This is a genomic window from Streptomyces sp. NPDC038707 (assembly GCF_040636485.1).
Taxonomy (GTDB): domain Bacteria; phylum Actinomycetota; class Actinomycetes; order Streptomycetales; family Streptomycetaceae; genus Streptomyces.
The window spans coordinates 113,440-226,685 of the sequence record NZ_JBEZUP010000013.1; the positions used below are offsets into that span (position 1 = coordinate 113,440).

The window sequence follows — 113,246 nt, forward strand, 5'->3', positions numbered from 1 at the left end:
TTGCATCCCGGCGCAGGAGTCACGTAGTGTCTTGTTCATCGACGCGGGGTGGAGCAGCTCGGTAGCTCGCTGGGCTCATAACCCAGAGGTCGCAGGTTCAAATCCTGTCCCCGCTACTGAAGGCCGAGGGCCGGAATCCAGAAATGGGTTCCGGCCCTCGGTCGTTCCGGTGTCAGGGTGCGGTCCGGGCGGCAAAAGGCGCCGGGACGCGTCCGGGCAGCAAAAAAAGGGGGCTTGCGCCCCCTGGTGTCACGTCCCGGCTACGCGCCCGCGCAGTCCGGGCACAGCCCCCGGTACGTCACCTCGACGTCCGACACCGTGAAGCCGAAGCGCTCGGTGTCGGGGAGGTCGGCGAGCGGGTTGCCGTTCGGGTGCACGTCGCGGATCGCGCCGCAGCGGGCGCACACCAGGTGATGGTGCGGCCGGTGCGCGTTCGGGTCGTAGCGCTTGGCGCGCTTGTCCGTCGCGACCTCCAGCACCTCGCCGAGCGAGACCAGCTCACCCAGGGTGTTGTAGACGGTCGCCCGGGAGATCTCGGGCAGCTTCGCGACGGCGCGCGCGTGCACCTCGTCGGCGGTCAGATGGACGTGCTCGCCGTTCAGGACCTCGGCCACCACGCGCCGCTGCGCGGTCATCCGCCATCCGCGTCCACGCAGCCGTTCCAGAAGGTCGCTCATAGCCACCAGCCTAACAGGAAGGGACCCCAGGTCGGGAATAGGTGTGACTTTGGAACATCACTTGACTTAGACAATGTCCATTGTAGGATCGGTGACGGCTTTGACCACAGGACAGGACAAGTCAGTGATGACGCAGGAGGCGCACGTGACGCAGGGACCGCTCACCACGGAGGCCGGGGCTCCGGTCGCCGACAATCAGAACAGCGAGACGGCGGGCGTCGGCGGGCCGGTCCTCGTCCAGGACCAGCTCCTGCTGGAGAAGCTGGCCCACTTCAACCGGGAGCGCATCCCGGAGCGGGTCGTGCACGCCCGTGGCGCCGGTGCCTACGGCACCTTCACGGTGACCGCGGACGTCACCCCGTACACGCGTGCCGCCTTCCTCTCCGAGGTCGGCAAGCAGACCGAGGTCTTCCTGCGGTTCTCGACCGTGGCCGGCAACCTCGGCGCTGCGGACGCCGTGCGCGACCCGCGCGGCTTCGCGCTGAAGTTCTACACCGAGGAGGGCAACTACGACCTCGTCGGCAACAACACCCCGGTCTTCTTCATCCGGGACGCGATCAAGTTCCCGGACTTCATCCACACCCAGAAGCGCGACCCGTACACCGGCAGCCAGGAAGCCGACAACGTGTGGGACTTCTGGTCGCTGTCGCCGGAGTCCACGCACCAGGTGACCTGGCTGTTCGGCGACCGGGGCATCCCGGCGTCGTACCGGCACATGGACGGCTTCGGCTCGCACACCTTCCAGTGGAACAACGAGGCCGGCGAGGTCTTCTGGGTCAAGTACCACTTCAAGACCGACCAGGGGATCAAGAACCTCACCGCCGAGGAGGCCGAGGTCCTCGCGGGCAAGGACCCCGACTCCCACCAGCGCGACCTGCGCGAGGCGATCGAGCGCGGCGAGTTCCCGAGCTGGACCGTGGGCGTGCAGATCATGCCGGCGGCGGACGCGGCGACCTACCGCTTCAACCCGTTCGACCTGACCAAGGTGTGGCCGCACGCGGACTACCCGGTCATCACGATCGGCAAGCTGGAGCTGAACCGCAACCCGCGGAACATCTTCGCCGAGGTCGAGCAGTCGATCTTCTCCCCGGCGCACTTCGTGCCCGGTATCGGCCCCTCGCCCGACAAGATGCTCCAGGGCCGGCTGTTCGCCTACGGCGACGCGCACCGCTACCGCGTCGGCATCAACGCCGACCACCTGCCGGTCAACCGCCCGCACGCCACCGAGGCGCGCACCAACTCCCGTGACGGCTACCTCTACGACGGCCGGCACGGCGGGGAGAAGAACTACGAGCCGAACAGCTTCGGCGGGCCGCAGCAGACCGGCCGTCCGCTGTGGCAGCCCGTCGACGGCCTCGCCGGCGGCACCGGCAACCATCCGACGCCGGTCCACGCCGAAGACAACGACTTCGTGCAGGCCGGCAACCTCTACCGGCTGATGTCGGAGGAGGAGAAGGAGCGGCTGGTCGCCAACCTGGCCGGCTTCATCTCCAAGGTCACGCGCCAGGACATCGTCGAGCGCGCGATCGGCAACTTCCGCAACGCCGACGCCGACTTCGGCAAGCGGCTGGAGGCCGCGGTGCAGGCGCTGCGCGGCTGAGCCGGCCGCCCTCGCGGCTGGGCGGGCCGGACCCATGGTGCTCTGGGTCCGGCCCGTTCGTGCGTTCAGGCGGCGGAGGCCGGCTCCCGGGCCGGGAGCCAGCGGCGCACGATGTCGCGGACCGAGACGATCCCGGCCACCTCGCCGCGGTCGAGCACGACCAGGTGCCGGAAGCCGCCGTGCGCCATCGCGCGGGCCGCCTCCTCCAGGGTCCAGGTCGGCGCGGCGAAGACGATGTCGGTGGTGGTGTGGGCGTGCAGGGGCTCGGCGTCCGGGTTCTGGCCCAGGCCGACGGAGTCGAGGATGTCGCGTTCGGTGAGGATGCCGATGCCGCCGGCGTCCGGGTCGAGGACCACGGCGGCGCCGACGCGGCGGGCCGACATCAGGGTGGCTGCCTGGCGGAGGGTGTGGGCGGGGCCGAGGGTGAGGATCACCGTGCTCATGGCGTCACGGACGAGCATGAAGGGCCACCTCCTGGGAATCCCCGGTCACCCGGGATTCACAAGTTCACAAATGTGGTGGCCTTCAGGGTGCCAGGCAAAGAGAGGGTCAACAAGGGGGCGCGCGCCGCTGTCGGCGGCGCGCCGGAAGCGTGCCGGGCGCTCAGGAGCGCGGGGCGAGATACCCCAGCAGCTCCTCGTGCAGCAGGCCGTTGGACGCCGCCGCATCCCCGCTGTGCGGGCCCGGACGGCCGTCGAGGCCGGTGAAGGTGCCGCCCGCCTCGGTGACGATGATCGCGTTGGCGGCCATGTCCCAGAGGGACAGCTCCGGTTCCGCGCAGATGTCCACGGAACCCTCCGCGACCATCATGTACGGCCAGAAGTCGCCGTACGCGCGCGTGCGCCACACCTGGCGGGTGAGGTCCAGGAAACCGTCCAGGCGGCCCCGCTCCTCCCAGCCGGAGAGCGACGAGTACGCGAACGAGGCGTCCGCGAGTCCGCCGACGCGGGAGACGCGGATCGGGACGCCGGAGGCGAGATCGCGGCCGGCGAAGGCGCCGTGCCCCTTCGCCGCCCACCAGCGGCGGCCGAGGGCGGGGGCGGAGACCACGCCGACGACCGGCTGGAAGCCGTCCTCCGCCTCCTCCATCAGGGCGATGAGGGTGGCCCACACCGGAACGCCGCGGACGTAGTTCTTGGTGCCGTCGATCGGGTCGACCACCCAGCGGCGCGGGCCGGTCCCCTCGACGCCGTACTCCTCGCCGAGGACGGCGTCGCCGGGGCGGGCGCGCTGGAGGTGACCGCGGATCAGTTCTTCCGCCGCCTTGTCCGCCTCGCTCACCGGGGTCATGTCCGGCTTGGTCTCCACCTTGAGGTCGAGGGCCTGGAAGCGGGCCGTGGTGGCGGCGTCGGCCGCGTCCGCGAGAACGTGGGCGAGGCGCAGGTCGTCGAGGTAGTCGGGCATGTGACGAACGGTATCCGCCGGGCGCGGCACGGGGCCACAGGGGGCCGCGGGCGGCGGGGGTACGGCTCGCTCGGTACGGCCGCCCGGCCCGTGGACCGGCGGTCACCACCCCCGTACTCCGCCGCACGCCCCCCGCACCCCCCGCGAACCCTTGACAGTGCGTACAAGCCCGTCAAATCTGGGCGCTAAGTCGCTGTGGCCCAGGGAGGCGCGGATGCCTGCTGCCCGGGAATCGCTGTTGGACGCCGCCTACGCGGCGCTGGCCCGCCGGCCGTGGTCCGCGGTGCGGATGGTCGACGTGGCGGCGCGGGCTGGGGTGTCCCGGCAGACCCTGTACAACGAGTTCGGCAGCAAGGACGGTCTGGCCCGGGCGCTGGTGCGGCGGGAGGCCGACGGCTATCTCGCCGGCGTCGAGCGGGCCCTCGCCGGCCCGGCCGCGGCCTGCGACCGGCTCACCGCCACCGCCGAGTGGACGGCCGCCGCCGCCCGCGACAACGTGCTGGTACGGGCCCTGCTCACCGGTTGCTGGACCGAGCGCCTGCCGACCCCGCCGCTCACCGCCGCGCACACCACCGCCACGGTGCCGGCCCAGCGCCGGGCGGACGGGCCGCTGCCCGCGCCCCGTGACTTCGTGCGGATCGTCCGGGACCGCGCCGCGACCGCGCTGGCCGCTCCCGGCGCCGCCCCGGCGGAGCTGCTGCTCTCGTGCGAACTGGTGGTCCGCGTCGCCCTGTCCTGTGTGGCGGCCCCGCCGGGGGAGGGCGGCATCGCGGAACTGGTGCGCGCGGTGCTCCCGCGCCACCTGGCCGGACCGGCGCGGCCCGTCTTCTAGTGCGCCGAGCCCGACAGCTGGAGCCCGATGACCCCGACGATGACCAGGCTGATGGAGACGATCTTCAGGGTGGACACCAGATCGCCGAGGAAGACCATGCCGTAGATCGCGGTGCCGGCCGCGCCGATCCCGGTCCACACCGCGTACGCCGGGCCGACGTCCAGCTTCCTCAGGGACAGGGTCAGGAGACCGAAGCTGCCCAGTGCGAACGACGCGAACGCGATCGTCGGCCACAGGCGGGTGAAACCGTGCGAGAGCTTCAGGCACACGGCGAAGCCGGTCTCCAATATCCCGGCCACTATGACCAGCAGCCACGCCATGTGCTGTCCTCCCGTTGGATCCGGATCTCCGGCTCGGTGTGATTATGCACTCACCGCACTGGTGCTCGGGCACACAACGCGGGACTCAGTCGCCTTCCCGGCGCTCCCGCGTGGCCAGCAGCCGGCGCAGGGAGTACAGCCGCGCCGGGTCGGCGTGCCCCTCCGTCACCCACGCGTCCAGCGCGCAGTCCGGCTCGTCGTGGCTGCACGCGCGCGGGCAGCCCGCCGTACCGGGTTCGAGGTCCGGGAAGGCGTTGATCACCCGGGACGGATCGATGTGGGCGAGCCCGAAGGACCGGACGCCGGGGGTGTCGATCACCCAGCCGTCCGCACCGGCCAGCGGCAGCGCGAGCGCGGAGGTGGTGGTGTGCCGGCCCCGGCCCGTCACCGCGTTCACCAGTCCCGTCGTCCGCCGGCGCTCCTGGGGCACGAGCGCGTTGACCAGGGTCGTCTTGCCGACCCCGGAGTGGCCCACGAACGCGGTGCTCTTGCCGGTCAGGTGGGCGCGCACCCGGTCCGCCGCGCCGCCGCTCTCCAGCTCCTCCCGGCTGGTGACCACGTAGGGGATGTCGAGGTCGCCGTAGAGCTCCAGCAGCTTGTCCGGCGGGGCCAGGTCCGACTTGGTCAGCACCAGCAACGGCTCCAGACCGCCGTCGTAGGCCGCGACCAGGCAGCGGTCGATGAGGCGGGGGCGGGGCTCGGGGTCGGCCAGCGCGGTGACGACGGCCAGCTGGTCGGCGTTGGCGACGACCACGCGCTCGTAGGGATCGTCGTCGTCGGCCGTGCGCCGCAGTACCGACGTCCGCTCCTCGATGCGGACGATCCGCGCCAGGGTGTCCTTCGTTCCGGACAGATCACCGACCAGGGCGACCCGGTCGCCCACGACGGCGGCCTTGCGGCCCAGCTCGCGGGCCTTCATCGCCAGCACGGGCCGGTCGTCCACCAGGCAGGTCAGCCGGCCCCGGTCGACGGTCAGGACCATGCCCTCGGCCGCGTCCTCGTGCTTGGGCCGGATGTTCGTGCGCGGCCGGTTGCCCTTGCGGTTGGGGCGGCTGCGGATGTCGTCCTCGTCGGTGTGCTTGCCGTAGCGGCGCATGGCGTACGTCCCTACTGCCCGAGCATCCCGGTCCACAGCTCGGGGAAGTCCGGCAGGGTCTTCGCCGTCGTCGCGACGTTCTCGATGAGCACGCCCGGTACCGCCAGGCCGATGATCGCACCGGCGGTCGCCATGCGGTGGTCCTCGTAGGTGTGGAAGGTGCCGCCGTGCAGCGGGCGCGGGCGGATGTGCAGGCCGTCGGCGGTCTCCGTGACATCGCCGCCCAGCTCGTTGATCTCCTTGGTGAGCGCGGCCAGCCGGTCCGTCTCGTGCAGCCGCAGATGGGCCACGCCCCGCAGGGTGGACGGCGAGTCGGCGAGCGCGGCCACCGCCGCGATGCCCGGCGTCAGCTCGCCCACGTCACCCAGGTCCACGTCGATGCCGTGGATCGCCCCCGAACCGGTGAACACCAGACCGTACTCGGTCAGTTCGCAGGAACCGCCCATCTCGGTGAAGATCTCCCGCAGCCGGTCGCCCGGCTGGGTGGTGCGGGCCGGCCAGTCCGGGATCAGCACCTTGCCGCCGGTCACCAGGGCCGCCGCCAGGAACGGCTGCGCGTTGGACAGGTCCGGCTCGACGGTCAGGTCCCGGCCGAGCAGCGCGCCCGGCGTCACCCGCCACACGTTCGGCTCGCCGCCCGACTCCGGGGTGTCCACCTGGGCGCCGACCGCGCGGAGCATGTCCACCGTCATCCGGATGTGCGGCATCGAGGGCAGGGTCGCGCCGGTGTGGCGCACCTCCACGCCCTGGTTGAAGCGCGGGCCCGACAGCAGCAGCGCCGAGACGAACTGGGACGAGGAGGAGGCGTCGACCGAGACCGGGCCGCCGTCCAGGGCGCCGCCGCCGTGCACGGTCAGCGGCAGCGCGCCCCGGCCGTCGTCGTCGATCCGGGCACCCAGCCGGCGCAGCGCGTCGATCACCCCGTTCAGGGGCCGTTCGTACGACCGGGGGTCCCCGTCGAACCGGATCGGGCCGTCGGCCAGCGCGGCCACCGGCGGCAGGAACCGCATGACCGTGCCCGCGTTGCCGACGTCCACCGTGGCCGGGCCGCGCAGCCCCGTGGGCAGCACCCGCCAGGCCTCGCCGGTGCCGTCGGGGCCGACCCCCTCCTCGATCTCCACGCCCATGGCCCGCAGCGCGCCGGCCATCAGCAGGGTGTCCCGGGACCGCAGCGGGCGGCGCAGCCAGCCCGGCTCGGAGGCCAGGGCGGCGAGGACCAGGGCGCGGTTGGTGACCGACTTGGACCCCGGCACGTGGACCGTCGCGTCGACGGCTCCGCTCGCGTGCGGGGCGGGCCAGAGGGCGGTGGAGGAGCTGTTCGGGGCCATGGGCCCACTTTATAAGGAGGGGCGGGGGTCAACCTTCCAGCAGCCAGCGGCCCCCGCCGATCAGCGAGCACAGTGACACCGCGTGGAACAGGAACAGCCACAGGCCCGCCGGGACGTGCGTCAGCCGGGACAGCTGGTCCGCGTCCGAGTCGCCCGCGCCGCCCCGCGACCGCCGGGCCTGGAGCTCGAAGGCCGGCCGGACCCCGCCGAGCAGCAGGAACCACACCGCCGCGTACCCGAACACCGCCTGCACCCGGGCTTCCGCCAGCCAGGACACCAGCAGGAACGTCCCGCCGGCCAGGACCACGGTCAGCACGCCGTAGGCGTTGCGGATCATCACCAGCATCGCCAGCAGCAGCGCGGTCGCCGCCCACAGCAGCAGCGTGATGCGGCCGTCCGCCAGCAGCGCGGCCCCACCGAGGCCCAGCAGGGAGGGGGCCGGGTAGCCGGCGGCGGCGGTCAGGATCATGCCGGCGCCGTACGGCTTGCCCCGGCTCACGGTGAGGCCGCTGGTGTCGGAGTGCAGCCGGATGCCGGTGAGCTGCCGGCCGGTGAGCAGGGCGAGCAGACCGTGGCCGCCCTCGTGCGCGATGGTGACCGCGTTGCGGGACACCCGCCACACCGGGTGCGGGACGACGGCCGCGAGCGCGGCGGCGAGCGTGGCCAGCACCACCCACAGCCCCGGGGCGGGCTGGGTGCCGGTGAGCCGGTCCCAGAGGTCGGGCAGCGCGGTGGCGGCGAGGCTCTCCATGTCCGGTGACGGCTCCCTGTTCTCGCGGCGGGTCTGGCAGTGTGGCACTCATGTGCGGACGGTATGCATCGAGTCGTAGGCCCGAGGATCTCGCAGGGATCTTCGAGGTCGAGAAGCGGGAGCCCGAGGAGACCCTGGAGCCGGACTACAACGTGGCGCCGACCAAGGAGGTCTACGCCGTCCTGGACCGTCCTCTGAAAGACGCGGAATCACCGCGTCCGGTTCGCCAGCTGCGCAAGCTGAAGTGGGGACTGGTCCCGTCCTGGGCCAAGACCCCCGAGGGCGGCGCCCGGATGATCAACGCCCGCGCGGAGACCGTGCACGAGAAGCCCGCCTACCGCCGCGCCTTCGCCGCCCGCCGCTGCATCCTGCCCGCCGACGGCTACTACGAGTGGGTCACCGGCGCGCAGGAGCGCGAGCTGGAGGTCGAGGGGAAGAAGAAGCGCCCCCGCAAGCAGCCGTACTTCGTGCTGCCCGCCGACGGCTCGGTGTTCGCGATGGCCGGACTGTACGAGTTCTGGCGGGACCGGACCCTGCCCGACGACCACCCCGGGGCCTGGTGGGTCACCTGCTCCGTGATCACCACCGAGGCCGAGCGCACCCCGCTGGCCGTCGCCCCCGCCGAGGGCCCCCGCTCGCTCGCCGACATCCACCCCCGGATGCCGCTGATGCTCACCCCCGACCGCTGGGACGCCTGGCTCGACCCCTCCCGCACCGACCCCGACGCCCTGCGCGACCTGCTCGCCCCGCCCCCGCCCGGCCTGATGCGCGCCTACCCGGTCTCCACGGCCGTCAGCAACGTGCGCAACAACGGCCCCGAACTGCTGAAGGAGCTGGAGGCACCGGAAGAGGGCACACTCTTCTGACATGACTGACGTCACCACCGAGACGGTACCCACGGAGGCCGGGGACGCCCGCGTCACCTGGCACCCGGCCCGGAAGGCGCGGCTGGTGCTGGCCGTGAGCCACGGCGCCGGCGGCGGCATCGAGGCCCGCGACCTCCAGGCGCTCGCCGCCGCGCTGCCCGCGCACGGGGTGACCGTCGCCCTCGTCGAGCAGCCCTGGCGGGTGGCCGGCAAGAAGGTCGCGCCCGCGCCGAAGACCCTGGACACCGGGTGGCGCGGGGTCTGGCCCGCGCTCACCGGGCCCGGTCTGCCGGTGATCTCCGGCGGCCGCAGCGCGGGCGCCCGGGTCGCCTGCCGCACGGCGGCCGGGCTGGGCGCGCACGCCGTGCTCGCGCTGAGCTTCCCGCTGCACCCGCCCGGCAAGCCGGAGAAGTCCCGCGCCGAGGAGCTGCTGGGGGCCGGGGTGCCCACGCTGGTCGTGCAGGGCGGCAACGACCCCTTCGGAAGGCCGGCCGAGTTCCCCGCGGGCGATTTCCAGCTGGCCGAGGTGGCCTGTGGCGATCACGGCTTCGCCGTGCCCAAGCGCGCGCCGGTCACTCAGGAAGCGGCGCTGGAAAGCGTCACCGGCGCGGTGCGCGAGTGGGTCGCGTCACTGGGGTGACCCCGGGAATGCGGGGCGGCGGCCCGCTGTTGAAGGCGACAGAAGTGCCGACGGTATTCGGCACCGACGTCGTAGCACGAGAGGAAGTCCGCCGCATGGGTTCGACCATCTGCCCGAGCCGCCGCAGCGCCGCTGACCTGGACTGGTCGGTGCTGCACGCGGCCAAGACGGCTCCTATTCGAGCGGCGGCGAGTGCGGGTCGTGTTCTATCCTCCGAAACGAGTGGGATCGGTTTCGGTCCCGCCCGGGATCTTGAGGAGGTGGGTCCGGTCACTGGGACCGACGCAGGGACCGACAACGGCCAGGCGGAGCTGCCCGAGGGCCAGGGCATCAGCGCGTCCGACGACGAGACGAGCGCTCAGCGCAGTGCGCGCTTCGAGCGGGACGCGCTCGAGTTCCTCGACCAGATGTACTCGGCCGCGCTGCGCATGACGCGCAACCCGGCCGACGCCGAGGACCTGGTGCAGGAGACCTACGCCAAGGCGTACGCGTCGTTCCACCAGTTCCGCGAGGGCACCAACCTCAAGGCGTGGCTCTACCGGATCCTCACCAACACCTTCATCAACTCGTACCGCAAGAAGCAGCGCGAACCCCAGCGCAGCGCGGCCGAGGAGATCGAGGACTGGCAGCTCGCGCGCGCCGAGTCGCACATGTCGACGGGGCTGCGCTCCGCCGAGTCGCAGGCGCTCGACCACCTGCCCGACTCGGACGTGAAGGAAGCCCTGCAGGCGATCCCCGAGGAGTTCCGCATCGCCGTCTATCTGGCGGACGTGGAGGGCTTTGCCTACAAGGAGATCGCGGACATCATGGGGACACCCATCGGAACGGTGATGTCCCGGCTGCACCGGGGCCGCCGTCAGCTGCGCGGCATGCTGGAGGACTACGCCCGGGAGCGCGGGCTGGTCCCGGCGGGCGCCGGAGAGTCGAACGAAGCGAAAGGCTCGGGCTCATGAGCTGCGGAGAGCCGCACGAGACGGACTGCAGTGAGGTCCTGGACCACCTGTACGAGTTCCTCGACAGCGAGATGCCGGACATCGACCGCGACAAGTTCCAGCACCACTTCGAGGAATGCTCGCCGTGCCTGGAGAAGTACGGCCTGGAGCAGGCCGTGAAGAAGCTGGTCAAGCGGTGCTGCGGGCATGACGACGTGCCGGCCGACCTGCGGGCCAAGGTCATGGGGCGGATCGAGCTGATCCGCGCCGGGCAGACCGTGCCGGAGCACGACGTGACCCGGGCGCCGACCGCGCCGCAGGAGTCCTGACACGCCGGGCCAAATCACCCGAACGTGCTAATCCTCAGGTCATAAGCCCCACACCCCCCGATGGCGGTCCTAGGCTCCGAGCCTGGACGGAGACGGCCGGGGAGGGGCGTGATGGACGCGGTACCAGCGAGGGCGCGCGGCTATGTGGCCGCCGTCGCCCTGCTGACCGTCCCCTGCCTGTCCCGGCCGCCGGGCACCCCCGGCGCCTGGGCGGCGCCCGCGCTGCTGGCGGCACTCTACGCCGCCTGTGAGCACGCCGTGCACCGGCGCTTCGGCGGCACCTTCTACCCCGTGCTGCTCGCCGGCGCGTTCCTGCTGCCCCCGTCGGCCGCCGCGTTCGTCCCCGTCCCGGCCGCCCTGCTCGGCCCGGTCGACCACCGGCCCGCCGCGGCCCGCCGGGTATGGCGGGCCGCACGGCCCGCGCTCGCCGTGTGGGCCGCCGCCCGGGTGCACGAGGCCCTCGGCGGCCGGGAGGCCGTCGCCGGCTCCGACTTCCCCTACGCCCTGCTGCCCGCGGGCGCTGCCGTCCTCGCCTTCTGCCTGGCGCTCACCGTGCTGGACGGCGGCCTGCGCACGGCGGCCGGGCTGGGGCCGCCGTGCCGGTCCTGGCGCGGACTGCTGGGCCGCTCGCTCGCCCCCGTCGCGGCGCACGGACTCGCCGGCCTGATGATGGCCGTGCTGTGGCGCAGCCCCTACGGACCGGTGTCCGCGCTGCTCGTCCTGCTGCCGATGTGCGTCTCCTGGTGGGTGTTCGCCCAGTACCACCGCGAGCGCGCGGCCCACCAGGCCACCATCCGCGCCCTCGTCCAGGCCGTCGACATCAAGGACGGCTACACCCGCGGCCACAGCGAACGCGTCGGACAGGCCTCCGTGCTGATCGCCCGCGAACTCGGCCTGGACGACGACCGGGTCGAGGTGCTGCGCTTCGCGGGCATCCTGCACGACGTCGGCAAGCTGGGCGTGCCCACCCGGCTGCTGCGCAAGGACGGGCCGCTCACCCCCGAGGAGCGGCGGATCATCGAGCTGCACCCCGAGTACGGCCACGAGATGGTCCGCGGGATCTCCTTCCTCGGCGAGGCCCGCACCGCCATCCTCCACCACCACGAACGGCTCGACGGCACCGGTTATCCCTACGGCCTGGCCGGCGACCGGATCCCCGAGTGCGCCCGGATCGTCGCCGTCGCGGACGCCTTCGACGCCATGACCTCCACCCGCTGCTACAGCCGGGCCCGCCCGGTCGAGGCCGCCGTCGCCGAGCTGGAGCGCTGCGCCGGGGCGCACTTCGATCCGCGCATGGTCCGCGCGCTGGTCCGCGCCCTGCGCCGGGAGGGCTGGCGCCCGGCGGTCACCGCCGACGAACCGGCGCACGGCACCCGGCCCGCCGAGCGGGCCCCGCGCACCGGGGCACACCGATGACCGTGCTGCGGCTCATCCACACCGCCGCCGCCCTGGTCGCGGCCGGCTCCCTCGCCGGCACCCTGTGGACCGGGCTCGCCGACCGGGGCGACGCGCTCGCCTTCGGCCTGCTCATCACGGTCGGCGAGCTGACCCGGTGGAGCGACGAGCAGGCCCGCCAGGCGGCACCGCTCGGCGCGGCGGGCTCGCTGTCGTACGCCCTGCTGGGCGCCGTCGCCGGGCGGCCCAGCGAGCACGACGCGGCCCAGGTCGTCACCGTCGTGCTCGTCGCCGCGCTGCTCGGCGCCGTCCCGCACATCTGGTCCGGCCGCGCCCCCACCACCGACCACCTGGCCCGCCGGATCCTCACCGTCGGCTTCGCCGCCGTCTGCTTCCAACCCCTGTACAACACGGGCGTCTTCACCGCCTGGGACGGCTCCGCCTACGCCCTGCTGCTGCTCACCCTGCTCGCCCTGACCTCCCTGTGCGGCACCGTCCTGGCCGCCGCGCTGGCCCACTGCCGCACCGGCCGGCCGTTCGGCCCGCTGCTGCGCGAGGAGGTGCGCGGGCTGCTCGGCATCGGCTCCGCCGTCGTCGCGACCGGCGCGGTGATGGCGCTCGCGGTCGCCGTCGCCGGGCTGTGGGCGCTGCCCGTCTTCTGCCTGCCCCTGCTGCTCGTCCAGCTGTCCGTGCGCCGGTACGCGGCCGTCCGCGCCACCTACCGGCAGACCATCGCCTCCCTGGCCCGCGCCACCGAGATCGCCGGCTGCACCCCCGCCGGACACGCCCGCCGGGTGGCCGCGCTGGGCCTCGCCGTCGGCCGGGACCTCGGGCTGACCGGCCCGGAGCTGACCGTGCTGGAGTACGCGGCCCTGATGCACGACATCGGACAGCTCAGCCTGGTCGACCCGGTCCCGGCCGGCGCCACCGCCGCCCTGCCCGCCGCGGAACAGCGGCGCATCGCCCTGCTCGGCGGGGCCGTGGTCCGGCAGACCGGCGTCGACCCGGCCGTCGCCGTCGTCGTCGAGCGGCAGGCCGACCCCTGGCCCGAGCAGCCGCTCGCCGCCCGCATCGTCCGGGCCGTCAACGCCTACGAGGAGCAGAGCCGGGGCGCCGGCCCCGAGGGTGCCCTGCGCGCGCTGGAGGAACTGCGGCTCCGCACCGCCGGGGACTACGCCCCCGAGGTGGTGGAGTCGCTGGCCCGGGTCCTGGCCCGGCCGCACGCGGCCCGGGAACGCGTGCCGGTACGGCGGCCCGGATGGTCTGACCCCGCGCCCGGCTGGGTAACCCATGGGTAATGAGCGCCTTTCCCGCCGTACGTGGTTGGATGCGAGGGAGAGGGTGTCCGGGGGCACAAGCCAGCCCACTGTGCGGAACTGGAACTGGCAGGCGGGAATCGTGAGGATCTTCGGCAAGGGACGGCACCGGCCCTCCGCCTCCTGGCGGCAGGCCACCGACCGCGCGTTCACACTCATCGGCGACGGCCGGTACGAGGACGCGGGCGAACTGCTGACACGCGCCGCCGATCTCGAACCCTGGCTCGCGGAGTCCTGGTTCAACCTCGCCCTGCTGCACAAGTTCCGGCACGACTGGGAGCAGGCCCGCGCGGCCGGACTGCGGGCGGTCGCCCTGCTCGACAAGGACACCGGGGCGCCCGACTGGTGGAACGTCGGCATCGCCGCCACCGCCCTCCAGGACTGGCCGCTGGCCCGCCGAGCCTGGCAGGCGTACGGGCTGAAGGTGCCCGGGGCAGCGGCGGCCACCGCCGAGCCGCTCGGCATGGAGCTGGGCAGCGCGGCCGTACGGCTCTCCCCGGAGGGCGAGGCCGAGGTGGTCTGGGGCCGCCGGCTGGATCCGGCCCGGCTGGAGGTGCTGTCCATCCCGCTTCCCTCGTCCGGGCGCCGCTGGGGCGAGGTCGTGCTGCACGACGGCGTCCCGCACGGCGAGCGCACCACCTCCACCGGGCACGCGTACCCGGTCTTCGACGAGATCGAGTTGTGGGCGCCGTCCCCCGTGCCCACCTGGGTCGTCCTGCTGGAGGCGGCCACCGAGGCCGACCGGGACGCGCTGGAGCAGCTGGCCGCCGACGCGGGGTTCGCCGCGGAGGACTGGTCGTCCTCGGTGCGGCTGTTGTGCCGGATGTGCAGCGAGTCCCGGATGCCGTCCGACGAGGGCGAGGGGGTGCACCTGGACCCGCACGACCACAGCGAGCCGGGTCATCCCGGGCCGCTGGGGCACCGGACGGACGGGCAGCTGTGGGTGCCCGAGCGGGAGTGCGGGGTGGCCGCGCCGGCCTCGCTGGTCCGGGGGCTGCTCGACGGCTGGGTCGCCGACAGCCCGGATTCGCGTGACTGGCGGGACCTCGAAGAGGTGTGCTGAGGAGCGCCCCGGCCGCGCGGTTCCCCGCGCTCCCTCCGGGCGCGGACACGTAACCTGTACCCGCAACATCTCCCCCTGTTCTTTGAGGAAGGCGTACGTCGGTCATGGCGCAGCAGGACACCGATCAGCAGCACGCGGGCGTGCTCCCCGTCGACGACGAGGGCTATGTCGTCGACACGGAGAACTGCGAGGAGCGCGAGAATGCCTGGCGTGAGCGCGGCACCTCGCGGCCCATCACGGTCGTCGGCAACCCGGTCCTGCACAAGGAGTGCCAGGACGTCACCGAGTTCGGCGAGGAACTCCAGCAGCTGGTCGCCGACATGTTCGCCAGCCAGCGCACCGCCGAGGGCGTGGGCCTGGCCGCCAACCAGATCGGTGTCGACCTGAAGGTCTTCGTCTACGACTGCCAGGACGACGAGGGCGTCCGGCACGTCGGCGTGGTGTGCAACCCGAAGCTGGTCGACCTGCCCGCCGAGAAGCGCCGGCTCGACGACAGCAACGAGGGCTGCCTGTCCGTGCCCACGGCGTACGCCGCGCTCGCCCGCCCCGACTACGCCGAGGTGACCGGCCAGGACGAGCGGGGCAACCCGATCAAGGTCCGGGGCACCGGCTACTTCGCGCGCTGCCTCCAGCACGAGACCGACCATCTCTACGGCTACCTGTACATCGACCGGCTCTCGAAGCGGGACCGCAAGGACGCGCTGCGGCAGATGGCCGAGAACGAGCCGCGCTACCCCGTGGTCGCCAACGACTGACCCACCCGGGTCCGCTGGGCGCCCGGCCGGGATTCCTCCCGGCCGGGCGCCTTCGTGTTGTCACTGTTCAGTCAGACAAGGGGGCTGTCACGCCACTTTGGGGTAGTGAGTGGAGCAAATCCATTCCCACAACGGTCACTTGTGGTGCTGAATGTAAGCACGGGGAAACGCAACGGCGCACACCCGGCACAAGGGGAGAGGTGTGCGCTCCTGGCGGCTGAGAGGGGTTTGTTCTGTGCAAGCTTTCCCACGCAGCACCACGGCGACGGCGACAGCGGTCGTGGTCCCGCCTTCACTGGCGCTCCCGGTGATCGAGTCCTCCTTTCCGCGGCACCTGCATCCGTATTGGCCAAAGCTCCAGGAGAAGACGCGGCTGTGGCTGCTGGAAAAGCGGCTGATGCCGGCGGACAAGGTCGCGGAATATGCCGATGGCCTGTGCTACACCGACCTCATGGCGGGCTACTACCTCGGCGCCCCGGACGAGGTCCTCCAGGCCATAGCGGACTTCAGCGCCTGGTTCTTCGTCTGGGACGACCGCCACGACCGAGACATCGTCCACGGCCGGGCCGCCGACTGGCAGCGGCTGCGGAACCGGCTGCACACGGCCCTGGACGCACCCCGGTCCCAGTTGCACCACCCCGACCCCCTCGTGGCGGCCCTCGCGGAGAGCGTGCTGCGGCTGTACGGCTTCCTGCCGCACACCTGGAACCAGCGGTTCGCCCGGCACTTCCACGCCGTCATCGAGGCCTACGACCGCGAGTTCCGCAACCGCGCCGAGGGGCGCGTCCCCGCCGTCCAGGAGTACCTCGCCCTGCGCCGCCTCACCTTCGCCCACTGGATATGGACGGACCTGCTGGAACCCAGCGCCGGATGTGAACTCCCGGACACCGTGAGGAAAAATCCCGCATACCGCCGGGCGGCACTGCTCAGCCAGGAATTCGCCGCCTGGTACAACGACCTCTGCTCGCTGCCGAAGGAAATCGCGGGCGACGAGGTGCACAATCTCGGCATCAGCCTCATCACCCATGCCGGGATGAGCCTCGAACAAGCCGTGGACGAGGTCAGACGGCGCATCGGGGAATGCGTCGACGAATTCCCCGAAGCCGAACGCGACGCCCTCGCCCTGGCCCGGCAGATCGACGACGGAACGGTGCGCGGCCGGAAACTCGGCGCCGCCGTGCGCAGTTGCGTCGGCAATATGCGCAACTGGTTCAGCTCCGTCTACTGGTTCCACCACGAGTCCGGCCGCTACCGGGTCGACAGCTGGGACGACCGGGCCACACCCCCGTACGTCACGAACGAAGCGGCAGGTGAGAAATGACCGTCGAGCCGGTACCGTCCCGGGTCCCTGCCACCCCCGGCACGTCCGTCCTGCGCGAACCGCCCCTGGCCCGGGGAGCCGTACCCGTCCTCGGGCACGGACCGAGGCTGGTCCGCGACCCGCTCGCCTTCATGTCCGCGCTGCGCGACCACGGTGACGTCGTCCGCCTCAGACTCGGCCCCAAGACGGTGTACGCCGTCACCACGCCGGAGCTGACCGGCGCCCTCGCCCTCGACCCGGACTTCACGATCGACGGCCCGCTGTGGGAGTCCCTGGAGGGACTGCTCGGCAAGGAGGGCGTGGCCACCGCGAACGGCCCCCGGCACCGCCGGCAGCGGCGCACCATCCAGCCCGCGTTCCGGCTGGACGCGATACCGGGATACGGCCCGGTCATGGAGGAGGAGGCGCACGCGCTGACCGAGCGCTGGCGGCCCGGCGAGACCGTCGACTGCACCTCCGAGTCCTTCCGGGTCGCCGTCCGCATCGCCGCCCGCTGCCTGCTGCGCGGTGACTTCATGGACGAGCGCGCCGAACGGCTCAGCACCGACCTCGCCACCGTCTTCCGGGGCATGTACCGCCGGATGGTGCTCCCGCTCGGACCGCTGTACCGGGTGCCGTTCCCGGCCAACCGCGAATTCAACCGGGCGCTGGCCGATCTGCATCTGCTGGTGGACGAGATCGTCGCCGAGCGCCGGGCCTCCGGACAAAGGCCGGACGATTTGCTGACGGCTTTGCTGGAGGCGAAGGACGACAATGGCGATCCCATCGGGGAACAGGAGATCCACGACCAGGTCGTGGCGATACTCACGCCCGGCAGCGAAACAGTGGCCTCTACCGTCATGTGGCTGCTCCAGGTCCTCGCCGAACACCCGGAACACGCGGCAAAGGTACGGACCGAGGTCGAATCCGTGACCGGTGGCCGACCGGTCGGATTCGAGCATGTCCGTTCACTGAGGCACACCAACAATGTCGTCATCGAGGCCATGCGCCTGCGGCCCGCCGTGTGGATTCTGACGCGGCGCGCGGTGGCCGACACCGCACTCGGTGGCTATCGCATTCCGGCCGGTGCCGACCTCGTCTACAGCCCGTACGCGATCCAGCGCGACGGCCGCTCCTACGACCGCCACCTCGACTTCGACCCCGACCGCTGGCTGCCCGAGCGGGCCAAGGACGTGCCCAAGTACGCCATGAGCCCGTTCAGCGTGGGCAACCGCAAGTGCCCCAGCGACCACTTCTCCATGGCCCAGCTCAGCCTGATCACCGCGGCGGTCTCGGCGAAGTACCGCCTCGAACCGGCCGCCGGGTCCGACGACACCACCCGCGTGGGCATCACGCTGCGCCCGCACCGCCTGCTGCTGCGCCCGAGGCCCTGGTAGGCGGCCGGCGCCGGCGCGCGCTCAGGCGGCCCGCGGGCCCCGGAACGCGCGCCGGTAGGCGTTCGGGGTGGTACCCAGCGCCCGGACGAACTGATGGCGCAGCGCGGCGGCCGTGCCGAACCCGGTGCGCCAGGCGATCGCGTCCACCGTCTCGTCCGTGCCCTCCAGCAGCTCCTGGGCCACCAGGACCCGTTGCCGCAGGAGCCAGCGGTAGGGCGTGGTCCCGGTCTCCTGCCGGAAGCGCCGGGCGAAGGTGCGCGGCGCCATGTGGGCACGGGCGGCGAGCTGCTCGACGGTGACCTCCTGGTCGAGATGGGCCTCCATCCACGCCAGCACCTCCCCGACCGTGTCGGCCGGAGCCTTCGGCAGGGGCCGCTCGATGAACTGCGCCTGCCCGCCGTCCCGGTGCGGCGGCACCACCATCCGGCGGGCCAGCTTGTTGGCCACCTCCGGACCCTGCTCCTTGCGCACCAGGTGCAGACAGGCGTCGATCCCGGAGGCGGTGCCGGCGGAGGTGATCACGGGGTCCTCGTCCACGTACAGCACGTCCGGCTCGACCCGGAGCCGGGGATAGCGCCGGGCGAGCCGTTCGGCTTGGTGCCAGTGCACCGCGCACCGCCGCCCGTCCAGCAGCCCCGCCGCGGCCAGCACGAACACCCCGGAGCAGACGCTGAGCACCCGGGTCCCCCGGTCGACCGCCCGGCGCAGGGCCGCCAGCAGCTCCTCGGGGAACTCGCGCTCGGTGAAGGCCTCGCCCGCCGGCACGGCGATCAGGTCGGCCTCCTCCAGCCGCTCCAGGCCGTGCGGCGTCGACACCGTGAACCCGCAGTGGGTGGCCAGGCCGGGCCCCTCCGCCGACACCACGGCGAAGTCGTACACCGGCAGTCCGTCGTCGCTGCGGTCCATGCCGAACACCTCGCAGACGACACCCAGTTCGAAGGGATGCACACCGTCCAGCAGCACGGCGGCCACGTTCTTCAGCATGCCGCCAGTCTGCCTCGGCGCTGGCAGCAATTCGAGGGCCTACGGCAGTCCTGCCCCTGCCGGTAAGGCGTCACCGGCCCGACAGTGGTGTCCATGAACGAGAACCAGATCGAAGGCCTCATCGGAATCGGACTGACCGTCGGGATCCTGTTCCTCACGGCCCTCCCCTCCCTGCTCGGGTTCCTGCGCGACAGGCGCGCAGGCCGGCGGATCGGGGAGGCCCGCGAGGCCCGGGCGGAAGGGACGGATCAGAAGTCCTCGTCAAGGTCCACGGTGCCCTCGACGGCGACCTGGTACGCGGAGGGGCGCCGCTCGAAGAAGTTCGTCAGCTCCTGAACGCCCTGGAGCTCCATGAAGGAGAAGGGGTTCTCGGAGCCGTAGACGGGGGCGAAGCCGAGGCGGGTCAGACGCTGGTCGGCGACGCACTCGAGGTACTGGCGCATCGAGGCGGTGTTCATTCCGGGCAGGCCGTCGCCGCACAGGTCCTGGGCGAACTGGAGCTCGGCGGCGACGGCCTCCTCGAGCATGTCGGTGACCTGCCGCTGGAGCTGGTCGTCGAAGAGGTCGGGCTCTTCCTTGCGGACGGTGTCGACCACGTCGAAGGCGAAGCTCATGTGCATGGTCTCGTCGCGGAAGACCCAGTTGGTGCCGGTGGCCAGGCCGTGCAACAGGCCCCGGCTGCGGAACCAGTAGACGTAGGCGAACGCGCCGTAGAAGAAGAGTCCTTCGATGCAGGCGGCGAAGCAGATGAGGTTGAGCAGGAACCGCCGGCGGTCGGCCTTGGTCTCCAGGCGGTCGATCTTCTCGACCTCGTCGATCCACTTGAAGCAGAACTCGGCCTTCTCGCGGATGGAGGGGATGTTCTCCACGGCGGCGAAGGCGGCGGCGCGGTCGTCGGGATCGGGGAGGTAGGTGTCCAGCAGGGTCAGGTAGAACTGGACGTGGACGGCCTCCTCGAACAGCTGACGCGACAGGTACAGGCGCGCCTCGGGGGAGTTGATGTGCTTGTAGAGCGTCAGCACCAGGTTGTTGGCGACGATGGAGTCGCCGGTGGCGAAGAAGGCGACGAGCCGGCCGATGAGGTGCTGTTCCTCGGGGGTGAGCTTGGCGAGGTCGGCGACGTCGGAGTGGAGGTCCACCTCTTCGACGGTCCAGGTGTTCTTGATGGCGTCCCGGTAGCGCTCGTAGAAGTCGGGGTAGCGCATGGGGCGCAGGGTCAGCTCGAAGCCGGGGTCGAGCAGGTGGGCGTCACGGGACATCACTGGCAGGCCTCGCAGGACTCGGGGTTTTCCAGGGAACAGGCGACCGCTTCGGGGTCCGCGGCGGCCTGGACGGGGAGGACGGGCTGCGCCTGGGCGGCGCGGGCGATGCGCGTCGCGGGGCGCGAGCGCAGGTAGTACGTCGTCTTCAGCCCGGACTTCCAGGCGTACGCGTACATCGAGGAGAGCTTGCCGATGGTCGGCGTCTCCAGGAACAGGTTGAGCGACTGCGCCTGGTCCAGGAACGGCGTCCGGGCCGCGGCCATGTCGATCAGACCGCGCTGCGGGATCTCCCAGGCCGTGCGGTACAGGGCGCGGACCTCCTCGGGGATCCACCGGAAGTCCTGCACCGAGCCGTTGGCCTCGCGCAGCGCCTCGCGGGTGCGGGCGTCCCACACGCCGAGCTTCTTGAGGTCCTGCACCAGGTAGGAGTTGACCTGGAGGAACTCCCCGGACAGGGTCTCGCGCTTGAACAGGTTCGACACCTGCGGCTCGATGCACTCGTACACACCGGCGATGGACGCGATGGTGGCCGTCGGCGCGATCGCCAGCAGCAGCGAGTTGCGCATGCCCGTGTCCGCGACCCGCTCGCGCAGGGCCTCCCAGCGCTCCGGCCAGGTGAACTCGACCCCGTAGTGGTCGGGGTGCAGCACGCCCCGGGCCGTACGGGTCTTCTCCCAGGCGGGCAGCGGGCCGCTCCGCTCGGCGAGGTCGGCGGAGGTCTCGTACGCGGCGAGCATGATCCGCTCGGCGATCCGCGTGGACAGCGCTTTGGCCTCGGCCGAGTCGAACGGCAGCCGCAGCTTGAAGAAGACGTCTTGGAGGCCCATCGCGCCCAGACCGACCGGCCGCCACTTGGCGTTGGAACGCCCCGCCTGCTCGGTCGGGTAGAAGTTGATGTCCACCACGCGGTCGAGGAAGGTGACGGCCGTGCGGACGGTGGCGTCCAGCCGCTCCCAGTCGATGTCCCCGTCCCGGACGAACGCGCCGAGGTTGACCGAGCCGAGGTTGCAGACGGCCGTCTCGCCGTCGTCCGTGACCTCCAGGATCTCGGTGCAGAGGTTGGAGGAGTGGATGACGTTGCCGGGCTCGGCCGTCTGGTTGGCGGTGCGGTTGGCGGCGTCCTTGAAGGTCATCCAGCCGTTGCCGGTCTGCGCCAGGGTGCGCATCATCCGGCCGTACAGCTCCCGCGCGGGCAGTGTCTTCCTGGCCAGGCCGGCGGCCTCCGCCTCGCGGTAGGCGGCGTCGAAGTCCTCGCCCCACAGGTCGACGAGTCCGGGGACGTCGGCGGGGGAGAACAGGGACCACTGCGCGTCGGCGTTGACCCGGCGCATGAACTCGTCGGGGACCCAGTGGGCCAGGTTGAGGTTGTGGGTACGGCGGGCGTCCTCGCCGGTGTTGTCCCGCAGTTCGAGGAACTCCTCGATGTCGGAGTGCCAGGTCTCCAGGTAGACGGCGGCGGCGCCCTTGCGCCGGCCGCCCTGGTTCACGGCGGCGACCGAGGCGTCCAGGGTCTTCAGGAACGGCACGATCCCGTTGGAGTGCCCGTTCGTCCCCCGGATCAGCGAACCGCGCGAACGGACACGGGAGTACGACAGCCCGATGCCGCCGGCGTGCTTCGACAGCCGGGCCACCTGGTGGTAGCGGTCGTAGATGGAGTCCAGCTCGTCCAGCGGGGAGTCCAGCAGGTAGCAGGACGACATCTGGGGGTGGCGGGTGCCGGAGTTGAACAGGGTGGGGGAGGAGGGCAGGTAGTCCAGGCGGCTCATCAGGCCGTACAGGTCGGCGACCTCGTCCACGGAGCGGGCCGTGTCGTCCTCGGCGAGGCCGCTCGCGACGCGGAGCATGAAGTGCTGGGGCGTCTCGATGACCCGGCGGGTGATCGGGTGGCGCAGCAGGTAGCGGCTGTGCAGGGTGCGCAGGCCGAAGTAGCCGAAGCGGTCGTCGGCGCCCTCCGCGACGGCGGTCTCCACCAGCGCGTCCAGCCGCTCGGCGTGGGCGCGCACGAACGCGGCGGTGCGGTCGGCGACCAGGCCCTCGCGGTGCCCGACCGTGATCGACCCGGTGAAGGAGGTCACGCCCTGGGAGGCGGCCTCGGCTCGGATGGCGAGGGTCAGCAGCCGGGCGGCCAGCCTGGAGTAGGCGGGGTCCTCGGCGATCAGGCCGGCGGCGGCCTCCGTGGCCAGCTCGCGCAGCTCCGCCTCGTCGGCCCGCGCGGACCGGCCGCGCAGCGCGGCGGCGGCGGCCCGTCCGGGATCGGCGTCGGGCAGATCGGCGGTCAGCTCGGACAGGGTCCGCAGCAGTGCGGCACCGGGACCGTCGGTCTCCGGTGCGCTGACCGAAGCCGGGTCGGCTGGCGCGATGGTCACGTGGGGGTCTCCCTCGCTCGGCACGGGGCCTGGCGGAGGGCAGGGGGCGACCACGAGCGCGCACGGCGCCGCGTCCACCGGCCCACTCCACGAGGCCCGGACGTCGGAACGCACCCGGGCCGGGACGGCCGGGTGGGCTGCGGCAGGTCTTCGGACTGAACAGGCGTGCGAGCACGCGAGTACACCGTTGCGGGACAGTTCCGGATTCGCACCGGATTCCCCTGCGACGACAGCGAGGACGAGCATACATCTAGTGCCGGGCTTCCCCGTCACCCCCAGATGTTGTGCCGGCGCGGCTTCACCGGGCCAACACGCGGACCGGCGGCGCGATCCCGGGCCGGCCCGGGCAGCGGATTTTGGCCCCGCTCCGGGGTGCGCGCGTGCGCGAACACGGCGGCCGGCGCGCGTGCTTCGCGAACGCTCGCCGAGTGCTTCGCGGCGGTGGAGAGCGCGACCCGGACGCGGACCCGACGGCGACGGCCCGGCCCCGCACCGGCGCCCCGCCGGTCCTTGGGCCGCCCGGCCCCGCGTCGACGGTGCCGGGCGGGTACGACGACGGGCCGCCGGTCGTCGTGCTCCCGGCGGCCCGTCGCAGTGGGGCCCTGAGTCCGTGCGGGCGTGGTCAGTGACCGGCGCCGGCCGTGGCGGGCGGCAGTTCCACCTGGACGCCCGGGTCACCGGAGTCCGCGGTGTAGTCCTCCGGCTTGGTCTCGTCGATGCCCTCGGGGGCCTTCACGGCCTTCAGGACGAACGTCAGCACCACGGTGACCACGACGTTCAGCACGAACGCCATCAGGCCGATGTAGCCGATCTCGCCGATGCCGGGGATCTCCTTCGCGGAGCCGCCGAAGTGCTTCTGCGTCGGCGAGGCCACCCCGTACGCGGCGACCGTGCCGTAGACCATGCCGACCGCCCAGCCGGCCAGCAGCGCCCAGCGGTGGAACCAGCGGGTGAACAGACCGCCGACCAGGGCCGGGAACGTCTGCATGATCCAGATGCCGCCCAGCAGCTGGAAGTTGATGGCGACGGTCTTGTCCATGGTGAGGACGAAGACCAGCGCGCCGACCTTCACCAGCAGGGAGACCAGCTTGGAGACCTTGGTCTCCTCCGCGGCCGTCGCGTTCGGCTTGATGAAGTCCTTGTAGATGTTGCGGGTGAAGAGGTTGGCCGCCGCGATGGACATGATCGCCGCCGGGACCAGGGCGCCGATGCCGATCGCCGCGAACGCCACGCCCGTGAACCAGTCCGGGAACATGTCCTCGAACAACTGCGGGATGGCCAGCTGGCCGTTGGAGACCTTCACCCCGGCCGCGATCGCCATGAAGCCCAGCAGCGCCAGCAGGCCCAGCATCAGGGAGTACAGCGGCAGGATCGTGGTGTTGCGGCGGATCACCTCACGGCTCCGGGACGAGAGGGTCGCGGTGATCGAGTGCGGGTACATGAACAGCGCGAGCGCCGACCCGAGCGCCAGCGTGGCGTACGTCCACTGGCCCGCCTCCGGCGGCGCGAGCGCCCCGCGCGGCTTGCCGGTGGCCGGGTTGACCTGGCTGAACGCGTGGCCCGCCTTGGCGAAGATGTCGTCGAAGCCGCCCAGCTTGATCGGGATGTAGATGATCGCCACCGCGATGACGATGTAGATCAGCGTGTCCTTGACGAACGCGATCAGCGCGGGCGCGCGCAGGCCGGAGGAGTAGGTGTAGGCCGCCAGCACACCGAAGGCGATGAGCAGCGGCAGGTCCTTGACGAACCAGTTGGTGTCCTCGCCGCCGCCGACGCCCATCACGTCCAGCACGGCCTGGATGCCGACGAGCTGGAGCGCGATGTACGGCATCGTCGCCAGGATGCCGGTCACCGCCACCGCCAGCGACAGGCCCTTGGAGCCGAACCGGCCGCGCACGAAGTCGGAGGTCGTGACGTAGCCGTGGCGGTGCGAGACCGACCACAGGCGGGGCAGGAAGGTGAAGATCAGCGGGTACACCAGGATCGTGTACGGCACCGCGAAGAAGCCGGACGCGCCCGCCGCGTAGATCGCCGCCGGCACGGCGACGAAGGTGTACGCCGTGTACAGGTCACCACCGAGCAGGAACCAGGTGATCCAGGTACCGAACGACCGCCCGCCCAGGCCCCATTCGTCCAGGGAGTGCTCGTTCTCGGCCCTGCGCCAGCGCGCGGCCAGGAAGCCCAGGACCGTGACGGCCAGGAAGAAGAAGATGAAGACGCCGAGCGCGACGCCGTTGACTCCGTCCTTCACTTCGCCACACCCCCGCTCGCTTCCTTGCGGGAGCGCTGGTCATGCTGCCAGAGCTTGTACGCCAGCATGGTGAGCGCCGTGGAGATCAGGACCCAGAGCATCTGGTACCAGTAGAAGAACGGGATCCCGATGAGCGTGGGATCGACCTTGGCGTACGAGCCGACCCACAGCATCGCCACGAAGGGCGCGACGAGACACAGGGCGATGATCACCCTGACCGGTGTCACCACCGGTGGTCTCACTTCTGGCGTTTCGGACATGCCACGGCTCCGTCCCCTCGCTGATCACCTGTGCAATGAGCTGGAAATGTAGGTGACCACGTCAAGACAGCGAAAGCCCCCGTCCGCATATCGGTATATCGATTCAGCGAACGTGTCCCTCGGGTGCCCGGCCGTTACTCCACAGGCCGCTTGAGGCGGGCGACGAACTTGTAACGGTCGCCGCGGTAGACCGAGCGCACCCACTCCACCGGCTTGCCCTCGAGGTCCAGCGAGTGGCGGGAGAGCATCAGCATCGGCAGGCCGACGTCGGTGCCGAGCAGCCCGGCCTCGCGGGGGGTGGCCAGGGAGGTCTCGATGGTCTCCTCGGCCTCGGCGAGATGGACGTCGTAGACCTCGGCGAGCGCGGTGTACAGCGAGGTGTACTTCACCAGCGAGCGCCGCAGGGCGGGGAACCGCTTGGCCGACAGATGGGTGGTCTCGATCGCCATCGGCTCACCGTTGGCCATGCGCAGCCGCTCGATGCGCAGCACCCGGCCGCCGGAGGTGATGTCGAGCAGCCCGGCGAGCCGGTCGTCGGCCGTGACGTACCCGATGTCCAGCAGCTGCGAGGTCGGCTCCAGGCCCTGCGCCCGCATGTCCTCGGTGTAGGAGGTGAGCTGGAGGGCCTGGGAGACCTTGGGCTTGGCCACGAAGGTGCCCTTGCCCTGGATGCGTTCGAGCCGGCCTTCCACGACCAGCTCTTGCAGGGCCTGGCGGACCGTGGTGCGGGACGTGTCGAACTCGGCGGCCAGCGTGCGTTCGGGCGGGACCGGCGTACCCGGCGCCTGGGTCTCCGTCATGTCGAGCAAGTGCTTCTTCAAGCGGTAGTACTTCGGCACACGCGCGGTACGGGTGGTGCCGGCCTCGTTCTCCGCACTGCTGACGTCGGTGCTCATGCTCTGCCTTCCCGGCTCCGAATGCCGAAAGCGACCGACATCCCATCGGCCACGGCTCACATCGTGGCACGGGTTGCTCTGCCAGCACTCCACCCGCACGCTCCGTGATCCCCTCTGTATACCGCCGCACCCGCTGTTGGTCTAGTCCATCGCCCCGGCGGGAGTCGGGATGGCGCCAAGCCGGGCCAGGGGCCAGAGCCACACCGGCGCCTGGACCAGGACGGGAAGGGCGAGCGCACGGCTCGGCACCGGAGCGCGCAGCCGAGCATCGCTCCGCCGGAGGCGCGGGCTTCTCCGCCGACGCCACGCCCGCCCCGTCGTCCCGCCGCGCCCCGAATGCCGGGGGCCGGTACCCTGCGCGCGCCCTGTGCGAAACGTGCCCGTACGTCCGGTGCGGCCGGTGCCCGGCAGCGGTCGAGCGGCGCCGCCGCCACCCGGTTCCCGCGCGGCGCGCGGAGCGCGGCGAGGCCGCGGGGGACGACGGGGGTGACCCCGAGGGTGCGTGGGTCCCGCACTGGCGGCGGGGGTGACCACCCCCGCCCACAAGCCGTCCCTGTCCACGCCGACCGCCCCTGTCCGCCGGCCGGACGCGTCGACGCCCGTTCCCGCGGCCGGTGCGGCGAGCCGCACCCGTCAGGCCCGGCCGCCCCCGTCCGTGCGGCCGGCCGGCCCGGACCGTGGCGGCCGGTGATGCCGCGCCGCCAGTGGCCGGCCGGTCCTGTCCTTCCCGCGCCGGAGCCTGCCGTCGGTGCCGACGGGGCCTTCGTCAGAGGCCCTGCCACTCCGGCTTGTTGGCGTAGGTGTGGCGGAAGTAGTCGGCCAGCTTCAGTTTGGACGCGGCGGCCTCGTCGACGACCACCGTGGCGTGCGGGTGGAGCTGGAGCGCGGAGGCGGGGCAGACCGCGGCGACCGGGCCCTCGACGGTCGCCGCGACCGCGTCCGCCTTGCCCTCGCCCGTCGCCAGCAGCACCAGGTGCCGGGCCTCCAGGATCGTCCCGATGCCCTGGGTGATGACGTGGTGCGGGACCTGCTCGATGTCACCGTCGAAGAAGCGGGCGTTGTCGACCCGGGTCTGCTCGGTCAGCGTCTTGATCCGGGTGCGCGAGGCGAGCGAGGAGCAGGGCTCGTTGAACCCGATGTGCCCGTCGGTCCCGATGCCGAGCAGCTGGAGGTCCACCCCGCCGGCCTCGGCGAGTGCGCGGTCGTACGCCTCGCACGCCGCCTGCACGTCCTGGGCCGTGCCGTCCGGACCCATGAACGCGTCCATCCCTATGCCCAGCGGCTCCAGCACCTCGCGGCGCAGCACCGAGCGGTAGGACTCGGGGTGGTCCGAGGGCAGCCCCACGTACTCGTCGAGCTGCGCGATCCGCGCCCGGGAGGTGTCGACCGCGCCGGAGCGCACCTTGGCGGTCAGTGCCTCGTAGATGGGCAGCGGGGTGGAACCGGTGGCCACGCCGAGCAGGGCGTCGGGCTTGCGCCGCAGCAGCCGGGCCATGGCCTCGGCGATCAGTTCGCCGCCCGCCGCGGCATCCGGAACGATGACAACTTCCACGCTGGGCCTGCCGTTCTGAAGTGGGCTCTGTGCGTCTAGTGGTTTAGACCAATCTAACAGAGACGGCATCCCGAGGGCGGGGGGAAACGGGGAAGTCCCGGGAAACTCTCAGGTGAGGGAACCGCCCGTCGCGTCCAGCCAGTGGCCGGTCACCCAGCGGCCGTCCGCCGAGGCCAGGAAGGCGACCGCGTCGGCCACGTCCGCCGGTGTCCCGACGCGCCCGAGCGCCGATATCGCGGCGGCCCGGGCCTGGCCGTCCTCGGTGCGGTGCAGGAAGTCCGCGGTGTTGTCGGTGTCGATGATGCCGGGAGCCACCGAGTTCACCGTGATCCCGCGGGGGCCCAGCAGCTTGGACAGGTCGCGGGAGAAGACGTCCAGGGCGGCCTTCGTCATCGCGTACGCCACCTTGTCCGGCATCACCGCGGTGCGGGCTAGCCCGGAGGAGATGTTGATGACCCGGCCGCCGTCCCGCAGGCGCCCCAGTCCGTGCCGGACCAGGTGGAACGGCGCCTTCACATTTACCGCGAAGACCCGGTCGTACTCCTCCTCGCTCAGTTCCTCGATCGGCGCGGACGTGCCGATGCCCGCGTTGTTCACCAGGATGTCCACCCCGTCCGCGTGCCGGTCGAACTCCGCCCACAGCCGCTCGGCGTCACCGGGCGTGCCCAGCTCCACCCCGATCGCGAACGCGGAGCCGCCCGCCGACCCGATCGCGGCCACCGTCTCCTTGGCGGCCCGCTCATTGGTGCCGTAGTGCACCGCCACGCGGGCACCGTCGCGCGCCAGCCGCTCGGCGATGCCCCGACCGATGCCCCGGCTCGCGCCCGTGACCAGTGCCGTCTTCCCCGTCAGCGCACCCATGGCCGCCCCTCCAGAATTGTCTAGCGGTCGCTACAGAAAGACCGTACACCACCTCGCCGACAATTTTCTAGGGGTCGCTATAAAATGGTCCGTATGGCGACGGGACAGGACACGGGGACGAAGAACGGCGGCGCGGGCCGGACGCGGGGCCGGCCGCGCTCCTTCGACCGCGCCACGGCGCTGGAAAAGGCGCTGATGGCCTTCTGGGAGCGCGGGTACGAGGCCACCTCGGTCTCCGACCTCACCCGCGTGATGGGCATCGGCGCGCCCAGTCTGTACGCGGCCTTCGGCGACAAGCAGTCCCTCTTCGACGAGGTCGTCCGCGTCTACAACGGCACGCACGGCGCCTTCGGCGAGCGCGCCCTCGCCGAGGAACCCACGGCCCGCGAGGCCGTCGCACGTCTGCTCCGCGAGGCCGCCGCCGTCTACACCGACCCGGCCCATCCGCACGGCTGCATGGTCATCCACGCCGCCACCAACTGCACCAACCCCGAGGTCGAGGCGCTGCTGCGGGAGCGGCGCAACGCCAACATCGCCGCCTTCGAGGCCCGCGTCCGGGCGGACATCGCCGCCGGGCTGCTGCCGGCCGGTACCGACGCCACCGCCCTCGCCCGGCACACCGGCGCCGTGATCCAGGGCATGTCCCAGCAGGCCCGCGACGGCGCACGCCGGGAGGAACTGGAAGCACTCGCGGAAATTGCCATGGCCATCTGGCCCCACGACTGACCCGGGCGGGCTAGGCTGCGTGGCATCGCGGGCCGGCGCCTGTCGCGGCGCGGACGTTTCCGCACCATGGACACGATGACGTGGTCTAGTCCAGAATCGAACAACAACAAGCCTCCGTCTTCCCCGCACAGGAAGGCGGACCGAGGATCCGGTGCTCTCTGCCCTGACTGCCCCGGCTCCTCGACCTTCGGCCGACCGGGACCGCACACCCCACGGCCGTTGATGCTCCGGGCTGCGGTGCCGGTGAGGGTTGAGGGTCCCTTCCAGGCGCCGCGGCCCGCGGGTGTTTTTTCGGCCACCGTCAGGCCCCGGGTACGCTCGCACACGTGCCCTCCATGAACGAACTCGTACGCCAGCACACCGCCCTGGACGACTCCGACCTCGAGTGGCTCCACCTGCTGGTCTCGGAGTGGCAGCTGCTCTCCGACCTCTCCTTCGCCGACCTGGTGCTCTGGGTCCCCACCCGGGACGGCACCCGGTACGTCTCGGTCGCCCAGATGCGGCCCAACACCGGCCCGACCTCGTACCAGGACGACATGGTCGGCCACCTGGTCCCGCGCGGCCGGCGGCCGATGCTGGACGCGGCGCTGGACGAGGGCCGCATCGTGCGCGAGGGCGACCCGGAGTGGCGCGAAGAGGTCCCCGTACGGGTCGAGTCCATCCCGGTACGGCGTGAGGGCCGCGTCCTCGGCGTGATCGCCCGGAACACCAACCTGCTCACCGTGCGCACCCCGAGCCGTCTGGAGCTGACCTATCTCCAGAGCGCCTCCGACCTCGCGCAGATGATCGCCGCCGGCTCCTTCCCGTTCCCCGGCCAGCAGGTCGACATGGACGCCTCGCCGCGCGTCGGCGACGGCCTGATCCGGCTGGACGCGGACGGCATCGTCCAGTACGCCTCCCCGAACGCCCTCTCCGCCTACCACCGGCTGGGCCTCGCCTCCGACCTGGTCGGACAGCACCTCGGGCAGACCACCGCCGAACTCGCCCCCACCCGGGGACCGGTCGACGAGGCGCTGGCCAAGGTGGCCAGTGGCTGGGCACCGCGCGAGTTCGAGATCGAGGCGAACGACGGTGTCATCCAGTTCCGGGCCATCCCGCTCAAGCCCAAGGGAACCCGCATCGGTTCGCTGGTGCTGCTCCGGGACGTCACGGAACTGAGGCGCCGCGAACGCGAGTTGATCACGAAGGACGCCACCATCCGGGAGATCCACCACCGGGTGAAGAACAACCTCCAGACGGTCGCGGCCCTGCTGCGGCTCCAGGCCCGGCGCATCGACTCCGAGCGCGGCCGGGAGGCCCTGGAGGAGGCGGTCCGCCGGGTCGGCTCCATCGCCATCGTGCACGAGACGCTGTCCCAGAACCTGGACGAGCGGGTCGAGTTCGACGACATCGCGGACCGGGTGCTGGCCATGGTCGCCGAGATCTCGCCGGGCAAGGTCACCGGCCGGCGCACCGGACGGTTCGGCATACTCGACGCCGAGGTGGCCACTCCGCTGTCCATGGTCCTCACCGAGATCCTGCAGAACGCCCTGGAGCACGGCTTCCGCGAGGGGGACACCGGCACGGTCGAGGTCTCCGCGGTGCGCGGGGGCACCACCAAGGAGGCCCGGCTGCTGGTCACCGTCCAGGACGACGGCGTCGGCCTGCCCGAGGACTTCGACCCGCACCGCTCCGGCAACCTCGGCCTGCAGATCGTACGAACGCTGGTGGAGGGCGAGTTGGGCGGATCCTTCGACATGGTGCCGGCGGCCGTGCGCGGGACCCGGGTGATCCTGGACATCCCGGTACGGGCCCAGAAATAGGCACCCTCTTCGCGGCGGTGCCGAGGCCGGCGGCAACTTCCTCGCCGGCCAAGGCGTTCCTCGCAGAACGCATCGCCAGGGCGCCGCGGGCGGTGCGTACGGGCACAGCAAAAAGCCCCGGACCGCCATTGGTCCGAGGCTGATGCTCGTTGCTGCTCTGCTTGTATCGCTAAGCGCTCCGGGGGAACTGCGCGCTGCGGCTCGGGGGCGGGAGATGCGTACGTGCTGTGCGCGCCGCCAAGCTCAGGCTGTCAGCAGGGGTGGATGTGTCAGGCGGAGGCCTGACGGGCCCGGTTGCGGGCGGCGCGGCGCTTCATGGCGCGGCGCTCGTCCTCGCTGAGACCACCCCAGACGCCGGAGTCCTGACCGGACTCGAGCGCCCACTGCAGACACTGCTCGATCACCGGGCAGCGACGGCAGACGGCCTTGGCTTCCTCGATCTGCAGCAGCGCAGGACCGGTGTTGCCGATGGGGAAGAAGAGCTCGGGGTCTTCCTCGCGGCAAACGGCGTTGTGACGCCAGTCCATGGCTGCTACCTCTCCTTGGTATTACGTGCAGGTTGCTTGTGAATGTGAACGCTTTCACGAATCCCCCAACAAGTGAAGGGCCGACCGCCGAGTTCACACCCGGCGTGGTCCTTGATTTGAAGAGGGGTTCCGGTGATCAGTGGAGGCCGGTGTTGCGGGCCGTCCCGATCGCCACGTAGAGACTCGCAAACCTCGGCGGCGGATACAACCCCTTCCGGAAAGTTTTTTTTGATTCCTCGGTGTCGACTAGGTCACAGCCGTACTTCCATGGGGTGGATCCTGGCCTAAACGTTCGAGTGAAAGGACTTTTGCCCGTTCCGCTCACACAATCACACGCAGTGCACGGCGTACGCCTGTGAACGTCACGCTCGTACGCAACCCCAGGTGGTCACCGTCCATCTGGAGGGGCAGCGGCACCTTCGAATGCAAGGTGAACTGATCCAGATCATGGAGGGAGACCGCATGCTTGCCGTGCGGTCCGCGCTCGGGGGACGAAGTGAGCAACTGGGTGCCATACCGGGCAACCGCGGCCGTCGACAGGCGGCTGAGACCCAGTACGTCGATGCCCGTGTCGAACGACGCCTTGGGCGAGGTGTACATGGGGCGGTTGCCGAGATACGTCCACGGGGACGTGTTCGAGACTATGGCGACGACGAGATCCTCGACCGGGTCCGCGCCGGGCCGTTCCAGGGTGATCGTGCCGTTCCGGCGGTTCGGCTCGCCCAGGAACTGCCGGACCACCTGCCGGACGTACAGCGCGTGGGTCGACTTCTTCCCGCGCTCGCGCTGCTGCTCGACCCGGCCCACCACGCCCGCGTCGAAGCCGAGCCCGGCGTTGAAGGTGAACCAGCGGGGCGGCACCGCCTCGTCCTCGCTGCCCGGCGGGCCCGACGTCAGCCCGAGGCCGACGATCCGCTCGGTGCCGTCGCGCAGCGCGTCCAGCAGCGCGCCGGTGGCCTCGACGGGATCGTTGGGCAGGCCCAGAGCCCGGGCGAAGACGTTCGTGGAGCCACCGGGGACGACGGCCAGACCGGGCAGGTGCTCCGGGTCCGGGCCGGCGTGCAGCAGGCCGTTGACGACCTCGTTCACCGTGCCGTCGCCGCCGAGCGCCACCACCAGGTCGATGTCGTCGCTCTCCGCCGCCTGCCGGCCGAGGTCGCGGGCGTGGCCGCGGTACTCGGTGGTGACCGCCTCCAGCTTCATCTCGCTCGCCAGCGCGTGGATGAGCACATCACGTCTGCGTGCGCTTGTGGTGGTAGCCGCCGGATTGACCACGAGAAGTGCACGCATGCATGGCAGGGTACCTACTGGGGGGTACCCGGCCCAGACCGAGGTAGGGATCCGGTAAGAGGCGGGGGCGTGAGCATGGACACGTTCCGCCGGGCGCGTCCCGCCGGGTGCCCGGCCGCCACCGGGGCGCTACGGCTACCCTTCAAGGGTGAGCAGTCAGCAGAAGCCCGCCCCCGCCACCGCCGAGACAGCCGCCCCCGAGGGACCCCGCCCGCGCCGGCTGACGTACGCGGCGGTGCTGGCCGCGCTGGAGGGCGCCGCTCTGGTGGCCGGCGGCCTGTGGGTGCTGGTCCGCGGCGTCACCGGGGAACCGGACGACCGCCAGCAGGCCGTGACCCTCGGCATCACGCTGATCGTCCTCGCGCTGCTGCCCCTGCTCGCCGCGCGCGGGCTGCTGCTGCGGCGCGGCTGGAGCCGGGGCCCCGCGGTGATCACCCAGCTCATGGCGCTCCCGGTGGCCTACAGCCTGGTCCAGGCCGACAGCATGGCCATCCCGGCGGGCATCGTCCTCGCCGCGGTCGCCATCGCCGCGCTGGTGCTCCTCGTCAACGGCGAGACCACCCGGGCCCTCGGCATCAAGGGGCCCGGCCGGGCCGAGTAGGGGACGCCGGCGTACGGGGCAGGGCCCACGGAGCCGGCCGGAGGCGTCGCTCCAGGCTCACCGTGCCGGGCGGCGGCGCTCTCACTCCTCCACGAGGAGCTTCTCCCGCAGCTGGGCCAGGGTGCGGGCCAGCAGCCGGGAGACGTGCATCTGGGAGATGCCGACCTCCTGCGCGATCTGCGACTGGGTCATGTTCCCGAAGAAGCGCAGCAGCAGGATCCGCTTCTCGCGCGGCGGCAGGTCCTCCAGCAGCGGTTTGAGGGACTCGCGGTACTCCACGCCCTCCAGCGCCTCGTCCTCGGCGCCCAGGGTGTCGGCGACCGCCGGCGACTCGTCGTCCGTGTCGGGGACGTCCAGGGACAGCGTGGAGTACGCGTTCGCCGACTCCAGGCCCTCCAGGACCTCCTCCTCCGAGATGGCCAGCTTCTCGGCCAGCTCGTGGACCGTCGGCGACCGGCCGTGCAGCTGGGACAGCTCGGCCGTCGCGGTGGTCAGGGAGAGCCGCAGTTCCTGGAGCCGGCGCGGCACGCGGACCGCCCAGCCCTTGTCACGGAAGTGCCGCTTGATCTCGCCGACGACCGTCGGGGTGGCGTAGGTGGAGAACTCCACCCCGCGCTCGGGGTCGAACCGGTCGACGGACTTGATCAGACCGATCGTGGCGACCTGGGTGAGGTCGTCCAGCGGCTCGCCGCGGTTGCGGAACCGGCGCGCCAGGTGCTCCACGAGCGGCAGATGCATACGGACGAGCTGGTTGCGCAGCTCCGCGTACTGCGGACTGCCCCCGGGCAGCGAGCGCAGCTCGACGAACATCGCCCGCGCCCCGCTGCGGTCCTGGACGTCGTGCTGTGCGGCCTGGACGGCCTCCGTGTCCGGCGCGTCGTCCTCGGCGTATCGCTCGTGCTCGCTCATCGTCCCGCCCGTAGCCCTTCCCCGAGCCCTGGCCCCCGTGCGGACGGCGGATGCGGCGCCGTCGTGCGACGCCGGCGGCGCGCCCGGTACGGCGTCGTCACCGGCGGCACGCGCGGAGTCGTCCTCCGGGTGCGGCCTGGCCTGCTCGGGGATGCCGTCGATGCCGTCCGCCATGCGCCGGGAACCGTCCCGGGGGTCCGCCCCGGAGGTCTCGGCGTCACCCGACCAGGAGGGACCCCCGTCCCCGGTCGGCAGCTCCCGTGTGCCGCGATCTTCGTCCCGCACCGGCCCGTCCCCGTTCCTTCACGCCGGCCCGGGGCCGACACCACGCTGTTTGTAGAGGCTGATCGAGACCGTCTTGTCCTCGTCCACGGCGGAGGAGACCTTGCCCGCCAGGGCCGACAGCACGGTCCAGGCGAAGGTGTCCCGCGAAGGGGCGTGGCCGTCGGTCGTCGGCGCCGACACCGTCACTTCCAGCGAGTCGTCGACCAGCCGGAAGACACAGCTGAGCACCGAGCCGGGCACGGCTTGCTGGAGCAGGATCGCGCAGGCCTCGTCCACGGCGATGCGCAGATCCTCGATTTCGTCCAGGGTGAAGTCCAAGCGGGCCGCCAGACCGGCCGTGGCCGTCCGCAGCACCGACAGGTAGGCACCCGCGGCCGGCAGCCGGACTTCCACGAAGTCCTGGTTCGCCGCGGGCTCGCCTGCGATCTGGGACACCCTCACCTCCATGGTGGTACAAGCTTTACGGGGCCGAGGGTCGCCCCCCGGGGTAACGCGTACGTGGTTCAAGCGGTGACGCTATCGCGCTCCGAACGTTCCTGTCCCCGGGACCCCAACCCCCTGGCGTCACTCACAGTAAAGCTCCGGATACGCTCCGTGTCTAGAGGGTGGGCGGGCCCAAATGGGAAGAGCGCGCGCCGGATTGACGTACCCAGACGTCAGACGCTCGAACCGTCGTGCGGAAGCCGCCACAAGCAGTGTCACACGAGAACGCGGTCCGGTGAGAAGTCCGGGTCGAACGGACGCGGGTCAGACGAGCACGTGGTCGACGAAGCACCACCGCCAGTCCTCGCCGGGCTCGAAGGTCCGCATCACCGGATGACCGGTCCGCGCGTGGTGCTCCGTCGCGTGCCGCCCCGGCGAGGAGTCGCAGCAGCCGACATGACCACAGGTGAGGCACAGCCGCAGCTGCACCGGGTGAGTGCCGTCCCGCAGGCACTCCGGGCAGGTCTCGGCGAGCGGCGCCGGTTCCGGGTGCGGCAGCGCGTCGGCGTGCGTGCACTGTTTCATGATTGCCAGATTACGACGGGTGTGCGGATGACCGCGCGGACGACGAGGGTGGGCGAGGAACTTGGACGTGATGCCGCTGCTGTTGCTGGTGGCGGGCAGTGCGGCGGTGGCCGCGGCGGCCCGGCGCACCCCCGCGCCGGCCCCGCTGCTGCTGGTCGCCGTGGGCCTCGCGGTCTCCTACCTCCCCGGCGTGCCGTCGTACACCCTCGACCCGCACGTGGTCCTGCCGCTGCTGCTGCCCCCGCTGCTGTACACCTCGGCGACCGACAGCTCCTACCTGGACCTGCGCGCGCAACTGCGGCCGGTGGCGCTGCTCTCGGTCGGCTACGTCCTCTTCGCGACCGTCGTCGTCGGCTGGGCCGCGTACGTGATCGTCCCCGGGCTGTCGCTGCCCGCCGCGCTGGTGCTGGGCGCGGTGGTGGCCCCGCCGGACGCGGTGGCCGCCACGGCGGTCGCGCGCCGGGTCGGCCTGCCCTCCCGGATCACGACCATCCTCCAGGGCGAGTCCCTGCTGAACGACGCCACCGCCATCACCGCCTACAAGGTGGCGCTCGGGGCCGCCGTCGGCGAGGGCGCCAGCTGGGCCGGCGGCATCGGCGAGTTCGCGCTGGCCGCGGTCGGCGGGGTCGGGATCGGGCTGGTCCTCATGGTGCCCCTGCACTGGCTGCGCACCCGTCTCACCGAGCCGCTGCTGCAGAACACGCTGTCGCTGCTGATCCCGTTCGTCGCCTACGGGGTCGCGGAGCAGTCGCACGCCTCCGGGGTGCTCGCCGTCGTGGTCGTCGCCCTCTACCTCGGCCACCGCGCGTGGGAGGTCGACTTCGCCACCCGGCTCCAGGAGGAGGCGGTGTGGAAGATGGTCGCCTTCGTGCTGGAGTCCGCGGTGTTCGCCCTGATCGGTCTGCAACTGCCGATCGTCCTCAAGCGGCTCGGCGAGTACGAGGGCCCCGCCGCGGCCTGGTACGCGGTCGCCGTCTTCCTGGTCGTCGTGGTGGCCCGGTTCGTCTGGGTCTATCCGGCCACCTTCCTGCCCCGGCTGCTGTCGGCACGCATCCGCGCGCGCGAGGAGAACCCCACCTGGCGGGGCGCGATGGTCACCTCCTGGGCCGGCATGCGCGGGGTCGTCTCCCTGGCCATCGCCTTCGCCATCCCGTCGACCATGGCCGACGGCCCGCGCAACCTGATCCTCTTCCTGACCTTCACTACCGTCATCGGCACGCTCGTCGTGCAGGGCGTGACGCTGCCGCCGCTGATCCGGCTGCTGCGGTTCCCCGGCCGCGACCGGCAGGCCGAGACCCTCGCCGAGGCCAACGCCCAGGCACAGGCATCCCGGGCCGCCGAGGCCCGGCTCGACGACCTGCTCACCGACGAGCGCAACACCCTGCCGCCGCCGCTCGTCGACCGGCTGCGCACCGTCCTGGAGCGCCGCCGCAACGCCGTCTGGGAGCGGCTCGGCCAGGTCAATCCGGTCACGGGCGAGTCCGTGGACGACACCTACCGCCGGCTGTCCCGGGAGATGATCAGCGCCGAACGCGAGGTCTTCGTCAGGCTCCGCGACCGCCGCTACATCGACGACGAGATGCTGCGCGCCCTGCTCAGGCGCCTGGACCTGGAGGAGGCGGCGGCCTTCAGGGAGGCCGGTTAGCCCTCCGGGGCGGCCGGGGGCTCCGGGAACGGCCGCCCGGTGACGACGGCGGCGACCGCGCTCCCGCGCGCGAAGGCGCCCTCTTCCGCGAGGGCGACAAGTCCGTACAGCAACTTGGCGACATAGAGACGTTCCACCGGCAGCCCGTGGCGCTGCTCGAAGTCACGTGCGAACGCCTCCAGTTCGGCGGTCGTCCGGGCGTATCCGCCGAAGTGGAAGCGGTCGTCCAGGGACCAGGCGCCGGTACGGGAGCCGAAGGCACGTTCCTGCAAGGCCTGCACTTCGGCCTCCAGGAAGCCGCCCTTCAGGACCGGTATGCCGAGTGCGCGCCCGTCCGCCCCCAGTCCGGCGGCGAGCCCGGCGAGGGTGCCGCCGGTGCCGCAGGCGACCGCGACCACCCCGGCCCGGCCGCGTAGTTCCGCGCCCAGCGCCCGGCAGCCCCGCACCGCCTCGGCGTTGCTTCCCCCTTCGGGGACGACGTACGCGCCTTCGGCGCCGGCCGCGCCCAGGATCCCGGCCAGGGTCGCCGGCTCGGTCTTGCGGCGGTACGTCGACCTGTCGACGAAGTGCAGCCGCATGCCGTCGGCCGCGCACCGGGCCAGGGACGGGTTGAGCGGCCGGCCGGCCAGCTCCTGGCCGCGGACCACTCCCGTGGTGGTCAGCCCCAGCAGCCGGCCCGCGGCGGCGGTGGCCCGCAGGTGGTTGGAGTAGGCCCCGCCGAAGGTGACCAGGGGCCGGCCGCCGGCCGCCGCGATGTTCGGCACCAGCTTGCGCCACTTGTTGCCGACGAGGCGGGGGTGGATGAGGTCGTCCCGCTTGAGCAGCAGCCGGAGCCCGCGGCGCTCGAACCGGGGGTCCCGCACCTCCTGGAGGGGCGAGGGGAGGCGCGGGGCGAGCGGGTCGGTGCGGGTCACGGCTCCATTGTCGCCCGCGGCGGGACGGCCGGTGCGGCCACGGCCGCCGGTGCGGCTACTCCTTCAGCCGGTCCCGCACCCGCTCCCGCAGGGAACGCATCGAGACCCCCCGTGGGTCCACCTTTCCCGGCTGCCACTCCAGGTGGCCGATGACCGACCGCTCCGTCCAGCCGTGCCGGCGGCACAGGGCCGCGGCGGCCCGGACCGCCGCCTCCACCTGCTCGTCCGGCCAGGGGTCCTCCCCGTCGCCGAGGTTCTCGCACTCGAAGCCGTAGAAGTGCCGGTTGCCGTCGGTGTTCGCCTCGTTGTCCGGCGGCAGCCCTTTCTCCGCGATCACCGCCCGCAGCACCTCGTCGTCGCCGAGCCCGGCGTGGTTGGTGCGGCCGTAGCCGACCAGATGGACCCTGCCGTCCTTGGTGATCACGCCGTGGCACAGAGGGCCCGGCAGATCCGGGTGGCCGTCGCGGCACAGGTCCACCGTCCGCTCGCTGCCCCGGGTCACGGTGTGATGGATCATCACGCCGTGGACGGGTCCCCAGGGACCCTTGTGATTGCGGTTGTGGTCCTGCCAGTCGCCGACCTCGACGACTGTGACGCCCTCGGCGCGCAGCGCCTCCAGGAACTCGCTCGCCGACATGGGTGGGGCCATGCCCGACTCCTTCGTGCCGTGCCCGTCCGGCCGTGAGCGCGGCCGGATGTCCTGCCTGCTTCTACCGAAACCGGACGTCCCGGAACACATCGTTCGTACGGTGTGCGAGCCGATCCGGACAGCCGGCGGCTGCCGTGCGGACCTGGACGAAATCCTTCTTCGTGCCCAGTAATCCGATGATCCATTCCCGCTCTTTCGGGTAATGGCGCGGACACGGTCGGTGCTGGGAGGCTCGGACGTGAGACCGGTGCCCGGTGCACTGCGGCACCGGGCATACATGGGAGGGCAATTCCTTATGTCGGTAGGCGAAGAGGTCCGTACCGATCAGAACAGGCCGCAGCAGTCCCTCGGGACGGCGGCGGCGCGCAATCTGGCCACCACCACCAAGTCCGTTCCGCAGATGCAGGAGATCAGCTCCCGCTGGCTGCTGCGCACGCTTCCCTGGGTCGACGTCCAGGGCGGCACCTACCGGGTGAACCGACGGCTGACCTACGCCGTCGGCGACGGCCGCATCACCTTTGTGAAGACCGGGGACCAGGTGGAGGTCATCCCGAACGAACTGGGCGAACTGCCGGCCCTGCGGTCGTACGAGGACGAGGACGTGCTGACCGAACTGGCCCGGCGCTGCCGCCAGCGCGAGATCGCGCCCGGCGAGGTCATCGCCGACTTCGGCCACCGGACCGACGAGGTGTACCTGCTGGCCCACGGCCGGGTGGAGAAGATCGGCACGGGACCCTACGGAGACGACGCCGTCCTCGGAGTCCTCGCCGACGGCGCCTACTTCGGCGACCAGGCGCTGCTCGACCCGGAGGCGATCTGGGAGTACACCGTCCGCGCGGACACCGCGACCACGGTGCTGGTCCTCAGCCGCCAGGACTTCCAGCAGGTCGCCGAGCGTGCCGACTCGCTACGCGCCCACCTCGAGCGGCTGCGCTCGATCCCCCGGCAGCGGACCAACAAGTACGGCGAGAAGGCGGTCGAGCTGGCGGCCGGCCACTCCGGCGAGCCCGACATCCCGCACACCTTCGTGGACTACGAACCGCGACCGCGCGAGTACGAACTGAGCATCGCCCAGACCGTCCTGCGCATCCACTCGCGCGTGGCCGACCTCTACAACCAGCCGATGAACCAGACCGAGCAGCAACTCAGGCTCACGGTCGAGGCGCTGAAGGAGCGCCAGGAGCACGAACTGGTCAACAACCCCGAGTTCGGCCTGCTCAGCAACTGCGAGTACGACCAGCGGATCCAGCCGCACGACGGGGTGCCGAGCCCGGACGACATGGACGAGCTGCTCAGCCGCCGCCGGGGCACCAAGCTGTTCCTGGCCCACCCGCGCGCGATCGCCGCGTTCGGCCGCGAGCTGAACAAGCGGGGCCTGGTCCCGGAGACCATCGACATCGGCGGCAACCGCATCCCCACCTGGCGCGGGGTCCCGATCTACCCGTGCAACAAGATCCCGGTCAGCGAGGCCCGCACGACCTCCATCATCGCCATGCGTACCGGCGAGTCCGAGCAGGGCGTGATCGGTCTGCGGCAGTCCGGCATCCCGGACGAGATCGAGCCGAGCCTGTCCGTCCGGTTCATGGGGATCAACGAGCAGGCCATCATCAAATACCTGGTGACGGCCTACTACTCGGCCGCCGTGCTGGTGCCGGACGCGCTCGGTGTTCTGGAGAACGTCGAGATCGGCCGGTGGAGGTGACGTTTCCGCACGTAGTGGCCGTGTCCCCGGCCGCCGGGACGGGTAGGCCCTCGGGGAACGCGTCCGGGCGGCCGGGGGACATCGGCTCGCGCGGACCTGGCGAGGGGGAGGCATGGCCGAGTACATGACGGAGACCGACGAGCGTTCCCCCGCTGTGCCGTACGCCGGCACGGCGGGGGAGGCCCGGGAGACCACCGGGGCCGCCACCGGTCCGCTCGACGGGCAGGAGGCCCTGGCGCAACTGGAGCGCACCAGGACCCTGGTCTACCCGGAGCTGCGCGCGGCCGTGGAGTCGCTGCCCGGTGCCATGCGCCGGATCGGGCTCTACCACTTCGGCTGGCAGCACGCCGACGGCACACCGGCGGCGGGCAACGCGGGCAAGGCGATCCGGCCGGCGCTCGTGCTGGCGGCGGCCGCCGCGCTCGGCGGTCCGGCCGCCCGGGCGGCGGCGGTCCGGGCCGCGGCGGCGGTCGAACTGGTCCACAACTTCACGCTGTTGCACGACGACGTGATGGACCGGGACACCACCCGCCGGCACCGGCCGACGGCCTGGACCGTGTTCGGGGACACCGACGCGATCCTCGCCGGGGACGCCCTCCAGGCGCTGGCCCTGCGGCTGCTCGCAGAGGACCCGCACCCCGCATCCGTCCCGGCCGCGGCCCGGCTCGCGGCCTGTGTGGTGGAGCTGTGCGAGGGGCAGCACGCGGACACCGCCCTGGAGCAGCGCGCTCCGGACGCGGTGACGCTGGACGAGGTGCTCGCCATGGCCGAGGCCAAGACCGGCGCACTGCTGGGCTGCGCGTGCGCGCTGGGCGCGCTGTACGCGGGAGCCGGTGCGGAGGAGGTGGCCGCGCTGGACGGCTTCGGCCGCCAGGCCGGGCTCGCCTTCCAGCTGATCGACGACGTGATCGGTATATGGGGGGACCCGCGGCACACCGGCAAGCCGGCCGGCGCGGATCTCGCCGCCCGCAAGAAGTCTCTGCCGGTGGTGGCGGCGCTCACCTCCGGCGCCCCGGCGGCGTCCGAGCTGGCCGCGCTGTACGGCAAGCCGTACCTCGGCGAGGAGGCGGAGACCGGGGAGATCGCGCGTACGGCACTGGCGGTGGAGCGGGCCGGCGGCCGGGACTGGGCGCAGGCCGAGGCGGCCGACCGGATGGCCCGGGCCATGCAGGAACTGGCCCGCGCGGTCCCCGAACCGGAGGCGGCGGGCGGTCTGCTGGCGCTCGCCGAGTTCGTCACCCGGCGCAGCAGCTGAGCGCCGGCGGCCGGCGACCGAGGAGAACCCGGAGGCTCCGGGTCCGTGCGGCTCCTGACCCCGCACGGCCGAAGGAGACTCCGGTCAGGGGCCCCGCACACCCCCACAGTGTGCGGGGCCTCCGCTTCCCGCCCCGGCCTGGGCGGCGGGATGCGAGGAGGCCGCCTACCCTGAGGGCATGGGCAGCGAGGAACCCGTCTGTCCGGTCTGCGGACAGCGCGTGGAAGCGGTCGTCAAGCGGCACAAGACACTGGGCGCCTGGGTGCCGGTCTGGGGCCGCGGCCCGTGCCGCAACCCCGACTGCGCGGCCTATGGCGGCCCGGAGGGCGACCGGCCGGCCACCCCCGGCACCCGCCGTTCTCCTGCGCCGGGCCGGTCCACCGAGCCCGCGTCCGAACCCGCCCCCGGTCCTTCTCGCTCCCGCGCTCCGGGCCGGTCCGCCGGTGTGCGGAACGACGGCGGCCGGGCGCCGGAGGGGCCGGGAACGCCGTAATCGGGTCGGTTGGCGGCCCCTGGACGCCGTAGCGTGGGCGGATGCCGAAACTGCCGTACATCCTGCACCTCACCGAACGCTCCCTGTGGGAGGCGGCGCGTGAGCGCGGTGCCTACGAGCTGTCCACCCGGGGCCGCACCCTCCAGGAGGAGGGCTTCATCCACTTCTCCAGCCGGGAGCAGCTTCCGCGCATCGCCGAGTTCCTCTACGGCGGCTACGACGGCCCGGACGAACTGGTCGTCCTGGTCGTGGACCCGGCCCGGACCGGGGCGCCGGTGAGGTACGAGTCCGCCGAGCCGGGCGGGGAGGAGTTCCCGCACCTGTACGGGCCCCTGCCGGCCGAGGCCGTGGTGGACGTGGAGCCCTGGGGCTGAACCGGGCCGCGCCCACCGGACGGCGGTCCGTCAGGCCGTCGGGCGTTCGATGAAACGGAGCTGGTTGCCCGCCGGGTCCCGGAAAGCGCAGTCCCGGACCCCGTACGGCTGGTCCATCGGCTCCTGGAGCACATCGGCGCCGGACTCCCGCACCCGCTCGTACAGCGCGTCGCAGTCGGGCGTGGTGAAGATGACCCCGCGCAGCAGGCCCTTCGCGAGGAGTTCGTTGAGGGCCTGCTTGTCGGCCGGCGAGGCGTCCGGGCTCGCGTCCGGCGGCTCCAGCACGATCTCCACGTCCGGCTGGAGCGGGGAGCCCACGGTCACCCAGCGCATCCCTTCGAAGCCCACGTCGTTGCGGACCTCCATGCCCAGCACATCGCGGTAGAAGGCGATGGCCTTGTCATGGTCGTCCACCGCGAGGAAACACTGCGCGAGTTTCACGTCCATGGGCTCACCCTAGATCCGCACCGGGCCGAGCGCCTCAGTACGGGCGGCGGCGGGGCCGGGTCAGCCGGCGGGCCACGCACGGCGGGATCGCGGCGCTCTCCTCGTGGTCACGGGCGCGGTAGGCGCTCGGCGTCTCGCCGACCAGCTCGGTGAAGCGGGAACTGAACGAGCCGAGGGAGGTGCAGCCGACGGCGAGGCACACCTCGGTCACCGTGAGGTCGCCCCGGCGCAGCAGCGTCTTGGCCCGCTCGATCCGGCGGGTCATGAGATAGCCGTACGGGGTCTCGCCGAACGCCTTGCGGAAGCTGCGCTGGAAGTGGCCCGGGGACATCAGGGCGTCCCGGGCCAGCTCCGTCATGTCGAGCGGTTCGGCGTACTCCCGGTCCATACGGTCGCGCACGCGCCGCAAGCGTCTCAGATCCTCCAGTGCGGTCACCGGCCCAGCCTCCCACAGCGCGGTCCGCGTCCCCGCCGGAAAAGACCGCACCCGGTCCGCGGGCGCGCCTTGGTGGGCGGGCCTGCGGACCGGGTGCGGCCGGAAAGCGGGCGATCAGGCGGTCAGGCCTGCTTGGTCTCCCAGAAGATCTTGGCGATCTGCTCGATGTAGTCCAGAGCCTTCTGGCCCGTCGCCGGGTCGGTGGACGCCTTGGCGGCCGAGAGGGCCTTCAGGGCGTCGTTGACCAGCTGGTGCAGCTCCGGGTACTTCTCGAAGTGCGGGGCCTTGAAGTAGTCGCTCCACAGGACGGAGACGTGGTGCTTCGCCAGCTCCGCGCGCTGCTCCTTGATGACGGTGGCGCGAGCCTGGAAGTGGGGGTCGTCGTTGCCGGCCATCTTCTCCTGGACGGCCTTCACCGACTCCGCCTCGATGCGGGCCTGGGCCGGGTCGTACACGCCGCAGGGCAGGTCGCAGTGGGCGCTGACCTTGACCTTGGGGGCAAACAGGCGGGAAAGCATGGAGCATTCCTTCCTCGTGATCGTCTTCTCAGGTGCGACATTACTCCCTGAGGAACGCGATTTCTCGGCTGCCCCCTAGGGCTTAGGACAAAAGTCCAGGGTGAGACTGAGACTGGTGGAGGAACGGACCGGGGAGGTGCCGGGGATGCCGGAACTGTCGCAGGAGACCGAGCGGGAGAGAGGAGTGGCGCCCTTCGGGCTGGCGGAGGTGACCGGCCCGTCGATGGTGCCGACGCTGCACCACGGGGACCGGCTGCTGGTGCGGTACGGGGGCGTGGTGCGCCCCGGCGACGTGGTGGTCCTGCGCCATCCCTTCCAGCAGGACCTGCTGGTGGTCAAGCGGGCCGTGGAGCGGCGCGACGGCGGCTGGTGGGTGCTCGGGGACAACCCGTACGCGGGCGGGGACAGCACGGACTACGGGGTGGTGCCCGAGGAGCTGATCCTGGGCAAGGCGCTGTTCCGGTTCCGGCCGGCCGGAACCGGTCAGCGTTCGCCGCTCACGCTGCTGCGCTGGGCGCTCTCGGCGGCCCGGCCGCTGCTGCCGGACCGGTCGGCCTCCAGACGTTTGCGCGCCCGGTAGGCGGCCACGTTGGCGCGGGTGGCGCAGCGGTCCGAGCAGTAGCGGCGGGAGCGGTTGGTGGACGTGTCCAGGTAGGCGTTGCGGCACGGGGCCGCCTGGCACAGGCCGAGGCGGTCGACGCCGTACTCGGTGAGGTGGAAGGCCAGGCCCATCGCCGCTATGGCCGCGTAGCCGGCGGTCGCGTTGGAGGGGTGGTCGGCCAGGTGCATGTGCCACAGCGGCCGGCCGTCGTCGTCGCGGTGGTCGTGCCCGGAGATCTGCGGGCTGACCGGGAACTCCAGCAGCAGTGAGTTCAGCAGGTCCACGGCCAGGGTCTCGTCGCCCTGGTCGGCGGCCTCGAACACCGCGCGCAGCCGCGCCCGGACCGAGCGGAAGCGGGTCACATCGGCGTCCGTGGCGCGGCGGGCGGCCGACGCGTTGACGCCGAAGAGGTCGCGGACGGCCTCGACCGTGGTCAGGGTGTCCTTGCCCCGGGCCGGCTCCTCGCTGTTGACGAGACGAACGGCGTAATCCGAGTAATAGGCCAGTTCCACTTGTAGTCCTTACGCGGGCGTCATAGGGTCGTGTCTGCGGTCGGGTAAGAGCCGGTCGTGCTTCCAGGGTATTACGCGAGACGAGGGGAGTCGGGGGTTTCATGGCGACGAGTACCGGAACCGACTGGGCGGCCTGGCAGGAGAGCTGGGACCGGCAGCAGGAGTGGTACATGCCGGACCGCGAGGAACGCTTCGGCATCATGCTCGACATGGTCGAGGCGCTCGTCGGCACGGCACCGCGCGTGCTCGACCTGGCCTGCGGCACCGGCAGCATCACCGCCCGGCTGCTCCGCCGCTTCCCCGGGGCCACCAGCACCGGCGTCGACCTGGACCCGGCGCTGCTCGCCATCGCGCACGGCACCTTCGACGGCGACGACCGCGTCCGGCTCGTCACCGCCGACCTCAAGGACCCCGACTGGCCGGCGAAGCTGCCGTACGACTCGTACGACGCCGTTCTGACCGCCACGGCCCTGCACTGGCTGCACGCCGAACCCCTCGCCGCCCTCTACGGTCAGGTCGCGGAGCTGGTCCGCGACGGCGGTGTCTTCATGAACGCGGACCACATGATCGACGAGACCACGCCCCGGATCAACGCCGCCGAGCGCGCCCGGCGGCACGCCCGCATGGAACAGGCCAAGCGGGACGGTGCCCTGGACTGGGCGGACTGGTGGCAGCTGGCGGCGGAGGACCCGGTCCTCGCCGAGCCGACCGCCCGCCGCTTCGCGATCTACGGCGAGCACGCGGACGGGGACATGCCGTCGGCGCGGTGGCACGCGCGGGTGCTGCGCGAGAAGGGGTTCGCCGAGGCCCGGCCCGTGTGGTGCTCGCCGTCGGACACGCTGCTGCTCGCGCTGAAGTAGGCCGGGCAGCCGGAAGGGGCGGTACGGGTGGCCCGTACCGCCCCTCACGCGCAGGTCAGAGGACCTTGGACAGGAACGACTGCGTCCGCTCGTGCCGCGGGTTGGTCAGCACCTCCCTGGGGTGGCCGGATTCGACCACCACACCGCCGTCCATGAAGACCAGGCTGTCGCCGACCTCGCGGGCGAAGCCCATCTCGTGGGTGACGACGACCATGGTCATGCCCGACTCGGCGAGGTCCCGCATGACGTCGAGGACGTCACCGACCAGCTCGGGGTCCAGGGCCGAGGTCGGCTCGTCGAACAGCATCAGCTTCGGCTCCATCGCCAGCGCCCGGGCGATCGCCACCCGCTGCTGCTGGCCGCCGGAGAGCTGCGAGGGGTAGTGCCCGGCCCGGTCGGCCAGGCCCACCCGCTCCAGCAGCTGCAGGGCGCGTTCCCTGGCCTCGGCGCGGCTCACGCCCTTCACCTGGACCGGCGCCTCCATGACGTTCTCCACGGCCGTCATGTGCGGGAACAGGTTGAAGCGCTGGAAGACCATGCCGATGTCGCGGCGCTTCATGGCGACCTCGCGGTCCCGCAGCTCGTACAGCTTGTCGCCCTGCTGGCGGTAGCCGACCAGCTCGCCGTCGACGTACAGCCGCCCGGCGTTGATCTTCTCCAGGTGGTTGATGCACCGCAGGAACGTCGACTTGCCGGAGCCGGAGGGGCCGATGAGGCAGAACACCTCGCCGGGCCTCACCTCCAGGTCGATGCCCTTGAGCACCTCGACCTGGCCGAAGGACTTGTGCACGCCCTCGGCCTTGACCATCGGGACCGCGTCCCGCGGCCGCGTGTCCTGCGTCTTGCTCAGCTTGTCGGTCATGCCGTGACCTTCCTGCTGGAGAAGGTCGTCAGATGCGTCTTCACCTTCTGCCACGGGGTCGGGGGGAGGGTGCGGCTGGAGCCGCGGGCGTAGTAGCGCTCCAGGTAGTACTGGCCCACGCTCAGCACCGAGGTCATGATCAGGTACCAGGCCGCGGCGAGGAAGTACATCTCCACCGGGGCGCCGGAGTTCTGGCCGATGTCCTGGGCGTAGCGGAAGAGTTCCGCGAACTGGACCTGCGCCACGAGCGAGGTCGTCTTCAGCATGTTGATCACTTCGTTGCCCGTGGGCGGCACGATCACCCGCATCGCCTGGGGGACGACCACCCGGCGCAGCGTCTTGCCGTGGCTCATGCCGAGCGCGTGGGCCGCCTCGGTCTGGCCCTCGTCGACCGCGAGCAGGCCGGCCCGGCAGATCTCGGCCATGTACGCCGCCTCGTTCAGACCCAGGCCGAGCAGCGCCGTCAGCAGCGGCGTCATGAAGCTCGACCAGTAGTCCTTGTAGATCGGCATCAGGTTGATGTACTCGAAGACCAGGCCCAGGTTGAACCAGAGGAACAGCTGGACCAGGACCGGGGTGCCGCGGAAGAACCAGATGTAGAACCAGGCGATGGACGAGGTCACCGGGTTCTTCGACAGCCGCATCACCGCCAGGAGGATGCCGCCGACGATGCCGATCGCCATCGACAGGACCGTCAGCAGGAGGGTCTTGCCGACACCGGTCATGATCCGGTCGTCGAAGAAGTAGTCGGGTATCGCGTGCCAGTTGATCTTGCCCTGGGCGAACGCGTTGATGATCGCGACGAGGACCGCGATCGCGATGACGGCGGTGACGTACCGTCCGTAGTGCCTCACCGGGATGGCCTTGATGGCCTCGGCGCCGGCCGGGGGCGTGTCCTTCGGACCCGCCGTCTTGTCGATGTCAGTCACGGGTAGTGCCTCTCGGTGGCCGCTGCTGTCGGTCGCGGGTCACTTGCCGCCGTTGATGACGGCCTGCTTGACGGCGCCGTCCTGGGCGCCCCACTTCTCGAGGATCTTCTGGTACTCGCCGTTCCTGATGAGCGCGTCCATCGCCGCCTTGAGGGCGTCCCGCAGCTGGGTCTCGTTCTTGGCCACCGCGATGCCGTACGGGGCCGCCTCGACCTGGTCGCCGACCAGCTCGAAGTCCTTGCCGCCGCCGGAGGTCTTCACGGCGTACGCGGCCACGGGGAAGTCGGCGGACACGGCGTCCACGCCGCCCGAGCGCAGCCGGGTCTGCGCCTGCTGGTTGTCGTCGAACGCCTCGATGGAGAGCTTCTTGCCCTTCGGACACTTCTTGGCCTGCTGCTTGGCCAGGTCGTCCGAGGTGGTGCCGCGCTGTACGGCGACCTTCTTGCCGCACAGGTCGTCCCAGGTCTTTATGCCCTCGGTGTCTCCCTTGCGCGTGTATATGGAGACACCGGCGGTCAGGTAGTCGACGAAGTCGACGCCCTCGCCGACGTGCTTGCCGGTGTCGGGGTCGACGCCCTCCTGACGGTTCTTGTTGTCCGTCATCGCCGACATCGCGATGTCGTACCGGTCCGAGCGCAGACCGGTGAGCAGGGCGTCGAAGGTGCCGTTCTGGAACTCGAACGTCACCCCGAGCTGCTTGCCCAGGGCCTCCGCCAGATCCGGGTCCAGGCCGACCACCTTGCCGGCGGAGTCCTTGTACTCCACCGGGGCGTACGCGATGTCCGACCCGACCCGGATCTTGCCCTTGCCCCGGATGTCCTGCGGGAGCTTGTCGGCGAGCGGGGCACTGTTGGCGGACGCGCTGCCGGAGTCCTTGTTCTTGTCCTTGGTCTGGTCACCGCAGCCGGTGAGCAGCAGGGCGCCTGCGACCGCGATCGCACCGACCGCGGCAAGACGGGAGCGCGCGGCGGTGGTACGACGGGTGGAGCTTGCGGTCATCGTGGTTCCTCCGGCGGATGGGAAGAGTTGCCGATGGGTCGACGGAAACACACACCTTCGGGTGTCGCGACCTCGTGGGTTTACGGCATCTTGCCATTCGGACTACGCCATTCAGGGGAGTCGCTATGTCAAAATCGGATAACGGGTGACCCCCGAACCGCATCAGGCCGGGACAAGCCTGGTCCATAGCCGCAGGATCATCTGCGGTAATGCGACCCTCCGGCCGGAGAATCTTCAGCGCGTCTCACCATGTGGTCGCTCGGCTCTCGTGCCGGCCTGCGGGATTTCAGGCCATTTTGGTCCGCCGTCCGCGCGTCATCTCCGCGTCGTCCGCCCGTTCCGGGATGTGACCTTGGACCTATTGGACTCGTCGCGGGCGCCGTCCGTCCGGTAAGAAGGTTCTTTACACCCCTCATCCGGGGCTCAGGGCGCGTGTGCGGCGCGCCCGTCGCGTATGGCCTCGTACGTATCAGCAATCGGGCCGTACGCGGTGCCCGCCCACCCCTCACCAGGAGTGGTCGACCCTCAAACCATGCATACCTAAGGGGTAAGACAAAGTGGCAGCGGAGATCGTCAATCCTCGCAGCGACGACACAACGGACCAGGACGGCGGGGTTGAGCCCCTCGATTCCTTCGATCCCGCGTTCGCGCTGCACCGCGGCGGCAAGATGGCCGTGCAGGCCACCGTGCCGGTTCGCGACAAGGACGACCTTTCCCTCGCGTACACGCCCGGCGTCGCGCGCGTGTGCACCGCGATCGCGGAACAGCCCGAGCTGGTCAACGACTACACGTGGAAATCCAATGTGGTCGCCGTCGTCACCGACGGCACGGCCGTGCTCGGGCTCGGGGACATCGGTCCCCAGGCTTCCCTCCCCGTGATGGAGGGCAAGGCCATCCTGTTCAAGCAGTTCGGCGGCGTGGACGCGGTCCCGATCGCCCTCGACTGCACCGACGTCGACGACATCGTGGAGACCGTCGTCCGGCTCGCTCCCTCGTTCGGCGGAGTGAACCTGGAGGACATCTCGGCCCCCCGGTGCTTCGAGATCGAGCGCCGGCTCCAGGAGCGCCTGGACATCCCGGTCTTCCACGACGACCAGCACGGCACGGCCGTCGTGACGCTCGCGGCGCTGCGCAACGCGGCGCGGCTGAGCGGACGCGAGATCGGGCAGCTGCGGGCCGTCATCTCGGGCGCCGGCGCGGCCGGTGTCGCCATCGCGAAGATGCTGGTCGAGGCCGGCATCGGGGACGTGGCGGTGACGGACCGCAAGGGCGTGGTGTCGGCCGACCGGGAGGACCTGACGCCGGTCAAGCGCGAGCTGGCCGGATTCACCAACAAGGCCGGGCTCACCGGCTCGCTGGAGCACGCCCTGGCGGGTGCGGACGTCTTCATCGGCGTCTCCGGCGGTACGGTTCCGGAGGAGGCCGTGGCCTCCATGGCCGAGGGCGCCTTCGTCTTCGCGATGGCCAACCCGAACCCCGAGGTGCACCCCGACGTCGCGCACAAGTACGCGGCCGTCGTCGCCACCGGGCGCTCGGACTTCCCCAACCAGATCAACAACGTGCTGGCCTTCCCCGGCATCTTCGCCGGCGCGCTCCAGGTGCGGGCCACGCGGATCACGGAGGGAATGAAGATCGCCGCGGCCGAGGCGCTGGCCTCGGTGGTCGGCGACGACCTCGCCGCCGACTACGTGATCCCGTCGCCGTTCGACGAGCGGGTCGCTCCCGCCGTCACCGCGGCGGTCGCGGCCGCCGCACGCGCGGAGGGCGTCGCCCGTCGGTGACATCGCGGTGATGCCGGCCTGACGCCGGCCTGACGTCGAGCTGAGCGGCCCCGCCCTGATGGGTGGGGCCGTTCTTCTTCACGGGTCGGGGACTGGAGCGTTGTCCGGGGGCTTGCAGGCTTGGTCGCTTACGGGCTTGGGGGGCCTCGTTCGGTGGTGGGAGCGGCGGTGCGAAGGTGCCGGCGGTGAGGCGAGGGCGGGGTCCTGCGCCGCATGGGTGCCGTTGCGCAAGAGGGCATGTGTCACAGGGGGGCCTGGTTCCGCCCGGTGCGTCGCGCCCCTATCGTCGGCTGCATGTTCGCTGTCTACGCCGCCCGAATCGACCGCGACCAGCCGCTCAGCGGCCTCGAGTTGGGGGAGCGTCCGGCTCCCGAGGCCCGTCCCGGCTGGAGCACCGTCACCGTGCGCGCCGCCTCCCTCAACCACCATGACCTCTGGTCCCTGCGGGGCGTCGGCCTCCCGGAGGGCCGGCTGCCGATGATCCTCGGCTGCGATGCCGCCGGTGTCGACGCGGACGGCAACGAGGTCGTCCTGCACTCCGTCATCGGCCAGAGCGGCCACGGCGTCGGCCCCGACGAGCCGCGCTCCATCCTCACCGAGCGTTACCAGGGCACGTTCGCCGAACAGGTCGCCGTACCGACCTGGAACGTGCTGCCCAAGCCGAGGGAGCTGTCCTTCGCCGAGGCCGCCTGCCTGCCGACGGCCTGGCTGACGGCGTACCGGATGCTGTTCACCAACGCCGGGGTACGGCCCGGGGACTCGGTCCTCGTGCAGGGAGCGGGCGGTGGTGTCGCCACGGCCGCGATCGTGCTCGGCAAGGCGGCCGGGCTGCGGGTCTTCGCGACCAGCCGGGACGAGGCGAAGCGGAAGCGGGCCGTGGAGCTCGGTGCCGTGGAGGCGGTGGAGCCGGGGGCCCGGCTGCCCCAGCGGGTGGACGCCGTCATCGAGACCGTGGGCGCCGCGACCTGGTCCCACTCGGTGAAGTCGCTGCGGCCCGGCGGCACGCTCGTCATCTCCGGGGCCACCAGCGGGGACCGGCCCTCGCATGCCGAGCTGACCCGGATCTTCTTCCTGGAGCTCAAGGTCGTCGGCTCCACGATGGGCACCAAGGACGAGCTGGAGGACCTGCTCTCCTTCTGCGCCGCGACCGGGGTGCGGCCCGTCATCGACGAGGAGCTTCCGCTGGACCGGGCACGTGAGGGGTTCGAGCGGCTGGCGTCCGGGGAGCAGTTCGGGAAGATCGTGCTGACCAACTCCTGACGCCCGGACGGGCATCGGAGCGGAGGCGGGTCCGGGGTGCCGGGCCCGCCTTTCGTGTGGTCCGCCCGTCAACTTTGGTTGACGGGCGGGGCTTGTCAACCTACATTGACAGCATGAGTGAGGCAACCGATCTCGCCGAGCGTGCCGGTGACCGGGATCCACGGGTCGGGCTGCGCGCCGTGGCCGCGCTGCGCCGGCTGCTGGAGCGACTGGAGGCGGTACAGGTGCGCAGCGCGCGCAATCAGGGCTGGTCGTGGCAGGAGATCGCCGCGGAGCTGGGTGTCAGCAGGCAGGCCGTGCACAAGAAGTACGGGAGGCGTTGATGTTCGAGCGGTTCACCAAGGACGCGCGGGCGGTGGTCGAGGGAGCGGTCGCGCAGGCGCGCAGCGGCGGGGCGCGGACCGTGGACGCCGAGCATCTGCTGCTGGCGCTGCTCGACAGTGAGGGCAGCCGGGCCTCGTTCGCGCTGTCCGCCCTGGGACTCGCGGAGTCGCGGGACGCGGTGCGGGAGGCCGTGGGGGAGGCACGGCGGCGGGCGGGGCTGACCCGGGCCGAGGCGGACGCGCTCGCGGGGCTGGGGATCGATGTGGGGGAGGTCGTGGCTCGGGTGGAGGAGGTGCACGGGGTCGGGGCGATGGCCGGGGACCCGGGGCGTCCGGAGCGGTGGGGTGGACGCCGCCCCGGGTTCGGCCGGGGGGCCAAGGATGTGCTGGAGCGGGCGTTGCGGGTGGCGCTCGGGCGGAAGGAGCGGTTCATCGGGGGCGAGCATCTGTTGCTGGCACTCACGGCTCTGCCGGGGGTGGCGGGGGAGGTGCTGGCCGACTTCGGGGTGACGTTCGAGGGGGTGTCGAGGGTGTGCCCGCCTGCCCCTGTGACTGGGGCGACTGAGAAGTAACCGGGGGGCTGGGGCCGGCTCCGTCCACCCACCTGCCCGATTCGGCTGGCTGGAAAGCGGGCCTTCTCGGCTCGGTCGGCCGAGTTCGGTGGGGGCGTCCGTGGCTCGCTCGGCTGGTGGGTGAGTCCTCCGGCCAGGTTGGCTGCAAGGCCGGCGGTGTCCGGCTCGGGGGCGGGGAGTGGCCTTGCGGGCTTTGCCGCCGCCCCCGGGGAGTCGGGTCAGGGCCTGCGGACCTGGAGGATCGCGGCGATGTGGGCCGCCGCCTTGGTGAGGTGGTGGCGGGTCTGCTGGAGTTGGGACGGGGTGATGCCGTTGTCCCGGGCGGCGTCGCGGATGTCGTCGCGGAAGCGGTCCAGGAGGCGGTCCAGGTCGCGGGCCGGGTCTCCGGTGGGGGCCTCGTGAGCCCAGGACGGTTCGTACGCGGCGGGGAACTCCTCCGGGGGTGACGTGTAGTGCGGCTCCGCCGGCGGGGTGGGATGGGCCGGCTCCTCAGGGGTGCGGGTGAAGCCCCAATCCTTCCCGAAGTCCTTGCCGAAGTCCTTGACCCAGTCCATGCCCAGGTCCATGCCCCAGTCCCTGGTGAAATCCTGGCCCGGGTCCTTGCCCGGGTCCTTACCCGGGCCCTTCTCCGGATCCCCGTCTCGACCCCTGCCGTCGTCCTGGCCCGGGTCCCTGCCCCTGTCCTTGCCGAAGTCCTTTCCGAACTCCCCGAATTCCTTCGCCAGTTCGGACAGGCCCTCGCGGAGGCCGCTCGGCCAGTCGCCGCGTGCGAAGTTGTTCTGGAAGCGTTCCTGGACGCGCCGGGCGATGCGCTGGACCTGCTCCTGTGCCTCCTGTGCCTGGCGGCGGGCGCGCTGGGCCTCCTCGCGGGCCCGGCGGCTCTCGTCCTTGGCGCGCCTCGTCTGCTCCTTCCACTCCTGCTTGACCCGGCGCAGCTCCTCCTTGGCGGACTTCCACGCCTCCTTGTCGCCCGGCTCGCCGTACTCCCCGTGGAGGAAGTCGCCCCCGGACGTCCGTGTGCGGCGGGCCTCGGACGCGGCGGCGCGCATCTCGCGGCGCAGGTCGCCGGCCGCGCCCCGCACGTCGGCCCTCATCTCGGCGGCGAGTTCCGCGACCGACTCGCGGATCTCCAGCTCCAGGTCGGCCAGTTCACCGCTGCGGTCGGCCAGTTCGGCGCGGCCCGTGTCCGTGATGGCGTACACCTTGCGGCCGCCCTCGGTGGTGTGCCGGACCAGGCCCTCCGCCTCCAGTTTGGCCAGGCGGGGGTAGACCGTGCCCGCCGAGGGGGCGTAGAGGCCCTGGAAGCGTTCCTCCAGAAGCCTGATCACCTCGTAGCCGTGGCGCGGGGCCTCGTCGAGCAGCTTGAGCAGATACAGGCGGAGGCGGCCGTGGGCGAAGACGGGAGGCATGTCAGAGCACCTTCTTGTCGGTCGTGCCGTCGGCCGGGGCGCCGGTGGCGGCGGCGTCCTGGCCGGAGACGGAATTGTCCCCCGGGGCGGCCGCGGAGGAACCGGCCGGGTGGGGTGCCGTTCGGGCGTCAGGTGCGGTGCGAGCTTCCGGTGGGGTGCGGGTGTCCGGTGCGGCGGGGGCGTCGGGGGCCGTCGTGCCGGTGTCCGTGCGGGTGTCCGGGTCCGGATCGACGACCGTGACCGTGACGGTGGTGGTGTCGGACTCCGGCGGTCGCGAGGGGCTGGTGTTCTCCTCCTCGTCCCGGGGAGGGCGGCGCAGCAGGGCTATCGAGCCGGAGACCGTGGTGGCGCGCAGTCTGCCCGTGCCCGCGCCGAGCCGGCCGGTGATCTTGTGCGCGCCCCACTGGCCGTGCATCCGCAGCCCCTCGAAGGCGTTCGAGATCACGCCGCTCGCGGTGTTCGCCTCCACGTCGGCGTCCGCCGGGTGCGGCAGGCGGATGGCGATCTCGCCGGAGACGCTGGTCACGGCGATGTCCGTGGGGCCGTCCGGGTCCAGGTCGACGATCACCGAGCCGCTGACGGTGTCGGCGCGCACGGAGGGGCCCGAGCCCTCGACCACGGTGAGGTCCCCGGAGACCGAGTGGAACCGCAGGTCCCCGGTGACCGCCTGGGCCTCCAGGCTGCCCGACACGGTCTCCGCGCGGACCGGGCCCGAGACGCCGACCAGGGTGGTGTCGCCGGTCACCCCTCTGATCCCCGCGGAGCCGCGGATGCCTGACACGACCGCGGCGGCGCCCACCACGCCCACCTCCACGCGCGTGCCGGCCGGGACCGCCAGGGAGACCACCGCGCTGCGGTGCCGCCCCTTGCGTTCGAGCCACTTGAGGAAGCCCTTCCACGGCAGGTCCTCATAGCCGACGGTCAGTGCGGCGCCTTTGCGGGTGACCAGCAAGGGCGGCCCTTCCAGAGCCGAGACCTCCAGCCGCGCCGAGTCGTCCTCCGTGCCCACGACGTTCACCGTGCCGTTCACGACGCGGACGTGGAGTTCGCGCACGGGGCCGTCGAAGGCCAGCTTCCCGGGTTCGGTGACGGACCACTCGGACATGGGGCCTCCTCGGTCTGCGCGGTCGCGACGCGCCATATCGCGTCCTCTGCCAAACACGATATATCGCGGCCCGTCCAAGTCAAGACACCCATTCGAGTGGGTGCGCGACCCCGCGCCCGGCACATGCGGCGCGGGCGGTCGCACGGGAGGAGGCTGCGCCGGCGCGGAGAGCGACGGCGAAGCGCTGGCGAGCCGACGGGGAGGAGGCACGGAGGGGGCGCGGAGGAGGGAGGGAGGAGGTACGGATGGAGACGCGGAGGAGGCGCGGAGGAGGCGCGGGGGAGGCGCGGGGGAGGCGCGGGGGAGGCGCGGAGGCACAGGCGGGCCGACGCCCGCGGCGGGGCCGGCCCGGCGGCGGCATACGCTGGTGGGGAGAGTTGCCGGCTGGATGTGTGCGCAGGAGACGTAGCCCCTATGTATTTCACCGACCGCGGTATCGAGGAGCTGGAGAAGCGGCGTGGCGAGGAAGAGGTCACCTTCGAGTGGCTCGCCGAGCAGTTGCGCACGTTCGTGGACCTGAACCCGGACTTCGAGGTGCCCGTGGAACGGCTGGCCACCTGGCTCGCCCGGCTCGACGACGAGGACGACGAGTAAGGCCGGAAGGGCAGGGCGGCCGGAGGAGGACGCGGCGGCCGGGCGCGCAAGCGTACGCGCACGGCCACTTCCGCGCCCCCAGGGGCGATCATCGGCCGTATCGTTCACCGGCGCTCGTCTTCCCCTCCCCCTCTCCCTTCCCCGGAGTTAGCCTTCTCGTCCATCAGCGAACGGGGGCGTCATGGCTGGAGGAGTCGAGCGGATACGCCTGGACGACGGGACCGTCGTCTGGGCCAGGATCGGCGCGGCCGGTGAGGCGGAACTGGACGAGGACGGCTACTGGGACACCGGGCTCGGCGGCCGGGTCATCGACATGGCGGAGGGACTGGCCGGCACGGTCGGGGGAGTCGTGCGCTCCCTGCGCGCCGGTCTGGACACCCCGGCCCCCGTCGAGGTCTCCGTCAGCTTCGGCATCGAACTGACGGCGCAGTCCGGCAAGATAGTGAGCGCCATCGCGGAGGGCGGCGGCCGGTCCTCCCTCACCGTGTCCCTGACCTGGACCGAGCCGGCCACGGCGGCGGACGGCGCGGATCCCGCGTCACCGGGCGCCGCCGTCGTACCCCCGCGCTCCCCGGCGCCGGGCGCCGCATGAGCGCCTTCGACGAGATGGTGCGCCCCTCCCTCGCACGCATCGGCGCACCGGGTGACGGGTATGCAACGGACCGTGACGCGTACTGGGGGTCGGGCTTCTTCATCGCCCCCGGCTGGCTGTTGACCTGCGCCCATGTCGTGGGGAAGGGGGGTGCCGCGGTGTGCCGAGGAGACGGCGCCCTGAGCGTGACCTGGCAGGAGCGCACCGCCGACGGCGCCTGGGCGCAGCGCCGCGGCACCGGGACGGCCGCCGTCGTCGTGCCCCGGCCCGCGGGCGGGGAACCGCCGCGCGACCCCTGGCCGTTCCCCGATCTCGCGCTCGTCCGGGTCACCGGTGCCGACGACGTGCGCGGCCTGTGGCTCGGTGACCGGGAGGCGGGCCCCGGCACCCCCCTCGGGCTCTACGGCTGGTCGGTGCAGACCGGCGAGCTGGGCATCCGGCACGGATCCGGCGAGCTCGCCGGATCCGACGCGCGGGCCCTGCTGCTCGCCGGGAGCCTGCCGATCGGCGGACTGTCCGGCGGGCCGGTGCTCGACCTGCGGCACGGCTCGGTCATCGGCGTGATCAAGGGCCGCCGGCGGGAGGAGGGCGTCGCCGTCCCGGTCACCGCGCTGTACGAACTGCTGGACTCGCGGGAGGCCGGCCGGGTGGTGCGCGAGGTGCTGCGCGCCCACGACCTGCACCACGCGAGCCTCCTCGGCGGCCCCTCACCGCAGCCCGACTGGACCGCCTTCCAGGCCACCCTGAGCGGCCAGGCGCCGTCGGCCTCCGGCATCACCCCGGAGCTGCGCACGCGGCTGTACGGCCACCTCGCCCACGTGCCGCCGCCGGCCGGCGCCGGAGAGGTCGTGCACCTCGTGGAGGACGTCAAGGCGGAGGTACGCGGCGAACGCCTGCGCTCGCTCGTGCTGCGCAACGTACGGACCTGGCGTGAGGGCGCCGGGCTGCTGTACGGCCTGCGCACGCCGGCGCCGGGCGGCGGCGGAACGCTCGTCGACCTCGACGCCGTACTGCTCTACGCCGCCCAAGTCGCCCGCAGGGCCGCCCGGGAGCGCGCCGGGGAGGTGGACGCGGAGCGGCTGCGGGCGTTCACGGACTGGATCGCCGGGCAGGCCGCCGGCCACCGGCACTGGGCGGTCGGCCAGGCCATCCGCGCGCTGCTGGAGGGAGCCGGCGGACGGCCCGCCGCGCCGGGCGCGCTTCCCGGCCCGGGCGCGCTTCCCGAGGGCGGCCTGTCCGGCGGCCCCGCCGGTGAGCCGCCCGGCAGCAGCCTGCCTGCCGACTCCTTCACCGGCGTGCCCTCCGCCACCCCGTCCTCCAACGGCACCACGCCGTCGCCCGACGGAACCGCCCCGCCGTCCGCCGAGGCCGTCGCGACCACACCGTCGTCACCGGCCGCGTACGCCGGGACCTCCCGGCCCGCCGGCCCCTCCGTCCCCGGCGACCTCGGCCGGCCCGCCCCGGTGGCGCTCACCGGCCCCACCGCCGGGACCCGGATGCCCGCACCGGGCCAGGTGGCGTCTCCGGGCCCGGAGCCCGCCACCGGCTCCCGTACCGACGTCCTGGTGAAGATCGGTCCGGCCACCTACGGCCGGCACCCCTGGAGCGTGCAACTGCTCTACGACGGCCAGGACGTCACCCCCGTCGACGGCGACGACCGGGGCGTGCGCGCCGAGGAACTGGCCGGGGCGCTGCGCGAGCCGCTGGCCCGGGCGCTGAGCCAGGGGGACCACGGGGAGCACCTCGCCACGATCGAGGTCTTCCTGCCCCGCAAGCTGTTCGACCTCCCGGTGGACGACTGGCAGTTGCTGCCCGGCCCGGACGGCACCGCGGCCACCGGGGAGGACGACGAGGACGACGACTTCGTCGACGAGCGCGCCCTGCCGCTCGGGATGCGGCGGACCGTCGTCATCCGGGACGTCCGGCGCAACGGCCTGCCGCCCGCCCCGGAGTGGCGGCGACGCTGGAAGGGCGTCAGGGACGGACCCCTGGCGCACGGGACGCTGCACGGGCGGGCGGTGGCCGACGGGCATCCGCCGGGCGCCGGGGCCGGGGGCAAGTACCCCTACTACGGCGCCCTGACGGCGCTCGGCGACACGTTCGTGCCGGTGTACTGCGGACCCGTCGGCAGCGGCGAGGGCTACGCGGCGATGCGGGACGCGCTGCGCTCCGGGCACCCGGTGGTGCTCTGGCGCCGCGACCGGCACGACCACGACGAGTGCGGGGACTTCCACCGGCAGGCCGCCGCCCTGCTCGGACTCGCCGGGCACGCCGACGGACTGCACGGTCCGGTCCGTGACCTGCGCATCCGGCTGGCCGACCCGGACACCGCCCGGGCGCACGGCCTGCGCGGCAAACTCGCCGTACTGTTCGACCCGCCGGACCGGCCGCCGTACGGGACGGAGAGCATGCGGCCCCCGCCGCCGGCCGCACCCGGCGGCTGACCCGCAGCCGGCCCCGCCCCTCCCGGTGGACATCCCGTCAAGTCCGGGCGCCCGTACGGAGGTTCACGAGGGGAAGACGGGAGTGCCGGACACCGCGAACCTCGGCGGGCGCGGCCGACGAACGGTAGCCTCGTACGGCGAACGGCCGGGCCCGCTGCATGATCACCCAAGCCGGGAGGAGCCCAAGGTGAACGACTGGCGGATCTACCGCGGAGTGGGTCAGCCGCACGACGGCATGCGGCGGTTGCCGGCGCCGCCGCCCTGGCGCGACTTCGCCGCCTCCCGGGACGGCACGGCGAGCGGCCCGGACGACCCCAGCAGCGCCCGCAGACTGGGGGTGCGCCGCCGGCTGGTCGAGAACTACGCGCCCCGGCCGGCCGAGGTCGACGCGGTCAACGCGGCCCTCTATCTGCGCCGGCCGCTGCTGGTGACCGGCAACCCGGGGACGGGCAAGTCGACCCTCGCGTACGCCATCGCCCACGAACTCGGCCTCGGCAAGGTGCTGCGCTGGCCCATCGTCAGCCGTACCACCCTCCAGGACGGGCTGTACCGGTACGACGCGATAGCCCGGCTCCAGGACGTCCAGCTGGAACGCGCCCGCGGCGGCGACGGCGCGGCCTCCGGCATCGGCTCCTACATCCGGCTCGGCCCCCTGGGCACCGCCCTGCTGCCCGCCGACGAGCCCCGCGTGCTGCTCATCGACGAACTCGACAAGAGCGACCTCGACCTGCCCAACGACCTGCTGAACACCCTGGAGGAGGGCGAGTTCTCCATCCCCGAGCTGGAACGGCTGGCCGACCGGGAACCCGTGGTGGAGGTGCTCACCGACGACGGCGACCGGGTGGCCGTGCACGGCGGGCGCATCGCGTGCACCGCGTTCCCGGTCATCGTGCTGACCTCCAACGGCGAACGCGACTTCCCCGCCCCGCTGCTGCGCCGCTGTGTCCAGCTGGAGCTGGACCCGCCCGGCGAGGAGCAGCTCACCGCCATGGTCGAGGCACACCTCGGCGCGGACGGCGCCGAGGCCGGCACGGACCTCATCCGCAGGTTCCTGGAGCGCGAACCGGGCGAGGTGCTCGCCGCGGACCAGCTCCTCAACGCGCTGTTCCTCACCCAGCACGATCCGCACGCACAGGGGCTCAGCCGGGAGCGGATCGCCGAGATGCTGATGCAACCGCTCGACCGTACGAGGTGAGAGGCGGATGCCGGGGATGCGCCTGGAGGAGCTGATCGGCAGGCTGCGCCAGGGCGGGCTCCAGCCGACCGCCGAGGACGTCGCGGACGCGCTGTGGCTGGCCCGCCGGCTGGGCACCGCCGCGTCCCCCGCGTCCCACGACCCCACCGGCACGCCCGCGGCGGACGGCACGGCGCCCGGCCCCGACGGCGCTCCCGGAGAGGAGCGGCCGGCCGCACCGCCCGGCGCGCGCGACCGATCCGGGCAGGCGCCCGCGGCCCCGCCCCCGGCCGGCCTGCCCGCCCCCTCCGTACCCCTGCACACCCCGGCCCCCGCCGCCTTGCCCGGCCGGACCGACGGCGACGGCACCGCCACGGCCTTCCCGGTCCGCGCCCCCGCCGCGGGCGCCCTGCCCGGACTCCTCGGCCTGCAGAAGGCACTGCGTGCCCTCGGCCGCTACCGCACGGCCCCCGTGCCCGGCCGGGACGAGCGGATCGACGAGACGGCCACCGCCGAACGGGCCGCCGCCAGCGGCATCCTGCTCCCGGTCACCCGGCCCGGCCGCCACCGGCGCTGCGAGGTCCAGCTGCTCATGGACACCGGCCCCGCCATGGCCGTCTGGGGCGAACTCGTCGAGGAACTGCGCCAGGCCTGCCAGCAGTCCGGCGCGTTCGCCTCCGTCCACGTCCACCAGCTGTACGCCGACGACTCGGGCACCCTCCTCGTCGGTACGACCGCCGGTCCCGGCCGGCACACCCGGCTGCGCCCCGCCGAGGAACTCCACGACCCCAGCGGGCGCCGGCTCACCTTCGTCGTCAGCGACTGCGTCGGCCCGCTGTGGCAGAGCGGCGCCGCGCAGCGCCTGCTGCACGGCTGGCCGCGCACCGCCCCGCTGGCCGTGGTCCAGCCGCTGCCGCCGCGCCTGTGGGGCCGCACCGCGCTGCCCGCCGAACCCGGACTGCTGGTGCGCACCGGGGAGACCGGCGGACGCCTCGACTTCCTGCCCGAGGACGAGCCGTGGGAGGAGATCCCGCCCGGCGCCCGGCCGGTACCCGTGCTCCAGCCCACCCCGGAGGCGTTCGAGGCGTTCGCCCGGCTGCTCGCCGGCACCGGACCCACCCGCGAACCCGCCTGGGCCGGCTTCGCCCACCCCGGCACGGCACCCGCGGAGCACGCCGTCGCGCCGCCGCCGCGCAGCGACGACGAGCTGCTGCGCGCCTTCCGCGCGAGCGCCTCACCCGGCGCCCTCCGACTGGCCGTCTACCTGGCCGCCGCGCCGCTCACGCTGCCCGTGATGCGGCTGGTCCAGCGGGCCATGCTGCCGGACACCGGGCCCATGGAACTGGCCGAGGTGCTGCTCGGCGGACTGCTGCGGCAACTGCCCGGTACGGACGACCAGCCGTGCTTCGCCTACCCGCCCCGGATGCAGGACCTGCTGCTGTCCTCCCTCGACCAGGACACCGCCGGACTCGTCCTCAAGCACTGCTCCGCCTACGTGGAACGGCACTTCGGCAAGGGCACCCGCAACTTCGCCGCCCTGGCCGCGGCCCGGCTCGCCGACCGCGCCCCCGCCGCCGGGCCGCTCCCCGAGGACGAGGGGACGCCGTACGGCGGCGGTGTCGAGGCCGAGCTGTTCGCCCGCGTGCCCGCCCGCGTCCTGCGGTTCTACCTGCCCGACCTGGTCACGCCCGATCCGCTGGCCGAGGCCGAGCACCTGCTCGTGCGGTGGCGGCAGCTCGCCGACCCGGAGCTGCTGCGCCGGGCCCGGGACCAGGTCCGCGCCGCGACGGCGGGCACCGCACCGGCCGGCGACCCGGGCCGCACGGCCCGGGCCCGCCTGGTCCTCGGCCGTGTGCTGCGCGCGGAGGCCGGGACGGCGGGCGCGCGGGCGGAGGGACGGCGCGCCGGGCTGCTGCGGGAGGCCGTGGCCGCACTCGCCACCGCGTACGCCCTGGCCTCCGCCGACAGCCGGGACCGGGCCGAGGCCGCGCTCGAACTGGCCGCCGGCCGACGGGAACTGTGGCACCTGACACAGGACCCGGACCACCTGACGGAAGCACTGCGCCCCCTCGACCCCGGCACCCCGCCCTGGCCCCGGGTCACCGCCCGCGCCCACGCCTGGCGGAACGGCCCCGAGGGCGAGCCGGGGGCGGGGCAGGCCGTGCCGGGCGCGGACACCGTCGAGGGCGGCGGGGACAGGGCCGTACCCCCGGCCCCCGCCGGCCCCGCCACGCGGCGGGCGCGTGACGTGCCCTGGGAGGTGAGGGCCCAGCGGGACCGGGTCCTCCTGCGCGGGCGGGTGCTGCTGGAGCTGCGGCAACCGGCCGCCGCCGTGCCCGAACTGCGGGAGGCCTGTGCCCTGCTGGCGCGGGAAGGGGTCTCCGCCGCCGTACGGACACCCGCGTTGCTCGAACTCGTGCGGGCGCTGCGCGGGGCCGGGAGCGAGGACGCGGAGATCCGGCGGACGCTGCGCGAGGCACTGGAGACCGCCGGGGACGACCCTGCCCTGAGGCGGCCCGCCCTGGTCGCGATGGCCCGGTTCCACGACGCGGCCGGGGAGTTCGCGCAGGCCGACGCGGCCTACGAGGGCGCGGTGCTGCGCGCCCCCGCCGACGGCCTCCCGCGCGTCGGAATCCTCACCGCCTGGGGCGAATCGCTGCTCCGGCGGGCCGCCACGGAGGACGGCGGCGCCGTGGTGGACCGGGCCGAGTACGTGCTGCACGAGGCGCTGGCCGCGCTGCCCGCCCGGTCGGAGCACCGCGGCCGGCTCCAGGGACTGGTCGGCAGCGCGCTCGCCCAGCGCTTCCGCCATCTCGGCTTCCTGCCCGACCTGTTCGAGAGCCGCCACCTGCTCGGCCAGTCGGTGCGCACGGCGACCGACGCGGCCGTACGCGCCGAGGCCTGGCTCCAGTTGGCCCGGGTGCGGCTGGAGTTCTGGTACCGCGTGGGCGCGCCCGTGCCGGCCGAGGCGGTCCACGCGTACGACAACGCCGTGCGGGAGGCCGAGGCGGCGTACGGCGGCGAGTCCGGTTCGGTGACCGCCGCCCGCGCCCTGCACGGCCGCGGCGTGGTGTTGGCGCTGATGGGCAGCCCCGGCGCGGCCCGCGAGGCGTTCCGTGCGGCCCGGGAGCAGTGGCAGCGGCTCGCCGGGGCGCTGCGCGAGGTCGAGTGGGCCGATGTGGAACTGACCCGGCGCGCCGAGCGGGAACCGCCGCCCGCGCGCGACCGGTCGCTGCCGGAGCGGGCCTGGCGGGAAGCGGCCCCGCCCTGGTGGCCGTGGTCCCAGGACTGGCTGGACACGGGCGGACATGACCGGAGTTGAACCGGCCGGTGTTTCTGGTTCGGGCCGGTAGGGAAGAAGTGGGCAGCCCACCGCGGCCGTGCGGGGCGGGCGTGGGCAGGGAGGAGCCGAGGGTGGGGGAGTTCAGCACACGGGGGGCCGGCCTCGGCGCGGACGCCGGAGGCGGCACGTTCCCGCCCGGCCTCACCGACGTCGACCTGCCGACACTGCGTGCCATGGACGATCCGGCGGTGCTCGCCGCGGTCGCCGGAGTGCTCGCCGACCCGGACGGGCTGCGCCGGGTCTGGTACACCACCGACAGTGACAACGGGCTGCTGGCCCCCCGGTCGGAGCATGCGTTTTCGGCCTCTCCCGCGCCGCCGCCCCCACCCGGCGAGGACACCGTGGCATGACCCGGGGAACCGTCGGCCCCCTCGGTGACATACGGCCGGCCGGCCCGCCCGGCCCGCTCCCGCCGGGCCTCCTCGCCGCCCTGGCCCACACCCGGCCGCTGCCCGCCGTCACCTCGGCCCTGCACACCGCGCTGCACGCCCGGCGGATGCTGCTGCTCAAGGCCCTGCTGGTCCGGACCGACGGCATGCGCGCCGGTCTGCCGCCGGCGGCACGACGGCGGTTCGAGGACGACTGGGCGCTGCTGGAGCGGGCCGAGCGGACCGACCCGGCGGCCGTCCGCGCCGTACTGGACTACCCGACGACCGGCGCCTGGCTGGCCGCCGCGCTCGCCGCGCCCGACGGCCCCGCCTTCGCGGCGGGCCTCACCGGACTGGGCGCGGTGGCCGTCGCCGCCGCGCTGCGCGCCCGCTGCCGGTTCACCGTCGCCCGGGACCTGCCGGCCGGCACCCTCGCCCTGCCCGGCACCGGGCTGCTGCGCTGCGCCCGGGGCCCGGCCCGGCTGTCCGCCCGGGCCGGGCGGCTCCGGGTCACCGACGCCGCGGGCCGGACGCTGTCGCTGCCCGCGCCCGCCGGCGCCGGCCCCCGGTGGACCGCCGACGGCGCCCTGGCCTGGGCGGTGCCCTACCCCCTGCCCGGCGGCACCGCCGTACTCGACGACATCGACCCGCACCGGGTGCCCGCGGGCGGGATCGGGCCCACCGGGCTGCCCGCCGCCGAGCGCCCGTACTCCGGCCACGCCGCCTGGGCCGCCCGCTGGCGGGACGCCCGGGCGCTGCTCGCCGTCACCCATCCGGCCCGCGCCACCGAGACCGCGGCGCTGGTCCGGGCCGTCGTCCCGCTGGCACCGCCGGCCGGACCGGGACCGTCGCTGAGCGCCACCGTGCGGACCGCGCCCGGCGCCGTCCTGGCACAGCTGCCCGCCGACCGGCTCGAGCTGGCCGAGCTGCTGGTGCACGAGACCCACCACACCAAGCTGGCCGTGCTGGACGAGCTGGTCCCGCTGTGGCGGCCCGGCCGCACCCTGCACCGGGTGGGCTGGCGGCAGGACCCGCGCCCGGTCCCCGGTGTCCTCCAGGGCGCCTACGCGCACCTGGCGCTGCTCGACCTGTGGTGGAGGGCCCGCACGGGACCCGCCCGGGCCTGGCGGCGGCGCGCCGCCGAGCGGTTCGAGGGGTGCCGGGATCAGGTCGCCGAGGCCTTGTCCGTGCTGGCCGATTCCGATGAACTGACCCCACACGGACGGGAGTTCGTCCGGCAGATGGGCAGCCACCACGCACGCCTGGAGGTACGGGCCCACCCGCCCGGGTGACGCTCCGTGCGGCAGGTGGTGCGTTACGTTATGCACGCGGCCGCCCGACGACCGGCGGGCGCGGTGGAACAGGGAGCGGCGATGGCGGAACAGCGGCGGCCGGGCGCGAGCGGCGCGGCGGCGGCACCCGAGCACGTGCTCGTGGTCTTCCCGGGGTACTACCGCTCATGGGCGGCGTGGATCGCGCAGTGCCTGGAACGGCACGGGCACCGGACCACCCTCCAGCGCTGGGACCCGCCGCGCGAGGTCCCGCTGGAGGACTCGCTCGGCGACCTCCTGCTGGCCAGGGGAAAGGTCCTGCTGGTCCTCAACGACTGGTTCTTCGAGCTGGGCCCGCGCCCGCCGGGCGAGTGGAACGACGCGCTGCGCGGCTTCGTCGCCGCGCACGCCGACCGGTTCGCCGCGGTCAACCTCACCAACCGGCCGCTGCTGCCCGCCACCGCCGTCCTGGAACCGGCCAGCCTGTGGTCGCTGAGCGAGGCCGCGGCCGAGGAACGCCTGCTGCGCCGGCTCGGCCTGGAACCACTGGCCCGCCCCCGCGCCCTGCCCGGCCGGATCCGCTACCCGGACGACCGCTGCGAGATCTGGGGCGAGGTGCCGCGCCGCAACCCGCGCTTCACCGGCCGCGACGACCTGCTGGGGGAACTCCACCAGCGCCTCGCCGACGCCGAGCGCGGCGCCGCCGCCTGCACCCTCGTCGGCATGTCCGGCATCGGCAAGACCCAGCTGGCCGCCGAGTACGCGCACCGCTTCAGCACCGACTACGACCTGGTGTGGTGGGTCAACAGCGACGACCGCACCCTCCAGCGCGACCGCCTCGGCGAACTCGCCGTCGAACTCGGCCTGCCCATCGGCAGCGAGCCCGGCGAACGCATCCGCGCGGTCCGCAACGCCCTGCGGCGCGGCGAACCGTACGCCAACTGGCTGCTGGTCTTCGACGGCTGGGACGACACCGACGGCATCGCCTCGCTGCTCCCGCAGGGCACCGGGCACGTGCTGATCACCTCCCGCAACCGGGGCTGGAGCGAGCACACCGAGGTGCTGGAGATCCCCGCCTTCCTGCGCCCCGAGTCCACCGCCTACCTGATGCGCCGCGCCCCGCACATCACCTCCCGCGAGGCCGACGAGGTGGCCGCCGAGTTCGGCGACGTGCCGCTGCCGCTGGTGCAGGCCGCGTCCTGGCTCGGCGAATCGGGCATGGAGGCCGCGGAGTACCTGCGGATGGTGCGCGAACGCCGGCTGTCCACCGTCGACGAGCCCGCCACCGGGGACGGCTTCCCGCAGTCCTCCCTCACCTCCTGGGCCATCCTGCTCAACCGGCTGCGCCGTTCCCAGCCGCAGGCCATCGAGGTCCTCGGCCTGTGCACCGCCTTCGCCCCCGGACGCATCCCGCTCGGCCTCATCCGCGCCTACCCGCGCGCCGAACTGCCCGCGGAACTGCGCTGGATGGCCACCGACCTGCCCGCCTGGACCCGCGCCCTGGACACCCTGGTGAACTACTCGGTGCTCACCCGGGAGACCCGCGGGCCGCTCACCGCGGAGGCGGGCCCGCACCAGGAGTCGGTGCACATGCACCGCCTGGTCCACGACATCGTCTCCAAGCTGACCGGCGACAACGACGGCGACCTGCACCGGCGGGCGGTACGCACGCTGCTCGCCGAGGCCGACCCCGGCAACCCGGCCGACAGCCGCAACTGGCCCCGCTACGCCGAACTGCTGCCCCACCTCCAGCCCTCCGGAGCCCTGGCGAGCGGCCAGCCGCGCGTCCAGGAACTGGTGCTGAACTGCCTGCGCTACTGCACCCGCAGCGGCGAGTACGTCGGCGGCCTGGAACTGGCCCGGCAGGTGCGCGAGCACTGGTCCCGGTTCATGGACCCGATCGACCAGCCCATGCTCGACCTGGCCACCCAGGAGGGCAACATGCTGCGCAACAGCGGCCGGTTCCGGGAGCTGTACGAACTGCACCGGGGCGTGCTGGCCCAGCTGCGGGCCGCGCCCCGGCGCAACGAGATCGGCGAGCTGGTCAGCAAGAGCGCCCTCGCCTCCGGCCTGCGCGCCCTGGGCCGCTACCAGGACGCCTACGACCTCCAGTGCGAGGTCCTGGCCGGCAACGAACGGCTGCTCGGCCCGGACGAGCCCCCCACCCTGGTCGCCCGGCACAACCTCGGTGTCACCCTGCGCATGCTGGGCCGGTACGCCGAGGCGCTGGACCTCGACCTGGAGACCCTGGCCCGCGGCGAGACCGTGCTGCGCGCCCGGCACATCAACACCCTGCACTCGGGCAACGCCGTCACCCACAGCCTGCGCCTGCTCGGCCGCTACCGGGAGGCACTGGCCCGCCAGGAACCCGTCGTACGGCTGCACGTCCAGGTGCTCGGCCCGCAGCACCCGCAGACCCTGGAGGCCCGCGCCCAGCTCGCCATGTGCCGGCGCCGCGAGGGCGGCCACGCGCCGGACGTCGGGCCGACCATGGCCGGCCTGCTGGACCAGCTGATCCAGCTCAACGGCCGCGAGCACTACCGCACCCTCGCGTTCCTCACCAACTACGGCAACTACCTGCGCGAGCACGGTGACCTCAGCCAGGCCCGCGACCTCATCGACGAGGCGGAGGCCGGCTACCGCTCCCTGCTCGGCCCCGCGCATCCCGTGGCCACCGGGATGCTGACCAACACCGGGCTGGTGATGCAGGCCGCGGGCGAGCGGGCCGAGGCGCTGTCGATGTTCGAGTCCGCCCTCGCCGGGCTGAGCGCCACCCTCGGCCCCGACCACCCGTGGGTGCTGGGCTGCGCCCTGAACGCGGCCGGCGGACGCAACTTCTGCGGGCGGATCGGGGACGCGGCGGAACTCAGCCGCGACACCCTGCGCCGCTCCCGCCACGCGCTCGGCGACGAGCATCCGCTGACCCTGTCCTGCCAGGTGGCGCTCGCCGCGGACCTGAGGGCGGCCAACGAGCAGGAGGAGGCCGGCAAGCTGGAGGAGGACGCCCTGCTCTCCCTCACCCGCACCCTCGGCGCCCAGCACCCGCACACCCTCTCGGCGAGGCAACGGATCAGGCCGTACTGGGACTTCGAGGCGTACCTCGGCTGACGCGAAAGGGCCCGGTGCCGAGCGCGAACTCGGTACCGGGCCCTTTTCGGGAGGCCTACGCCTCGAACACCTCACGCACGAGCTGCTCCTGCTCGGCCTGGTGCCGCTTCGCGGAACCCACCGCCGGGGACGAGGAGTGCGGACGCGAGATGCGCCGCAGCCGCTCGCCGGCCGGGATGTCCGCGCCGACCGCCAGGTCCAGGTGGTCGATCAGGTTGAGCGCGATGAACGGCCAGGCACCCTGGTTCGCCGGCTCCTCCTGCGCCCAGAGGTACTTCTCGGCGTTCGGGTACTTGTTGACCTCCGCCTGCAGCTCGTCACCCGGCAGCGGGTACAGCCGCTCGATGCGGATGATCGCCGTGTCCGTGGCGCCCCGCTTCTGCCGCTCGGCCTCCAGGTCGTAGTAGACCTTGCCGGCGCAGAAGACGACCTTGCGGACCGCGGCCGGGTCGGCCGTGCTGTCGCCGATGACCGGGCGGAACTGGCCGTTGGTGAACTCCTCCGCCTTCGACGCGGCGGCCTTCAGACGCAGCATCGACTTCGGGGTGAAGACGACCAGCGGCTTGTGGTGCGGGTTGTGCACCTGCCACCGCAGGAGGTGGAAGTAGTTCGACGGCGAGGTCGGCATGGCGACCGTCATGTTGTTCTGCGCGCACAGCTGGAGGAACCGCTCGGGGCGCGCGGAGGAGTGGTCCGGGCCCTGGCCCTCGTAGCCGTGCGGGAGCAGCAGCACGACACCGCTGGTCTGGCCCCACTTCTGCTCGGCCGAGGAGACGAACTCGTCGACGACCGTCTGGGCGCCGTTGACGAAGTCGCCGAACTGGGCCTCCCACATCACCAGCGCGTCCGGGCGGGCCAGCGAGTAGCCGTACTCGAAGCCCATCGCCGCGTATTCGGACAGCAGCGAGTTGTAGACGGTCAGCCGCGCCTGGTCCTCGGCGAGGTACTGCAGCGGGGTGTACTCCTCGCCGGTCTCCCGGTCGATCAGCACCGCGTGGCGCTGGCCGAACGTGCCGCGCTGGGAGTCCTGGCCGGCCAGCCGGACCGGGGTGCCCTCCAGCAGCAGGGAGCCGATGGCGAGGGTCTCGCCCATGCCCCAGTCGATCGTGCCGTCCTCCACCATCGCCGCGCGGCGCTGGAGCTGCGGCAGCAGCCGCGGGTGGACGGTGATGGTGTCGGGGATGTTGACCTGGGACTCGGCGATCCGCTTGACGACCTCGGTGGAGACCGCGGTCGGGACCGTGACCGGGAAGCCGTCCTGCGGTGCCTGGACGTCCCCGGGGGCCGGCTGCGAGGTGGCCTCGCGGACCTCGGTGAAGACCTTCTCCAGCTGGCCCTGGTAGTCCTGGAGGGCCTGCTCGGCCTCCTCCAGGGTGATGTCGCCGCGACCGATCAGGGACTCGGTGTACAGCTTGCGCACCGAGCGCTTCTTGTCGATCAGGTCGTACATCAGCGGCTGGGTGAAGGCCGGGTTGTCCGACTCGTTGTGACCGCGGCGGCGGTAGCAGATGAGGTCGATCACCACGTCCTTGTTGAACGCCTGGCGGAACTCGAAGGCGAGCCGCGCCACGCGCACGACGGCCTCGGGGTCGTCGCCGTTGACGTGGAAGATCGGGGCCTCGATCATGCGGGCCACGTCCGTCGCGTACATGGAGGAACGCGAGGACTCGGGGGCCGCGGTGAAGCCGACCTGGTTGTTGATGACGATGTGGACCGTGCCGCCGGTGCGGTAACCGCGCAGCTGCGACATGTTCAGGGTCTCGGCCACCACGCCCTGGCCCGCGAAGGCCGCGTCGCCGTGGATCGCCACCGGCAGCACCGTGAAGTCCGTGCCGCCCTTGTTGATGATGTCCTGCTTGGCGCGGGCGACGCCCTCCAGCACCGGGTCGACGGCCTCCAGGTGGGAGGGGTTGGCGACCAGCGAGACCTTGATCTGCTCGCCGTCCAGGCCGGTGAAGGTGCCCTCGGCGCCCAGGTGGTACTTCACGTCGCCGGAGCCGTGCATCGACTTCGGGTCGAGGTTGCCCTCGAACTCGCGGAAGATCTGCGCGTACGACTTGCCGACGATGTTGGCCAGCACGTTCAGCCGGCCGCGGTGGGCCATGCCGATGACGACCTCGTCCAGGCGGGACTCGGCCGCGGAGTCGATGACCGCGTCCAGCAGCGGGATGACGGACTCGCCGCCCTCCAGGGAGAACCGCTTCTGGCCGACGTACTTCGTCTGCAGGAAGGTCTCGAACGCCTCGGCCGCGTTCAGCCGGCGCAGGATGCGCAGCTGCTCCTCGCGCTCCATCTTGGAGTGCGGGCGCTCCACCCGGTCCTGGATCCACTTGCGCTGCTTGGGGTCCTGGATGTGCATGAACTCGATGCCGGTGGTGCGGCAGTACGAGTCGCGCAGCACGCCGAGGATGTCGCGCAGCTTCATCATCGACTTGCCGGCGAAGCCGCCGACGGCGAACTCGCGCTCCAGGTCCCACAGGGTGAGGCCGTGCTCGACGATGTCCAGGTCGGGGTGCTTGCGCTGCTTGTACTCCAGCGGGTCGGTGTCGGCCATGACGTGGCCGCGGACCCGGTAGGAGTGGATCAGCTCGAAGACGCGGGCGGCCTTGGTGACGTCGTCGTCGTGGCTGGCGTCGATGTCCTTGAGCCAGCGGACCGGCTCGTAGGGGATGCGCAGCGCCTCGAAGATGTCGTCGTAGAAGCCGTTCTCGCCGAGCAGCAGGTTGGCGACCTGGCGCAGGAACTCGCCGGAGGCGGCGCCCTGGATCACCCGGTGGTCGTAGGTCGACGTGAGCGTCATGACCTTCGAGATGCCGAGCTTGTTCAGGGTGTCCTGGCTGGTGCCCTGGAACTCCGCCGGGTAGTCCATGGCGCCGACGCCCATGATCACGGACTGGCCGGGCATCAGGCGCGGCACGGAGTGGACGGTGCCGAGGCCGCCGGGGTTGGTCAGGGAGACCGTGACGCCGGAGAAGTCGTCCATCGTCAGCTTGCCGTCGCGGGCGCGGCGGACGATGTCCTCGTAGGCCTGCCAGAACTCGAAGAAGTTCAGCGTCTCGGCCTTCTTGATGGCGGCCACGACGAGCTGGCGGTCACCGTTGGGCTTGACCAGGTCGATGGCCAGGCCCAGGTTGACGTGCGGCGGCTTGATCAGGGTCGGCTTGCCGTCCTTGACGCCGTAGGACCAGTTCATCGACGGCATGGCCTTGATGGCCTGCACCATCGCGTACCCGATGATGTGCGTGAAGGAGATCTTCCCGCCGCGGGCGCGCTTGAGGTGGTTGTTGATGACGATCCGGTTGTCGAACAGCAGCTTCACCGGGACGGCGCGGACCGAGGTGGCGGTCGGCATCTCCAGCGAGGCGTCCATGTTCTTCGCCACGGCGGCGGACGGGCCGCGCAGCGTGATCAGCTCGGGGCCCTCGGGGACCGCCTTCGCCGGTTCCGGCTTGGGCTTCGGCTGAGCGGGCGCCTGTGCGGGTTGCGCCGGCTTGGCCGGGGCGGCCTTCGCCGCGGGAGCGGCGGGAGCCGCGGGGGCCGGGGCCTGAGCGGGGGCCGCGGCGGGCTTCGGGGCCGGGGCGGCGGCCTGGGGGGCCGGGGCCGCGGGTGCCTGCGGGGCCGGGGTGGTCTCTGCGGCCCCCGTGGCCGCAGCACCCGCCGGGGCCGGGGTGGCAGGAGCACCCGGCTTGTAATCGGCGAAGAAGTCCCACCAGGCACGGTCCACTGAATTCGGGTCCTGGAGGTACTGCTGATAGATCTCGTCGACGAGCCATTCGTTCGCACCGAACGCGGCTGCGGGGTTCTTCCCGGCTTGGTCGTCGGTGGAGAGACTCGATGAGTTACTGGGGGACTGTGGCGACACGGCGGCAACCGCCCTCTTCCGCTTCACAAGGTGATGGACAGCGGGAATAAAGGCTACGCCTCCCTGGCCGGGAAGGTCAGGTCGGGCATGGTCATCGTCGTGTAAGTCACATCGGAAATCTTGTTTCGGGGCTTGATATGGCGGGAAACAAGCGTGGTTCCGCGCACGCGGGAGCGCACCGGCGGGGCCCGCCGGTGCCGTGCTCAGACGGGTGCCCGGACCTCGGCCGATCACGCGTGTCCGGCCGCGCGGACCGGCGGCGGAGCGTCGTGGATCTTGTGCTTCCGGTGCGGACCCTACGTCAACCGGTCAGGGAAGTCAGTCCCGGAAGAGTGACGATGATCCGGCAGCCACGCTCGGATTCGGCCACCCCTATCCGGCCCCCGTGCAGATCCACCGCCCACCGGGCGATCGCCAGCCCGAGCCCGGTGCCGCCGTCGCTGCCCGGGCCGTGCGGCCGGGTGACCGCACCCCGGTTGAACCGCTCGAACACCCGGTGCCACTCGGACCGGGGGATACCGGGGCCCTCGTCCAGGACCTCCAGCACCAGCGACTCCGGCTGCGGCCCGCGCCGCGCCTTCACGGTCACCCGGCCGTGCGGCGGGCTGTGCTTGACCGCGTTGTCGATCAGGTTGGCGACCACCTGGTGGATGCGCTCGGGATCGGCGTGCGCGGTCAGCTCCGGCGGCGAGACGTCCAGGTGCAGATGGACGTCCTTGCGGGTGTGGCTGCCCGAGCCGGAGGCCATGCCCGCGCGCACGGAGGCGACCATGTTGGCCTCCTTCAGCACGCCCGACAGATACGGCCACACCTCGAACCGGCGCGCCTTCAGCGGCACCACGCCGTTGTCCAGCCGGGACAGGTCCAGCAGGGTCTCCACCAGGCGGCCCAGCCGCTCGGTCTGCTTCAGGGCCGTCCGCATGGTCTCCGGATCGGCCTCGGTGACCCCGTCGACGATGTTCTCCAGCACCGCGCGCAGCCCGGCGATCGGGGTGCGCAGTTCGTGCGAGACGTTCGCCACCAGCTCCTTGCGCTGGTTGTCCTGGGCCTCCAGCTCGTCGGCCATGACGTTGATCGTCTGGGCCAGGTCGCCGAGCTCGTCCCGGCGGCTCTCCCGCACCCGGCGCGTGTAGTCGCCCTGCGAGATGGAGCGGGCCACCGCGTTCATCTCGTCCAGCGGCATGGTCAGCGAGTGCGCCACGAACTGGGTGATGAGCAGGGTGGCGATCATCGAGAAGACCGTGATGAAGCGCAGCTCCGTCTGGGTGTGCACCGCGACGAGCGACAGCCCGGTGGTGATCAGCACCGCGATGACGACCAGCGCGCCCAGCTTGGTCTTGATCGAGAACGGGCGTACGCCGCCCCAGGGTTCCTCGCCGAGGGTCCCGGGGCTCCTCCGTGCGGCCTGGCGCCCGCTGCCGCTCACGGGGCCGGTGTCTCCAGCGCGTAGCCCACGCCGTGCACGGTCCGGATCCGTTCGGCGCCGATCTTGCGGCGCAGCGCCTTGATGTGGCTGTCGACCGTGCGGGTGCCGGAGGCGTCCGCCCAGTCCCACACCTCGGCCAGCAGCTGCTCCCGGGAGAGCACCGCGCGCGGGGTGTTCGCCAGGCACACCAGCAGGTCGAACTCGGTGGGCGTCAGGTGGACGTCCTCCGACTTCACCCGCACCCGGCGCTGGGCGTGGTCGATCTCCAGCTCGCCGAGGCGCAGGATGCCGGTGCGGGGGGTGGCGGCGGCCAGCGCGGCCCGCTCCACCCGGCGCAGCAGCACGTGCACCCGGGCCGCCAGCTCGCGCATGGAGAACGGTTTGGTCATGTAGTCGTCGGCGCCCACGCCGAGCCCGACCAGCATGTCCGTCTCGTCGTCCCGCGCGGTCAGCATCAGCACCGGCACCGGCCGCTGGGCCTGCACCCGCCGGCACACCTCGAGCCCGTCGAAGCCGGGCAGCATGATGTCGAGGATCAGCAGGTCGGGCTGCCAGGCCTCGGCGGTGTCGACGGCGGCCGGGCCGTCGGCCGCCGTCTGCACGAGAAATCCCTCGGCACGGAGCCGGGCCGCGATGGCGTCGACGATCGTGGGGTCGTCCTCCACGACCAGCACCCGGCGCTGTGCGCCCGGGGTGGTCGTCGCCGCGCCGCTCTGGGAGGTGTGTGTCTGCTCCATCGCCCGCCCCTGTGTGTTGCTTTCCGGAATCCGTGGGGTGATCCCATGTCTGCGTCGGACGCTTGAATGATCCGCGTCAGGGCAGCACATTACGGGGACTCACCGCGCTGTCGCTATCCAGGTCGGACGGCGAGGTGGACGGCGTCGGGAACGCCCCGGGCAACGGGCACTTCTTCGGTACGCACCCGCTGGAACCCGGCATTCCGCAAGGTTCCTTCAAATTCCGGAGAGGGCTCGGCGGACCACACCGCGAGTACTCCGCCGGGCCTCAACAGCCGTGCGCACGCGGCGAGTCCGGCCGGCGAATAGAGGCTGTCGTTGTCCTCGGTGACGGTCCATCCGGGGCCGTTGTCGATGTCGAGGCACAGCGCGTCGAACGTGTCGGATGTCTCATTGACGTACGTCACGAGATCCGCTCGCACGATCGTGGTGCGCGGGTCGGCGAGGGCGCCGGCGGAGATCTCGGCGAGCGGGCCGCCCCGGTGCCAGTCGATGACGGCGCCCTCGCGCTCCACCACGGTGATCCGCCCCCAGCACGGGTCGGCGGCGGCGTGTGCGAGCGAGAAGCCGACGCCCAGCCCGCCGATCAGCACCGCCGGGGCGGGCCGCCCGTCCAGCGCGTCCCGCGCGGCGTCGACCAGCAGCCGCTCCGAGCGGCCGTCGGAGGTGTCCATCAGGAAGCAGCCGTTGGCGATGATCTGCAGCAGCGCACCGTGCCTGCGCAGCACCACTTCGCCGTACGGGCCGTCGCGTCGGTCCAGGACCACGGGAGTGTCGTACACGGCAGTCATGACTCCCATCCTGCTCGAACGGGGCCGGACCTTCAGGGGTATTGGACAGGACGGCCCCGGATGAGTGGCTCCGCCGGCCGGAGCGACTGATCGCTCAGAGCGAACACATCCCCGGGAACAATCGGCCGCGCCAGAACATTGAGTCGGCATAGCTCAAGTTGACTGCCTAAGGGGAGATCATGGCTGCTGAGTCACCGGCGTTCACGCTGACCCTGCCCGTGCTGCCGCTCGACGACGAGGTGGTACTGCCCGGCATGGTGGTTCCGCTGGACCTGAGCGACGCCGAGGTACGGGCCGCGGTGGAGGCCGCGCAGGCCGCCGCCCGCTCCGAACCCGGCAAGCCCAAGGTGCTGCTGGTGCCGCGCGTCGAGGGCACGTACGCCAGGACCGGCGTCCTCGGCACGGTCGAGCAGGTGGGCCGGCTGGCCGACGGCGACCCCGGCGCCCTGGTCCGCGGCCGCAGCAGGGTCCGCATCGGCGCCGGCACCACCGGACCGGGCGCCGCGCTGTGGGTCGAGGGCGCGAACGTCGAGGAGAGCGTGCCGGACCCGCTGCCGGGCCAGGTCGCCGAACTGGTCAAGGAGTACAAGGCACTCGCCACCAGCTGGCTGCGCAAGCGCGGCGCCTGGCAGGTCGTGGACCGCGTCCAGGCCATCGACGACGTCTCCGCGCTGGCCGACAACTCCGGCTACTCGCCCTTCCTGTCCACCGAGCAGAAGGTGGAACTGCTGGAGACCGCCGACCCGGTGGCCCGCCTCCGCCTCGCCACCCAGCAGCTGCGCGACCACCTCGCCGAGCAGGAGGTGGCCGAGACCATCGCCAAGGACGTCCAGGAAGGCGTCGACAAGCAGCAGCGCGAGTTCCTGCTGCGCCGTCAGCTGGAGGCCGTCCGCAAGGAACTGCGCGAGCTGAACGGCGAGAAGGAGGGTGAGGAGTCCGACGACTACCGCGCCCGCGTGGAGGCCGCCGACCTGCCGGAGAAGGTCCGCGAGGCCGCCCTGAAGGAGGTCGACAAGCTGGAGCGCGCCTCCGACCAGTCGCCCGAGGGCTCCTGGATCCGCACCTGGCTGGACACCGTCCTGGAGATGCCGTGGAACGAGCGGACCGATGACAGCGCTTCCGCGTACGACATCCGGGGCGCCAGGGCCGTGCTCGACGCCGAGCACGCTGGCCTGGAGGACGTCAAGGAGCGCATCACCGAGTACCTGGCCGTGCGCAAGCGGCGCGCCGACCGGGGCCTGGGCGTCGTCGGCGGGCGGCGGGGAGGTGCCGTACTCGCCCTGGTCGGTCCCCCTGGTGTCGGGAAGACAAGTCTGGGAGAGAGCGTCGCGCACGCCATGGGCCGCAAGTTCGTCCGGGTCGCCCTCGGCGGCGTCCGCGACGAGGCGGAGATCCGCGGCCACCGCCGTACGTACGTCGGCGCGCTGCCCGGCCGGATCGTGCGCGCGGTCAAGGAGGCCGGGTCGATGAACCCGGTGGTCCTGCTGGACGAGATCGACAAGGTGGGCTCCGACTTCCGGGGCGACCCGGCCGCCGCCCTGCTCGAAGTCCTCGACCCCGCGCAGAACCACACCTTCCGCGACCACTACCTGGAGGTCGAGCTGGACCTCTCCGACGTGGTCTTCCTCGCCACCGCCAACGTCCTGGAGGCCATCCCGGAGGCGCTCGCCGACCGCATGGAGATCGTCCGCCTGGACGGCTACACCGAGGACGAGAAGGTCGTCATCGCCCGTGACCACCTGCTCCCGCGCCAGCTGGAGCGGGCCGGCCTGGACCGGGACGAGGTCACCCTGGACGAGAGCGCCCTGCGCAAGCTGGCCGGCGAGTACACGCGCGAGGCGGGCGTGCGGACCCTGGAGCGTTCGATCGCGCGCCTGCTGCGCAAGGTCGCCGCCCAGCACGAACTGGGCGAGCGGGAGCTGCCGTTCACCGTCACCGACGGCGAGCTGCGCGACCTGATCGGCCGGCCGCACCACGTGCCCGAGTCCGCCCAGGACCCGGCCGAGCGCCGTACGGCCGTGCCCGGCGTGGCGACCGGTCTCGCGGTCACCGGGGCCGGCGGCGACGTGCTCTACGTGGAGGCGTCCCTGGCCGACCCGGAGACGGGCGCGGCGGGCCTGACCCTCACCGGCCAGCTGGGCGACGTGATGAAGGAGTCGGCGCAGATCGCGCTGAGCTTCCTGCGCAGCCACGGCGCCGAGCTGGAGCTGCCGGTGGCCGACCTGAAGGACCGGGGCGTGCACATCCACTTCCCGGCGGGCGCGGTGCCCAAGGACGGCCCGAGCGCGGGCATCACGATGACCACGGCCCTCGCCTCGCTGCTCTCCGGCCGCCTGGTCCGCACGGACGTGGCGATGACCGGCGAGGTCTCGCTGACCGGCCGCGTCCTGCCCATCGGCGGGGTGAAGCAGAAGCTGCTCGCCGCGCACCGCGCCGGGGTGACCACCGTGATCATCCCCAAGCGCAACGAGCCCGACCTGGACGACGTCCCGGCCGAGGTGCTGGACAAGCTCGACGTCCACGCCGTCACCGACGTCCGCCAGGTCCTGGAACTGGCGCTCGCGCCGGCGGTGAACGGCGCGGAGCCGGAGGTTCCCGTGGCGGCGTGACGGACACCGCGGGCGAGGCGGTACCCGGGTCCCTCGCGGGAGGCCCGGGTCCCCGCCGTGCCCGGGCCCGGCTCGCCGTGCGCAGGGTCTCTTCCCGGAGCGGACAGGGGTCCTCAGAGCGCTGCCGGGGTCTGCTCCGCCCACACCGTCTTGCCGGTCCGCTCGTGCCGGGTGCCCCAGCGTTCGGCGAGCTGGGCGACCAGCAGCAGGCCCCGGCCGCCCTCGTCGAAGATGCGGGCCCGGCGCATGTGCGGGGTGCTGCCGCCGGCGTCGTAGACCTCGCAGACCAGGGCGGAGCCCGGGCGCAGCAGCCGGAGCCGGACGGGCGGACGGCCGTAGCGGATGGCGTTGGTGACCAGCTCGCTGACGATCAGCTCGGTGGTGAACACGGCCTCCTCCAGGTCCCAGGCGGACAACTGCTCGCCCACGAGACGGCGGGCCCGGGAGACGACGGTCGGCTCGGGGTCCAGTTCCCAGCAGGCCACCCGGTCCCCGTGCAGGGCCCGGGTACGGGCCAGCAGCAGGGCGAAGGGGTCATCCGGGCGGTGGCCGATCAGCTCGGCGAGGACCCGGTCGCACACCGAGTCCAGCGACGGCACCGGGTGGTCCGGCCCGCCGCACACCGCCTCCAGCGCCCGGCCGAGAGCCCGCTCGCGGGCCTCTGACGTCCCGTTCGCGCACAGGGCGAGCAGGCTGCCCTCGGGCAGCTCCGTCTCGACCACCTCGAAGGGCGGCCCGCCCAGGCCCAGCGGCGGCCCCGCGGGCACGTCGAGGAAGCGCACGGTGCCGTCCGGGGCCGCCACGGCCGGCGGCGGATGCCCGGCCCGGGCCGCGGCGCACCGGCGCGAGACGGGGTCGTAGACGGCGTACAGGCAGGTGGTGCCGATGCCGCCAGCGGTCTCGGTGGCGGGGTCCGCACTGCCCTCGTCGGCGGCCAGCCGCAGCACCAGGTCGTCCAGGTGGGTGAGCAGCTCGTCGGCGGGCAGGTCCACGTCGGCCAGGGTGCGCACCGCCGTGCGCAGCCGGCCCACGGTGGCCGAGGCGCGGATGCCGTGGCCCGCCACGTCGCCCGCGACGAGCGCCACCCGCGCCCCCGACAGCGGGATCACGTCGAACCAGTCGCCGCCCGGACCGGTCCCGGCCTCACCCGGCAGACAGCGGGTGGCGATCTCCAGGGCGGCCCGGCCGGGCAGCGGATGCGGGAGCAGACCGTGCCGCAGGGGCTCGGCGGCGGGCGGCGGGACCTCGGCGCGGGCCTGTTCGATGCCGGCGGCGGCCTTGGCGGTGAACTCCTCGGCGCGCCGTACGTCCTCCGGCCCGAAGGGCTCCCGCCCCCGGGTACGGCCGAACAGCGCCACGCCGAGCGCCCCGCCCCCGGTGACCAGCGGCACCGCCAGCAGGAACCGGGTCCCGGACGCGCGCAGCCAGCCGGCGCACGGGTCCAGCGCCGCCCACTCGGCGATGCCGGGTTCCGCCGTGTCGTACAGCAGCGGGCGGGCCGTCGCCAGGCACCGGGCGGGCGGCGAGCCGGCCGGGCAGACGACCGCCTCGCCGACGCAGGTGCCGCGCGCGGACCCCTCGCCGTCCGGGGCCGTGCGCAGGGCCGCCCGGCGCAGCACGACCTGCCCCGGCTGCGGGCCGCCGGTGCCGGGGGCGGTGCCGGACCGGGGGCTGTCCAGCAGGTCGACCGCCATGACGTCGGCCAGCCGGGGGACCGTGACCTTGGCCAGCTCCTGGGCGGCGAGGACCTGGTCCGCCGCCGTCGCGGTGCCCGGGCCGGTGCCGTCCGCCGGCTGCGGTCCGCCGGCGGCGTCCGGGGCCGGCCGCGACACGGACAGGCAGACGGCCCGCACCCGGCCGTCGGTGTCCTTCAGCGGGGTGAGGACGGCGGTGCGGCCGAGGTCCGGGGCGAGCCGGCCGCGCGCCTCCTGCGGGCGGCCGGACTCCAGCGCCGCCCGCATGGACCGTTCGGCCTCCTCGCTCGCGGCGCCGGGCACGATGTGGGTCAGCCGCAGCCCCCGCATCGCGGCCTCGGGCAGGGCGAGGGCGTGCTCCAGCCGGCGGTTGGCCCGCAGCAGTCGCAGGTCCGGGTCGAAGACGGCCAGCGGAAAGGGCGACTGGAGGAAGGTCCACTCCTCCAGGGGATCGCCCCGGGGCGGCTGCGGCCGGGTCGTCACCGCGCTCACCACGAGCCAGTCGGTGCGCCCGGCGGGGGAGGTGCGGCGATGGGCGAGGACGTCCAGCTCCAGGCGCCGGCCGTCCTGGTGGCGCAGCGGGACGGTGCCGTGCCAGCGGCCGCGGCCGGCCAGGGTACGACGGGCACCGGTGGGGTCGGTGGCGAGCAGCGCGGCGGCGGGGCGGCCGACCACCGCGGGGGAGTCGTAGCCGAGCAGCCGCCGCGCGCCGTCGCTCCAGCCGGTCAGGATGCCCCGCTCATCGATGGTGGCCGTGGCCGTGTACGTCGCTGGTCGCTCCATCGCCGCTCATCTCGCCCTTGCTCGGCAGGCTCTCCTGACCAGCATGATCCCGGGCGGCGCGGAGCACCAACGCAGGGCGCGGGCCGCACGGCACGACGAGCACCGGCCCTGGGGGCGCCTGCCCTCACGCTGGCTGCCCCGGCCCCGGGGACGGCTCGGGCCCACGACACCCCGCCACCTGCCACCGCAGGCGCGGAGGGCGCCGGGGCCGGGGAACTGTCTCGGGTCGCGGGCTGCCGCGGGCGCCTGGGGGCGGGCCGGGCCCGGGGCGACCGCCTGTGCGGGCTGTGCCTGTTCGGGGCGGGGTTCGGCTTGGGGCGCTTGCCTGCCGGGGGCGGCTCGCGTTCTGGGCCGGCTCGGGTTCGGGGGTGCCCGCGCCTGCCACCGCGGGTTCAGGTGGCGTGGCCGGGGGACCCCTCGGGGCAGGGCCTGCCGCGGGCCGTCCCTGCCTGCGGCAGGCCCGAGTCTGCGGTGCCGGCTCGCCGGGACAGCTCCCGCTCCAGGTCGGCCCTGGCCTCGGATGCCTGTCCGCCCGGCACCACTGCCGCTCGGAGCGGGCTCCGGCCGGGGGCGTCTCCCCGCCGGGCACGGCCCGCAGTGGGCCGGCACTGGCCCGCGGCGCCCGCCCACTGCGGGCCGCCCCATCCGCGCACGGGCCGGTGCCGGCCGTCGCCGCAGTCACGGCTCGCGGGCCGTTCTTGCCTCCAGGCGCCCCGCGGGCCGAGCCGTCGCCGCAGTCACCGCCCACGGGCCGTCCCCGCCTGCGGCAGGCCCGCGGGCGGACCTCGTCTCGAGCATCGGCCGCGGGCCGTTCCCGCCCGTGGGCGCCGTGCCGCCGAGTCGTCGTCTCGGCCATCGGTCACCGGTCGTACCCACCCGCGGGGGCCCCGTAGCCGAACCGTCGCCTCAGCCACCGGTCACCGGCCGCTCCCGCCCGCGCGCGGCCCGCGGGCGGGCGGTCTCTCAGCCGTTGGCCAGGGCCTGCACCCGGTCCAGGGCGCCGTTGAACTTGTCGTGGTCCCCGACCGTCGGGCCGGAGGAGGTGTACTGCCACATCGTGTAGAACGCCCACCCGGCCGGCAGCGTCCCCGGGTCCGTGGCGTAGCGGGCGATCCACAGCGGGTTGTCGGTGGCGAAACCGCCGTAGTTGCCGGTGCACTGGGTCCACCAGCTGGTGGCCGTGTAGATCACGGCGTACCGCCCGGTGCGGGCCTTGTAGGTGTTGATGAAGTCGGCGATCCAGCTGACCATCTGGCTCGCGGTCTTGCCGTAGCAGGCCGCGCCGTACGGGTTCCACTCGATGTCGAGGGCGCCGGGCAGGGTCTTGCCGTCCCGCGACCAGCCGCCGCCGTGGTCGACGAAGTAGTTGGCCTGGGTGGCGCCGCTGGTGGTGTCCGGGGTGGCGAAGTGGTAGGCGCCGCGGATCATGCCCACGTTGTAGGAGCCGTTGTACTGCTGGGCGAAGTACGGGTTGGTGTAGTACGTGCCCTCCGTCGCCTTCGTGTACGCCCAGCGGACTCCGCTGTTCCACAGCGTGGACCAGGCCACGTTCCCCTGGTACGCCGAGACGTCCACGCCCTCGGTCTGGGTGGCGTCGCCGGTGCTGGGGGTGCCGCTCCGGCCGTCGTGGGCGAGGACGCCCATGCCCATGTACGCGGAACCGCGGCCGGGCGTGTCCGCGGCCCGCGCGGAGGTGAGGGGGAGCGTGAGGGAGAGCGCCGCGAGCAGGGCCGTGACCACGACGGCGAGGGGGCGCGGGCGAAGCGGGGTACGAGGGGTGGGACCGGGTCTGAGCACGGTCATGGCGTGCCTCCGGGAGGGGGAGTGGGGGAGCGATGTGGGGACCGTGGGGGGTGACCGCCCGCCCACTGGACGTGGGCATGCCATTAAGGGCGTGGTAAAGAAGCTACGCACGTAGATGACGGCGTGGAAGGGGGTCCGGACGACGCCGTTGGTCTATGCCTGCGAAATACTGACGGAGCTGCGGCAATGACGACGTGTGACACAAACTTTCAGGACTGCGAAACCGATCAGGGGTGCTGACGTGCACGAGGACAGAAACAGCGGCGGAACCGGCGCCGCCTGCCAGGTGACGCCCAGTGGTGCAGACCAGGAATTCCTCGCCCTGGAACGCGAGTTGACCGTGCTGCTGCGACGCGCCCGGGCCAACCAGGCGGAGATGGCCCGGGAGGTCCACCCCGACCTGGAGTCCTCCGCCTACGGCCTGCTCATCCGGCTGGACGAACAGGGCGGCCGGCGGGCCACCGAACTCGCCGCGTACATCGGCGTCGGCAAGGCCACCATGTCCCGGCAACTGCGCGCCCTGGAGGAGCTGGGCCTGATCGCCCGCGAACCCGACCCGGCCGACGGCCGGGCCTGGCTGGTCACCCTCACCGAGGAGGGCAGGCGCCGCGTCGGCACCGTCCGCGAGGCCCGCCGCGCCCGCTACGTCCGCGAGCTCGCCCACTGGGACCGCCGCGAGGTCGCCGAACTGGCCCGGCTGCTGCACGAGCTGAACGACGTCATGGCGAAGTAGCCGCTCACAGCTCCGCGTACACCACCGTCGCGTCGTCGTGCGTCTTGGCCCGCCCCAGGAACGCCCGCCCCTCCCGGTCCGCCGTCTCCAGCACCCGCACCCGCTCGACCAGCGACCGGGCCCCCTCCTCGGCGACCACGTCGAACAGCGCCGCCCAGTCCCCCGCGCCGAACGTCTCCGTCCAGCGGGTCGCGCCGTCCGTCAGCGCGGCCAGCGCGCGCACCTCGCGCCGGGGCAGCGCACCGGTGACCGCGCGGGCGGCCACGGCGGGGTCGGCGGCGGCCGTGAAGAACCCGCCCTCCTTGTTGCGCAGGCGCGCGTCGACCAGCGCGGCCGAGGCCAGCGCGGAACGGGGGAGCCGGGCGAGCCGGTCGTCCAGCACCGCGCTCACCGCCCCGTCGGGCCCCCGCAGCAGCAGCGCCGCGTCCGACAGCACCAGGTACTCGACCTCGGCGGCGGACCAGCGGGCCAGGGCGACGGTTGCCTGAGGAGTTCGCGGGTGAGAAAGGTCACAGATGTCCGCGTGTGCCCGCGCGGTGCGCCGGATCGCCCGCGCGAGAATCTCCGGCAGCGTCAGATCTCGGCGTGAAACGGTCAGTTCGGTCAGTGCGCCGCCCAGCCGCGCGGTGAACCAGGGCACCGAGTGCAGACAGCCCGTCCCGCCGCGCGGCGGCGTCACGCCGTCCAGGACGAGCGCGCAACCTCCTTGTCCGCAGGCGGGTACTCCGACACCGGCGAAGTCCTCGTTGGGGCGGGCCGGGTCGCCGGGTTCCGAAACGAGATCAGTGCGCACCCGGCCAGTCTGCACGACCTCTTCACACGGAGCGCCAACGACCGGCCCGCCCCCGGTAATTCCCGGGACCTCGCAGGTCAGACGCCTGGTTTGGGCAGGAATGAGGCACTCCGGCAAGACGTGGTGGCGAATACTGCCAAAGCCTGCCGCGCGCGTCCAACCGGCCCGCCGCGCGGCAGCCGGGCACACGCCGGAGGAACTTGCCCGCCAACTCCCTCCCGATGTTCACTCCTTCGGGTGGCGGGTCAGGTGATGCGCGACCACTGCCCACCGGCGCTGGGAGGGTCGGGAACCATACGAACCGGGTGTACGCACCACTTGGCCCCGAAGTGGCGGGGTGCCACCCGGGCCCCTGGGTAGACGAGTTCGAGAATGCGAGCACCGGTGCAGAAGAAGCGGCCTCGGCGCACAGGCAGTCAGCCGGCCCCCGCGGGGACCGTCCCGCAGACCCCCGTGGGCACCGGCCGCCCCACCCATGTGCGCACCCGGCTGATCGTCGCCGTCGCCGTGGTGGCCGCCGCCGTGGCCGGCGCCGGCGCGCCCGCGCTGCTCACCGCCTCCCGGGACGTCCACGACTCCCAGGAACTGGTGACGCTCGCCGCCCGCACCCAGGACGCGCTCACCCTCGCCCACTCCCTCGCCGACGAACGCGACGAGGTGACGTCCTACGTCGCGGCCGGCCGCCCCCGCTCCAAGGCGCCCTCCGAGGACCGCAGCGCCCGGGTGGACCGGCAGGTCGCGGAGCTGCGCGCGGACACCGACACCCCGGCCCGCCTGCGCCGCGCCCTCGACGGCATCGACACGCTCCGCCGGGCCGCCCTCACCGGCAGGACCGACGCCCTGCGCACCCACGAGGCGTACTCCGCGGCGGTCGACGAACTGCACCGCCTCGCCGAGGAACTGGCCGAGCGACTGCCCCCGCGGGCCGGCTCCGGCGCCTACGCCCTCGCCGAACTGGACTCCGCCGTCCAGCAGTCCGCCGCCGCCCGCGGCCTGCTGCTGGCCGCGCTGAACGTCCCGGCCGGCACCCGGACGGTCATCGACCCCGTCTCCGGCCTGCCCACCACGTCCGCCACCGGCAGCGACACGGACCGCGCCCGGCGCGACGCGCTCACCGCCGCCGCCCAGCAGGCCCGACTGCGCGCCGACGCGGCCCTCGCCGACTTCCGCGCCACCGCCCCCGAGGCGGCCGTCGACTCCTACGACTCCACGGTCACCGGCCCCGAGGTCAACTCGGCCGAGAAGTTCCTGGCCACCCTCACCGACCAGCCGTCCCTGGCCGACGGCGAGCTCACCACGAGCACCAAGAGGCTGGACGCGGCCCTGTCCGCCCGCATCGACCTGATGCGCGGCGCCGAGTCCGCGCTCTACGACCACCGCACCAAGGACCTGGCAAAGCTCCGGGACGACGACGTTACCGCCCTGGAGATCCGCGTCGCCGTCCTCGGCGTACTGCTGCTGGTCGCGGTCGGCACCGCCACGGCCATGGCCCGCAGCCTGACCCGCCCGCTGTCGGTCCTGCGCCGCGGCTCGGCCCGGCTGGCCGAGGCCGAGGACCCGGCGGCCCAGGACCCGATCGCCTTCACCGGCCGCAACGACGAGTTCGCCCAGGTGGTCCGCTCGGTCAACGCCCTGCACGCGCACGCCGCCGCGCTGCACGAGCGGGTGGCCACCCTGGAGACCGACCGCAAGCACCTGGTGGGCCAGCGCCAGAAGATGGCCGACGCCCGCGAGGAACTGCGCGCCGAACTCGCCGAGAACACCGCCCAGCTGGAGCGGCTGCGCACCAGCATCGGCTCCACCTTCGTCAACCTGGCGCTGCGCACCCTGGGCCTGGTCGAACGCCAGCTCGCGGTCATCGAGGGCCTGGAGGACCGCGAGCAGGATCCCGACCGCCTCGCGACCCTCTTCAAGCTGGACCACTTCGCCACGGTCATGCGCCGGCACAGCGAGAACCTGCTGGTCCTCGCCGGTACCGAGCACGTCCAGCAGCACCCGGGCCCGGTCCCGCTGGTCGACGTGGTCCGGGCGGCGGTCAGCGAGATCGAGCGCTACGAACGCGTCCGCATCGCCTCGCTGCCCCCGCACGCGCACGTGGCCGGGTTCGCCGCCGACGACCTCTCCCATCTGCTCGCCGAACTGATGGAGAACGCCACGTCGTTCTCCCCGCCGGACCTGCCGGTGGAGGTCTCCGGCTGGCTCCTGGAGTCCGGCGAGGTCATGCTCTCCGTCCAGGACGAGGGCATCGGCGTGGCCGAGGAGCGCCTGGCCCGCCTCAACGCCCGCCTCGCCGACTTCGACCCCCAGTCCCTCTACGACCAGGAGGACACCGACGGCCTCGGTCTCGGCCTCTACGTCGTCGCGCGCCTCGCCCACCGGCACGGCGTGCGGGTCCAGCTGCGCGAGCAGAAGCAGGGCGGCACGGCGGCGGTCGTGGTCCTGCCGGCCCAGCTCCTCGCCGAGGCCCCGCCGACGGCCCTGCCGCCGCAGACCGCGCCCGGCAGCACCACGGGTACGTACAGCCTCCCGGGCGCCGACGCGGAGGCCAACTCCAACGTCCTCCAGGCCCGTACCAAGGACCCGCTGGTGGCCCTGGCCGAGCAGGCCGTACGGGACACCCACGAACAGGCCACCCCGTCCGCCGACCCCACGGAGACCCGCCCCAAGCCGGTGGAGACCCCCGCCGAGACGACGATGGAACTCCTCCTGCCGGCACCCCAGGAGGACCCGGCGCAGGACCCGGGGGCCGACGGCGGCGAGCACGCCCCGCAGGGGACACCCGCACCCGACGACGAAACCCGCACGGACGGCGCGGACGGGAACCCGGAAGCCGACGGCGAGGCCGAGGCGGAATCGGCGGAGCGGCTCACCAGCAAGGGTCTCCCCAAGCGCACACCCAAGATCACCGCCCCCACCGCCCCGCCCCGCCCCCGCAACACCCGCATCGACGCCGACGCCCTGCGCCGCAGGCTCGGCGGCTTCCGCAGCGGCGCCGAGGCCGGCTACCGCGACGTAGAGGCGGAGATCGCCGAGAAGACGGCCGGCCACCGCCGGCCGGCCAGCTACGCACACGCCGAAGAAGCCACGGGGGGCACAGCCGAGGAGGCAAGCAGTTGACCGCGCCCACTACCTACGGACTGAGCACCGAAGCCCGTAACCTGCACTGGCTGCTGACCAACCTGGTCGAGGAAGTACCCGGCATCCAGTCCGTCGCCGTGGTGTCCTCGGACGGACTGCTGCTGCTGTCGTCCGACCCGGCCCACACGGAGCAGTCCCGTGCGGTCCGCCCGGCGAAGGGCCCGCGCGGGTCCGCCGCCGACCTCGCCACCATCGTCTCCGGCATCGGCAGCCTCACCGTGGGCGCCGCCAAGCTGCTGGAGTTCGGCGGGGTCAAGCACACCATGATCGCGATGGACGAGGGCAGCCTGTTCGTGATGTCGATCAGCGACGGCTCGCTGCTCGGCGTGCACGGCAGCGCCGAGTGCGACATGAGCGTCGTGGCCTACCACATGGCGCTGTTCGTGGGCCGTGCCGGACACGTCCTGACGCCCGAACTCCGCAGCGAACTGCGCAAGTCCATGGAGTCCGAGCCGACGGGGAGCACCCGGTGACCGGCCCCGCGAACAAGCCCGGGACGCAGCGGCTCCCGGTACGCGGCGGCGACCGCAGACCCGCCCGCGTCCGCCCCTACTCGCTCACCGGCGGCCGTACCCGCTTCGGCCACGTCCTCCTCGTGGAGACGTTCGTGGCCGCGCTGGAGGCTCCCGAGGAGCGCAAGGAACTGACGAACGGCCCGCAGCCGAACCGGGGCATGCCGGAGATGCTGGCCATCGTCGAGCTGTGCCGCCGTATGCGCACGGTGGCCGAGATCGCCGCGCTGCTGAAGATGCCGCTCGGCGTGGTCCGCGTCCTCCTGAGCGATCTCGCGGACCAGGGAAAGATCCGTGTGTACGGCACCGGAACCGGTCACGGCACCGGCCGTCCGGACCGCGCGCTGCTGGAAAGGGTGCTGAGTGGACTCCGCCGTCTCTGACGCCACGGCCGCCTTCGGGGGCACTCCCCTCGCCGCCTCCTTCGCCGAGCCGGACGAGGACCTGAGGTCCTGGCAGACGGACCGGACGCGCGCCCCCATCGCGACGAAGATCGTGGTGGCGGGCGGCTTCGGCGTCGGCAAGACCACCCTGGTCACCTCCGTCTCGGAGATCACGCCCCTGCAGACCGAGGCGCTGATGACCGAGGCCAGCGAGGACACCGACGACCTGTCCGCCACCCCGGGCAAGCTCACCACCACCGTGGCCATGGACTTCGGCCGCCTCACGCTCGACGACGACCTGGTGCTCTACCTGTTCGGCACGCCGGGCCAGCAGCGGTTCTGGTTCATGTGGGACGACCTGGTGCGCGGCGCGATCGGCGCCGTCGTCATGGCCGACACCCGCCGCCTGAAGGACTGCTTCCCCGCGCTGGACTACTTCGAGAGCTGCGGTCTGCCCTACGTCGTCGCGGTCAACCACTTCGACGGCAGCGAGCGGTTCGAGCCGGAGGACGTACGGGAGGCGCTGACCATACCGGCGCACATCCCTGTCATGATCATGGACGCGCGGCGGCGGTTCTCGGTGATCGAGACCCTCCTGGCCCTCGTCGGCCACGCGCTGGACGAAACCCCCGAGTAGTCCTGATAGGAGTCCCCACCCGCATGCGGAAGATACTCGTCGTCGGAGCCGGCCAGTCCGGCCTCCAGCTCGCCCTCGGCCTGCAGTCGCACGGCTACGAGGTCACCCTGATGTCGAACCGGACCGCGGACGAGATCCGTTCCGGCCGGGTCATGTCGACGCAGTGCATGTTCCACACGGCACTCCAGCACGAGCGCGACCTGAAGCTGAACTTCTGGGAGTCCCAGGCCCCGAAGATCGAGGGACTCGGCGTCTCGGTCGCCGCGCCCGGCTCGCACGACCCGGGCCCCACCCAGCGGGCCATCGACTGGGTGGGCAAGCTGGACGGGTACGCGCAGTCCGTCGACCAGCGGGTGAAGATGGCCGGCTGGATGGAGACCTTCGCGCAGCGCGGCGGCCAGCTGGTCATCCACGGCGCGGCCGTCGGCGACCTGGACTACTTCTCCCGCACCTACGACCTCGTGCTGGTCGCCGCCGGCAAGGGCGAGCTGGTGTCGATGTTCGCCCGCGACCCCGAGCGCTCCCCGTACGCCGAGCCGCAGCGGGCGCTGGCGGTGGCCTATGTGCACGGCCTCGGACCGCGCCCGGAGCACCCGGAGTTCGACGCGGTCCGCTGCAACCTGGTGCCCGGGGTCGGCGAGTTGTTCGTCATGCCGACGCTGACCGTCTCCGGCCGTGCCGACATCCTGTTCTGGGAGGGCATACCCGGCGGCCCGCTCGACGTCTTCCGCGGTGTCAAGGACCCGGCCGAGCACCTCTCCCTGACCCTGGAACTCATGGAGCGGTTCACGCCCTGGGAGTACGCGCGGGCGACCAAGGTCGAACTGACCGACGCGGGCGGCACGCTGGCCGGGCGCTACGCCCCGACCGTGCGCAACCCCGTCGGCCGGCTGCCCTCCGGCGGCCTGGTCCTCGGCGTCGCCGATGTGGTCGTGGCCAACGACCCGATCACCGGGCAGGGTTCCAACTCGGCGTCCAAGTGCGCGGCGGCATACCTCGCCTCGATCCTGGAGCACGGCGACAAGCCCTTCGACGAGGAGTGGATGCGGGCCACCTTCGACCGCTACTGGGCCACCGCGCAGCACGTCACCAAGTGGACCAACGCCATGCTGGCCCCGCCGCCGGAGCACGTGCTGAACCTCATCGGCGCGGCAGGTTCGCTCCAGCCCGTGGCGGACCGTTTCGCCAATGGGTTCAACGACCCGGCCGACTTCGAAGACTTCTTCTTCGATCCCGACAAGGCGGCCGCCTACCTCGGATCGCTCACCGGGGCCTGATGGTTCTGTCCCCTTTTGACACCTGAAATCGGCGGGGGGACGCTGGGACAGGTGTGCAGGGGGGACAAGCCATGGAGGAGTTCCCATGAAGGCTCGACGGGTACGCCTGGCGGTTCTGGCGCCTCTGGCGGTGTCGTCGCTGGCGTTGGGGACGGTGACGTTCTCCGCCTCGACAGCGGCGGCGGCATCGCCCACCTGTAGCGTCAGAAGCACCGACAACCCGAGGAACTTGCTGGTCAGCGGCAGGAACTTCAAACCGAACAAGTTCGTGGCCGTGACCTCCGCCAGCGGAGGCGTGGGCGGCGTGCGGGCGGGCGCCACCGGCCGCTTCTCCCTGACGGTCACCGACGCGCGCGGCACCGTCAGAGCCCGTCAGTTCGGCGGCAGCCCGGTCCGGTGCGGCACGGCCGGGACGGGAGAGCAGGACAACGCCAGGAAGCAGTACCGCGAGGGCTTCCGGCAGGGATTCGCGGCCGTGCGGGAGAACTGCGACGCGACGCAGCCACGGCAGGGGTTCGCGGCCGTCGACGAGAACTTCAGGAGGGGGTTCAGGGACGGCGCGAAGCTGGCGAGCGAGCGGTTCTGCGAGGACTAGCCGGGCCCGCCCGCGGCGGGACGCACGGCGCCCAGGATCGGGTGGGCGGCGATCGGTGAGACCGTGACCCGCCCGCCCGGTCGCGGCGCCTGGACGACCTTCCCGTCCCCCACGTACATCGCCACGTGTGTCGCCTCGGGGAAGTACACCACCAGGTCCCCGGGGCGCAGCCGGCGCAGCGGCACCTTCGTGAGCCGGTCCCACTGCTCCTGGCTGGTGCGCGGGACCGGGATGCCCGCCTGGGCCCAGGCCCGCGAGGTCAGCCCCGAGCAGTCGTAGGCGTCCGGGCCCGCCGCGCCCCACGCGTACGGCTTGCCGACCTGGTCCAGGGCGTAGCGGACCGCGCGGTCGGCGGCGGGCGCGGCGGGACCGCCGGCGGGCGGGGCCGCGGGGCGGCCGGCGGGCAGGGCGCCCGCGGTCGTGAGTTCGCGCTGGGCCTCGGCGACACCCTGTTCCTCCAGCCGGGCCACGGCCGCGAGCTGGTCCGGGGTGAGGCCGGCCAGCATGCGTTCCACGTCGGCCAGTTTCGCCCGGACGTCGTCGCGCTGCCGCTTCTGCCGCTCGGCCAGGGCGAGCCGGTCGTCGAGGGCCTTGCGGGCCGCGCGGGCCAGGGTGTCCTGGTGCCGCTCCGCGAGGGTCAGCCGGGCCACCGTACGGGCCCGTTCGCGGGTCAGTTCGCCGATGACATGGCCCTCGTCCAGCGCGGCCTGCGGATCGGGGGCGAGGAGCAGGCGGACGTAGGGGCCGAGGCCGCCGCCGCTCTGGTACTGCTGCCGGGCCAGCCGGCCGGCGTCCCTGCGCTGGGACCGCAGGGCGAGCCGGGCGCGGGCGAGTTCGCCGTCCAGCCGGGCCACTTCGGCGCGCTGCCGCTCCAGCTTCTCCGTGGTGGCGTTGTAGGTCTCGGTGGCCTGTTCCGCCTGCCGGTACAGGCGCTGAAGGTCCGTCAGAAGCTGTCCCACGGACGGCTGCCGGGCGGTCGCGGTCCCGGCCGGCGGCGCGTCCGGCGCGGCCGTGGACGGCCGCGGGTCGGGCACGGCCACGGACGGCCGCGGATCCGGTACGGCCATGGCGGGTACGGGCGCGAGGACGGCCTGGGCCGCCACCGCGGCCGTACCGGCCAGACGCCGGAGCACTCCTGACACGTCATCACCTCCGGTGCGGGAGGGCGGGCCTTCCGCCTCCCGTCGCACGGTGATAATCAGACGTGTCGGCACACAATATGCGGGAAGGCTGCGCGGTTCGGCGCACCACTTTCACTCGTTCGTGTCACCCGGCTTGCCGGATCACGGAGCGCCGGGCGGCGGAGCGGGCGGCGCGGGCGGCGCGGCCGGCTTGGACCACGGCCACCTGAGCCGTCCGCCGGAGAGGTCGTCCGGGTCGTAGCGGTACTTCCAGCCCTGGACCAGCCCGAGCCGACGGCTGTGCCCGCGCGGCACGCGCCGGTAGACCAGCACCGTGGGCGCGCCGCCGTCCGGGTCCGGGACGGGGATGCGGTACGTCTTCGGGGGGTGTCCGGTGGGGCCGAGCAGGACGGGCAGCACGCGTCCGTCCATGGGGCCGCCCTCGAAGGGGGTCTCCTGACTCCTCACGCGGCCGGTACCGGGTGGTCCTCGGCGAGCGTGGCGACGAGCGCCGCCGTCTGCTCGTCACGGCCCGCGGTGACCTTGAGGACGGCCACGAACTGCTCGACCAGCCAGTCCCGCAGCTCGGCGGGCGGCGGCTGCTTGTCGTTGTCCAGCCAGATCAGCGAGGCCGCCTCGACGGCCGCGATCCACATCCGCACGGTCATGCGCAGCGGCGGGCCGGGCTCGCTGACCTCCATGTGCTGGTAGATGTGCTCGGCGGCGGACCGGCGCACGTCGTCCACGATGGCCGTGGTGCGCTTGGTCTCCACCACGCTGCCGCCCTGGAGCAGCGCGGCGAAACCGGTGTCGTGCTGGTCGACGAACTCCAGGTAGCGGTCCAGGACGCGGGACAGGCGGGACAGCGCGGACGTCTCGTGGGGCTCGTCGAAACACTGGTTCAGCTGCTCGGCTGCCGACCCGAGCGCGGCCTCGTAGAGCTGCTGCTTGCCGCCCGGGAAGTAGCGGTACACCAGGGGGCGCGAGACTCCGGCCTCCTCCGCCACGTCATCGAGGGACACGTCCTCGGGCGCACGGTGCGCGAAGAGCGAGAGCGCGGCGTCGAGGAGCTGGGTTCGTCGCTCCTCGACGCTCAGGCGGCGGTATGCGGGGGTGGCCGACTGGGTCATGGCGGTCAGCCTAACCGCCGCCGGGAGGCCGCCCTGCGGCGCTCGCGGGCGGCAGGGGCGCACGCGCGCCGCGCCCGCGCCCCCGCGGAGGGTGTGCCGGGCCTACGCCAGGAGGCCCGACGACCTCCACAGCCGCCGCCCCGCGCCCCGCAGCACACCGATGTCGTCCAGGAAATCGGTCAGGCGCTTCGCACCCGTCTGCATGATCTCGCGCCGGTGCCCACTGGCCTTCACCTGGGCCATCGCCTCGCGCTTGTCGAGCCCCACGTTCGTGTACACCTCCGGGTTGACGAAGGCGACCGAGAAGACGCGGGCGAACTCTCCGGAGGTGACCCGGGTGAACTCCTGGGACCACTTCGGGGCGGTCACCATCTGGCGCCGCAACTCCTCACGGGCGTACCGGACGTGCCGGGCCTCCTCCACCACGTGGATCCGCGTGACGCCCCGGATCAGCGGCTGCACCCGCTCGTCCGGGAAGGTCAGCCGCTGCATCCAGTCCAGGACCTCCTCGCCGAGCAGCGTGGCGGTGAACGAACCGGGCGTGGTGGAGATGGTCTTGAACAGGCGGCCGAGGTTCTGGTGGGCCCGGCTGACCGGGTACCAGGGCGTGCCGCCGCGGGTGATCAGCCGCGCGAACATCTTCGAGTGCCGGCACTCGTCCTCGATCTCGGTGAGGGCGTAGCGCACGTGCGCGCTCGTCGCCGCCTTGTCGTAGATGTGCCGGACCAGCAGCTGCATCAGGATGATCTCGAACCAGATGCCGAGCGAGGCCAGCGCCGCGGCCTCGTGCCGGGAGAGCAGGATGCGCTGTTCTTCGCTCATCCGCCGCCACATCGGGGTGTCGTAGAGCGAGACCAGCTCCGGCGGCCAGAACCACTTGCCCTCCTCGAAGGGCGCGTCCCAGTCCAGCTCCTCGTCCGGGTCGAAGGAGTGCTTGGCGGAAGAGGCGAGCAGCCGTTCGGCCACTTGTTCCCGGTCCTTGAGCAGGCCCAGCGCGTCGCGCAGGCCGTCCAGCGCGTCCGCTTCCGTCAGGGTCGTCATGGCTCCCTCACCTCGTTACCCGGGGGTAGTCGTCCTGTTCTTATAAGACTGCCTGTCAGTAAGGTCGTCAATCCCCTGCGCAGGACTTGTTGGGCGGCGGGAGACTCCCTGGCAGGTGCCCGCCGCCGGCGCGGCCCGGTTCACCTGGGAGTACGACGAGGGGCCACCTCCAGGTCCCAGTCCGGGAGACGACCGAGCCGGGCGCGGCGGAGGACTGACGGCCCGCACGGGCGGCGGGCGCGGCGGCGGGGGTGCCGGCGCGGTGCAGTAGCGTGCTGGCGTGTCCATGCCTCCACCGCAGCAGCCGCCGTACCCGGGTCCCTACGGGCAGCAGCCTCCGCAGGCCGCTCCCGGCCCGTACGGCTCGCCCTACCCCCAGCAGGGGTCCTACCCGCAGCACCAGCCGTACCCGCAGCACCAGCTGTACCCGGCCCAGCAGCCTTACCCGCCGCAGCAGCCCTATCCCGGCTGGGGCGTGCCGCCCATGGTGCCCCCGCCGAAAAAGCGCCGGGTCGGGCTGGTGCTCGGCATCGTGGGCGGGGCCGTCACGGTCGTCGTCGCCGGTCTCGTGGTGCTCGGCCTGGTGGCCGACAGCGGTTTCCCGGCGGCCGAGAACAAGCTGGTCCTGCCGCACCGCCTGCTCGACGGCGAGTACACCCTCGCCGAGGACCTCTCCGGCACCGAGGGCAAGAAGGCCGAGGACGAGGCCGACGGCGCCTGGGACGTCAAGGACGTCCACGCCACCGTCGGCCGCTACAGCCCGCCCGGCGAGGACTCCCGGTCCATGCTGCTCGTCTCCGGCATGTACGGCCGGTTCAAGAACACCCCCGCGATCCGCCGCGGCCTGCTCAAGGGTGCCGCCGAGGCCGACGGCGTGACGGTGGAGCGGCCCGCGAGGGACGTCACCCCGTCCGGCGCCGCCACCCGCGTCAGCTGCCAGGTGCTCACCCAGAAGGGCGCCTCCGCCACCCTGACCTACGGCGTCTGCGCCTGGGCGGACGGCAACACGGCGGCCGCCGTCGGCGAGGTCGACCTCTCCGTGCACGACCCCGCCGACGTGGACCTGGAGGAGGCCGCGCGCACCGCCCTGCGCGTCCGCTCCGAACTGCTCCGGCCCGCCGGCTGACCCCGCGCGCTCAGCCGCCCAGCACCGCCCGCATCACCTCCCGCGCGATCGGGGCCGCGGTGCCGCCGCCGCTGATCTCGCCCCGGTCCGCCGACGCGTCCTCCACCACCACCGCCACCGCCACCTGCGGCTCCGGCGCGCCCTCGGACTTCGCCCAGGAGACGAACCAGGCGTACGGCACCCCCGTGTTGCCGACCCCGTGCTGGGCCGTGCCGGTCTTGCCGCCGACCAGCACGCCCGGGAGGGCCGCATGGGTGCCGGTGCCGTCCCGGACCACCCCCGCCATCAGCTCCGCCAGCCGGGCCGCGGTGGCCGCCCGCATCACCTGCCGGCCCGGCCGGGCCCCGCTCCCGGTCAGGAGCGCCCCGCCGTGCCGGGTGGTCCGCTCCACCAGGTACGGCGGACGCAGCACCCCGCCGTCCGCGACCGCCGCCGCGACCATCGCCATCTGCAACGGCGTGGCCCGCGTGTTGTACTGCCCGATCGACGACAGCGCGAGCTGCGCCCGGTCCACGTGGGTGTCGAAGGTGCTGGGCGCCACGGAGAAGGGGACGCGCACCTCGGTGTCGTTGAACCCGAACGCCTGCGCCATCGCCACCATGTCCCGCACCCCCACGTCCACGCCCAGCTTGGCGAACACCGTGTTGCACGACCACTCGAAGGCGTCCCGCACCGAGGCGTCCACGCAGCCGTCGCCCTCGTTGGTCAGCCGCGTGGTGGTGCCGGGCAGCCGGTAGGGATCGGGGGAGTCGGTCCGCTCGTCCAGGTCCGTGACCACGCCCGCGTCCAGCGCCGCCGCCGCCGTGACCACCTTGAACGTCGACCCCGGCGGATACGTCTGCCGCACCGCCCGGTTGAGCATCGGCTTCTCCGGATCGTGGTTGAGCCGGGCCCACGCGGACGCCACCGCCTCGTTGTTGCCCGACAGCTCCGCGGGGTCGTACGACGGGCTGGTCACCAGCGCCAGGATCCGCCCCGTGGCCGGTTCCAGCGCGGCCACCGCGCCCTTGCGCCCGGCCAGCCCCTGGTACGCGGCCTCCTGCGCCCGCCAGTTCAGGGTGGTCACGACGTCACCGCCGGGGCCGCGCCCCCGCGTCACGTCGTTCCACAGCGGCAGCGGCGCGAGCAGCGGGTCGGTGCCGGACAGCACCCCGTCCTCGGCGTGCTCCAGGAACGTGGTGCCGTACGTCTGCGAGGAGAAGCCGGTGACCGGGGCGTACAACGGGCCCTCGGTGTACGAGCGTTCGTAGCGCAGCTGCTCGCCGGTGTCCACGGACCCGGTGACCGGCCTGCCGTCCACCAGGATGTTCCCGCGCGGCTGCTGGTAACGCGCGATCGTGGCCCGCCGGTTGGCCGGACTGCCGTCGTACTCCCGGGACTGCACCACCTGCACCCGGGCCGCGTTGGCCAGCAGCGCCGCCAGCAGCAGGGCGCAGAACGCGCAGGCGTGCCGGATGCACCGCCCCATCGGCCGCCCGCCCCCGGGCAGTCCGCCGTACTCGGTCACGCCGCCTCCCGGCCGTCGTACTGGCTGCGCGCCGAGTCGCTCACCCGGACCAGCAGCGCCACGATCGCCCAGTTGGTGACCACCGAGGAACCGCCCTGCGCGAGGAACGGCATCGCCATCCCGGTCAGCGGGATCAGCCCGGTCACCCCGCCCGCGATCACGAACACCTGGAGCGCCACGATCGAGGCCAGCCCGACCGCGAGGAGCCGGCCGAACGGCTCGCGCAGCGCCAGCCCCGCCCGGTAGCCGCGCTCCACCAGCAGCGCGTACAGCAGCACGATCGCCGCGAGCCCCGCGAGACCCAGCTCCTCCCCGGCCGTCGCCAGGATGAAGTCCGACTTGACGGCGAAGCCGATCAGGATGGAGTGCCCGAGCCCCAGCCCGGTCCCCAGGACCCCGCCGGCCGCGAAGGCGAACAGGGACTGGGCGAGCTGGTTGGGACCCTGCCCGGCCTCGATGGTGGCGAACGGGTGCAGCCAGTCCTCGATCCGCCCGCCCACATGCGGCTCCAGCCGTCCCACGGCGACCGCGCCGAGCACCGCGAGCAGCAGCCCGACCGCGATCCAGCCGGTGCGGCCGGTGGCCACGTACAGCAGCACCACGAACAGCCCGAAGAACAGCAGCGAGGTCCCGAGGTCCCGCTCCAGCACCAGGACGCCGACGCTCACCAGCCAGATCGTCAGGATCGGCCCCAGCACCCGCCCGGTCGGGAACTGCAGCCGCCACAGCCGGCGCCCGGTGTACGCCAGCGCGCTGCGGTTGGCGGCCAGATAGGCGGCGAAGAACACCGCGAGCAGCACCTTCGCGAACTCGCCGGGCTGGATGGAGAACCCGGCGATCCGGATCCAGATCCGGGCCCCGTTGACCGCCGGGAACAGGATCGGCAGCGCCAGCAGGACGAGGGCGGCCACCACGCACACGTACGCGTACCGCTGGAGCACCCGGTGGTCGCGCAGCACCAGCACGACCCCGATGAACAGCCCGACGCCCAGCGTGGACCACACCAGCTGGGTCGGGGCCGCCCGGTCGCCCGGTGTCTCCAGGTCCAGCCGGTAGATCAGGACCAGCCCCAGCCCGTTGAGCAGCACGCCGATGGGCAGCGGCAGCGGATCGGCGTACGGCGCCCGGATCCGCACCGCGATGTGCGCGAACAGGGCGAGCACCCCGAGCCCGGCGCCGTACCCGACGGCACCCGGCGGCACGCTCCCGGACCGGGCCAGCCCCACCGCGCAGTAGCCGTACACGGACAGCAGGACGGCCAGCACGAGCAGGGACAGCTCGACACCCCGCCGCCGGGAAAGACGCACGGCGCGCACGGGAGCGGGGGCCGCCTCCAGAGTGCTTCCGGCCTTGGTCATGTCCGGAACTTACCGAAATAGCACAGTCTGTCCGGGCAGGCGCCCCGGGGCGCGAAGCGCCTCAAGGGGCGCGGGGAACTGCGCGGGCAACCACAACGCACCCGCACTCCGCGACGCAGCGAAGCCCCCGCCCCCTACTCGCCCCCAGGCAGCCTCAACACGGCAACCGCGCCCCCGTCGACCGCATTGCCGAAGCCCAGCGCAGCGCCCAGCACCTCCGCCTGGCCCACCGCGATGGTCAGCCCCAGCCCGTGCCCCTTGGCCCCGCCCTCCGTGCGGAACCGCTGCGGACCGTGCGCCACCAGGTACTCCGGATACCCGGGCCCGTGATCCCGTACGGTCACCACCGGCCCGTCCACGGTCAGCACCACCGGAGGCGCCCCGTGCCGGTGCGCGTTGGCCACCAGATTCCCCAGCACCCGCTCCAGCCGCCGCCGGTCGGTCTCCACCCGGACGTCCCGCAGGACACGCACCTCGGTGTCCGTGCCCGACGCCCGCACCACCCGCTCGGCCAGCGCGCCCAGCGCCTCCGTGCCCAGCTCCAGCCGCTCCCGCCCGGTGTCCAGCCGGGAGATCTCCAGCAGGTCCTCCGTCAGCGTGCGCAGCGCCGCCACCCGGTCCCGGACCAGCTCCGTCGGCCGGCCCGGCGGCAGCAGCTCGGCCGCCGCGTGCAGCCCGGTCAGCGGGGTGCGCAGCTCGTGCGCCACGTCCGCCGTGAACCGCTGCTCGCTCAGCAGCTTGCCCTGCAACGAGGCCGCCATCGAGTCCAGCGCGGCGGCCACCGCGGCCACCTCGTCCTGCGGCCGGGCCGGATCCTTCGTACGGGGGTCGTTCACCCGGGCGTCCAGGTCGCCCGCGCTGATCCGGCGCGCCACCCGCGCCGTGCCGTGCAGCCGCCGGGTCACCCGGGTCACCGCGAACACGCCGACCAGCACGGTCGCCCCGATGGCCAGCCCCGACGACCACACGATCGACTCGTCCAGACCGGCGATGGTGCGGGACTGCTGCGAGTAGTCGACCGCCACGGCCAGCGCCCGGCGCCCGGCCACCGGCCCCGCCGCCCACATGGCGGGGCGCCCCCGGTACGTCGCGACCATCGTGCCGCGCTGCCCGGAGACCGCCAGCCGGCGCAGCGACGGGGGCAGCTCCGCCGGGTCCACCCGGGCGCCCGGCAGCAGCCGGTCCCCGGCCTCGTACGCCTCGGTGGCGTCCGAGAGCCGGGACAGCGCCAGGTCGCGGGCCTGGCCGACGGTCTGGTCGGTCACCGAGACATGCACCAGCACGCCGAGCAGCGCGGCCAGCGCGCAGCACATCACCGTCATGAACGCGGCGGCCCTGACGGCGAGCGCCCCGGACCAGTGCGGCAGCGCGAGCCTCATCGCGCCCCCGGGGACGCCGAGGGGGACGGCGTCCGCATGCCGTGCCGGCCGTCGCCGACGTGCAGGTACTCGTCGCGCGAGAACACCATCGCGCGCTGGCCGGGGTCCCACACCCAGGTGGTGCGGTACTCGTAGCCGGAGGTGTCGGCGGGGGAGCGTTCGATCAGCGCCCGCCCGGCCAGCTCCACCCCGGTGAGCGCGTCGTTGTCGGCCAGCACCCGCACCAGCCTCTTCCCCTCGACGGTGTAGACCCGCACCGCCGTCTGGTTGGTCGGGTACAGCCGGAAGCCGAGCGTCAGATCCGCCCGGCCGTCCCCCGTCAGGTCCCGGTGGTACGGCTTGAGCAGCGGGCACCGCTCCCGGTCGCCCCCGGACCGGCACTGCCGCATCCGCTCCGCGGTCGCGTGGTACGCCCCCTTGGGGCCGTAGTCGTCGGGGTGCGCCGTCAGCTCCGCCGTCACGACGGCCACCGGATCGACCTTCCGGATGTCGCCGCCGGGGACCGTGACCCCCTTGACGGTCTCCCGCGTCGCCACGTCGTACGGGTAGGCCGGGCTGGACGCGGGCCTGAGGTCCGGCCACAGCCGGGTGGGGCTGACGGCGGTGGTGGTCGGCCCGGCGCCGCGCAGCGCGCCGGTGTCCCCGCAGGCGGCGGCCGACGCCGACAGCAGGGCGACGGCGGCCAGGGCGAGGGCGGTACGCGCGGGACGACGGGCTGGCATCCCTACATTCTGGCCGAAGTCTGCTTTGTACTGCTTCGTGTGCTGTGCGTGAGGACGCGGCCCGCGACACGGCCGGTGTGCGGGGGGCGGCGGGCTACTCGGCCAGCTCCTCCAGTTCCTCCAGCAGCCGTACGGTCGCCAGGCCCGCCCGGAGGTACTCCACGAACAGCTCGTTGTGCAGCGCCCACGCCGAGCGCCGGGCCCGGATCAGCTGGATCGCCTGGTCGGCCGTGTCACCCCGCTGGACCAGCGCGTGCGCGACGACCAGTCCCGAGCGGTTGTACCCGTGGTAGCAGCGCACGAGCACCCGCCGTCCGGCCTCCAGCGCGTCGTTCGCCGCACGGGCCAGCCGGATCACCCCGGCCAGCTGGGTGCCGTCCAGCGGTCCGTCCGGGATCGGCCACACATGGTGCTCCACGCCGGGATCGGGCCCGTACCCCGGCAGCCGCAGCAGCGTCTGCACCACGTCGAACTCGTCCCGCACGACGGCGGGCTCCAGGCGCCCGGAACGGTCCAGGAACTCGTGGCCGCCCATCCACAGACCGGGCACGATCTCGTTCCACGGGCTCTCCGGAGCCGGCACGCCGGGCTGCATTCCGCGGGTCCGCAACGGTCCCTCCCCAACTCCCCGCCAAGGGCCGCCCTCCACGGTAACCGGTCTTGCCCCCACCGCACCCCTCCTGTTCCCATGGACGAGGGGTGATGGCGCATGAGCGGACTGCGCGTGGTGCCGGCCTTCCGGCACGGTCGTGAGCGGCTGTACGTCTGCCGCGCGGACGGAACCAGTGTCGCCTGGTACGACCGGGAGACCGGCCGGGTCGATCTCCTCGCCGAGGACAGCCGGGACGCCGTGCTCCAGGCCCTGAACCCCTTCGTCACCGGCCCGGTGACCGTGGGCCCGCCCCCGCTCCCGACCCCCGTCGAACTCGCCCGGCTGACCCTGCACCCGGACGACGACCTGGCCCCCAACCGCCCCGGCGAGGCGCTGCTCGTCGCCCTGGACCGGCACCCCGGCCCCGCGCACCGGCTGCGCCCCGACCCGCGGCGGCGCGCCCTGACCGCCGAGCAGACCGTGGGACAGGCGCTGGACGGACTGGAAGGCGCCGGCTGGCACACCCTGCACTCCGTCCCGCTGCCCGGCGGCGACCGCATCCACCACCTGGTGATCGGCCCCGGCGGACTGTTCGCCGTCCACGCCCTGTACGCCCGCAGGGCCCGGGTCCGGGTCACCGACCCGATGGTCGCCCTGGGCCGCCGCGAGCCCGAGCCGCTGCTGCGCCCGCTGCGCTCCGCCGCCGACCGCGCCTCCTACGCCCTCACCGCCGAGGTCCGCCCGCTGCTGGCCCTGGTGGACCCGGCCGAGGTCACGGTCACGGCCGAGCCGCGGGGCGTACGGATCCTGCGCGACCCGGAGCTGGCGGACCTGGCCCGGCTGGGCGGGGTGCTCAAGCCGGCGGACGTGGAGGCGCTGCACGGAACGGCCCGGGACCGGAACGTCTGGCGGAGGGTCTGAACGCGGTCCACCGCCAGTCGCGGGACGGCGGTGGGCGGGCGCCGGTCACGGCAGCGCGGCGGCCGACGCCGGATCCAGCAGGGGAGCCATCAGGTCGCCGTGGGCCGCCAGACGCGGGGCGATGTCGTCGGCCCGGAACCCCAGCTGCGCGGGGTCGCGGCAGTCGGCGACCTCCTCCCAGGTCACCGGCGCGGACACCAGCGGGGCCGGGCGGGCGCGCACGGTGTAGGGGGCGGCCGTGGTCTTGCGGGCCGCGTTCTGGCTCCAGTCGACGAACACCTTCCCCGGCCTGAGGCTTTTCGTCATCCGGTGCACCACCAGCCGGGGCAGCGCCCGCTCGGCCTCCACCGCCAGCGCCTTCGCGTACTCGGACGTCCGCTCGGACGAACCGCCGCGCACCGCCGCCAGCAGGTGCAGCCCCTTCGACCCGGCGGTCTTCGGGTACGCCTCGATCCCGTCCGCCGCGAGCCGCTCGCGCAGCCACAGGGCGACCTCGCAGCAGTGCACGATGTGCGCGGGCGGCCCCGGGTCGAGGTCGAAGACCAGCCGGTCCGCCTCCTCGGGGCGCTGCACCAGCCACTGGTGGGTGTGGAACTCGGCGACCAGGTTGGCCGCCCAGACCAGGCTCGGCAGGTCCTGGACGAGCACCATCCGGGCCGGGCTGTCCGCGGAGGAGCGGGGGACCTCGGCGGTGGTGACCCACTCGGGCGTACCCGGCGGCACGTTCTTGGTGAAGAACCGCTGTCCTCCGGGCCCGTCCGGATAGCGCAGGAAGGACACCGCCCGGTCGCGCAGGTGCGGCAGCAGGGCGGTGGCGGTGGTCGCGTAGTAGTGCACCAGCTCCGCCTTGGTGAAGCCGGTCTCCGGATAGAGCACCTTCTCCAGGTTGCTGAGCGCGACCCGGCGCCCCTCCACCTCTGTGATAGGCGTCATAGGATGACAATCCCAGACAAACCGGAGAAAACTGCAGTGGAAGGGTGCGGCACGTGCGATCGATATGGAACGGCGCGATCTCCTTCGGCCTGGTCAGCATCCCGATCAAGCTGGTGAACGCCACGGAGAGCCACGCGATCTCCTTCCGTCAGGTCCACACCGAGGACAACGGCCGCATCCGCTACCGCAAGGTCTGCGAACTGGAGGACCGCGAGGTCAGCCAGGCCGAGATCGGCAAGGCGTACGAGGACGCCGACGGCACGATGATCCCGATCACCGACGAGGACCTCTCCCACCTGCCCATCCCCACCGCCCGCACCATCGAGATCGTGGCCTTCGTGCCGGCCGACCGGATCGACCCGCTCCAGATGGGCGCGGCGTACTACCTCGCGGCCGGCGGGGCCCAGGCCGCCAAGCCGTACACCCTGCTGCGCGAGGCGCTCAAGCGCAGCAACAAGGTCGCCATCGCCAAGTACGCGCTGCGCGGGCGGGAGCGGCTCGGCATGCTGCGCGTGGTCGGCGAAGCCATCGCCATGCACGGCCTGCTGTGGCCGGACGAGGTCCGGGCCCCGGAGGGTGTCGCGCCGGACGAGCACGTCACCATCCGGGACAAGGAGCTGGACCTCGCGGACGCCCTGATGGACACCCTCGGCGAGGTCGACCTGGAGGACCTGCACGACGAGTACCGGGAGGCACTGGAGGAGGTCATCGCCGCCAAGGCCACCGGCGAGGCCCCGCCCGAGTCCCCGGCCCCCGCCGCCGGCGGCAAGGTGCTGGACCTGATGGCCGCCCTGGAGAACAGCGTCCGTGCGGCCCGCGAGTCCCGGGGTGCGCCGGAGGAGGAGGCGGAGGTCAGACAACTGCGCCGGGGTGCGTCGGCACCGAAGGAGACGGGCGCCAAGAAGTCCACGTCGACGAAGAAGACCCCGGCCGCGAAGAAGGCCGCCCCCGCCCGCAAGTCGACGGCCAAGGCGGGGGAGGGGACGGCGAAGAAGACGACGACGGCGAAGAGCACGGCGGGAAAGAAGACGGCACAGAAGAAGACGGCATCCCGCAAACGCACGGCGTGAGGGCCGCGGGGGTGTGCGGGCGGGAGCGCGCAGTGGAGCCGCTCCCTGACGACCCGGGCGGGAGCGGTTGGTCTCGCTCCGGCTGACGCATGCGGACGGGCCCCGCCCCACCCCACCCCATCCCGCCCCACCCGCATCCGTCAGCCGGCTGAAGACACGGACCCCGCCCGTCCCGTCAGCCGGCCGAGGGCACCCGCCCCCGCCCGAGCAGCACCACCCCGCCTCCCGCCAGGGCCAGCCCCGCCAGCGCCGTGCCGAAGACCGTCGCCCCCGTCGTCAGCCCCACCGCGTCGCTCAGAAACCCCGCGCTCACCGGCAGGAGCCCGGCGGGAAGGTAACCCCCCACGTTCAGCGCCGCGTTGGCCTCGGCGAGCCGCGCCCCCGGTACGGCCGAGTTCAGCAGCGACAGCCCGCCGAGCTGCCCCATCCCCTGCCCGGCCCCCGCCAGCGCCGCCGCCCCGGCCAGCGCCGCCACCGACCCGGTGTGCACGGCGCAGACGAGCGCGGCCATGCCGAGGGCGGTGGCACCGGCACCCGCGGCCAGCACCGTGCGCCGCCCCAGTCGTCGTACCGCGAACTGCACCCCCGCGGCGCACAGGAACATCGCGAACGCCAGCGCCCCGGAGACGACCCGGCTCCCCGTGCCGAGCAGCCCCGCCAGCAGCGACGGCCCGAGCGACAGCACGAAGGACGTGGCAGTGATCCCGGGCGCGAACACGGCGATCCCCAGGGCGAGCTGCCACCCGGCACCCCGTGGCACCCCAGGCACCCGCACCCACCCCCCGACCCCACGACCACGGTCACCGTCACTGCCGCCGTCGCCGTCACCACGAGCGTCTCGGACCGGCATCCGGAGCACGACCGCCACGGCCGACGCCAGCAGCACCGCCTCCACCGCGAACACGGTGACCGTGGGTCCGGGGAGCGTCTCGGACAGCACGCCGGCCAGCAGCGGCCCCAGCCCCGCCCCGGACACCATCGCGCAGGAGGCGAGCAGCGCCGCGAGCCGCCGCCGACCTGGCCCCGCCACATCCGTCACCGCGGCCATCCCGGCCGAGACCACCGCCCCCACCGCGACACCGGTGCACAGCCGGGCCGCGACCAGCGCCCCCACGCCGCCGGCGGTCGCGAAGACGAGGCAGGCGACGAGGGCGAGCCCCAGCGCGGGCAGCAGCACGGGCTTGCGCCCGACGCGGTCGGAGACGACCCCGGAGACCAGCAGGGACCCGAGCAGCCCCGCGATGTAACAGGCGAAGACCACGGTCAGCGTGCCCCTGCTGAACCCCATCTCGCGCTGCCACAGCACATACAGCGGGGTGGCCGCGTTGGACAGCACGAACACCGCCGTCACGGGCCAGGCGGCGAGCCAGACCCACCGGACGGGCACCTCACCCCCGTCCGCCGCTTCCCGGGCACGCACACCGGCGGTCGCCGTCGTCATGGCAGAGTCCTCCCCTGGACTTCAGTACGAGTCAAGTCGTACTTGTACGAGCGGAGTCGAACTTAGCATGCAGTACGATCTGAGTCGTACATGAACTCCGTGAGAGGGAGTGGCAGTTGACCGGGCACAGGACCGAAGCGACCCAGCCGACGGCCACGGGCATCGAGGAGCCGCCGGCGCCCCCCGGCCTCCCCGACCCGCTGCCCGAGCCGGCCGCCGCCGACATCAGGCTGGAAACCGTGCTGAGCGCGCTCAGCGACCCGCTCAGGCTGCGGATCGTCCGCAAGCTCCTGCTGGAGTCGGAGGAGTTCGACCACACCTGCGGCTGGTTCGGCCTGGACCGCCCCAAGTCCTCGCTGACCCACCACTTCCGGGCCCTGCGCGAGGCGGGCGTCACCCGGCAGCGCCAGTACGGCCTTGAGCGCCGCAGCCAGGTCCGGGTGACCGACCTGAACGCCCGCTTCCCCGGCCTGCTGGACCTCGTCGCCGCGTGGACCCCGCCGGACGGCGACTGAAACCGGGCGGGACTGCCGGAGTACCCGGGATGCGGACCGCGACCCGGTCCCCGACCATGGAGTCGTCGCGAGGGGAGGGGCAGCCGGGGCGGCCGATCTCCTGGGAGTGAGTGTGACGATGACCGGTGACAGACCCTCCGCGGCGGCCTGGCGCAACCTGGTCATGGCCACCGTCGGCTTCACCCTCACCTTCTGGGCCTGGAACCTCGTCGCCCCGCTCGCCGGCGACTTCGACAAACGCCTGCACATGGGCGCGTCGGCCCAGTCCCTGCTCGTCGCGGTCCCGGTCCTGGTCGGATCGCTCGGCCGGGTCCCGGTCGGCGCGCTCACCGACCGCTACGGCGCCCGCCTGATGTTCCCGCTGACCAGCGCCCTGACGATCATCCCCGTCCTGCTCCTGATCCCGGCCCGGTCGTCCTACGTGGCCCTGCTCCTGGTGGGCTTCGTCCTGGGCCTCGGCGGCACGACGTTCGCGATCGGTGTGCCGCTGGTCAACTCCTGGTTCCCGCCCGCCCACCGGGGCGCGGCCCTCGGCGTCTTCGGCATGGGCATGGGCGGCGTGGCGCTGTCCGGCTTCCTCACCCCGCGCATGTACCACCGGGGCGAGAACCTGCCCTTCCTGGTCATGGCGATCGCCCTGGCGGTGTACGCCGTCCTGGCCGCCGTCCTGATCAACGACCGACCCGACCGCCAGATCCCGTCGACCCCCCTGACCACGCGCCTCACCCAGGCGGGCCGCCTCCGCGTCACCTGGGAACTGTCGGCGCTCTACGCGATCGGCTTCGGCGGCATCGTCGCGTTCGGCGTCTACCTCCCCACCTACCTGCGCACCTGGTACGGGCTCACCCCCACCGACGCCGGCACCCGGGCGGCCGGCTTCGCCCTCGTCACGGTCATCTTCCGCCCCCTCGGCGGCTGGCTCGCCGACCGCGTCCACCCGGCCACGGTCACGGCCTGGGCGCTGGGCCTGGTCGCGGTCCTGGCGATCATCCAGTCCTTCGACCCGGTCCTGGTCCCCACTGCCACGGTCTGCCTCCTGCTGATGGCGGCGGGCCTCGGCACGGCCAGCGGCTCGGTCTTCGCCCTGGTCTCCCGGGTCACCCCCCAGCCCCAGGTGGGCAGCGTCACCGGCATCGTCGGCGCGACAGGCGGCCTCGGCGGCTTCGTCCCACCCCTGATCATGGGCGCCGTCTACAGCGCCAAGTCCTCCTACTCCATCGCCTACATGCTCCTGTCGGACCTGGCCCTGGCGGGCTGCGTGTACGCGTACACCCGCATGCGCACGGCGAGGCCGGCTCCGGCAGACGCCCCGGCCCCACCCCAGCCGGCCGGACACCCCACGGGACCCACTCCCTCACGCGACGGCCGGGGCCGGCTCTGACCCAACCGAAAACACAGAGAACCCGCCCTCCCCGGGCCGTGGTGCCGCCCGAGATCGAAAAACGAGGCGGCTCGACATGGGGCTCAGGGGCCGTAGGATCCTCGTGTGATTACGGGTGAACTGAAGAGCAAGGTGGGACGTGTCTGGGACGCGTTCTGGTCGGGCGGCATCTCCAACCCGCTGCAGGTCATGGAGCAGATCACCTATCTGCTCTTCATCAAGCGTCTGGACGACCTGCAGACGGACAAGGACCAGGCGGCCGAGTTCTCCGGGGTTTCCGACCCGCACCCGTTCTTCACGGAGGACCAGCAAGACCTGCGGTGGCAGAACTTCCGCACGATGCAACCGCAGACCATGTTCGATGTGGTCAGCCAGGGCGTCTTTCCGTATCTGCGGCGCATGGGCGGCGAGGACTCCACATACTCGCATCACATGAGGGACGCTCGTTTCGAGATCCCGAGCCCGAGTCTCCTGGCGAAGGTCGTCGACCAGCTCGATGCCATCGCCGACGCAATGGAGGACAGCGACACCAAGGGCGACATCTACGAGTACATGCTCGCGAAGATCGCCACTTCCGGTCAGAACGGCCAGTTCCGTACCCCGCGGCACATCATCGATCTGATGGTCGAGATGACCCAGCCGCGTCCCGGCGACAAGATCTGTGACCCGGCCTGCGGTACGGCCGGCTTTCTCGTCCAGTCCGCGGCCTATCTGAAGCGTGAGCATGGGCAGGACCTGCTCGGCACGGAGGAACGCCGACATTTCGACGAGGAGATGTTCCACGGCTTCGACTTCGACTCGACGATGCTTCGCATCGGGTCGATGAACATGCTTCTCCACGGTGTCGCCAACCCGGACATCCGCCATCGTGACTCCCTCTCCCAGGCCGGAGCGGAGTTCGGCGATGACGAGGAGTACTCGCTGATCCTCGCGAACCCGCCGTTCGCGGGCAGCCTGGACTACGAGTCCACGGCGGCCAACCTCCTGCGCACGGTCAAGACCAAGAAGACGGAACTGCTGTTCCTGGCGCTGTTCCTGCGCATGCTCAAGCCGGGTGGTCGAGCGGCCGTCATCGTCCCGGACGGCGTTCTCTTCGGCTCCACCAAGGCGCACAAGGAACTACGCCGAATGCTGGTGGAAGAGCAGAAGCTCGACGCAGTCGTCAAGCTCGCTTCCGGCGTCTTCAAGCCGTACACGGGCGTCTCGGCAGCCATTCTCTTCTTCACCCGCACCGACACCGGGGGCACGGACGACGTCTGGTTCTACGACGTCCAGGCCGACGGTTTCTCACTCGATGACAAGCGCACGCCGCTTCTCGCCGAGGACAAGCTCGGTGTCCGCCCCGGCGGCGCGCTCACAAGCTCCGAGCATGAGAAGAACAACCTTCCGGACGTACTCGCCCGCTGGTTCCACCGCGCGGATTCGGAACGCGGGCGCCCTCGCACCGCTCAGTCCTTCACGGTCCCGAAGTCCGAGATCGTGGAGAACGACTACGACCTCTCGCTCAGCCGCTACAGGCAGATCGTGCACGAGGAGATCGAAGCGCGTCCGCCGTCCGAAATCCTTTCCGACTTGAGGCGACTCAACAAGCAGATCGAGGAAGGGATGGCGAAGTTGGAGGGGATGCTGGCGTGAGTTCTGTGCGCACCGTGCCGCTCGGGGACATCGCTTCCTTCGTGCGAGGAGTGACCTTCAAGCCGGACGACATCGTCGAGGACAGCCCCGAAGACACGGTTGACGTCCTGCGGACGAAGAACGTCCAGACCGAACTCGACCTCAGTGATGTGTGGGCAATCAGCCCGCACCATGTGAAACGAGAAGAGCAGTACACCCAGGAAGGTGACATCCTTATTTCCAGCGCTAACAGCTGGAATTTGGTCGGTAAGTGTTCCTGGATTCCGGAGCTTGATCGCAGGACCACCTTCGGTGGATTCGTGACTGTGCTCCGCGGGGACAGCGCGCGGGTGAACAGGCGCTATCTGTACCACTGGTTCTCGTCGCCGAAGGTCCAGGCCACGGTCCGTAGTTACAGCCGTCAGACCACGAACATCTCCAATCTTGATCTGAAGCGCTGCGGCTCCCTTGCTGTTCCTCTGCCAGAGATGCGTGAACAAGAGCGCATCGTCGAAGTCCTGGACCAGGTGGACACCCTGCGCGTCAAGCGGCGCCAGTCCATGGCCCTCCTCGATGACCTCGTCTCGTCGATCATTTGGAAAACGCTCCCAGGAGATGCGGAGATCGCGTGCCTCGACGACGTGCTGCAGCGTCGCCTTCGCAATGGAATTTCTCCCTCGTCCAAGGGGACATGTGAGGGAAAGGTGCTCACCCTCTCGTCTCTGACGCGTGGTGATTTTGACGAGTCGGCCTGGAAGATCGGTCTCTTCGAATCGGACCCGACAAAAGAGTACTCCGTGAAGTCGAACATGTTCATGCTGGTTCGTGGTAACGGAAACAAACGGTTGGTCGGAGTAGGCAGGTTTTCTTCGGTCGCCATCCCGGACGTTGTCTATCCGGATACGGTGCTGGCCGCCCCGATCCGTGAGGATCTGATTGTCCCGGAGTACCTGGAGGCAATTTGGAAGACCTCCGCTGTTCGGCGGCAGGTCGAGGCTGTGGCACGCACGACCAACGGAACGTACAAGGTGAACCAGAAGACGATGGGGGCGGTGAAGATCCCTCTTCCCGGCAAGGGGTGGCAGATCGAGTTCCAGGAGCGGGTGCAAGCCGTCCTGCGCGCGCGGAACCTCCACCGTGACCACCTCGCCAAGCTCGACGAGCTCTTCACCTCCGTCCGGCAGCGTGCTTTCAACGGCACCTTCTGGGATCGCGAGCCCATGTCCACGTGACGCGAGCACGGATCAGGCATGCCCGGCCTGACCCGTCCAGCCCGGCTCCGTCGAACGGACACCGCGGCACTACCGATCGCCCGGCCGCACCACGACGCACCTCGTACACGGCCCGGCTGTGACGCACCTTCTGGTGCGGGACGCAAGAAGAACGCTACGGGGAGGCGGGCGCTTCCCTGTGAACACCGAGGGGGAGGACACACCGCCGCCATGGCCACTGACCGCAGCCACGAGGACGCGCGAGACAACAGCCTGACGCAGCCGACGCCGACCATGCAGTCACCTGGTCAGGCAAAGCCCGCCCCGCCCAGTGGCCCCATCCCGACGCCCGCGGACCTCAAGGCCGCTCACGACGGCAACGTCCGTGCCGGAGGAGGTCTCGCCGCCCGGGGAGCCACCATCGCCGCCGGGAACTTCGTTTTCCTCCAGGAGGCCTGGGCCACCCTCTACGACGACGCCCGCAAGGCCGAGCGTCTGGCCCATGCCGACCCGCGCGCCTCCGCCTTCTACTCCCGGTTCGTTCTCGAACAGGCCGTGGAGTGGATGTACAGAAACGACCGTCGCCTGGTCCCTCCGTACAAGATGGACCTGAACGCGATGACCAAGGCGCCGAGCTTCAAACAGCTGGTCACTCCTGGTCTGATCGCCAAAATGGACCTGGTCCGCATCAACGGGAACCGTGCGGTGCACAAGCCCGCACCCGTGCCGGTCAAGCTGGCGCTCGACAGCCTCCGCGAACTGTTCCACCTCCTGTACTGGTTCGCCCGCAACTACACCGACAGCGGGCGGCACACCCTGCCACCGTCTGACCTCGCCTTTGATCTCACCCTCGTCCCGCGCCCCCTCTCCCCGCAGGCCCACCAGGCGAAGCAGCAGGAGCTGCTGAAGCAGAAGCGGCAGCAGGAGAAGGATCTTCAGGAACGCTGGGAACGGCTCGAGGCCGCCAATGAAGAACTGAAGCGCCAGCTGGAAGAGGCCCGGCGGCGCATTGCGGACATCACACAGCAGAACAAGCAGATCCCCGACATCCACGACTACGACGAAGAGGCAACCCGCGAGGCCTTCATCGACGTTCTGTTGCGCGAGGCCGGCTGGGAGAACTTCACGCGCGGCAAGGACATCGAGTACGAAGTCGACGGGATGCCGACCAAGAGCGGCAGGGGACGGGTCGACTACGTGCTGTGGGGCGACGACGGCAAGCCGCTCGCCCTCGTCGAGGCCAAGCGCACCCGGCTCGACGCCCGTGAGGGGCAGGAACAGGCCAGGCTGTACGCGAATGCGTTGGAGGCCCGGTTCAACCGCCGTCCGGTGATTTTCTACACCAACGGCTACGAAACCTACCTCTGGGACGACGCACGGGAGATCAACTACCCGCCCCGCCGCATTCAGGGCTTCCTCACGAAGAAGGAACTCCTCTGGCGCATCCAGCAGCGCGCCCGCCGGCGTTCGCTGCTCCACACGCCCGTCAACGAGGACATCGCAGGACGGCCGTACCAGAAGCGGGCCATCGCGCGCGTGGGCGAGGCGTTCGAGAAGCGGCAGCGCGAGGCCCTGCTGGTGATGGCGACCGGTACCGGGAAGACGCGTACCACCGCGGCCCTCACCGACGTCCTCCAGCGGGCTGGATGGGTGCAGCGCGCCCTCTTCCTCGCGGACCGCGAGGCCCTGGTCACCCAGGCCAAGCGCGCGTTCGACGCCAACCTGAAGCAGACGCCGACCGTCAACCTACTGGAGGAGAAGAAGGAGGACGCCCGGGTCTACTTCTCGACCTACCAGACGATGATGAACCTCATAGGCCAGACCGACGCTGACGGCCATCGGCGCTTCGGCCCCGGCTTCTTCGACCTCATCGTCATCGACGAGGCCCATCGCTCGGTCTACGACAAGTACCGCTGGATCTTCGAGTACTTCGACTCGCTTCTGCTCGGACTGACCGCCACCCCGAAGAACGAGATCGACCGCAACACCTTCCGCCTCTTCCAGTTGGAGGACGGCGTCCCCACCGACTTCTACGACCTGGACGACGCCGTTCGCGAGGGCTACCTCGTCCCGCCCGTCCCGATCAGGGTGCCGCTGAAGTTCATGGAGCTGGGTATCCGGTACGCCAGTCTCTCCGACGAGGAGAAGGCCGAGTGGGACAGCCTGGAGTGGAGCGAGGACGGCCGCATACCGGACTCCGTCTCCGCGAACGAGTTGAACAAGTACCTGTTCAACACGGACACCGTGGACAAGATGCTGGAAACCCTGATGACGTACGGCATCAAGGTCGAGGGCGGTGACCGCCTCGGGAAGACGATCGTCTTCGCCCGCAGCAACGACCACGCCAGGTTCATCGAGAAGCGTTTCAACGCCAACTACCCGCAGTACGGCGGCAAGAAAGCCCGCGTCATCACGTACAAGGAAAAGCGCGCCCAGGCCCTGCTGGACGCCTTCGCCGACCCCGAGCCGAAGAACCCGGACGATGCCCCGGACATCGCCATCTCCGTCGATATGTTGGACACCGGCGTCGACGTGCCCGAGGTGGTCAATCTGGTCTTCGCCAAGCCTGTCTACTCCAAGACGAAGTTCTGGCAGATGATGGGCCGTGGCACCCGCCTGCGCCCGGCTCTCTTCGGTCCCGACCCGGACAATCCCGAGTACGCCAAGAAGAATTTCCAGGTCTTCGACTTCTGCGGCAACCTCGCCTACTTCAGCGCCGACCTCCCCGTCCGCGACGGACGCACCACCCTTTCCCTCGCCGAACGCACCCAGGTGCGCCAGCTGGAACTGATCCGTGCCCTCGACCGACGCACGCCCCCGGACCCGGCCCGCGACGCCGGCGCCGATGCGTACGCCACCGAACAGGAGCTGCGCTGGTCCCTCGCGCATCGGTTGCACTGCACCGTGAGCGGCATGTCTCCTGAGCACAACGTTCTCGTACGGCCGCATCGCCGTGAGGTGGAGCGCTTCAGTCACTTCACGGCCTGGCGCGTCCTGGACGACGAGGCCGACCACCTGCTCCGCTCCGGCCTGCTCGGTCTGCCCAGTGAATGGCGCGAGGAGGGGAATAACCCGGGCGAGGAGGCCAGGCGCTTCGATCTCAAGGCGTACGAGCTGCAGCTCGCCGCCCTGGAAGGCAGCCGCGACTACGCCAGGCGCCGCGCGGAGATGCAGCAGATCGCCGAGAACCTGCTCGGCAAGCGCAACATCCCCGACGTGGAGAAGCAGGCGGAACTGCTGTCTGCGTGCGCGGGGGACGAGTGGTGGCAGGACGTGACTCTGCCCATGCTCGAAGACCTGCGACGTCGGCTGCGCCCGCTGGTCAAGTTGATCGACCCGCCCACCAAGCGCAAGATCGTCTACACCGACTTCGAGGATGAGCTCGGCGTGCCCGTGGAAATGGAGCTGCCGGGCATGCAGGTCGGTACCGACATCGACCGCTTCCGCGCCAAGACCCGGGCTTACCTGGACAAGCATCCCGACAACCCCGCTGTGCACAAGCTCACGCACAATGAGCAGATCACCGCCGACGATCTCAAGGCGCTGGAGAAGGCGTTCCTGGACGATGGCGTGGCCTCCTCGGAGGATCTGGAACACGTGGTGCGGCAGGGGCCGGGGCTGGGCTTGTTCGTCCGTTCCATCAGCGGTCTGGATCGTGCCGCTGCGCAGCGGGCGTTCGAGGGCTTCACTTCGGGCCGGCAGCTGAGCTCCCAGCAGTGGGACTTCCTCAATCTGATCGTCGACGCGCTGACCAAGCGCGGCTACCTGGAACCCCAGGACCTCTTCCGGAGCCCCTTCACCGACCGCTTCCCGAAGAATCTGTTCGGCTACTTCAGCAAGGAGGAGGCCGCCGAGCTCAAGGTCATCGTCACGGAGCTCCGCAAGCGCGCACTGCCCACCGATCTGGCCGCGTAGCACGCACTCGGGTGCGACGCCGGGCACTCCGTACACCGTGGGTGCCCGGCGTCGTATCCGCCGGCGCGGACGAGTGAGGTATCGAGGTCTTTCAGGCCGCTCGACACCTGTGACCTGCTTGACGCCGCAGGCATGGCACCTGGGGCGACCACACCCGCCCGCACAAACGCCAAGACCCCGCCCTCAGCGCATCCGCTGATGACGGGGTCTACAGACACCTAATCCAAGGTGCCCCCGGCAGGATTCGAACCTGCGCACACGGCTCCGGAGAGCGTGATCCCGCAGTGTCAAAATATTGCTCTGACCTGCACGAATCCTTCGGGAAGATCGCACGCTCTCCCGATTCACACGCCCCTCACACGATGGCCGTGCGGC

General features: G+C 72.3%; 99 protein-coding genes, 1 tRNA gene and 1 riboswitch. Of the genes, 51 read left to right on the forward strand and 49 right to left on the reverse strand.

Translation table 11 applies throughout. The features are described from left to right. Window positions 1–42: 42 nt before the first annotated feature. Window positions 43–116 (forward strand) — tRNA-Met (locus AB0E62_RS19665). Between the two features lie 144 nt (window positions 117–260). Here AB0E62_RS19665 and AB0E62_RS19670 read toward each other — a convergent pair. Then, window positions 261–677 carry a Fur family transcriptional regulator gene (locus tag AB0E62_RS19670; protein WP_318201488.1) on the reverse strand — a complete coding sequence of 139 codons (417 nt, stop codon included), beginning with the start codon at window positions 675–677 and terminating at the stop codon, window positions 261–263. 145 nt (window positions 678–822) lie between these two features. On the opposite strand from AB0E62_RS19670, the gene AB0E62_RS19675 reads away from it, so the two are divergent. Continuing rightward, a complete protein-coding gene (locus tag AB0E62_RS19675) occupies window positions 823–2,277 on the forward strand; it encodes a catalase (RefSeq protein ID WP_362194880.1) in 1,455 nt (484 codons plus the stop codon). A gap of 65 nt (window positions 2,278–2,342) precedes the next feature. Here AB0E62_RS19675 and AB0E62_RS19680 read toward each other — a convergent pair whose 3' ends face one another. Then, on the reverse strand, window positions 2,343–2,738 hold the full coding sequence (locus AB0E62_RS19680; RefSeq protein WP_362194883.1) for a CBS domain-containing protein: 396 nt from the start codon (window positions 2,736–2,738) through the stop codon (window positions 2,343–2,345). 142 nt (window positions 2,739–2,880) lie between these two features. Beyond that, complete coding sequence (hisN, locus tag AB0E62_RS19685; RefSeq protein WP_362194886.1) at window positions 2,881–3,681, reverse strand: histidinol-phosphatase; 801 nt, start codon at window positions 3,679–3,681, stop codon at window positions 2,881–2,883. A 214-nt stretch (window positions 3,682–3,895) separates the two neighbouring features. On the opposite strand from hisN, the gene AB0E62_RS19690 reads away from it, so the two are divergent. Next, window positions 3,896–4,513, forward strand: a complete 618-nt coding sequence (locus AB0E62_RS19690) for a helix-turn-helix domain-containing protein (RefSeq protein WP_362194889.1) — start codon at window positions 3,896–3,898, stop codon at window positions 4,511–4,513. Here AB0E62_RS19690 and AB0E62_RS19695 read toward each other — a convergent pair. From AB0E62_RS19695 to AB0E62_RS19710, 4 genes are all read right to left on the reverse strand, one after another. After that, a complete protein-coding gene (locus AB0E62_RS19695; protein WP_014674883.1) occupies window positions 4,510–4,833 on the reverse strand; it encodes a multidrug efflux SMR transporter in 324 nt (107 codons plus the stop codon). The genes AB0E62_RS19690 and AB0E62_RS19695 overlap by 4 nt on opposite strands. Before the next feature lie 85 nt (window positions 4,834–4,918). Continuing rightward, a complete protein-coding gene (gene rsgA / locus AB0E62_RS19700) occupies window positions 4,919–5,929 on the reverse strand; it encodes a ribosome small subunit-dependent GTPase A (protein ID WP_362194892.1) in 1,011 nt (336 codons plus the stop codon). An 11-nt stretch (window positions 5,930–5,940) separates the two neighbouring features. Next, window positions 5,941–7,257 (reverse strand): 3-phosphoshikimate 1-carboxyvinyltransferase, encoded by a 1,317-nt coding sequence (gene aroA / locus AB0E62_RS19705; RefSeq protein WP_362194895.1) that lies wholly within the window; start codon window positions 7,255–7,257, stop codon window positions 5,941–5,943. A 28-nt stretch (window positions 7,258–7,285) separates the two neighbouring features. Then, complete coding sequence (locus AB0E62_RS19710; protein ID WP_362194898.1) at window positions 7,286–8,008, reverse strand: M50 family metallopeptidase; 723 nt, start codon at window positions 8,006–8,008, stop codon at window positions 7,286–7,288. Between the two features lie 50 nt (window positions 8,009–8,058). Between AB0E62_RS19710 and AB0E62_RS19715 the strand changes: the two genes are divergently transcribed. From AB0E62_RS19715 to AB0E62_RS19760, 10 genes are all read left to right on the forward strand, one after another. Next, window positions 8,059–8,874, forward strand: coding sequence for an SOS response-associated peptidase (locus AB0E62_RS19715; RefSeq protein WP_362194901.1), 816 nt, complete (start codon window positions 8,059–8,061; stop codon window positions 8,872–8,874). A 1-nt stretch (window position 8,875) separates the two neighbouring features. Next, a complete protein-coding gene (locus AB0E62_RS19720; RefSeq protein ID WP_362194904.1) occupies window positions 8,876–9,514 on the forward strand; it encodes an alpha/beta family hydrolase in 639 nt (212 codons plus the stop codon). Between the two features lie 260 nt (window positions 9,515–9,774). Next, window positions 9,775–10,467, forward strand: a complete 693-nt coding sequence (locus AB0E62_RS19725) for a sigma-70 family RNA polymerase sigma factor (protein WP_362194907.1) — start codon at window positions 9,775–9,777, stop codon at window positions 10,465–10,467. After that, window positions 10,464–10,775, forward strand: coding sequence for a mycothiol system anti-sigma-R factor (gene rsrA, locus AB0E62_RS19730; protein WP_362194910.1), 312 nt, complete (start codon window positions 10,464–10,466; stop codon window positions 10,773–10,775). The genes AB0E62_RS19725 and rsrA overlap by 4 nt, the downstream gene beginning before the upstream one ends. Before the next feature lie 111 nt (window positions 10,776–10,886). Next, complete coding sequence (locus AB0E62_RS19735) at window positions 10,887–12,191, forward strand: HD-GYP domain-containing protein (protein ID WP_362194913.1); 1,305 nt, start codon at window positions 10,887–10,889, stop codon at window positions 12,189–12,191. Next, complete coding sequence (locus tag AB0E62_RS19740; RefSeq protein ID WP_362194916.1) at window positions 12,188–13,468, forward strand: HD domain-containing protein; 1,281 nt, start codon at window positions 12,188–12,190, stop codon at window positions 13,466–13,468. Before AB0E62_RS19735 ends, AB0E62_RS19740 begins: the two co-directional genes overlap by 4 nt. A gap of 100 nt (window positions 13,469–13,568) precedes the next feature. Beyond that, window positions 13,569–14,549, forward strand: coding sequence for a hypothetical protein (locus tag AB0E62_RS19745; protein ID WP_362194919.1), 981 nt, complete (start codon window positions 13,569–13,571; stop codon window positions 14,547–14,549). Between the two features lie 104 nt (window positions 14,550–14,653). Further along, on the forward strand, window positions 14,654–15,304 hold the full coding sequence (gene def / locus AB0E62_RS19750; RefSeq protein WP_362194922.1) for a peptide deformylase: 651 nt from the start codon (window positions 14,654–14,656) through the stop codon (window positions 15,302–15,304). Between the two features lie 235 nt (window positions 15,305–15,539). Further along, on the forward strand, window positions 15,540–16,625 hold the full coding sequence (cyc1, locus tag AB0E62_RS19755) for an epi-isozizaene synthase (protein ID WP_362194925.1): 1,086 nt from the start codon (window positions 15,540–15,542) through the stop codon (window positions 16,623–16,625). Beyond that, the gene (locus AB0E62_RS19760; RefSeq protein WP_362194928.1) at window positions 16,622–18,001 is read left to right on the forward strand and encodes a cytochrome P450; all 1,380 of its coding nucleotides are present in this window, start codon (window positions 16,622–16,624) and stop codon (window positions 17,999–18,001) included. The genes cyc1 and AB0E62_RS19760 overlap by 4 nt, the downstream gene beginning before the upstream one ends. A gap of 21 nt (window positions 18,002–18,022) precedes the next feature. Here the strand turns inward: AB0E62_RS19760 and AB0E62_RS19765 are convergent, their stop codons facing one another. The 8 genes from AB0E62_RS19765 to AB0E62_RS19800 form a co-directional block, all read right to left on the reverse strand. Continuing rightward, entirely contained in the window at window positions 18,023–18,985 is a 963-nt protein-coding gene (locus tag AB0E62_RS19765; protein ID WP_362194931.1) for a helix-turn-helix domain-containing protein, read from the reverse strand. A gap of 248 nt (window positions 18,986–19,233) precedes the next feature. Next, on the reverse strand, window positions 19,234–20,244 hold the full coding sequence (locus AB0E62_RS19770) for a ribonucleotide-diphosphate reductase subunit beta (protein ID WP_362194934.1): 1,011 nt from the start codon (window positions 20,242–20,244) through the stop codon (window positions 19,234–19,236). Further along, entirely contained in the window at window positions 20,244–22,613 is a 2,370-nt protein-coding gene (locus AB0E62_RS19775; protein WP_362194937.1) for a ribonucleoside-diphosphate reductase subunit alpha, read from the reverse strand. Before AB0E62_RS19775 ends, AB0E62_RS19770 begins: the two co-directional genes overlap by 1 nt. A gap of 123 nt (window positions 22,614–22,736) precedes the next feature. After that, window positions 22,737–22,863: riboswitch (cobalamin riboswitch) on the reverse strand. Between the two features lie 372 nt (window positions 22,864–23,235). Beyond that, window positions 23,236–24,864: a monocarboxylate uptake permease MctP gene (gene mctP, locus AB0E62_RS19780; protein WP_362194940.1), complete on the reverse strand. Its 1,629-nt coding sequence runs from the start codon at window positions 24,862–24,864 to the stop codon at window positions 23,236–23,238. Beyond that, a complete protein-coding gene (locus AB0E62_RS19785; protein WP_362194943.1) occupies window positions 24,861–25,124 on the reverse strand; it encodes a DUF3311 domain-containing protein in 264 nt (87 codons plus the stop codon). Before AB0E62_RS19785 ends, mctP begins: the two co-directional genes overlap by 4 nt. Before the next feature lie 134 nt (window positions 25,125–25,258). Next, window positions 25,259–26,020, reverse strand: coding sequence for a GntR family transcriptional regulator (locus AB0E62_RS19790; protein WP_362194946.1), 762 nt, complete (start codon window positions 26,018–26,020; stop codon window positions 25,259–25,261). A gap of 766 nt (window positions 26,021–26,786) precedes the next feature. Beyond that, window positions 26,787–27,572, reverse strand: a complete 786-nt coding sequence (gene nagB, locus AB0E62_RS19795; protein WP_362194949.1) for a glucosamine-6-phosphate deaminase — start codon at window positions 27,570–27,572, stop codon at window positions 26,787–26,789. Window positions 27,573–27,680: 108 nt separating this feature from the next. Beyond that, the gene (locus tag AB0E62_RS19800) at window positions 27,681–28,433 is read right to left on the reverse strand and encodes an SDR family oxidoreductase (RefSeq protein WP_362194952.1); all 753 of its coding nucleotides are present in this window, start codon (window positions 28,431–28,433) and stop codon (window positions 27,681–27,683) included. A 93-nt stretch (window positions 28,434–28,526) separates the two neighbouring features. Here AB0E62_RS19800 and AB0E62_RS19805 point away from each other — a divergent pair, with 93 nt between their 5' ends. Then, window positions 28,527–29,159, forward strand: a complete 633-nt coding sequence (locus AB0E62_RS19805) for a TetR/AcrR family transcriptional regulator (RefSeq protein ID WP_362194955.1) — start codon at window positions 28,527–28,529, stop codon at window positions 29,157–29,159. A gap of 326 nt (window positions 29,160–29,485) precedes the next feature. Then, window positions 29,486–30,961, forward strand: a complete 1,476-nt coding sequence (locus tag AB0E62_RS19810) for a PAS domain-containing sensor histidine kinase (protein ID WP_362194958.1) — start codon at window positions 29,486–29,488, stop codon at window positions 30,959–30,961. Window positions 30,962–31,230: 269 nt separating this feature from the next. Here AB0E62_RS19810 and AB0E62_RS19815 read toward each other — a convergent pair whose 3' ends face one another. Next, entirely contained in the window at window positions 31,231–31,488 is a 258-nt protein-coding gene (locus tag AB0E62_RS19815) for a WhiB family transcriptional regulator (protein WP_003992873.1), read from the reverse strand. A gap of 321 nt (window positions 31,489–31,809) precedes the next feature. Continuing rightward, the gene (locus tag AB0E62_RS19820; protein ID WP_362194961.1) at window positions 31,810–32,778 is read right to left on the reverse strand and encodes a diacylglycerol kinase family protein; all 969 of its coding nucleotides are present in this window, start codon (window positions 32,776–32,778) and stop codon (window positions 31,810–31,812) included. Window positions 32,779–32,926: 148 nt separating this feature from the next. Here AB0E62_RS19820 and AB0E62_RS19825 point away from each other — a divergent pair, with 148 nt between their 5' ends. Then, the gene (locus AB0E62_RS19825) at window positions 32,927–33,379 is read left to right on the forward strand and encodes a hypothetical protein (protein ID WP_362194964.1); all 453 of its coding nucleotides are present in this window, start codon (window positions 32,927–32,929) and stop codon (window positions 33,377–33,379) included. 81 nt (window positions 33,380–33,460) lie between these two features. On the opposite strand, the gene AB0E62_RS19830 is transcribed toward AB0E62_RS19825, so the two are convergent. The 3 genes from AB0E62_RS19830 to AB0E62_RS19840 all read right to left on the reverse strand — a co-directional run bounded on the left by AB0E62_RS19830 (window position 33,461) and on the right by AB0E62_RS19840 (window position 35,581). After that, window positions 33,461–34,573, reverse strand: a complete 1,113-nt coding sequence (locus AB0E62_RS19830) for an RNA polymerase sigma factor SigF (RefSeq protein WP_362194967.1) — start codon at window positions 34,571–34,573, stop codon at window positions 33,461–33,463. Between the two features lie 18 nt (window positions 34,574–34,591). After that, entirely contained in the window at window positions 34,592–35,008 is a 417-nt protein-coding gene (locus AB0E62_RS19835; RefSeq protein ID WP_030609825.1) for an anti-sigma regulatory factor, read from the reverse strand. Between the two features lie 312 nt (window positions 35,009–35,320). Then, window positions 35,321–35,581 (reverse strand): UBP-type zinc finger domain-containing protein, encoded by a 261-nt coding sequence (locus tag AB0E62_RS19840; protein ID WP_362194970.1) that lies wholly within the window; start codon window positions 35,579–35,581, stop codon window positions 35,321–35,323. Between the two features lie 61 nt (window positions 35,582–35,642). Here AB0E62_RS19840 and AB0E62_RS19845 point away from each other — a divergent pair, with 61 nt between their 5' ends. Beyond that, a complete protein-coding gene (locus AB0E62_RS19845; RefSeq protein ID WP_362194973.1) occupies window positions 35,643–37,226 on the forward strand; it encodes a Na+/H+ antiporter in 1,584 nt (527 codons plus the stop codon). Here the strand turns inward: AB0E62_RS19845 and AB0E62_RS19850 are convergent. After that, the gene (locus AB0E62_RS19850) at window positions 37,223–38,140 is read right to left on the reverse strand and encodes a pyridoxal-phosphate dependent enzyme (protein ID WP_362194975.1); all 918 of its coding nucleotides are present in this window, start codon (window positions 38,138–38,140) and stop codon (window positions 37,223–37,225) included. The two genes, AB0E62_RS19845 and AB0E62_RS19850, sit on opposite strands and share 4 nt — an antisense overlap. Before the next feature lie 55 nt (window positions 38,141–38,195). Further along, complete coding sequence (locus AB0E62_RS19855) at window positions 38,196–38,789, reverse strand: N-acetylmuramoyl-L-alanine amidase (RefSeq protein WP_362194977.1); 594 nt, start codon at window positions 38,787–38,789, stop codon at window positions 38,196–38,198. Between the two features lie 295 nt (window positions 38,790–39,084). Here AB0E62_RS19855 and AB0E62_RS19860 point away from each other — a divergent pair, with 295 nt between their 5' ends. From AB0E62_RS19860 to AB0E62_RS19875, 4 genes are all read left to right on the forward strand, one after another. After that, window positions 39,085–40,491 (forward strand): family 2B encapsulin nanocompartment shell protein, encoded by a 1,407-nt coding sequence (locus AB0E62_RS19860; protein ID WP_362194979.1) that lies wholly within the window; start codon window positions 39,085–39,087, stop codon window positions 40,489–40,491. 112 nt (window positions 40,492–40,603) lie between these two features. Then, window positions 40,604–41,746 carry a family 2 encapsulin nanocompartment cargo protein polyprenyl transferase gene (locus tag AB0E62_RS19865; protein WP_362194981.1) on the forward strand — a complete coding sequence of 381 codons (1,143 nt, stop codon included), beginning with the start codon at window positions 40,604–40,606 and terminating at the stop codon, window positions 41,744–41,746. Between the two features lie 178 nt (window positions 41,747–41,924). After that, window positions 41,925–42,239 (forward strand): hypothetical protein, encoded by a 315-nt coding sequence (locus AB0E62_RS19870; RefSeq protein WP_362194983.1) that lies wholly within the window; start codon window positions 41,925–41,927, stop codon window positions 42,237–42,239. Between the two features lie 41 nt (window positions 42,240–42,280). After that, window positions 42,281–42,613, forward strand: coding sequence for a DUF952 domain-containing protein (locus tag AB0E62_RS19875; protein ID WP_362194986.1), 333 nt, complete (start codon window positions 42,281–42,283; stop codon window positions 42,611–42,613). A 30-nt stretch (window positions 42,614–42,643) separates the two neighbouring features. On the opposite strand, the gene AB0E62_RS19880 is transcribed toward AB0E62_RS19875, so the two are convergent. The 3 genes from AB0E62_RS19880 to sodN all read right to left on the reverse strand — a co-directional run bounded on the left by AB0E62_RS19880 (window position 42,644) and on the right by sodN (window position 44,014). Then, window positions 42,644–43,060: a VOC family protein gene (locus tag AB0E62_RS19880; RefSeq protein ID WP_362194989.1), complete on the reverse strand. Its 417-nt coding sequence runs from the start codon at window positions 43,058–43,060 to the stop codon at window positions 42,644–42,646. 34 nt (window positions 43,061–43,094) lie between these two features. Further along, window positions 43,095–43,496 carry a helix-turn-helix transcriptional regulator gene (locus tag AB0E62_RS19885; RefSeq protein WP_030609853.1) on the reverse strand — a complete coding sequence of 134 codons (402 nt, stop codon included), beginning with the start codon at window positions 43,494–43,496 and terminating at the stop codon, window positions 43,095–43,097. 122 nt (window positions 43,497–43,618) lie between these two features. Then, window positions 43,619–44,014 (reverse strand): superoxide dismutase, Ni, encoded by a 396-nt coding sequence (sodN, locus tag AB0E62_RS19890; protein ID WP_362194992.1) that lies wholly within the window; start codon window positions 44,012–44,014, stop codon window positions 43,619–43,621. A gap of 145 nt (window positions 44,015–44,159) precedes the next feature. On the opposite strand from sodN, the gene sodX reads away from it, so the two are divergent. Beyond that, window positions 44,160–44,594 carry a nickel-type superoxide dismutase maturation protease gene (sodX, locus tag AB0E62_RS19895; RefSeq protein ID WP_362195164.1) on the forward strand — a complete coding sequence of 145 codons (435 nt, stop codon included), beginning with the start codon at window positions 44,160–44,162 and terminating at the stop codon, window positions 44,592–44,594. On the opposite strand, the gene AB0E62_RS19900 is transcribed toward sodX, so the two are convergent. Further along, complete coding sequence (locus tag AB0E62_RS19900; RefSeq protein ID WP_362194995.1) at window positions 44,498–45,127, reverse strand: CGNR zinc finger domain-containing protein; 630 nt, start codon at window positions 45,125–45,127, stop codon at window positions 44,498–44,500. The genes sodX and AB0E62_RS19900 overlap by 97 nt on opposite strands. Before the next feature lie 101 nt (window positions 45,128–45,228). Here AB0E62_RS19900 and AB0E62_RS19905 point away from each other — a divergent pair, with 101 nt between their 5' ends. Then, a complete protein-coding gene (locus AB0E62_RS19905) occupies window positions 45,229–45,987 on the forward strand; it encodes a class I SAM-dependent methyltransferase (RefSeq protein ID WP_362194998.1) in 759 nt (252 codons plus the stop codon). A 55-nt stretch (window positions 45,988–46,042) separates the two neighbouring features. Here the strand turns inward: AB0E62_RS19905 and AB0E62_RS19910 are convergent, their stop codons facing one another. Genes AB0E62_RS19910 through AB0E62_RS19920 form a run of 3 tightly spaced genes read right to left on the reverse strand, consistent with a single transcriptional unit; the run spans window position 46,043 to window position 48,777 of the window. Then, window positions 46,043–46,795 (reverse strand): amino acid ABC transporter ATP-binding protein, encoded by a 753-nt coding sequence (locus tag AB0E62_RS19910; RefSeq protein WP_362195167.1) that lies wholly within the window; start codon window positions 46,793–46,795, stop codon window positions 46,043–46,045. Window positions 46,796–46,845: 50 nt separating this feature from the next. Further along, a complete protein-coding gene (locus AB0E62_RS19915; RefSeq protein WP_362195001.1) occupies window positions 46,846–47,778 on the reverse strand; it encodes an amino acid ABC transporter permease in 933 nt (310 codons plus the stop codon). A gap of 39 nt (window positions 47,779–47,817) precedes the next feature. Beyond that, window positions 47,818–48,777, reverse strand: coding sequence for an ABC transporter substrate-binding protein (locus AB0E62_RS19920; protein WP_362195004.1), 960 nt, complete (start codon window positions 48,775–48,777; stop codon window positions 47,818–47,820). A 557-nt stretch (window positions 48,778–49,334) separates the two neighbouring features. Here AB0E62_RS19920 and AB0E62_RS19925 point away from each other — a divergent pair. From AB0E62_RS19925 to AB0E62_RS19940, 4 genes are all read left to right on the forward strand, one after another. Further along, window positions 49,335–50,558 carry an NADP-dependent malic enzyme gene (locus tag AB0E62_RS19925; protein WP_362195007.1) on the forward strand — a complete coding sequence of 408 codons (1,224 nt, stop codon included), beginning with the start codon at window positions 49,335–49,337 and terminating at the stop codon, window positions 50,556–50,558. Window positions 50,559–50,852: 294 nt separating this feature from the next. Continuing rightward, a complete protein-coding gene (locus AB0E62_RS19930; protein WP_362195010.1) occupies window positions 50,853–51,818 on the forward strand; it encodes a zinc-binding dehydrogenase in 966 nt (321 codons plus the stop codon). A gap of 113 nt (window positions 51,819–51,931) precedes the next feature. Beyond that, window positions 51,932–52,141, forward strand: coding sequence for a helix-turn-helix domain-containing protein (locus AB0E62_RS19935; protein ID WP_362195013.1), 210 nt, complete (start codon window positions 51,932–51,934; stop codon window positions 52,139–52,141). Continuing rightward, window positions 52,141–52,713: a Clp protease N-terminal domain-containing protein gene (locus AB0E62_RS19940; protein ID WP_362195016.1), complete on the forward strand. Its 573-nt coding sequence runs from the start codon at window positions 52,141–52,143 to the stop codon at window positions 52,711–52,713. The genes AB0E62_RS19935 and AB0E62_RS19940 overlap by 1 nt, the downstream gene beginning before the upstream one ends. A gap of 218 nt (window positions 52,714–52,931) precedes the next feature. Here the strand turns inward: AB0E62_RS19940 and AB0E62_RS19945 are convergent, their stop codons facing one another. Together AB0E62_RS19945 and AB0E62_RS19950 are read right to left on the reverse strand one after the other, a co-directional pair. Beyond that, window positions 52,932–54,122 carry a PadR family transcriptional regulator gene (locus tag AB0E62_RS19945; protein WP_362195019.1) on the reverse strand — a complete coding sequence of 397 codons (1,191 nt, stop codon included), beginning with the start codon at window positions 54,120–54,122 and terminating at the stop codon, window positions 52,932–52,934. A 1-nt stretch (window position 54,123) separates the two neighbouring features. Continuing rightward, window positions 54,124–55,227, reverse strand: coding sequence for a hypothetical protein (locus AB0E62_RS19950; RefSeq protein WP_362195022.1), 1,104 nt, complete (start codon window positions 55,225–55,227; stop codon window positions 54,124–54,126). A 414-nt stretch (window positions 55,228–55,641) separates the two neighbouring features. Here AB0E62_RS19950 and AB0E62_RS19955 point away from each other — a divergent pair, with 414 nt between their 5' ends. From AB0E62_RS19955 to fxsT, 8 genes are all read left to right on the forward strand, one after another. Further along, entirely contained in the window at window positions 55,642–55,821 is a 180-nt protein-coding gene (locus AB0E62_RS19955; RefSeq protein ID WP_003992906.1) for a DUF6104 family protein, read from the forward strand. 181 nt (window positions 55,822–56,002) lie between these two features. Then, entirely contained in the window at window positions 56,003–56,413 is a 411-nt protein-coding gene (locus AB0E62_RS19960) for a CU044_2847 family protein (RefSeq protein ID WP_362195025.1), read from the forward strand. Then, complete coding sequence (locus tag AB0E62_RS19965) at window positions 56,410–58,857, forward strand: trypsin-like peptidase domain-containing protein (protein WP_362195028.1); 2,448 nt, start codon at window positions 56,410–56,412, stop codon at window positions 58,855–58,857. Before AB0E62_RS19960 ends, AB0E62_RS19965 begins: the two co-directional genes overlap by 4 nt. A 187-nt stretch (window positions 58,858–59,044) precedes the next feature. Beyond that, window positions 59,045–60,052 carry a MoxR family ATPase gene (locus AB0E62_RS19970; protein WP_362195031.1) on the forward strand — a complete coding sequence of 336 codons (1,008 nt, stop codon included), beginning with the start codon at window positions 59,045–59,047 and terminating at the stop codon, window positions 60,050–60,052. Between the two features lie 7 nt (window positions 60,053–60,059). Continuing rightward, window positions 60,060–63,353, forward strand: a complete 3,294-nt coding sequence (locus tag AB0E62_RS19975) for an SAV_2336 N-terminal domain-related protein (protein ID WP_362195034.1) — start codon at window positions 60,060–60,062, stop codon at window positions 63,351–63,353. Window positions 63,354–63,445: 92 nt separating this feature from the next. Beyond that, window positions 63,446–63,724 carry a hypothetical protein gene (locus tag AB0E62_RS19980; protein ID WP_362195037.1) on the forward strand — a complete coding sequence of 93 codons (279 nt, stop codon included), beginning with the start codon at window positions 63,446–63,448 and terminating at the stop codon, window positions 63,722–63,724. Then, the gene (locus AB0E62_RS19985; protein WP_362195040.1) at window positions 63,721–65,034 is read left to right on the forward strand and encodes an HEXXH motif-containing putative peptide modification protein; all 1,314 of its coding nucleotides are present in this window, start codon (window positions 63,721–63,723) and stop codon (window positions 65,032–65,034) included. Before AB0E62_RS19980 ends, AB0E62_RS19985 begins: the two co-directional genes overlap by 4 nt. A gap of 81 nt (window positions 65,035–65,115) precedes the next feature. Continuing rightward, complete coding sequence (gene fxsT / locus AB0E62_RS19990; protein WP_362195043.1) at window positions 65,116–68,121, forward strand: FxSxx-COOH system tetratricopeptide repeat protein; 3,006 nt, start codon at window positions 65,116–65,118, stop codon at window positions 68,119–68,121. A 55-nt stretch (window positions 68,122–68,176) separates the two neighbouring features. Here the strand turns inward: fxsT and AB0E62_RS19995 are convergent, their stop codons facing one another. The 4 genes from AB0E62_RS19995 to AB0E62_RS20010 all read right to left on the reverse strand — a co-directional run bounded on the left by AB0E62_RS19995 (window position 68,177) and on the right by AB0E62_RS20010 (window position 74,937). Next, complete coding sequence (locus AB0E62_RS19995; RefSeq protein WP_362195046.1) at window positions 68,177–71,983, reverse strand: multifunctional oxoglutarate decarboxylase/oxoglutarate dehydrogenase thiamine pyrophosphate-binding subunit/dihydrolipoyllysine-residue succinyltransferase subunit; 3,807 nt, start codon at window positions 71,981–71,983, stop codon at window positions 68,177–68,179. A 301-nt stretch (window positions 71,984–72,284) separates the two neighbouring features. Further along, on the reverse strand, window positions 72,285–73,409 hold the full coding sequence (locus tag AB0E62_RS20000; protein WP_362195049.1) for a HAMP domain-containing sensor histidine kinase: 1,125 nt from the start codon (window positions 73,407–73,409) through the stop codon (window positions 72,285–72,287). Beyond that, window positions 73,406–74,146, reverse strand: coding sequence for a response regulator transcription factor (locus tag AB0E62_RS20005; protein ID WP_030789897.1), 741 nt, complete (start codon window positions 74,144–74,146; stop codon window positions 73,406–73,408). Before AB0E62_RS20005 ends, AB0E62_RS20000 begins: the two co-directional genes overlap by 4 nt. A 113-nt stretch (window positions 74,147–74,259) precedes the next feature. Further along, on the reverse strand, window positions 74,260–74,937 hold the full coding sequence (locus tag AB0E62_RS20010) for a spermidine synthase (RefSeq protein ID WP_362195052.1): 678 nt from the start codon (window positions 74,935–74,937) through the stop codon (window positions 74,260–74,262). A 179-nt stretch (window positions 74,938–75,116) separates the two neighbouring features. Between AB0E62_RS20010 and lon the strand changes: the two genes are divergently transcribed. Then, complete coding sequence (gene lon / locus AB0E62_RS20015) at window positions 75,117–77,546, forward strand: endopeptidase La (RefSeq protein ID WP_362195055.1); 2,430 nt, start codon at window positions 75,117–75,119, stop codon at window positions 77,544–77,546. A 113-nt stretch (window positions 77,547–77,659) separates the two neighbouring features. On the opposite strand, the gene AB0E62_RS20020 is transcribed toward lon, so the two are convergent. Together AB0E62_RS20020 and AB0E62_RS20025 are read right to left on the reverse strand one after the other, a co-directional pair. Beyond that, window positions 77,660–80,023 carry a SpoIIE family protein phosphatase gene (locus AB0E62_RS20020; protein WP_362195058.1) on the reverse strand — a complete coding sequence of 788 codons (2,364 nt, stop codon included), beginning with the start codon at window positions 80,021–80,023 and terminating at the stop codon, window positions 77,660–77,662. A gap of 963 nt (window positions 80,024–80,986) precedes the next feature. Next, a complete protein-coding gene (locus tag AB0E62_RS20025; RefSeq protein WP_362195061.1) occupies window positions 80,987–81,826 on the reverse strand; it encodes a lysozyme in 840 nt (279 codons plus the stop codon). Window positions 81,827–82,067: 241 nt separating this feature from the next. Here AB0E62_RS20025 and AB0E62_RS20030 point away from each other — a divergent pair, with 241 nt between their 5' ends. After that, window positions 82,068–82,559, forward strand: coding sequence for a MarR family transcriptional regulator (locus AB0E62_RS20030; RefSeq protein WP_362195064.1), 492 nt, complete (start codon window positions 82,068–82,070; stop codon window positions 82,557–82,559). 4 nt (window positions 82,560–82,563) lie between these two features. Here AB0E62_RS20030 and AB0E62_RS20035 read toward each other — a convergent pair whose 3' ends face one another. Beyond that, window positions 82,564–83,352, reverse strand: a complete 789-nt coding sequence (locus AB0E62_RS20035; RefSeq protein ID WP_362195067.1) for a protein phosphatase 2C domain-containing protein — start codon at window positions 83,350–83,352, stop codon at window positions 82,564–82,566. A 372-nt stretch (window positions 83,353–83,724) separates the two neighbouring features. Here AB0E62_RS20035 and AB0E62_RS20040 point away from each other — a divergent pair, with 372 nt between their 5' ends. The 6 genes from AB0E62_RS20040 to AB0E62_RS20065 all read left to right on the forward strand — a co-directional run bounded on the left by AB0E62_RS20040 (window position 83,725) and on the right by AB0E62_RS20065 (window position 89,894). Next, entirely contained in the window at window positions 83,725–86,469 is a 2,745-nt protein-coding gene (locus tag AB0E62_RS20040; protein WP_362195070.1) for a nitrate- and nitrite sensing domain-containing protein, read from the forward strand. Then, on the forward strand, window positions 86,466–86,963 hold the full coding sequence (locus tag AB0E62_RS20045; protein ID WP_362195073.1) for a roadblock/LC7 domain-containing protein: 498 nt from the start codon (window positions 86,466–86,468) through the stop codon (window positions 86,961–86,963). The genes AB0E62_RS20040 and AB0E62_RS20045 overlap by 4 nt, the downstream gene beginning before the upstream one ends. Next, the gene (locus tag AB0E62_RS20050; protein ID WP_362195076.1) at window positions 86,960–87,385 is read left to right on the forward strand and encodes a DUF742 domain-containing protein; all 426 of its coding nucleotides are present in this window, start codon (window positions 86,960–86,962) and stop codon (window positions 87,383–87,385) included. The genes AB0E62_RS20045 and AB0E62_RS20050 overlap by 4 nt, the downstream gene beginning before the upstream one ends. Then, window positions 87,366–88,022, forward strand: coding sequence for an ATP/GTP-binding protein (locus tag AB0E62_RS20055; RefSeq protein ID WP_362195079.1), 657 nt, complete (start codon window positions 87,366–87,368; stop codon window positions 88,020–88,022). The genes AB0E62_RS20050 and AB0E62_RS20055 overlap by 20 nt, the downstream gene beginning before the upstream one ends. Window positions 88,023–88,045: 23 nt before the next feature. Then, complete coding sequence (locus AB0E62_RS20060; protein ID WP_362195082.1) at window positions 88,046–89,299, forward strand: styrene monooxygenase/indole monooxygenase family protein; 1,254 nt, start codon at window positions 88,046–88,048, stop codon at window positions 89,297–89,299. 85 nt (window positions 89,300–89,384) lie between these two features. Beyond that, complete coding sequence (locus AB0E62_RS20065) at window positions 89,385–89,894, forward strand: hypothetical protein (protein ID WP_362195085.1); 510 nt, start codon at window positions 89,385–89,387, stop codon at window positions 89,892–89,894. On the opposite strand, the gene AB0E62_RS20070 is transcribed toward AB0E62_RS20065, so the two are convergent. The 4 genes from AB0E62_RS20070 to AB0E62_RS20085 all read right to left on the reverse strand — a co-directional run bounded on the left by AB0E62_RS20070 (window position 89,891) and on the right by AB0E62_RS20085 (window position 93,186). Next, window positions 89,891–91,036, reverse strand: coding sequence for an NlpC/P60 family protein (locus AB0E62_RS20070; protein ID WP_362195088.1), 1,146 nt, complete (start codon window positions 91,034–91,036; stop codon window positions 89,891–89,893). The two genes, AB0E62_RS20065 and AB0E62_RS20070, sit on opposite strands and share 4 nt — an antisense overlap. Window positions 91,037–91,177: 141 nt before the next feature. Then, window positions 91,178–91,483, reverse strand: coding sequence for a hypothetical protein (locus tag AB0E62_RS20075; protein WP_362195091.1), 306 nt, complete (start codon window positions 91,481–91,483; stop codon window positions 91,178–91,180). Beyond that, entirely contained in the window at window positions 91,480–92,145 is a 666-nt protein-coding gene (locus AB0E62_RS20080; RefSeq protein WP_362195094.1) for a TetR/AcrR family transcriptional regulator, read from the reverse strand. The genes AB0E62_RS20075 and AB0E62_RS20080 overlap by 4 nt, the downstream gene beginning before the upstream one ends. A 102-nt stretch (window positions 92,146–92,247) precedes the next feature. Then, the gene (locus tag AB0E62_RS20085; protein ID WP_362195097.1) at window positions 92,248–93,186 is read right to left on the reverse strand and encodes a diiron oxygenase; all 939 of its coding nucleotides are present in this window, start codon (window positions 93,184–93,186) and stop codon (window positions 92,248–92,250) included. A gap of 286 nt (window positions 93,187–93,472) precedes the next feature. On the opposite strand from AB0E62_RS20085, the gene AB0E62_RS20090 reads away from it, so the two are divergent. After that, window positions 93,473–94,312, forward strand: a complete 840-nt coding sequence (locus AB0E62_RS20090) for a hypothetical protein (protein WP_362195170.1) — start codon at window positions 93,473–93,475, stop codon at window positions 94,310–94,312. A gap of 10 nt (window positions 94,313–94,322) precedes the next feature. Here AB0E62_RS20090 and AB0E62_RS20095 read toward each other — a convergent pair whose 3' ends face one another. From AB0E62_RS20095 to AB0E62_RS20115, 5 genes are all read right to left on the reverse strand, one after another. Then, window positions 94,323–95,780 carry a penicillin-binding transpeptidase domain-containing protein gene (locus AB0E62_RS20095; protein WP_362195173.1) on the reverse strand — a complete coding sequence of 486 codons (1,458 nt, stop codon included), beginning with the start codon at window positions 95,778–95,780 and terminating at the stop codon, window positions 94,323–94,325. A 35-nt stretch (window positions 95,781–95,815) separates the two neighbouring features. Continuing rightward, entirely contained in the window at window positions 95,816–97,177 is a 1,362-nt protein-coding gene (locus AB0E62_RS20100) for an FtsW/RodA/SpoVE family cell cycle protein (RefSeq protein ID WP_362195100.1), read from the reverse strand. Window positions 97,178–97,311: 134 nt separating this feature from the next. Next, window positions 97,312–98,556: a HAMP domain-containing sensor histidine kinase gene (locus AB0E62_RS20105; protein ID WP_362195103.1), complete on the reverse strand. Its 1,245-nt coding sequence runs from the start codon at window positions 98,554–98,556 to the stop codon at window positions 97,312–97,314. Then, window positions 98,553–99,278, reverse strand: coding sequence for a hypothetical protein (locus AB0E62_RS20110; RefSeq protein WP_362195106.1), 726 nt, complete (start codon window positions 99,276–99,278; stop codon window positions 98,553–98,555). Before AB0E62_RS20110 ends, AB0E62_RS20105 begins: the two co-directional genes overlap by 4 nt. 94 nt (window positions 99,279–99,372) lie before the next feature. Further along, window positions 99,373–99,888 carry a protein phosphatase gene (locus tag AB0E62_RS20115; protein ID WP_362195109.1) on the reverse strand — a complete coding sequence of 172 codons (516 nt, stop codon included), beginning with the start codon at window positions 99,886–99,888 and terminating at the stop codon, window positions 99,373–99,375. A gap of 99 nt (window positions 99,889–99,987) precedes the next feature. Between AB0E62_RS20115 and AB0E62_RS20120 the strand changes: the two genes are divergently transcribed. Continuing rightward, window positions 99,988–100,791, forward strand: coding sequence for a nuclease-related domain-containing protein (locus tag AB0E62_RS20120; RefSeq protein WP_362195111.1), 804 nt, complete (start codon window positions 99,988–99,990; stop codon window positions 100,789–100,791). Between the two features lie 45 nt (window positions 100,792–100,836). Here the strand turns inward: AB0E62_RS20120 and ligD are convergent, their stop codons facing one another. Then, window positions 100,837–101,724 (reverse strand): non-homologous end-joining DNA ligase, encoded by an 888-nt coding sequence (ligD, locus tag AB0E62_RS20125; protein WP_362195113.1) that lies wholly within the window; start codon window positions 101,722–101,724, stop codon window positions 100,837–100,839. A 53-nt stretch (window positions 101,725–101,777) separates the two neighbouring features. On the opposite strand from ligD, the gene AB0E62_RS20130 reads away from it, so the two are divergent. Further along, window positions 101,778–102,794 (forward strand): Ku protein, encoded by a 1,017-nt coding sequence (locus tag AB0E62_RS20130; RefSeq protein ID WP_362195116.1) that lies wholly within the window; start codon window positions 101,778–101,780, stop codon window positions 102,792–102,794. Between the two features lie 175 nt (window positions 102,795–102,969). Here the strand turns inward: AB0E62_RS20130 and AB0E62_RS20135 are convergent, their stop codons facing one another. Next, entirely contained in the window at window positions 102,970–104,235 is a 1,266-nt protein-coding gene (locus AB0E62_RS20135; RefSeq protein WP_362195119.1) for an MFS transporter, read from the reverse strand. Between the two features lie 161 nt (window positions 104,236–104,396). Between AB0E62_RS20135 and AB0E62_RS20140 the strand changes: the two genes are divergently transcribed. The 5 genes from AB0E62_RS20140 (at window position 104,397) to AB0E62_RS20160 (ending at window position 112,871) form a co-directional block, all read left to right on the forward strand. Continuing rightward, window positions 104,397–104,750, forward strand: a complete 354-nt coding sequence (locus AB0E62_RS20140) for a helix-turn-helix domain-containing protein (protein ID WP_362195176.1) — start codon at window positions 104,397–104,399, stop codon at window positions 104,748–104,750. 118 nt (window positions 104,751–104,868) lie between these two features. Next, window positions 104,869–106,131 carry an MFS transporter gene (locus tag AB0E62_RS20145; protein ID WP_362195122.1) on the forward strand — a complete coding sequence of 421 codons (1,263 nt, stop codon included), beginning with the start codon at window positions 104,869–104,871 and terminating at the stop codon, window positions 106,129–106,131. Between the two features lie 105 nt (window positions 106,132–106,236). Further along, window positions 106,237–107,766 (forward strand): class I SAM-dependent DNA methyltransferase, encoded by a 1,530-nt coding sequence (locus AB0E62_RS20150; protein ID WP_362195125.1) that lies wholly within the window; start codon window positions 106,237–106,239, stop codon window positions 107,764–107,766. Further along, entirely contained in the window at window positions 107,763–108,977 is a 1,215-nt protein-coding gene (locus AB0E62_RS20155; protein ID WP_362195128.1) for a restriction endonuclease subunit S, read from the forward strand. The genes AB0E62_RS20150 and AB0E62_RS20155 overlap by 4 nt, the downstream gene beginning before the upstream one ends. Before the next feature lie 210 nt (window positions 108,978–109,187). Next, window positions 109,188–112,871 (forward strand): DEAD/DEAH box helicase family protein, encoded by a 3,684-nt coding sequence (locus AB0E62_RS20160; RefSeq protein ID WP_362195131.1) that lies wholly within the window; start codon window positions 109,188–109,190, stop codon window positions 112,869–112,871. Window positions 112,872–113,246 lie beyond the last annotated feature (375 nt).

What these genes read in the sequence shown, in the direction of transcription:
- AB0E62_RS20085 (WP_362195097.1), bottom strand. Translation starts at nt 93,186, where the DNA reads ATGACGACCCTGACGGAAGCGGACGCGCTGGACGGCCTGCGCGACGCG.
- AB0E62_RS19910 (WP_362195167.1), bottom strand. Translation starts at nt 46,795, where the DNA reads ATGGTCAAGGCCGAGGGCGTGCACAAGTCCTTCGGCCAGGTCGAGGTG.
- AB0E62_RS20145 (WP_362195122.1), top strand. Translation starts at nt 104,869, where the DNA reads ATGACCGGTGACAGACCCTCCGCGGCGGCCTGGCGCAACCTGGTCATG.
- AB0E62_RS19785 (WP_362194943.1), bottom strand. Translation starts at nt 25,124, where the DNA reads ATGTCCGAAACGCCAGAAGTGAGACCACCGGTGGTGACACCGGTCAGG.
- AB0E62_RS19790 (WP_362194946.1), bottom strand. Translation starts at nt 26,020, where the DNA reads ATGAGCACCGACGTCAGCAGTGCGGAGAACGAGGCCGGCACCACCCGT.
- lon (WP_362195055.1), top strand. Translation starts at nt 75,117, where the DNA reads ATGGCTGCTGAGTCACCGGCGTTCACGCTGACCCTGCCCGTGCTGCCG.
- AB0E62_RS20100 (WP_362195100.1), bottom strand. Translation starts at nt 97,177, where the DNA reads ATGACCAAGGCCGGAAGCACTCTGGAGGCGGCCCCCGCTCCCGTGCGC.
- hisN (WP_362194886.1), bottom strand. Translation starts at nt 3,681, where the DNA reads ATGCCCGACTACCTCGACGACCTGCGCCTCGCCCACGTTCTCGCGGAC.
- AB0E62_RS19840 (WP_362194970.1), bottom strand. Translation starts at nt 35,581, where the DNA reads ATGAAACAGTGCACGCACGCCGACGCGCTGCCGCACCCGGAACCGGCG.
- AB0E62_RS19960 (WP_362195025.1), top strand. Translation starts at nt 56,003, where the DNA reads ATGGCTGGAGGAGTCGAGCGGATACGCCTGGACGACGGGACCGTCGTC.
- AB0E62_RS19695 (WP_014674883.1), bottom strand. Translation starts at nt 4,833, where the DNA reads ATGGCGTGGCTGCTGGTCATAGTGGCCGGGATATTGGAGACCGGCTTC.
- AB0E62_RS19950 (WP_362195022.1), bottom strand. Translation starts at nt 55,227, where the DNA reads ATGTCCGAGTGGTCCGTCACCGAACCCGGGAAGCTGGCCTTCGACGGC.
- AB0E62_RS19935 (WP_362195013.1), top strand. Translation starts at nt 51,932, where the DNA reads ATGAGTGAGGCAACCGATCTCGCCGAGCGTGCCGGTGACCGGGATCCA.
- AB0E62_RS19690 (WP_362194889.1), top strand. Translation starts at nt 3,896, where the DNA reads ATGCCTGCTGCCCGGGAATCGCTGTTGGACGCCGCCTACGCGGCGCTG.
- AB0E62_RS19860 (WP_362194979.1), top strand. Translation starts at nt 39,085, where the DNA reads ATGTCGGTAGGCGAAGAGGTCCGTACCGATCAGAACAGGCCGCAGCAG.
- ligD (WP_362195113.1), bottom strand. Translation starts at nt 101,724, where the DNA reads ATGACGCCTATCACAGAGGTGGAGGGGCGCCGGGTCGCGCTCAGCAAC.
- AB0E62_RS19670 (WP_318201488.1), bottom strand. Translation starts at nt 677, where the DNA reads ATGAGCGACCTTCTGGAACGGCTGCGTGGACGCGGATGGCGGATGACC.
- AB0E62_RS19855 (WP_362194977.1), bottom strand. Translation starts at nt 38,789, where the DNA reads ATGGCCCCACCCATGTCGGCGAGCGAGTTCCTGGAGGCGCTGCGCGCC.
- AB0E62_RS19820 (WP_362194961.1), bottom strand. Translation starts at nt 32,778, where the DNA reads ATGCGTGCACTTCTCGTGGTCAATCCGGCGGCTACCACCACAAGCGCA.
- AB0E62_RS19930 (WP_362195010.1), top strand. Translation starts at nt 50,853, where the DNA reads ATGTTCGCTGTCTACGCCGCCCGAATCGACCGCGACCAGCCGCTCAGC.
- AB0E62_RS19735 (WP_362194913.1), top strand. Translation starts at nt 10,887, where the DNA reads ATGGACGCGGTACCAGCGAGGGCGCGCGGCTATGTGGCCGCCGTCGCC.
- AB0E62_RS20020 (WP_362195058.1), bottom strand. Translation starts at nt 80,023, where the DNA reads ATGGAGCGACCAGCGACGTACACGGCCACGGCCACCATCGATGAGCGG.
- AB0E62_RS19870 (WP_362194983.1), top strand. Translation starts at nt 41,925, where the DNA reads ATGGGCAGCGAGGAACCCGTCTGTCCGGTCTGCGGACAGCGCGTGGAA.
- AB0E62_RS19815 (WP_003992873.1), bottom strand. Translation starts at nt 31,488, where the DNA reads ATGGACTGGCGTCACAACGCCGTTTGCCGCGAGGAAGACCCCGAGCTC.
- AB0E62_RS20080 (WP_362195094.1), bottom strand. Translation starts at nt 92,145, where the DNA reads ATGACCCAGTCGGCCACCCCCGCATACCGCCGCCTGAGCGTCGAGGAG.
- AB0E62_RS20105 (WP_362195103.1), bottom strand. Translation starts at nt 98,556, where the DNA reads ATGAGGCTCGCGCTGCCGCACTGGTCCGGGGCGCTCGCCGTCAGGGCC.
- rsrA (WP_362194910.1), top strand. Translation starts at nt 10,464, where the DNA reads ATGAGCTGCGGAGAGCCGCACGAGACGGACTGCAGTGAGGTCCTGGAC.
- AB0E62_RS20160 (WP_362195131.1), top strand. Translation starts at nt 109,188, where the DNA reads ATGGCCACTGACCGCAGCCACGAGGACGCGCGAGACAACAGCCTGACG.
- AB0E62_RS19715 (WP_362194901.1), top strand. Translation starts at nt 8,059, where the DNA reads ATGTGCGGACGGTATGCATCGAGTCGTAGGCCCGAGGATCTCGCAGGG.
- AB0E62_RS19880 (WP_362194989.1), bottom strand. Translation starts at nt 43,060, where the DNA reads ATGGACGTGAAACTCGCGCAGTGTTTCCTCGCGGTGGACGACCATGAC.
- AB0E62_RS19710 (WP_362194898.1), bottom strand. Translation starts at nt 8,008, where the DNA reads ATGGAGAGCCTCGCCGCCACCGCGCTGCCCGACCTCTGGGACCGGCTC.
- AB0E62_RS19765 (WP_362194931.1), bottom strand. Translation starts at nt 18,985, where the DNA reads ATGCTGAAGAACGTGGCCGCCGTGCTGCTGGACGGTGTGCATCCCTTC.
- AB0E62_RS20110 (WP_362195106.1), bottom strand. Translation starts at nt 99,278, where the DNA reads ATGCCAGCCCGTCGTCCCGCGCGTACCGCCCTCGCCCTGGCCGCCGTC.
- AB0E62_RS20010 (WP_362195052.1), bottom strand. Translation starts at nt 74,937, where the DNA reads ATGACTGCCGTGTACGACACTCCCGTGGTCCTGGACCGACGCGACGGC.
- AB0E62_RS20025 (WP_362195061.1), bottom strand. Translation starts at nt 81,826, where the DNA reads ATGACCGTGCTCAGACCCGGTCCCACCCCTCGTACCCCGCTTCGCCCG.
- def (WP_362194922.1), top strand. Translation starts at nt 14,654, where the DNA reads ATGGCGCAGCAGGACACCGATCAGCAGCACGCGGGCGTGCTCCCCGTC.
- AB0E62_RS19800 (WP_362194952.1), bottom strand. Translation starts at nt 28,433, where the DNA reads ATGGGTGCGCTGACGGGGAAGACGGCACTGGTCACGGGCGCGAGCCGG.
- AB0E62_RS20135 (WP_362195119.1), bottom strand. Translation starts at nt 104,235, where the DNA reads ATGACGACGGCGACCGCCGGTGTGCGTGCCCGGGAAGCGGCGGACGGG.
- AB0E62_RS19920 (WP_362195004.1), bottom strand. Translation starts at nt 48,777, where the DNA reads ATGACCGCAAGCTCCACCCGTCGTACCACCGCCGCGCGCTCCCGTCTT.
- AB0E62_RS20090 (WP_362195170.1), top strand. Translation starts at nt 93,473, where the DNA reads ATGCCTCCACCGCAGCAGCCGCCGTACCCGGGTCCCTACGGGCAGCAG.
- AB0E62_RS20040 (WP_362195070.1), top strand. Translation starts at nt 83,725, where the DNA reads ATGCGAGCACCGGTGCAGAAGAAGCGGCCTCGGCGCACAGGCAGTCAG.
- AB0E62_RS20065 (WP_362195085.1), top strand. Translation starts at nt 89,385, where the DNA reads ATGAAGGCTCGACGGGTACGCCTGGCGGTTCTGGCGCCTCTGGCGGTG.
- AB0E62_RS19965 (WP_362195028.1), top strand. Translation starts at nt 56,410, where the DNA reads ATGAGCGCCTTCGACGAGATGGTGCGCCCCTCCCTCGCACGCATCGGC.
- AB0E62_RS19985 (WP_362195040.1), top strand. Translation starts at nt 63,721, where the DNA reads ATGACCCGGGGAACCGTCGGCCCCCTCGGTGACATACGGCCGGCCGGC.
- AB0E62_RS20005 (WP_030789897.1), bottom strand. Translation starts at nt 74,146, where the DNA reads ATGGAGCAGACACACACCTCCCAGAGCGGCGCGGCGACGACCACCCCG.
- AB0E62_RS19955 (WP_003992906.1), top strand. Translation starts at nt 55,642, where the DNA reads ATGTATTTCACCGACCGCGGTATCGAGGAGCTGGAGAAGCGGCGTGGC.
- AB0E62_RS20095 (WP_362195173.1), bottom strand. Translation starts at nt 95,780, where the DNA reads ATGGGGCGGTGCATCCGGCACGCCTGCGCGTTCTGCGCCCTGCTGCTG.
- aroA (WP_362194895.1), bottom strand. Translation starts at nt 7,257, where the DNA reads ATGGCCCCGAACAGCTCCTCCACCGCCCTCTGGCCCGCCCCGCACGCG.
- rsgA (WP_362194892.1), bottom strand. Translation starts at nt 5,929, where the DNA reads ATGCGCCGCTACGGCAAGCACACCGACGAGGACGACATCCGCAGCCGC.
- AB0E62_RS19865 (WP_362194981.1), top strand. Translation starts at nt 40,604, where the DNA reads ATGGCCGAGTACATGACGGAGACCGACGAGCGTTCCCCCGCTGTGCCG.
- AB0E62_RS19680 (WP_362194883.1), bottom strand. Translation starts at nt 2,738, where the DNA reads ATGCTCGTCCGTGACGCCATGAGCACGGTGATCCTCACCCTCGGCCCC.
- fxsT (WP_362195043.1), top strand. Translation starts at nt 65,116, where the DNA reads ATGGCGGAACAGCGGCGGCCGGGCGCGAGCGGCGCGGCGGCGGCACCC.
- AB0E62_RS19760 (WP_362194928.1), top strand. Translation starts at nt 16,622, where the DNA reads ATGACCGTCGAGCCGGTACCGTCCCGGGTCCCTGCCACCCCCGGCACG.
- AB0E62_RS19945 (WP_362195019.1), bottom strand. Translation starts at nt 54,122, where the DNA reads ATGCCTCCCGTCTTCGCCCACGGCCGCCTCCGCCTGTATCTGCTCAAG.
- sodN (WP_362194992.1), bottom strand. Translation starts at nt 44,014, where the DNA reads ATGCTTTCCCGCCTGTTTGCCCCCAAGGTCAAGGTCAGCGCCCACTGC.
- AB0E62_RS19740 (WP_362194916.1), top strand. Translation starts at nt 12,188, where the DNA reads ATGACCGTGCTGCGGCTCATCCACACCGCCGCCGCCCTGGTCGCGGCC.
- sodX (WP_362195164.1), top strand. Translation starts at nt 44,160, where the DNA reads ATGCCGGAACTGTCGCAGGAGACCGAGCGGGAGAGAGGAGTGGCGCCC.
- AB0E62_RS19720 (WP_362194904.1), top strand. Translation starts at nt 8,876, where the DNA reads ATGACTGACGTCACCACCGAGACGGTACCCACGGAGGCCGGGGACGCC.
- AB0E62_RS19805 (WP_362194955.1), top strand. Translation starts at nt 28,527, where the DNA reads ATGGCGACGGGACAGGACACGGGGACGAAGAACGGCGGCGCGGGCCGG.
- AB0E62_RS19905 (WP_362194998.1), top strand. Translation starts at nt 45,229, where the DNA reads ATGGCGACGAGTACCGGAACCGACTGGGCGGCCTGGCAGGAGAGCTGG.
- AB0E62_RS20060 (WP_362195082.1), top strand. Translation starts at nt 88,046, where the DNA reads ATGCGGAAGATACTCGTCGTCGGAGCCGGCCAGTCCGGCCTCCAGCTC.
- AB0E62_RS19940 (WP_362195016.1), top strand. Translation starts at nt 52,141, where the DNA reads ATGTTCGAGCGGTTCACCAAGGACGCGCGGGCGGTGGTCGAGGGAGCG.
- AB0E62_RS20120 (WP_362195111.1), top strand. Translation starts at nt 99,988, where the DNA reads ATGAGCGGACTGCGCGTGGTGCCGGCCTTCCGGCACGGTCGTGAGCGG.
- AB0E62_RS19875 (WP_362194986.1), top strand. Translation starts at nt 42,281, where the DNA reads ATGCCGAAACTGCCGTACATCCTGCACCTCACCGAACGCTCCCTGTGG.
- AB0E62_RS19770 (WP_362194934.1), bottom strand. Translation starts at nt 20,244, where the DNA reads ATGTCCCGTGACGCCCACCTGCTCGACCCCGGCTTCGAGCTGACCCTG.
- AB0E62_RS19975 (WP_362195034.1), top strand. Translation starts at nt 60,060, where the DNA reads ATGCCGGGGATGCGCCTGGAGGAGCTGATCGGCAGGCTGCGCCAGGGC.